At 39.0% G+C, this 115,343-nt stretch carries 116 protein-coding genes, 2 tRNA genes and 3 pseudogenes; 81 read left to right on the plus strand and 40 right to left on the minus strand.

Annotated features, from left to right (window positions below; translation table 11 throughout):
- From HMPREF9449_RS00005 to HMPREF9449_RS00085, 17 genes are all read left to right on the plus strand, one after another.
- Nucleotides 1–282: sugar 3,4-ketoisomerase (locus HMPREF9449_RS00005; protein ID WP_009135155.1), on the plus strand; the 282-nt coding region annotated here is incomplete at its 5' end.
- Complete coding sequence (locus HMPREF9449_RS00010) at nucleotides 269–733, plus strand: MaoC family dehydratase (protein ID WP_009135156.1); 465 nt, start codon at nucleotides 269–271, stop codon at nucleotides 731–733. The genes HMPREF9449_RS00005 and HMPREF9449_RS00010, both read left to right, overlap by 14 nt.
- 2 nt (nucleotides 734–735) lie before the next feature.
- Nucleotides 736–1,644 carry an HpcH/HpaI aldolase/citrate lyase family protein gene (locus tag HMPREF9449_RS00015; RefSeq protein WP_009135157.1) on the plus strand — a complete coding sequence of 303 codons (909 nt, stop codon included), beginning with the start codon at nucleotides 736–738 and terminating at the stop codon, nucleotides 1,642–1,644.
- On the plus strand, nucleotides 1,628–2,791 hold the full coding sequence (locus HMPREF9449_RS00020; protein WP_009135158.1) for a Coenzyme F420 hydrogenase/dehydrogenase, beta subunit C-terminal domain: 1,164 nt from the start codon (nucleotides 1,628–1,630) through the stop codon (nucleotides 2,789–2,791). The genes HMPREF9449_RS00015 and HMPREF9449_RS00020 overlap by 17 nt, the downstream gene beginning before the upstream one ends.
- Nucleotides 2,788–3,450, plus strand: coding sequence for a PglD-related sugar-binding protein (locus tag HMPREF9449_RS00025; RefSeq protein ID WP_009135159.1), 663 nt, complete (start codon nucleotides 2,788–2,790; stop codon nucleotides 3,448–3,450). Before HMPREF9449_RS00020 ends, HMPREF9449_RS00025 begins: the two co-directional genes overlap by 4 nt.
- Before the next feature lie 6 nt (nucleotides 3,451–3,456).
- Nucleotides 3,457–4,557 (plus strand): DegT/DnrJ/EryC1/StrS family aminotransferase, encoded by a 1,101-nt coding sequence (locus HMPREF9449_RS00030; RefSeq protein WP_009135160.1) that lies wholly within the window; start codon nucleotides 3,457–3,459, stop codon nucleotides 4,555–4,557.
- 10 nt (nucleotides 4,558–4,567) lie between these two features.
- Nucleotides 4,568–6,040, plus strand: a complete 1,473-nt coding sequence (locus HMPREF9449_RS00035) for an oligosaccharide flippase family protein (RefSeq protein WP_009135161.1) — start codon at nucleotides 4,568–4,570, stop codon at nucleotides 6,038–6,040.
- Between the two features lie 2 nt (nucleotides 6,041–6,042).
- Nucleotides 6,043–7,548, plus strand: a complete 1,506-nt coding sequence (locus HMPREF9449_RS00040; RefSeq protein WP_009135162.1) for a glycosyltransferase — start codon at nucleotides 6,043–6,045, stop codon at nucleotides 7,546–7,548.
- A gap of 5 nt (nucleotides 7,549–7,553) precedes the next feature.
- Nucleotides 7,554–8,729 (plus strand): hypothetical protein, encoded by a 1,176-nt coding sequence (locus HMPREF9449_RS00045; RefSeq protein ID WP_009135163.1) that lies wholly within the window; start codon nucleotides 7,554–7,556, stop codon nucleotides 8,727–8,729.
- 158 nt (nucleotides 8,730–8,887) lie between these two features.
- Nucleotides 8,888–10,039: a glycosyltransferase family 2 protein gene (locus HMPREF9449_RS00050; protein ID WP_009135165.1), complete on the plus strand. Its 1,152-nt coding sequence runs from the start codon at nucleotides 8,888–8,890 to the stop codon at nucleotides 10,037–10,039.
- Entirely contained in the window at nucleotides 10,036–10,953 is a 918-nt protein-coding gene (locus tag HMPREF9449_RS00055) for an ATP-grasp fold amidoligase family protein (RefSeq protein ID WP_040611129.1), read from the plus strand. Before HMPREF9449_RS00050 ends, HMPREF9449_RS00055 begins: the two co-directional genes overlap by 4 nt.
- A gap of 21 nt (nucleotides 10,954–10,974) precedes the next feature.
- Nucleotides 10,975–12,087 (plus strand): glycosyltransferase, encoded by a 1,113-nt coding sequence (locus tag HMPREF9449_RS00060; protein ID WP_009135167.1) that lies wholly within the window; start codon nucleotides 10,975–10,977, stop codon nucleotides 12,085–12,087.
- The gene (locus HMPREF9449_RS00065; RefSeq protein ID WP_009135168.1) at nucleotides 12,084–13,139 is read left to right on the plus strand and encodes a polysaccharide biosynthesis protein; all 1,056 of its coding nucleotides are present in this window, start codon (nucleotides 12,084–12,086) and stop codon (nucleotides 13,137–13,139) included. Before HMPREF9449_RS00060 ends, HMPREF9449_RS00065 begins: the two co-directional genes overlap by 4 nt.
- A gap of 16 nt (nucleotides 13,140–13,155) precedes the next feature.
- Nucleotides 13,156–14,286 carry a non-hydrolyzing UDP-N-acetylglucosamine 2-epimerase gene (gene wecB, locus HMPREF9449_RS00070; protein ID WP_009135169.1) on the plus strand — a complete coding sequence of 377 codons (1,131 nt, stop codon included), beginning with the start codon at nucleotides 13,156–13,158 and terminating at the stop codon, nucleotides 14,284–14,286.
- Between the two features lie 3 nt (nucleotides 14,287–14,289).
- Nucleotides 14,290–15,168, plus strand: coding sequence for a dTDP-4-dehydrorhamnose reductase family protein (locus tag HMPREF9449_RS00075; protein ID WP_009135170.1), 879 nt, complete (start codon nucleotides 14,290–14,292; stop codon nucleotides 15,166–15,168).
- Nucleotides 15,155–16,348 (plus strand): glycosyltransferase family 4 protein, encoded by a 1,194-nt coding sequence (locus tag HMPREF9449_RS00080; protein WP_009135171.1) that lies wholly within the window; start codon nucleotides 15,155–15,157, stop codon nucleotides 16,346–16,348. Before HMPREF9449_RS00075 ends, HMPREF9449_RS00080 begins: the two co-directional genes overlap by 14 nt.
- A 3-nt stretch (nucleotides 16,349–16,351) precedes the next feature.
- On the plus strand, nucleotides 16,352–16,792 hold the full coding sequence (locus HMPREF9449_RS00085; RefSeq protein WP_009135172.1) for a WxcM-like domain-containing protein: 441 nt from the start codon (nucleotides 16,352–16,354) through the stop codon (nucleotides 16,790–16,792).
- A 554-nt stretch (nucleotides 16,793–17,346) separates the two neighbouring features.
- Here the strand turns inward: HMPREF9449_RS00085 and HMPREF9449_RS00090 are convergent.
- Nucleotides 17,347–18,552, minus strand: a complete 1,206-nt coding sequence (locus HMPREF9449_RS00090) for a tyrosine-type recombinase/integrase (protein ID WP_009135173.1) — start codon at nucleotides 18,550–18,552, stop codon at nucleotides 17,347–17,349.
- Nucleotides 18,553–19,093: 541 nt separating this feature from the next.
- Between HMPREF9449_RS00090 and HMPREF9449_RS00095 the strand changes: the two genes are divergently transcribed.
- Both HMPREF9449_RS00095 and HMPREF9449_RS00100 read left to right on the plus strand, forming a co-directional pair.
- Entirely contained in the window at nucleotides 19,094–19,318 is a 225-nt protein-coding gene (locus HMPREF9449_RS00095; RefSeq protein ID WP_009135174.1) for a hypothetical protein, read from the plus strand.
- A 322-nt stretch (nucleotides 19,319–19,640) separates the two neighbouring features.
- Nucleotides 19,641–20,930: a histidine-type phosphatase gene (locus HMPREF9449_RS00100; RefSeq protein WP_009135175.1), complete on the plus strand. Its 1,290-nt coding sequence runs from the start codon at nucleotides 19,641–19,643 to the stop codon at nucleotides 20,928–20,930.
- Nucleotides 20,931–21,076: 146 nt separating this feature from the next.
- On the opposite strand, the gene HMPREF9449_RS00105 is transcribed toward HMPREF9449_RS00100, so the two are convergent.
- Nucleotides 21,077–22,042, minus strand: coding sequence for a hypothetical protein (locus HMPREF9449_RS00105; RefSeq protein ID WP_009135176.1), 966 nt, complete (start codon nucleotides 22,040–22,042; stop codon nucleotides 21,077–21,079).
- A 712-nt stretch (nucleotides 22,043–22,754) separates the two neighbouring features.
- On the opposite strand from HMPREF9449_RS00105, the gene HMPREF9449_RS00115 reads away from it, so the two are divergent.
- From HMPREF9449_RS00115 to HMPREF9449_RS00145, 7 genes are all read left to right on the plus strand, one after another.
- Complete coding sequence (locus HMPREF9449_RS00115; RefSeq protein ID WP_009135177.1) at nucleotides 22,755–23,375, plus strand: flavodoxin family protein; 621 nt, start codon at nucleotides 22,755–22,757, stop codon at nucleotides 23,373–23,375.
- Nucleotides 23,376–23,469: 94 nt separating this feature from the next.
- A complete protein-coding gene (locus tag HMPREF9449_RS00120; protein WP_009135178.1) occupies nucleotides 23,470–24,477 on the plus strand; it encodes a DUF362 domain-containing protein in 1,008 nt (335 codons plus the stop codon).
- Between the two features lies 1 nt (nucleotide 24,478).
- Nucleotides 24,479–25,627, plus strand: coding sequence for an aldo/keto reductase (locus HMPREF9449_RS00125; RefSeq protein WP_009135179.1), 1,149 nt, complete (start codon nucleotides 24,479–24,481; stop codon nucleotides 25,625–25,627).
- A 54-nt stretch (nucleotides 25,628–25,681) separates the two neighbouring features.
- Nucleotides 25,682–27,577: a TonB-dependent receptor gene (locus HMPREF9449_RS00130; RefSeq protein ID WP_009135180.1), complete on the plus strand. Its 1,896-nt coding sequence runs from the start codon at nucleotides 25,682–25,684 to the stop codon at nucleotides 27,575–27,577.
- 34 nt (nucleotides 27,578–27,611) lie between these two features.
- Entirely contained in the window at nucleotides 27,612–28,124 is a 513-nt protein-coding gene (locus tag HMPREF9449_RS00135; RefSeq protein ID WP_009135181.1) for a hypothetical protein, read from the plus strand.
- A gap of 126 nt (nucleotides 28,125–28,250) precedes the next feature.
- Entirely contained in the window at nucleotides 28,251–29,093 is an 843-nt protein-coding gene (locus HMPREF9449_RS00140) for an aldo/keto reductase (RefSeq protein ID WP_040611131.1), read from the plus strand.
- Between the two features lie 431 nt (nucleotides 29,094–29,524).
- Nucleotides 29,525–30,634, plus strand: a complete 1,110-nt coding sequence (locus tag HMPREF9449_RS00145) for an alpha/beta hydrolase (protein ID WP_009135183.1) — start codon at nucleotides 29,525–29,527, stop codon at nucleotides 30,632–30,634.
- 219 nt (nucleotides 30,635–30,853) lie between these two features.
- Here the strand turns inward: HMPREF9449_RS00145 and HMPREF9449_RS00150 are convergent, their stop codons facing one another.
- The 4 genes from HMPREF9449_RS00150 to HMPREF9449_RS00165 form a co-directional block, all read right to left on the minus strand.
- Nucleotides 30,854–31,750 carry a helix-turn-helix domain-containing protein gene (locus tag HMPREF9449_RS00150; protein WP_009135184.1) on the minus strand — a complete coding sequence of 299 codons (897 nt, stop codon included), beginning with the start codon at nucleotides 31,748–31,750 and terminating at the stop codon, nucleotides 30,854–30,856.
- A 188-nt stretch (nucleotides 31,751–31,938) separates the two neighbouring features.
- Entirely contained in the window at nucleotides 31,939–32,847 is a 909-nt protein-coding gene (locus tag HMPREF9449_RS00155; protein ID WP_009135185.1) for a helix-turn-helix domain-containing protein, read from the minus strand.
- Nucleotides 32,848–32,869: 22 nt separating this feature from the next.
- Entirely contained in the window at nucleotides 32,870–33,784 is a 915-nt protein-coding gene (locus HMPREF9449_RS00160) for a helix-turn-helix domain-containing protein (protein ID WP_040611439.1), read from the minus strand.
- 155 nt (nucleotides 33,785–33,939) lie between these two features.
- Nucleotides 33,940–35,058 carry a carboxymuconolactone decarboxylase family protein gene (locus HMPREF9449_RS00165; RefSeq protein ID WP_009135187.1) on the minus strand — a complete coding sequence of 373 codons (1,119 nt, stop codon included), beginning with the start codon at nucleotides 35,056–35,058 and terminating at the stop codon, nucleotides 33,940–33,942.
- Between the two features lie 372 nt (nucleotides 35,059–35,430).
- On the opposite strand from HMPREF9449_RS00165, the gene HMPREF9449_RS00170 reads away from it, so the two are divergent.
- From HMPREF9449_RS00170 to HMPREF9449_RS00185, 4 genes are all read left to right on the plus strand, one after another.
- Entirely contained in the window at nucleotides 35,431–35,805 is a 375-nt protein-coding gene (locus tag HMPREF9449_RS00170; protein ID WP_083833147.1) for a flavodoxin, read from the plus strand.
- A 7-nt stretch (nucleotides 35,806–35,812) separates the two neighbouring features.
- Nucleotides 35,813–36,298 (plus strand): cyclophilin-like fold protein, encoded by a 486-nt coding sequence (locus HMPREF9449_RS00175; protein ID WP_009135189.1) that lies wholly within the window; start codon nucleotides 35,813–35,815, stop codon nucleotides 36,296–36,298.
- 5 nt (nucleotides 36,299–36,303) lie between these two features.
- Entirely contained in the window at nucleotides 36,304–37,494 is a 1,191-nt protein-coding gene (locus tag HMPREF9449_RS00180) for an MFS transporter (RefSeq protein WP_009135190.1), read from the plus strand.
- A 394-nt stretch (nucleotides 37,495–37,888) separates the two neighbouring features.
- Nucleotides 37,889–38,209, plus strand: a complete 321-nt coding sequence (locus HMPREF9449_RS00185) for an HU family DNA-binding protein (RefSeq protein ID WP_009135191.1) — start codon at nucleotides 37,889–37,891, stop codon at nucleotides 38,207–38,209.
- On the opposite strand, the gene HMPREF9449_RS00190 is transcribed toward HMPREF9449_RS00185, so the two are convergent.
- From HMPREF9449_RS00190 to HMPREF9449_RS00210, 5 genes are all read right to left on the minus strand, one after another.
- On the minus strand, nucleotides 38,204–38,785 hold the full coding sequence (locus HMPREF9449_RS00190) for a hypothetical protein (protein ID WP_009135192.1): 582 nt from the start codon (nucleotides 38,783–38,785) through the stop codon (nucleotides 38,204–38,206). The genes HMPREF9449_RS00185 and HMPREF9449_RS00190 overlap by 6 nt on opposite strands.
- A complete protein-coding gene (locus HMPREF9449_RS00195) occupies nucleotides 38,782–39,012 on the minus strand; it encodes a hypothetical protein (protein WP_009135193.1) in 231 nt (76 codons plus the stop codon). Before HMPREF9449_RS00195 ends, HMPREF9449_RS00190 begins: the two co-directional genes overlap by 4 nt.
- A 214-nt stretch (nucleotides 39,013–39,226) precedes the next feature.
- Nucleotides 39,227–39,634 carry a pyrophosphohydrolase domain-containing protein gene (locus HMPREF9449_RS00200; protein WP_009135194.1) on the minus strand — a complete coding sequence of 136 codons (408 nt, stop codon included), beginning with the start codon at nucleotides 39,632–39,634 and terminating at the stop codon, nucleotides 39,227–39,229.
- Between the two features lie 3 nt (nucleotides 39,635–39,637).
- A complete protein-coding gene (locus HMPREF9449_RS00205) occupies nucleotides 39,638–40,897 on the minus strand; it encodes a hypothetical protein (protein WP_009135195.1) in 1,260 nt (419 codons plus the stop codon).
- 4 nt (nucleotides 40,898–40,901) lie between these two features.
- On the minus strand, nucleotides 40,902–41,543 hold the full coding sequence (locus HMPREF9449_RS00210; protein ID WP_009135196.1) for a DUF1643 domain-containing protein: 642 nt from the start codon (nucleotides 41,541–41,543) through the stop codon (nucleotides 40,902–40,904).
- 87 nt (nucleotides 41,544–41,630) lie between these two features.
- Between HMPREF9449_RS00210 and HMPREF9449_RS00215 the strand changes: the two genes are divergently transcribed.
- Entirely contained in the window at nucleotides 41,631–41,864 is a 234-nt protein-coding gene (locus HMPREF9449_RS00215) for a helix-turn-helix transcriptional regulator (RefSeq protein ID WP_009135197.1), read from the plus strand.
- Nucleotides 41,865–42,004: 140 nt separating this feature from the next.
- Here the strand turns inward: HMPREF9449_RS00215 and HMPREF9449_RS00220 are convergent, their stop codons facing one another.
- The 5 genes from HMPREF9449_RS00220 to HMPREF9449_RS16875 form a co-directional block, all read right to left on the minus strand.
- Entirely contained in the window at nucleotides 42,005–42,910 is a 906-nt protein-coding gene (locus HMPREF9449_RS00220) for a helix-turn-helix transcriptional regulator (RefSeq protein ID WP_009135198.1), read from the minus strand.
- A 1-nt stretch (nucleotide 42,911) separates the two neighbouring features.
- Nucleotides 42,912–44,252 carry a tyrosine-type recombinase/integrase gene (locus tag HMPREF9449_RS00225; RefSeq protein WP_009135199.1) on the minus strand — a complete coding sequence of 447 codons (1,341 nt, stop codon included), beginning with the start codon at nucleotides 44,250–44,252 and terminating at the stop codon, nucleotides 42,912–42,914.
- A gap of 138 nt (nucleotides 44,253–44,390) precedes the next feature.
- Nucleotides 44,391–45,386: a hypothetical protein gene (locus HMPREF9449_RS00230; protein ID WP_009135200.1), complete on the minus strand. Its 996-nt coding sequence runs from the start codon at nucleotides 45,384–45,386 to the stop codon at nucleotides 44,391–44,393.
- 83 nt (nucleotides 45,387–45,469) lie between these two features.
- Nucleotides 45,470–46,279 (minus strand): DUF6371 domain-containing protein, encoded by an 810-nt coding sequence (locus HMPREF9449_RS00235; RefSeq protein WP_009135201.1) that lies wholly within the window; start codon nucleotides 46,277–46,279, stop codon nucleotides 45,470–45,472.
- 1 nt (nucleotide 46,280) lies between these two features.
- Nucleotides 46,281–46,601 (minus strand): helix-turn-helix domain-containing protein, encoded by a 321-nt coding sequence (locus HMPREF9449_RS16875; RefSeq protein WP_315969404.1) that lies wholly within the window; start codon nucleotides 46,599–46,601, stop codon nucleotides 46,281–46,283.
- Nucleotides 46,602–46,755: 154 nt separating this feature from the next.
- Between HMPREF9449_RS16875 and HMPREF9449_RS00245 the strand changes: the two genes are divergently transcribed.
- On the plus strand, nucleotides 46,756–47,283 hold the full coding sequence (locus HMPREF9449_RS00245) for a helix-turn-helix domain-containing protein (protein WP_040611133.1): 528 nt from the start codon (nucleotides 46,756–46,758) through the stop codon (nucleotides 47,281–47,283).
- A gap of 391 nt (nucleotides 47,284–47,674) precedes the next feature.
- Here HMPREF9449_RS00245 and HMPREF9449_RS00250 read toward each other — a convergent pair.
- Both HMPREF9449_RS00250 and HMPREF9449_RS00255 read right to left on the minus strand, forming a co-directional pair.
- Nucleotides 47,675–47,748 (minus strand) — tRNA-Asp (locus HMPREF9449_RS00250).
- A 32-nt stretch (nucleotides 47,749–47,780) separates the two neighbouring features.
- Nucleotides 47,781–47,854 (minus strand) — tRNA-Asp (locus HMPREF9449_RS00255).
- A 286-nt stretch (nucleotides 47,855–48,140) separates the two neighbouring features.
- Between HMPREF9449_RS00255 and gcvH the strand changes: the two genes are divergently transcribed.
- Together gcvH and glmM are read left to right on the plus strand one after the other, a co-directional pair.
- Nucleotides 48,141–48,515 carry a glycine cleavage system protein GcvH gene (gene gcvH, locus HMPREF9449_RS00260; protein ID WP_009135204.1) on the plus strand — a complete coding sequence of 125 codons (375 nt, stop codon included), beginning with the start codon at nucleotides 48,141–48,143 and terminating at the stop codon, nucleotides 48,513–48,515.
- Between the two features lie 142 nt (nucleotides 48,516–48,657).
- Nucleotides 48,658–50,040: a phosphoglucosamine mutase gene (gene glmM, locus HMPREF9449_RS00265; protein ID WP_009135205.1), complete on the plus strand. Its 1,383-nt coding sequence runs from the start codon at nucleotides 48,658–48,660 to the stop codon at nucleotides 50,038–50,040.
- Nucleotides 50,041–50,094: 54 nt separating this feature from the next.
- Here glmM and HMPREF9449_RS00270 read toward each other — a convergent pair whose 3' ends face one another.
- On the minus strand, nucleotides 50,095–51,273 hold the full coding sequence (locus tag HMPREF9449_RS00270; protein ID WP_009135206.1) for a class I SAM-dependent rRNA methyltransferase: 1,179 nt from the start codon (nucleotides 51,271–51,273) through the stop codon (nucleotides 50,095–50,097).
- Nucleotides 51,274–51,446: 173 nt separating this feature from the next.
- Nucleotides 51,447–51,689, minus strand: a complete 243-nt coding sequence (locus HMPREF9449_RS00275; protein WP_022048161.1) for a hypothetical protein — start codon at nucleotides 51,687–51,689, stop codon at nucleotides 51,447–51,449.
- A gap of 364 nt (nucleotides 51,690–52,053) precedes the next feature.
- Between HMPREF9449_RS00275 and HMPREF9449_RS00280 the strand changes: the two genes are divergently transcribed.
- The 3 genes from HMPREF9449_RS00280 (at nucleotide 52,054) to HMPREF9449_RS00290 (ending at nucleotide 57,587) form a co-directional block, all read left to right on the plus strand.
- Nucleotides 52,054–53,328 (plus strand): DEAD/DEAH box helicase, encoded by a 1,275-nt coding sequence (locus tag HMPREF9449_RS00280; protein ID WP_009135208.1) that lies wholly within the window; start codon nucleotides 52,054–52,056, stop codon nucleotides 53,326–53,328.
- A 253-nt stretch (nucleotides 53,329–53,581) separates the two neighbouring features.
- Nucleotides 53,582–54,961 (plus strand): tryptophanase, encoded by a 1,380-nt coding sequence (locus HMPREF9449_RS00285; protein ID WP_009135209.1) that lies wholly within the window; start codon nucleotides 53,582–53,584, stop codon nucleotides 54,959–54,961.
- 118 nt (nucleotides 54,962–55,079) lie between these two features.
- The gene (locus HMPREF9449_RS00290) at nucleotides 55,080–57,587 is read left to right on the plus strand and encodes an alpha-N-acetylglucosaminidase (RefSeq protein ID WP_009135210.1); all 2,508 of its coding nucleotides are present in this window, start codon (nucleotides 55,080–55,082) and stop codon (nucleotides 57,585–57,587) included.
- Nucleotides 57,588–57,818: 231 nt separating this feature from the next.
- Here HMPREF9449_RS00290 and HMPREF9449_RS00295 read toward each other — a convergent pair whose 3' ends face one another.
- Nucleotides 57,819–58,418: a DUF4251 domain-containing protein gene (locus HMPREF9449_RS00295; RefSeq protein ID WP_009135211.1), complete on the minus strand. Its 600-nt coding sequence runs from the start codon at nucleotides 58,416–58,418 to the stop codon at nucleotides 57,819–57,821.
- A gap of 496 nt (nucleotides 58,419–58,914) precedes the next feature.
- Between HMPREF9449_RS00295 and HMPREF9449_RS00300 the strand changes: the two genes are divergently transcribed.
- From HMPREF9449_RS00300 to HMPREF9449_RS00330, 6 genes are all read left to right on the plus strand, one after another.
- A complete protein-coding gene (locus HMPREF9449_RS00300) occupies nucleotides 58,915–60,099 on the plus strand; it encodes a BACON domain-containing protein (RefSeq protein WP_009135213.1) in 1,185 nt (394 codons plus the stop codon).
- 43 nt (nucleotides 60,100–60,142) lie between these two features.
- Nucleotides 60,143–62,614: a BACON domain-containing protein gene (locus HMPREF9449_RS00305; RefSeq protein WP_009135214.1), complete on the plus strand. Its 2,472-nt coding sequence runs from the start codon at nucleotides 60,143–60,145 to the stop codon at nucleotides 62,612–62,614.
- 29 nt (nucleotides 62,615–62,643) lie between these two features.
- Nucleotides 62,644–64,050, plus strand: a complete 1,407-nt coding sequence (locus HMPREF9449_RS00310; RefSeq protein ID WP_009135215.1) for a BACON domain-containing protein — start codon at nucleotides 62,644–62,646, stop codon at nucleotides 64,048–64,050.
- Nucleotides 64,051–64,409: 359 nt separating this feature from the next.
- Nucleotides 64,410–65,348 (plus strand): DUF1848 domain-containing protein, encoded by a 939-nt coding sequence (locus HMPREF9449_RS00320; RefSeq protein WP_009135216.1) that lies wholly within the window; start codon nucleotides 64,410–64,412, stop codon nucleotides 65,346–65,348.
- Between the two features lie 123 nt (nucleotides 65,349–65,471).
- Nucleotides 65,472–66,299 carry an EFR1 family ferrodoxin gene (locus HMPREF9449_RS00325; protein ID WP_009135217.1) on the plus strand — a complete coding sequence of 276 codons (828 nt, stop codon included), beginning with the start codon at nucleotides 65,472–65,474 and terminating at the stop codon, nucleotides 66,297–66,299.
- Between the two features lie 207 nt (nucleotides 66,300–66,506).
- Complete coding sequence (locus HMPREF9449_RS00330; RefSeq protein WP_009135218.1) at nucleotides 66,507–68,816, plus strand: outer membrane beta-barrel protein; 2,310 nt, start codon at nucleotides 66,507–66,509, stop codon at nucleotides 68,814–68,816.
- A gap of 179 nt (nucleotides 68,817–68,995) precedes the next feature.
- Here the strand turns inward: HMPREF9449_RS00330 and HMPREF9449_RS16445 are convergent, their stop codons facing one another.
- The 15 genes from HMPREF9449_RS16445 to HMPREF9449_RS16450 all read right to left on the minus strand — a co-directional run bounded on the left by HMPREF9449_RS16445 (nucleotide 68,996) and on the right by HMPREF9449_RS16450 (nucleotide 78,167).
- Nucleotides 68,996–69,187, minus strand: coding sequence for a hypothetical protein (locus tag HMPREF9449_RS16445; RefSeq protein WP_147639989.1), 192 nt, complete (start codon nucleotides 69,185–69,187; stop codon nucleotides 68,996–68,998).
- Between the two features lie 58 nt (nucleotides 69,188–69,245).
- Nucleotides 69,246–70,028, minus strand: coding sequence for a twin-arginine translocase subunit TatC (gene tatC / locus HMPREF9449_RS00335; protein WP_009135220.1), 783 nt, complete (start codon nucleotides 70,026–70,028; stop codon nucleotides 69,246–69,248).
- Entirely contained in the window at nucleotides 70,025–70,225 is a 201-nt protein-coding gene (locus tag HMPREF9449_RS00340) for a Sec-independent protein translocase subunit TatA/TatB (protein ID WP_009135221.1), read from the minus strand. Before HMPREF9449_RS00340 ends, tatC begins: the two co-directional genes overlap by 4 nt.
- 3 nt (nucleotides 70,226–70,228) lie before the next feature.
- Nucleotides 70,229–70,741, minus strand: a complete 513-nt coding sequence (locus HMPREF9449_RS00345) for a hypothetical protein (protein WP_009135222.1) — start codon at nucleotides 70,739–70,741, stop codon at nucleotides 70,229–70,231.
- Between the two features lie 53 nt (nucleotides 70,742–70,794).
- The gene (locus tag HMPREF9449_RS00350) at nucleotides 70,795–71,475 is read right to left on the minus strand and encodes a flavodoxin (protein ID WP_009135223.1); all 681 of its coding nucleotides are present in this window, start codon (nucleotides 71,473–71,475) and stop codon (nucleotides 70,795–70,797) included.
- A 114-nt stretch (nucleotides 71,476–71,589) separates the two neighbouring features.
- Nucleotides 71,590–72,018, minus strand: coding sequence for a DUF1893 domain-containing protein (locus tag HMPREF9449_RS00355; protein ID WP_009135225.1), 429 nt, complete (start codon nucleotides 72,016–72,018; stop codon nucleotides 71,590–71,592).
- A 1-nt stretch (nucleotide 72,019) separates the two neighbouring features.
- Nucleotides 72,020–73,405: an aldo/keto reductase gene (locus HMPREF9449_RS00360; RefSeq protein ID WP_009135226.1), complete on the minus strand. Its 1,386-nt coding sequence runs from the start codon at nucleotides 73,403–73,405 to the stop codon at nucleotides 72,020–72,022.
- 21 nt (nucleotides 73,406–73,426) lie between these two features.
- A complete protein-coding gene (locus HMPREF9449_RS00365) occupies nucleotides 73,427–74,935 on the minus strand; it encodes a 4Fe-4S binding protein (protein WP_009135227.1) in 1,509 nt (502 codons plus the stop codon).
- Between the two features lie 6 nt (nucleotides 74,936–74,941).
- The gene (locus tag HMPREF9449_RS00370; RefSeq protein WP_050810380.1) at nucleotides 74,942–75,274 is read right to left on the minus strand and encodes an NADPH-dependent FMN reductase family protein; all 333 of its coding nucleotides are present in this window, start codon (nucleotides 75,272–75,274) and stop codon (nucleotides 74,942–74,944) included.
- A complete protein-coding gene (locus HMPREF9449_RS16880) occupies nucleotides 75,264–75,395 on the minus strand; it encodes a hypothetical protein (protein ID WP_261795475.1) in 132 nt (43 codons plus the stop codon). The genes HMPREF9449_RS00370 and HMPREF9449_RS16880 overlap by 11 nt, the downstream gene beginning before the upstream one ends.
- 103 nt (nucleotides 75,396–75,498) lie before the next feature.
- The gene (locus tag HMPREF9449_RS00380; protein ID WP_009135230.1) at nucleotides 75,499–76,116 is read right to left on the minus strand and encodes a flavodoxin; all 618 of its coding nucleotides are present in this window, start codon (nucleotides 76,114–76,116) and stop codon (nucleotides 75,499–75,501) included.
- 176 nt (nucleotides 76,117–76,292) lie between these two features.
- The gene (locus HMPREF9449_RS16765) at nucleotides 76,293–76,742 is read right to left on the minus strand and encodes an alcohol dehydrogenase catalytic domain-containing protein (RefSeq protein ID WP_315969411.1); all 450 of its coding nucleotides are present in this window, start codon (nucleotides 76,740–76,742) and stop codon (nucleotides 76,293–76,295) included.
- Entirely contained in the window at nucleotides 76,643–76,963 is a 321-nt protein-coding gene (locus HMPREF9449_RS16770) for a hypothetical protein (RefSeq protein ID WP_009135232.1), read from the minus strand. Before HMPREF9449_RS16770 ends, HMPREF9449_RS16765 begins: the two co-directional genes overlap by 100 nt.
- A 157-nt stretch (nucleotides 76,964–77,120) precedes the next feature.
- Complete coding sequence (locus HMPREF9449_RS00390; protein ID WP_009135233.1) at nucleotides 77,121–77,864, minus strand: aldo/keto reductase; 744 nt, start codon at nucleotides 77,862–77,864, stop codon at nucleotides 77,121–77,123.
- A gap of 156 nt (nucleotides 77,865–78,020) precedes the next feature.
- A complete protein-coding gene (locus tag HMPREF9449_RS16450) occupies nucleotides 78,021–78,167 on the minus strand; it encodes a hypothetical protein (RefSeq protein WP_156793289.1) in 147 nt (48 codons plus the stop codon).
- A gap of 1 nt (nucleotide 78,168) precedes the next feature.
- Here HMPREF9449_RS16450 and HMPREF9449_RS00395 point away from each other — a divergent pair, with 1 nt between their 5' ends.
- The 5 genes and pseudogenes from HMPREF9449_RS00395 to HMPREF9449_RS00415 all read left to right on the plus strand — a co-directional run bounded on the left by HMPREF9449_RS00395 (nucleotide 78,169) and on the right by HMPREF9449_RS00415 (nucleotide 80,973).
- Nucleotides 78,169–78,492, plus strand: a complete 324-nt coding sequence (locus HMPREF9449_RS00395; protein WP_009135234.1) for a hypothetical protein — start codon at nucleotides 78,169–78,171, stop codon at nucleotides 78,490–78,492.
- Nucleotides 78,493–79,057: 565 nt separating this feature from the next.
- Nucleotides 79,058–79,264, plus strand: coding sequence for a helix-turn-helix transcriptional regulator (locus tag HMPREF9449_RS00400; protein WP_009135235.1), 207 nt, complete (start codon nucleotides 79,058–79,060; stop codon nucleotides 79,262–79,264).
- Nucleotides 79,261–79,599 (plus strand): annotated as a pseudogene (locus tag HMPREF9449_RS00405) (HipA N-terminal domain-containing protein). The gene HMPREF9449_RS00400 and the pseudogene HMPREF9449_RS00405 overlap by 4 nt, the downstream one beginning before the upstream one ends.
- On the plus strand, nucleotides 79,592–80,545 hold the full coding sequence (locus HMPREF9449_RS00410) for a HipA domain-containing protein (RefSeq protein WP_187118575.1): 954 nt from the start codon (nucleotides 79,592–79,594) through the stop codon (nucleotides 80,543–80,545). Before HMPREF9449_RS00405 ends, HMPREF9449_RS00410 begins: the two are co-directional and overlap by 8 nt.
- A gap of 152 nt (nucleotides 80,546–80,697) precedes the next feature.
- Nucleotides 80,698–80,973, plus strand: coding sequence for a hypothetical protein (locus tag HMPREF9449_RS00415; protein WP_009135239.1), 276 nt, complete (start codon nucleotides 80,698–80,700; stop codon nucleotides 80,971–80,973).
- A 334-nt stretch (nucleotides 80,974–81,307) separates the two neighbouring features.
- Here the strand turns inward: HMPREF9449_RS00415 and HMPREF9449_RS16775 are convergent, their stop codons facing one another.
- The gene (locus HMPREF9449_RS16775) at nucleotides 81,308–81,565 is read right to left on the minus strand and encodes a helix-turn-helix domain-containing protein (protein ID WP_232211397.1); all 258 of its coding nucleotides are present in this window, start codon (nucleotides 81,563–81,565) and stop codon (nucleotides 81,308–81,310) included.
- Nucleotides 81,566–81,958: 393 nt separating this feature from the next.
- On the minus strand, nucleotides 81,959–82,165 hold the full coding sequence (locus HMPREF9449_RS16455; RefSeq protein ID WP_009135240.1) for a hypothetical protein: 207 nt from the start codon (nucleotides 82,163–82,165) through the stop codon (nucleotides 81,959–81,961).
- Nucleotides 82,166–82,514: 349 nt separating this feature from the next.
- Here HMPREF9449_RS16455 and HMPREF9449_RS16935 point away from each other — a divergent pair.
- The 33 genes and pseudogenes from HMPREF9449_RS16935 to HMPREF9449_RS00580 all read left to right on the plus strand — a co-directional run.
- A pseudogene (locus HMPREF9449_RS16935) lies at nucleotides 82,515–82,841 on the plus strand (tyrosine-type recombinase/integrase); the annotation flags it as partial.
- 490 nt (nucleotides 82,842–83,331) lie between these two features.
- A complete protein-coding gene (locus tag HMPREF9449_RS00430) occupies nucleotides 83,332–83,877 on the plus strand; it encodes a UpxY family transcription antiterminator (RefSeq protein WP_009135242.1) in 546 nt (181 codons plus the stop codon).
- 1 nt (nucleotide 83,878) lies between these two features.
- Nucleotides 83,879–84,271, plus strand: coding sequence for a hypothetical protein (locus HMPREF9449_RS00435; RefSeq protein ID WP_009135243.1), 393 nt, complete (start codon nucleotides 83,879–83,881; stop codon nucleotides 84,269–84,271).
- 507 nt (nucleotides 84,272–84,778) lie between these two features.
- Nucleotides 84,779–85,099 carry a nucleoside-diphosphate sugar epimerase/dehydratase gene (locus tag HMPREF9449_RS16785; RefSeq protein ID WP_232211398.1) on the plus strand — a complete coding sequence of 107 codons (321 nt, stop codon included), beginning with the start codon at nucleotides 84,779–84,781 and terminating at the stop codon, nucleotides 85,097–85,099.
- Nucleotides 85,100–85,271: 172 nt separating this feature from the next.
- Nucleotides 85,272–85,989, plus strand: a pseudogene (locus HMPREF9449_RS16790) (polysaccharide biosynthesis protein).
- A gap of 321 nt (nucleotides 85,990–86,310) precedes the next feature.
- Nucleotides 86,311–87,612: a nucleotide sugar dehydrogenase gene (locus HMPREF9449_RS00445; protein ID WP_009135246.1), complete on the plus strand. Its 1,302-nt coding sequence runs from the start codon at nucleotides 86,311–86,313 to the stop codon at nucleotides 87,610–87,612.
- Nucleotides 87,613–87,618: 6 nt separating this feature from the next.
- Entirely contained in the window at nucleotides 87,619–88,035 is a 417-nt protein-coding gene (locus tag HMPREF9449_RS00450; RefSeq protein ID WP_040611137.1) for a WbuC family cupin fold metalloprotein, read from the plus strand.
- Nucleotides 88,029–89,237 carry a UDP-N-acetylglucosamine 4,6-dehydratase gene (locus HMPREF9449_RS00455; RefSeq protein WP_009135248.1) on the plus strand — a complete coding sequence of 403 codons (1,209 nt, stop codon included), beginning with the start codon at nucleotides 88,029–88,031 and terminating at the stop codon, nucleotides 89,235–89,237. Before HMPREF9449_RS00450 ends, HMPREF9449_RS00455 begins: the two co-directional genes overlap by 7 nt.
- 15 nt (nucleotides 89,238–89,252) lie before the next feature.
- Complete coding sequence (locus HMPREF9449_RS00460) at nucleotides 89,253–90,392, plus strand: LegC family aminotransferase (protein ID WP_009135249.1); 1,140 nt, start codon at nucleotides 89,253–89,255, stop codon at nucleotides 90,390–90,392.
- Between the two features lie 40 nt (nucleotides 90,393–90,432).
- Nucleotides 90,433–91,074, plus strand: coding sequence for a PglD-related sugar-binding protein (locus HMPREF9449_RS00465; RefSeq protein ID WP_009135250.1), 642 nt, complete (start codon nucleotides 90,433–90,435; stop codon nucleotides 91,072–91,074).
- Nucleotides 91,067–92,080: an N-acetylneuraminate synthase family protein gene (locus tag HMPREF9449_RS00470; RefSeq protein WP_009135251.1), complete on the plus strand. Its 1,014-nt coding sequence runs from the start codon at nucleotides 91,067–91,069 to the stop codon at nucleotides 92,078–92,080. The genes HMPREF9449_RS00465 and HMPREF9449_RS00470 overlap by 8 nt, the downstream gene beginning before the upstream one ends.
- Nucleotides 92,077–93,180, plus strand: a complete 1,104-nt coding sequence (neuC, locus tag HMPREF9449_RS00475; protein ID WP_009135252.1) for a UDP-N-acetylglucosamine 2-epimerase — start codon at nucleotides 92,077–92,079, stop codon at nucleotides 93,178–93,180. The genes HMPREF9449_RS00470 and neuC overlap by 4 nt, the downstream gene beginning before the upstream one ends.
- A gap of 16 nt (nucleotides 93,181–93,196) precedes the next feature.
- Nucleotides 93,197–93,880 (plus strand): acylneuraminate cytidylyltransferase family protein, encoded by a 684-nt coding sequence (locus tag HMPREF9449_RS00480; protein WP_009135253.1) that lies wholly within the window; start codon nucleotides 93,197–93,199, stop codon nucleotides 93,878–93,880.
- 2 nt (nucleotides 93,881–93,882) lie between these two features.
- Nucleotides 93,883–94,926: a nucleotidyltransferase family protein gene (locus HMPREF9449_RS00485; protein ID WP_009135254.1), complete on the plus strand. Its 1,044-nt coding sequence runs from the start codon at nucleotides 93,883–93,885 to the stop codon at nucleotides 94,924–94,926.
- Nucleotides 94,927–94,944: 18 nt separating this feature from the next.
- Nucleotides 94,945–95,949, plus strand: coding sequence for a polysialyltransferase family glycosyltransferase (locus HMPREF9449_RS00490; RefSeq protein ID WP_009135255.1), 1,005 nt, complete (start codon nucleotides 94,945–94,947; stop codon nucleotides 95,947–95,949).
- Between the two features lie 4 nt (nucleotides 95,950–95,953).
- A complete protein-coding gene (locus tag HMPREF9449_RS00495; RefSeq protein WP_009135256.1) occupies nucleotides 95,954–97,228 on the plus strand; it encodes a lipopolysaccharide biosynthesis protein in 1,275 nt (424 codons plus the stop codon).
- A gap of 8 nt (nucleotides 97,229–97,236) precedes the next feature.
- Nucleotides 97,237–98,433, plus strand: a complete 1,197-nt coding sequence (locus HMPREF9449_RS00500) for a hypothetical protein (protein WP_009135257.1) — start codon at nucleotides 97,237–97,239, stop codon at nucleotides 98,431–98,433.
- 136 nt (nucleotides 98,434–98,569) lie between these two features.
- A complete protein-coding gene (locus HMPREF9449_RS00505) occupies nucleotides 98,570–99,691 on the plus strand; it encodes a hypothetical protein (protein ID WP_009135258.1) in 1,122 nt (373 codons plus the stop codon).
- On the plus strand, nucleotides 99,688–100,818 hold the full coding sequence (locus HMPREF9449_RS00510; RefSeq protein WP_009135259.1) for a hypothetical protein: 1,131 nt from the start codon (nucleotides 99,688–99,690) through the stop codon (nucleotides 100,816–100,818). Before HMPREF9449_RS00505 ends, HMPREF9449_RS00510 begins: the two co-directional genes overlap by 4 nt.
- The gene (locus tag HMPREF9449_RS00515; RefSeq protein ID WP_009135260.1) at nucleotides 100,815–101,897 is read left to right on the plus strand and encodes a glycosyltransferase; all 1,083 of its coding nucleotides are present in this window, start codon (nucleotides 100,815–100,817) and stop codon (nucleotides 101,895–101,897) included. The genes HMPREF9449_RS00510 and HMPREF9449_RS00515 overlap by 4 nt, the downstream gene beginning before the upstream one ends.
- The gene (locus tag HMPREF9449_RS00520; protein WP_050810382.1) at nucleotides 101,894–102,808 is read left to right on the plus strand and encodes a glycosyltransferase; all 915 of its coding nucleotides are present in this window, start codon (nucleotides 101,894–101,896) and stop codon (nucleotides 102,806–102,808) included. The genes HMPREF9449_RS00515 and HMPREF9449_RS00520 overlap by 4 nt, the downstream gene beginning before the upstream one ends.
- Before the next feature lie 188 nt (nucleotides 102,809–102,996).
- On the plus strand, nucleotides 102,997–104,127 hold the full coding sequence (locus tag HMPREF9449_RS00525) for a glycosyltransferase family 4 protein (RefSeq protein ID WP_009135262.1): 1,131 nt from the start codon (nucleotides 102,997–102,999) through the stop codon (nucleotides 104,125–104,127).
- Between the two features lie 10 nt (nucleotides 104,128–104,137).
- A complete protein-coding gene (locus HMPREF9449_RS00530) occupies nucleotides 104,138–104,752 on the plus strand; it encodes a sugar transferase (protein ID WP_009135263.1) in 615 nt (204 codons plus the stop codon).
- An 8-nt stretch (nucleotides 104,753–104,760) separates the two neighbouring features.
- The gene (locus HMPREF9449_RS00535) at nucleotides 104,761–105,393 is read left to right on the plus strand and encodes an acetyltransferase (protein ID WP_009135264.1); all 633 of its coding nucleotides are present in this window, start codon (nucleotides 104,761–104,763) and stop codon (nucleotides 105,391–105,393) included.
- Nucleotides 105,393–106,517, plus strand: coding sequence for a 3-oxoacyl-ACP synthase III family protein (locus HMPREF9449_RS00540; RefSeq protein WP_198010596.1), 1,125 nt, complete (start codon nucleotides 105,393–105,395; stop codon nucleotides 106,515–106,517). Before HMPREF9449_RS00535 ends, HMPREF9449_RS00540 begins: the two co-directional genes overlap by 1 nt.
- Nucleotides 106,514–108,034 (plus strand): amino acid adenylation domain-containing protein, encoded by a 1,521-nt coding sequence (locus HMPREF9449_RS00545; RefSeq protein ID WP_009135266.1) that lies wholly within the window; start codon nucleotides 106,514–106,516, stop codon nucleotides 108,032–108,034. Before HMPREF9449_RS00540 ends, HMPREF9449_RS00545 begins: the two co-directional genes overlap by 4 nt.
- On the plus strand, nucleotides 108,024–108,830 hold the full coding sequence (locus HMPREF9449_RS00550) for a GNAT family N-acetyltransferase (protein ID WP_009135267.1): 807 nt from the start codon (nucleotides 108,024–108,026) through the stop codon (nucleotides 108,828–108,830). Before HMPREF9449_RS00545 ends, HMPREF9449_RS00550 begins: the two co-directional genes overlap by 11 nt.
- A 15-nt stretch (nucleotides 108,831–108,845) precedes the next feature.
- Nucleotides 108,846–109,070 (plus strand): acyl carrier protein, encoded by a 225-nt coding sequence (locus HMPREF9449_RS00555; protein WP_009135268.1) that lies wholly within the window; start codon nucleotides 108,846–108,848, stop codon nucleotides 109,068–109,070.
- A gap of 2 nt (nucleotides 109,071–109,072) precedes the next feature.
- On the plus strand, nucleotides 109,073–109,816 hold the full coding sequence (locus tag HMPREF9449_RS00560) for an SDR family NAD(P)-dependent oxidoreductase (protein ID WP_009135269.1): 744 nt from the start codon (nucleotides 109,073–109,075) through the stop codon (nucleotides 109,814–109,816).
- Complete coding sequence (locus HMPREF9449_RS00565) at nucleotides 109,813–110,574, plus strand: SDR family NAD(P)-dependent oxidoreductase (protein ID WP_009135270.1); 762 nt, start codon at nucleotides 109,813–109,815, stop codon at nucleotides 110,572–110,574. The genes HMPREF9449_RS00560 and HMPREF9449_RS00565 overlap by 4 nt, the downstream gene beginning before the upstream one ends.
- A 24-nt stretch (nucleotides 110,575–110,598) precedes the next feature.
- A complete protein-coding gene (locus HMPREF9449_RS00570) occupies nucleotides 110,599–110,817 on the plus strand; it encodes an acyl carrier protein (RefSeq protein WP_009135271.1) in 219 nt (72 codons plus the stop codon).
- A complete protein-coding gene (locus HMPREF9449_RS00575; protein WP_009135272.1) occupies nucleotides 110,817–111,416 on the plus strand; it encodes an MBL fold metallo-hydrolase in 600 nt (199 codons plus the stop codon). The genes HMPREF9449_RS00570 and HMPREF9449_RS00575 overlap by 1 nt, the downstream gene beginning before the upstream one ends.
- 62 nt (nucleotides 111,417–111,478) lie before the next feature.
- Nucleotides 111,479–112,723: a DegT/DnrJ/EryC1/StrS family aminotransferase gene (locus HMPREF9449_RS00580; protein ID WP_009135273.1), complete on the plus strand. Its 1,245-nt coding sequence runs from the start codon at nucleotides 111,479–111,481 to the stop codon at nucleotides 112,721–112,723.
- 320 nt (nucleotides 112,724–113,043) lie between these two features.
- Here the strand turns inward: HMPREF9449_RS00580 and HMPREF9449_RS00585 are convergent, their stop codons facing one another.
- Nucleotides 113,044–113,505, minus strand: coding sequence for a helix-turn-helix domain-containing protein (locus HMPREF9449_RS00585; RefSeq protein WP_009135274.1), 462 nt, complete (start codon nucleotides 113,503–113,505; stop codon nucleotides 113,044–113,046).
- A 303-nt stretch (nucleotides 113,506–113,808) separates the two neighbouring features.
- The gene (gene mnmE, locus HMPREF9449_RS00590; protein WP_009135275.1) at nucleotides 113,809–115,203 is read right to left on the minus strand and encodes a tRNA uridine-5-carboxymethylaminomethyl(34) synthesis GTPase MnmE; all 1,395 of its coding nucleotides are present in this window, start codon (nucleotides 115,201–115,203) and stop codon (nucleotides 113,809–113,811) included.
- Nucleotides 115,204–115,343 lie beyond the last annotated feature (140 nt).

Here is a 115,343-nt window from a genome sequence, read left to right on the forward strand (position 1 = left end):
GGAGGAGAAGCCAGAGGGTCTCATGCGCATAAAGAACTATCTCAGTTGATTATAGCAGTCAGTGGTTCTTTCAGCGTAACCCTGGACGATGGAAATGTCAAACGGACGTTTATGTTAAACAGGCCTTACCAAGGATTATATGTAGTTCCGGGTATATGGCGTGATTTATACGATTTCTCGTCAGGAGCTGTTTGTATGGTGCTTGCTTCAGAAAAGTATGACGAAAAGGATTACATTAGAAATTATAACGAATATTTATTATATAGAAATGGAAGCAAGTAAACTAGGATTATATTTTGAAGAATTTGAAGTAGGGAAAACACTCAAACATTCTTTGTCAAAAACAATTTTTGAATGTGACAATAATTTTTTTTCCCTCTTGACAATGAACCATCATCCCGTGCATACAAATATAGATTACGCACAAAAAAATCAACACGGTAAAATTTTAGTAGTAGGCACACTGGTTTTTTCTTTGGCGGTAGGCATGACGGTACCTGATATCAGCGGGAAAGCCATTGCAAACTTAGGTTATGAAGAAATCAAACATTTAAATCCTGTTTTTATAAATGATACCTTATATGTAAGAACCACCATATTAGATAAAAGGGAATCGCATACAAAACCGGACCGGGGAATAATATACGTAGAAACCATTGCTTCCAACCAGAATGGATTAGATGTGCTATCTTTTCGCAGGAAAGTCCTTGTCAAAAAACAAATAATCAAATAATTATGGAATACAATCATCTCATGCGCAGCCTTATGTTCGTACCTGCACATAATGAAAGGCTTATGAATAGTGCTTCCCGCTCAGATGCAGACATACTCCTGTTAGATATAGAAGATTCTGTACAGCCTGTAGAGAATAAACAAATAGCCAGGGACAATATCATAAAATATGTACAGAATGGAATACTAAACAAACACTTACTTTTTCCCAGAGTAAATGACAGGGAAAGCGGCGAATTACTAAAAGACATTACTCAACTCACGATAGAGGGAATTGCCGGTTTTATGTATCCCAAAAGCCGAAAAGGAGAAGATGTTTATTTTTTTGGGAAATTGCTGGAAACCCTTGAATATGAAAAAGGGATTCCGGTTGGAACGTTTAAAATCATTCCGCTCATAGAGACCACAGGGGCAGTTATGAATATTCAGGATATTTGTACTGCTTGTCCCAACCGGGTCGTAGCAGTAGCATTCGGGTGTGAAGATTTTGTTACGGACTTAGGAGGAAAGCACGATCCTGAAGGCTTAAGTATATATACAGCCCGCGGGATGATAGCCATGGGAGCAAAAGCATGTGGTGTCACTCCTATCGACACTGTACATATCAATGTACATGATTTGGAGGATTTAGAGAAAAACTTGATACTTTCAAAAAAATTAGGATTCGAAGGCATGTTAATTCTAAATCCCAAAGAATTGCCCCTATGTCATCGATATTTTTCTCCCAGTCCGGAAGAGATCGAATGGGCTGAAGAAATGCTGATTTTAGCCGAAGAGGCTCAAAAGGAAGGCAAAGGCGTAGCTGTAAAAGACAATAAATTCATAGGTCCCCCTATGGTCAAAATGGCTAAAAATGTTTTAAATAAGAAAGAATTAATTGTACAAAAAAGTATTGATGAAATTAATAAATAATGTTTCTCTGGTCCTTAAAGACAATTGTTGCGGTTGTAGTGCTTGTTATGAATCCTGTCCTACTAAAGCAATACAAATGATCCCTGATGAGGAAGGTTTTTTATACCCGCTTGTCAATGATAATTTGTGTATTCATTGTGGAATATGCTTGAAAAAGTGTGATAATAGCGAATTATTTTTATCTGAAACCTCTATTCTTTATGCATGTTGGTCTAAAAGTGAAGAAATAAGAAAAAGAAGTTCTTCTGGTGGAGCATTTACTGCTCTTTCAAAAATTATTTTTGCAAAAAAAGGAATTGTTTGCGGAGTTGGTTTTAATGCAGAATATGATGAAGTATTGCATAAAATAGCAAAAGATGATGTCTCTTTGGATGATTTAAGAAGATCAAAATTTGTTCAAAGTAATAAGTATCATATTTATTCTCTTATAAAAGATATTTTACTTCAGAATAAATATGTATTATTTACAGGAACTCCTTGTGAAGTAGGAGGTTTACGTTCTTATCTTGGTAAAGATTTTAAAAAATTAATTACCTGTGATTTAATATGCGGATGTGTTTCTTCTCCTAAAGTTTATAAAATTTATATTCAATATCTTAGAAATAAATATCACTCTTCTGTAAAATCCGTTAATTTTAAAGATAAACGGAATGGCTGGAGAGAAAAATCTATTGCAGTAGAATTCGAAAATGGGAAAGAATATTATAATTCAATTCTCGATGACGATTATGTTGTTTCATTTCATAGCAGGTATAATATTCGTCCCTCCTGTTTCTGTTGTAGATACCGAGATTTGAAGAGAGTTGCAGATCTCACATTAGGTGATTTTTGGGCGGTAGAAAAATATAATAGTCTTTATGATGACAATAAAGGGACTTCTTTTGTTATGGCAAACTCTTCCAAAGGAAATTCTTTGTTATTAGAATGTAAAGAAATTATGAATATTTTCAGGATGGATGTTAGTATAGCAGATTATTGTGCAAAATATAATTGGTGTATGTGTAAGAATCCTACTTCCCCTGAATATTTTAAAAGAGTAAAATTTTATAATGATTTGGAAAGATTACCATTTAACTTGTTATCTAAAGAACATTTGGGCATTATAAAAGAAGAAAGAAAAAAAAGAAAACTCGGAACTGAAAAATGAAAAAGAAAGTAATTATTGTTGGAGGCGAAGGTAACGGTGGTGTTATTGCCTCTTGTATTGAAGATAATCAAAAAAGATACAATGATTATGAATGGGAAATTGTTGGGTTTATTAATGATTTTGAAGAACAAGTTTGTGGTTATCCTGTTATAGGCCCGCTCTCTTCCATTAAAAGATTTCTCGACACAACAGATTATTACTTTTCTTGGGGAATTCATTTAGTAGGCAGAAATGTCTTAACGGAAAAAATGTATCGTGAAGCCAATATTCCGAAAAATCGTCTGGCGACCATCATACACAAATCTGCCTTTGTCGCCAAAAACGCAATTATTGAACCCGGAGTTTTTATTATGGCAAATTGTTATGTGGGTCCCCAAGCCATTATAGGAAGTTCTTCTTTGATTATGGCAAATAGTATGATCGGCCATAATATTGAAATGGGAGAACTCTGCCACTGCTCGGTGGGAGCTATTATGACAGGTTATTCTAAAATGGGAATATGCTCTGATATTGCGGTAGGTTCGACGATACTAGCTTATAAAAAAATTGGTGCTTTCGCTATGCTTGGAGCAGCAAGCTTAGCTACACACGATATTCCCGATTATGAAATCCATGTAGGAAGTCCTGCAAAATTTTTGAAAAGAATTAAAGAAGATTAAGGAGATATGATCAAATTTTTAGATTTACAAAAAATTACAGCAAAATATGCTGATGAAATACACGATGCCGTATTACGTGTAGTGGATGCAGGCTGGTATCTCCAAGGAAATGAAAATAAAACCTTTGAAACAAATTATTCTAACTATATCGGTACCCAATATACCATCGGATGTGCCAATGGTTTAGATGCTTTAATTTGGATATTCAGAGCATACCTGGAAATGGGAGTTATGAAACCAGGGGATGAAGTAATTGTTCCTGCAAATACTTATATTGCTTCCATTTTAGCTATAACTGAAAACGGCTTAAAACCGATATTAGTAGAGCCCGATATAGAAACGTATCAAATAGATGATTCTAAAATTGAAAAAGCAATAACCGATAGAACTAAAGCGATTTTGATTGTACATCTTTATGGACAATGTGCCTATACGGAAAAAATTGGTGAAATATGTAAAAAATACCGCCTGAAATTGATAGAAGATAATGCGCAGGCTCATGGTTGTTTATACAAAAATCAAAAAACGGGATCTCTGGGAGATGCTGCAGGTCATTCTTTTTATCCGGGCAAGAATTTAGGCGCACTAGGTGATGCAGGTGCCGTAACGACGAACGATGAGAAATTAGCTGAAATTATAAGAGCTGTAGCGAATTATGGTTCATCCCAAAAATATGTCTTTCAATATTGCGGAAGAAACAGTCGTTTAGATGAAATACAAGCAGCAGTACTTACAACAAAATTAAAGCACTTAGACGAAGATGTAGCCTTGCGCCAGGAAGTTGCAAAACGATATATAAATGAAATAACGAATCCTAAGATTATATTACCAAAGATCAGTAATTGGAAATCTCATGCTTTCCACCTTTTCCCGATCCGTTGTACAGAACGGGATAGATTGCAAGCATATTTAACAGAGCAGGGGATCCAAACCATTATCCATTACCCTATACCTCCTCATAAACAAACCTGTTATAAAGAGATGAATCATATTTCTCTTCCTATAACAGAACAAATTCACAAAGAAGAATTGAGTTTACCCATAAGCCCGGTCATGACAGAAGAGGAAATGGAAGAAGTGGTTTTTGGGGTAAATAAATTTAAGTAAGTAAATGTATATGCAACAAAGCATTAATAGTATTCCGCAAGAAGGTTATAAAACGGCTTTTAAAGCAACTGCTTTATTTGGAGGGACGCAATTCATTTTGATTATACTGAAAGTCGTTAAATCAAAATTGCTTGCTTTATGGTTAGGGCCTGCTGGTATAGGATTGATGGGATTGTTTAACGCTGCTATACAGCTTATATCTTCTATAAGTAACCTTGGTTTACAGAGTAGTGCCGTTAAGGAAATAGCTTATGCTAAAAGTCAAAATGATGAAATAAAGATAGCTATTACTGTAAAAGCTATACATAGATGGGTATTAGTAACAGGATTCTTAGGAGTTATCATCACTATTTTTATGTCTGATTACTTAAGCCAATGGTATTTTAAAAGTAGTAGCTATACTTTGGCTTTTATTTTTTTGTCTGTAGTTGTATTTTTTAATGCGTTAAATCAAGAATACTTAGCAATACTGCAAGGAATACGGCAGTTAACCAGATTGATTCGAGCTAATCTTTTGGGTGCATTAATTGCTTTTGTTATTTCCATACCATTACTATATTTCTTAAAAGAAGAAGGTATTGTAAGTGCTTTAATTATGACGGCTTTTTCGGGTGCTGCCGTATCTTATTTCTATGTGCAAAAGTTAAATTTAACCAAGGTAAAACAGACTTATAGAGATAGTTTTAGAATAGGTTTATCTGCGGTTAAATTAGGAACAGCTATGTCAATTTCGGGCATAATGGTATATGTTGTGGAGTTTTTTTTGAGGTCATTTATTTTACGCAATGGTGGAATAAACGATGTCGGTTTATATTCAGCAGGTTGGGCCATAAACGGGCAATATTTAGGCCTTGTGTTTGCAGCTATGGCTAAAGATTATTTTCCAAGATTATCTCAGATTGTAAATAAAAACCAAGAAGTGAAGCAGACTGTTAATCAACAGGGTGAAATAGCTTTATTGATTTTAACTCCTCTGATCATTATAATGATTGTGTTTATTAATATTGCAATTAAACTTTTGTACTCGGGACAATTTTTAATGGCTGTACCAATGGTAAAATGGTTATTAATAGGTTCTTTCATAAAATCAGGATCATGGGGAATTAGTTTTGTTTTTTTAGCTAAAGGAGATGTAAAGACATTTCTGTTTAATGAAATAGGAATAAAATTTATTACATTACCTTCCTATTTATTGGGATACTATTACTATGGGTTATTGGGAATAGGGATCGCCTTTACATTTAACTATGTTATATATTTTATTTGGGTGGCTATTGTGGCAAGAGTAAAATACTCCATTGTTTATTCAAAAATTTATCTCAGATTATTTTTTATTTTACTTACGGTACTTCTTAGTTATCATATTACAGAACTAATATTTTCGTGGAATTTTTTTTTAAAAGCTTTTTTCGTAATTATTATATGCGGATACTGTTTATATGAATTTAATAAGAGAATACCTTTAAAAAAGTTAATGCAGTAAAAATGAAATTAACGGAAAAATACATTAGAAAGTTGTTCGTTAAGTTGAAGCAGAAAGCTGAAAAAGCATTGAATAAAAGACAATTTAACAGGTGCTTGTGCTATCTTAAAGCCGCTGCCTATACTGCATATACTTTTTATTTGGGATTTAAAGATGATGAACTTGAAAAAATGTTGAAACAATTGTCATCTCATATAAGGAAAAGAGAAAAAAAGCTGGAAACAATAACTAACAGATGTGTATTTTATGATAGTTTTTCATTAGATAATAAAGGATTAACTCAGCAGTATATCAGAGCTATAATGAATGCTAGGTGGAAGTTATTGTATTTAATGGAACAAAATATGGATAATCCTAATGCTAGAAATATAATTAACGAAATTCGGCAGTATAATAATGCAACAATAATTTCTATTCCTAATAACTTAAAATCACTAGAAAGAATACAATTTATATATGATTCTATAATATCCTTTAATCCGAGCAAATTGTTTATGCATCTTAGTCCGAGTGCTGTTTATGCTGTAACGGCATTCTACGCTTTACCAGAAAGTATAAAGAGATATCAAATAAATTTAACAGATCATACGTTTTGGATAGGAACTGGATGTATTGATTTTTCGTTTGAGTTTAGAGCATATGGAGCGATACTGTCAATTTTTCAAAGAAAAATATCAAGGGAAAATATTTTTTTATTGCCATATCATCCTATTTCTAAAGATTCTATTTTCAAAGGTTTTCCTTTAAATTGTAACGATAAAGTAGTAATTCTATCCGGAGGTGCTTATTATAAAATAGTGGATGAGAAAAAAACGTTTTTTAAATTACTCAAGATAATACTAGATAATAACTCTCAGGCAGTTATTGTATTTGCTGGAGCGGGTGATAATTTAATATTTGCCGATTTTATTAAAAATAACTGTTATGAAGACCGAATACATTTGATTGGTCATCGTTCAGATATAAATGAAGTATTTAAACATTGTGATATCTATTTAAATACTTATCCTTTTAGTGGAGGTTTAATGTGTCAATATGCAGCAAATAATGCAAAACCAATTTTAAGTTTTTGTTCAAACAATAAAAGTATGGTAGAAGAGTTTGTTTGTCAAAAAAACTTCGAAAGTATTTCAACATTTGATTTAAATAGTTTTGCGAATGAAGCAAAAAAACTCATTGACGATTCGAAATATAGGGAAACAAAAGGCCGTAGAATGAAGGATTGTATATTAAGTGAAAATGAATTTAATGAATTATTTTTCAAATCGATTATTGAAAATAGAAATCAAGTAAATTTTTCTGAAGAAGAAATAATGAGAGACAATGATCTTTTGGCCAAATTAGAATTTGAGAACAGAACAAGTAATTATAAATGTTCTTTATTAAAAATACTTGGTTATAGGTCTGTACTTGTAATTCCTGAGATTTTTTTCGATGCTATTTTGAATCTTTTTTATAAAAAAAAGTTCCTGAAGATATTATACAGATATTTATATAAAGTTAATTAATAATAATGGAAAAATCAAAAATTTGGCTTTTATATAAATGGATTTTATTTATAGGTTCATTGTATTCTTTCAAAGCATATTTTTTTTGGGGGATACCGGATGTAATCGTACAATTAATTTTTATTGCTTCAGGGATTCTAACATATATGTTTATTCCTTATCTGTTTTCTGTTGGCAAAAAAAAAATTGTTTGGTTTTTACTCCTTCTACTAGCGAGTATATTAACAAGTACACATATGAATTTGAATGGAATGATCAATTCTGTACTGCGAATAATACCTCTTTTTTTTATAATTGCACTTAAAAGTCGATATAAAAAAGATTTGTTTTTATCTATTAGGCTTTGGTTTGCAATTTTTCTTAGTGTTTCCTTAGTTGGTTGGATTTTATATTTAAGTAATATAAATTTTTCTTATTCTATTGTTTATTATGGAAAGATTGATGGTTTGTATCAATATATTTTTAAAAATTATTACCTGTTTTTAGTTAATTTAAATAGTATATATGATTATTATCGCTTTAGTTCGGTTTTTTTAGAACCTGGTTATTTAGGTTGTTTATTATCGGTATTTTTATTTCTGGGCCAATATAAATGGAACAAAATAAATATTGTATTCTTGATATGTTTATTATTTACTTTTTCATTAGCAGGATGGCTTATAACTACCTTTATATATTTGTTGTGTAGATTGAAAAAAAGTATCTTATGGTTAATATCTATAGTTTTATTTGCTCTACTTATTACTAATTTCGTAAAAAGTTATAATCAAGGTGATAATTGGTTAAATAATGCAATATTTGCCAGATTAGAGTATGATGAAGGCAAGGGCATAAGAGGATATAACAGATCGAACGAATATACAGACAAATGGTTTTGGGATCAATTCGTTCATAGTAAAGATTTGTTTTGGGGAAGAGGGAGTGCCTTTGAATTTAGCAGTACAGATTGGAAGGTTTATATAGTTTTATATGGGTTATTTTCATTGATAGCATATTTAGTCTATTTATTATTTCCCTTATTTTCTTCGCAATATAATAAATATAGATTAGTATTATTTTCACTTATTTATTTATTAATTTTTGCACAAACCATTCACGGTGTATTTTGGTTCTTTTATTTATTCATGTATATATTAGGAGTTGGAGTAATAACAAACCGTGAAAACAATCAATATTGTTAGCATACCGACTTTTTTGATGATTCTTTCATAGTGCATACTATTCTTTTTATGCATATTAATGTTTACATAAAACATGTTGTATAATTTTATCTATTTAGATATTCTTCTTTATAATCATAAAGAAATAAATTCTTTGTCAAAATATTAATTGTTAAGAAATGGAACCTTTACTCAGTATAGTAGTACCCACTAAAAATAGATATAAATATCTCAAATATCTGATAGAATTAATACATTCTTTTAATTCTGAAGAATTAGAACTCGTTATACAAGATAATTCTGATGATAATACTGAAATAAATAAATTTTTATCTACAAGCAATTGGAAATCAATAAGATATTTTTATTCAAATAAAAAATTATCTATGTCAGAAAACTCTGATCAGGCAATAATAAATTCTAGAGGAGAATATGTTTGTTTTATTGGAGATGATGATGGAGTTTGTCATACCATTTTGGACTGCGTAAATTGGATGAAAAATAACAATATTGATGCAGTAAGATGCGATAATGGAGCGTATTTCTGGAATGATTATAATAAAAAAAATTATAGAACTAATTTTTCAAATGCTTTACTTTATAAAAAATGTAAATATAGTTATAGACTCGCTTCTCCATTAAAAAATTTGACCAAAGCATTAAAGAAAGGTTTACAATATCCTTGTGAAATGCCTTTTTTATACCATGGAATCATAAAAAGATCAGTACTTGATAAACTCTATTTTATCGGACATACCTTTTTTCCTGGCGGATCACCCGATATGTCCAATGGGGTATCATTATGTTTTTTTGTTAAAAGATATGCAATTATAGATATTCCTGTAATTATTAATGGAACTTCTAATATGACAGGAGGAGGAATTTTTAAACGTAAAATAGGCAAATCACCTTTAGAAGAAGTAAGTTTTATATCTAAATCTGTCATTGATAAGTGGGAACCGACAATTCCTCGTATATGGTGTGGTAGATTCGCTTGGCCCGAATCAGGTTTAAAAGGATTAAGATATGTAAAACAGGAAGAGTATATTAAGATTATGAATTATGAATATATGTATGCTTGTGCTGCAGTTTTTTATGGAGAAACAAAGCTGGGATTAAAAAATTCCAGGAATAAATCTCGATTTCTTTTTTTATATACCAAATTAACATTTACTCGAATTTTTAAAACGATAAAGAATAAAATTTTCTACCGTTTGACTTCAAAATATAATGGATATTCAGTAGTTAAAAAGATTGATAATATCATAATAGCTGAAAAAAATCTAACTGAACATATAAATAAATTTATACAATTAACTCAAATAAAATGAAACTTAAAAATATTATAAAAAATTTACCAGGAATTATGCATATTGTTAATACGTATATATATTATTCTAACAAATACCAATATCTTAAAAATCCTAAAAAATTAGCAAACAAATCTTATTTGAAGGTTTTTAAAAAGAATATCAATTGGGAGTGTCCTAAAGATCTTATCGAAAAAATTATCTGGATGCAGTTTAATTCAGATACCTCATTGTGGAGTGAGCTTGCTGATAAATATAAAGTTCGTTCTTATATAAAGAAAATATGTCCAGAATGTAAACTCCCAGAACTTTATGGAAAATATACAAATGCTAACCAGATAGATTTTGAGTCATTACCTAAACAATTTGTCATAAAAACTAATAATGGCTGTGGTAGTGTTATTATTGTTAGAGATAAAAGCAAAATAAATATTCGGAAAATAAATAAAACATTAAACAAATGGCTAAAATTAGATTATGGTTATATAAATGCACAAAGTCATTACCTTCGGATTCCTAAATGTATTATTATAGAAGAATTTTTAAGTGATAAAGAAGAGCATACTACTTTAAAAGATTATAAATTTTGGTGTTTTAATGGTAAACCGGAGACCTGTCTTGTCGTTTCTGATAGGAATATATTAAAGCATAAGTATAAATTATCACTATACGATGTAAATTGGAATAATATATCATATAATATAAAAAAGTGCCTTCGTAGTGATGAAAATATAGAAAAACCTAAGAATTATGAATTAATGCTGGAGTATTGCCAAAAAATTACCCGTAATATTCCGTGCGTAAGGCTCGATTTATATAATATAAATGGGAAAATATATTTTGGAGAACTAACCTTTACGTCAGGATTCGGTTCTTATAATATAGATTTTTACAATTATTTGGGATCAAAATTTGAATTACCTGTCAATCTATAAAATACCATTATTATTCAATATATGATTATTATTACACGTTCAAACGGTATATATTCATCTCCGCGTATAGAAAAATACATCGATTTTTTTGAAAAAGAAAAAATCAAGTACTTAGCTATAGGTTGGGATCGTAAAGGAGAAAATTTATATAGAGAAAATACTATTTATTTTAGGAAAAAGACTGGTTATAATATTGGTGGCTTCGAAGCATCTTATTACAGAATATTATGGATGTTGTTTTTGATGAAAACATTTTATAGATATCGAAAAGATATTAAAATGATTCATGCTTTTGATCTAGATGCTGCTTATCCTGCTACACTTTTTAAGTTTTTATTTCATCGTAAGATTAAAACAATTTTTGACGTATGTGATTGGTTTAGTTCAAATTTCGATAAAGAGAAATCTCTGATCAAAAGAATATTTAAAATTATGGAAAAATTTACTATAAAATATTCTGATGAAGTTATTATTTGTGAACCAGAAAGAATCAGACAAATCCCCTATAAACTTAATAAACCAGAATTGATTGTACCTAATACTCCAGCTTTTACAAGTTACGATTTTCTGCAAAAAGATGAAAAATTTCAATTTAATAATCCATTACTAGTTCTTTCTTATGTTGGAGGATTTTCAAAAAGTAGACTATTGGATGAATTATTGGATCTTGTTCAAAAAAGCAAAATCAACCTATTGATAGCCGGCTTTGGAGAGAAGGATATAGAAAATAGGTGTATACAATTGCAATCTCTTCCTAATTTCAAATATTTCGGTAAAGTAAAATATTTGGATGGACTTAATATTATGTATAATTCTGATTTGATATATGCTATGTACAGTTCTAAAAACAGTAATAATATATACGCAGCCCCCAATAAATATTATGAAGCAATGTTATTAGGTAAACCTATACTAACGAATAAGGGTACAATTCTGACTGAAAAAATAATAAATAATGGTATCGGTTATGTAGTATCTGAAAATTATGAAGATATACAATTAGTGCTATCATCAATAAGTCTGAAAGATGTTCGTACGAAAGGAAATAAAGCAAAAGAAATGTGGAATAAAACTTATAATAAGTATTTTGAGAATTTCATTAAGAATAAATATGTAAATCTAATATCTAAATGAGTGTATTTAAAGATAAGATTCTTTTGATTACTGGAGGAACAGGTTCTTTTGGTAATGCAGTGTTGCGTCGGTTTCTGGATTCTGATATAAAAGAAATCCGGATTTTTAGTCGTGATGAGAAAAAACAAGATGACATGCGTCACGTGCTACAAACTCCAAAGGTGAAATTTTATATTGGTAATGTTCGGGATAAGTCATCTGTAGATATTGCAATGAAGGGGGTTAATTATGTGTTCTCAGCAGCAGCTTTAAAGCAAGTTCCTTCATGTGAATTTTTCCCAGTAGAGGCAGTACGAACGAATATTGTAGGAACAGAAAATGTTCTGAATTCTGCAATTGAGCACGGAGTGGAAAACATTGTTGTTCTTTCTACTGATAAAGCGGCCTACCCTATTAATGCAATGGGAATGAGTAAAGCCTTGATGGAAAAGGTTGCTATAGCTAAAGGACGTGAATTAGGAGAAGATGCAAAAACTACAATTTGTTGTACGCGCTATGGAAATGTGATGGCTAGTCGGGGATCAGTTATTCCTCTTTGGGTGGATCAAATGCTAGAAAGCAAACCCATTACGATCACTGATCCTAATATGACCCGTTTTATGATGACATTGGATGATGCAGTAGATCTTGTAATTTATGCTTTTACCCATGCTCATAATGGGGATCTATTCGTACAAAAAGCTCCCGCTGCAACATTGGAGACGTTGGCCAAAGCTCTTAAAGAAATTTATAAACAAGATACTGAAATAAAAATTATTGGTACCCGCCATGGTGAAAAACTTTATGAGACTTTAGTAACTCGCGAAGAAATGGTGCGCGCCATTGATATGGGAAAATATTATAGAATTCCATGTGATACTCGAGATTTAAATTATGATAAATTTTTCACTAAGGGTAATGAAGCAATGTCTCAAGTGGAAGATTATCACAGCCATAATACTCATCGGCTGAATATTGAAGAAATGAAAGAACTTCTCTTGAAATTACGCTTCATACGCGAAGATATAGGTATGGAGTCCAAAGCAAAAGCTCGCGAAATCCGGAGTGAGTAAATTAAAACTAGTTACAATGCTTAAAGTAATGACTATTGTCGGCACTCGCCCAGAAATTATTAAACTGAGTAGGGTGATGGCCGAATTGGATAAATATACACGACATATTATTGTCCATACCGGGCAAAACTTTGATTATGAGTTAAATGAAATTTTTTTTCAAGAACTTCATATTAGAAAACCAAATTATTTCTTGGATGCTGCTGGGAAAAATGCTGCAGAAACTATTGCAAAGGTCATCCAAAAATCAGATGATTTAATAGAACAACTAAAACCAGATGCAATACTTTTATATGGAGATACAAATAGTTGCATTTCAGTAATTTCAGCTAAACGAAAAAAAATTCCTATTTTTCATATGGAAGCTGGTAATCGATGCTTTGATCAACGAGTTCCTGAAGAAATCAACCGGAAAATAGTGGATCATCTAAGCGACATTAATATGCCTCTTTCTGAACATGCCAGACGTTATCTGTTGGAGGAAGGGCTTCGCCCTGAAATGGTTATTAAAATAGGTTCTCCAATGACAGAAGTACTGAAGTATCATCAAGCAGAAATTGAAGCCAATAATGTATTAGAAAAAGAAAATCTGCAAATAGGAGAATATTTTATTGTAAGTGCCCACCGTGAAGAGAATGTAGATTCTGAAAAAAATTTTGCAGATTTATTAGCATCTTTAAATGCAATCGTAGAAAAATATCACAAAAAAGTGATTGTATCTACTCATCCACGTACTCGAAAAAAACTTGAAGCAATCAGTTTTGTAAATTCTAATTCTATGATAGAATTCATGAAACCTTTTGGTTTTATGGAATATATTAAATTGCAGCAAAATGCTTTTTGCGTAATTTCGGATAGCGGAACCATTACTGAAGAATCTTCTATTTTACATTTTCCGGCAATTACTATTCGTCAAGCCCATGAACGACCAGAAGGTATGGATGAAGGGACTCTCATAATGACAGGCTTGAATAGTCAGCGGATACTCGATTCTATTGATATCGTAACAGCTCAATATGCTGAAAGTAAAAAAGTTATCCGAACAGTACCTGATTACGAAGCGGAAAATGTTTCTAAAAAAGTTGTTCGTATTATTCTCTCCTATACAGACTATATAAACCGGACAGTCTGGCATAAAGAAATCTGATTTATGGTGAAAAGAAAAATTCTATTGTTCGGCTCTACAGGGATGGCCGGGCATATCACTTATTACTATCTGAAAAGTACACAAAAGTATAATATTACTAATGTTGTATTTCGTACAAAGCTTACAGAAGATAGTATTATTGTTAATGTGACGGATATTGAAGCTGTCGCAAAAGTAGTTAGGAGCACTCATCCTGATTTGATAATTAACTGCATTGGAGTATTAGTAAAAGGTTCTAAAGAGCATCCTGATAATGCAATTTTAATTAATGCTTATTTTCCTCATTTATTAAAAAAGCTATCTGATGAAATTGGTGCAAAATTAATTCATATTAGTACAGATTGTGTGTTTTCTGGTAAGAAAGGTGGTTATACTGAAGAGGATTTTCGTGATGCTGATGATATTTATGGAAGAAGTAAAGCCTTGGGAGAAATCATTAATGAAAAGGATTTGACAATCCGCACTTCAATCATAGGACCAGAACTGAAAATAAATGGTGAAGGATTGTTTCATTGGTTTATGGATCAGTCTGGAAATGTTAATGGGTATACTAAAGTTATTTGGGGCGGTGTTACAACTTTTGAATTGGCTAAGGCAATTGATGTTGCTATAGAGAAAAATATACATGGTTTAGTCCAATTGAGTAATGGAATAGGTATTTCAAAATATGACTTACTTTGCCTTTTTAAAGATATCTGGGGGAAAAAGGATGTGAATATATTACCTTATGATACTTATTCCGTTGATAAATCAATTGCCAGATCTCAACGCTTTATTTATTCTGTACCTGCATATAAAAAAATGTTGATAGAGCAACGCGAATGGATGAATCAACATAAAGATTTATATTCTCAACTTTATTCTTGGGATGAAAAACTCTAAAAAGGTTTTAGTATTGGGGGAAGCTTTTTACCCCGAAGATTTTCTGATTAATGACTTGGTAAAAGAATGGGAGAAAAAAGGTTATGTCTTTGAGGTTTTAACTCGCACACCTTCTTATCCCTTTGGTAAGGTTTTCCAAGGTTATAAAAATAAAATTTATCAGATTACTTTTTTTAATAAAATAAAAGTTCATCGTTTCCCGGTCATTCAAGGCTATCAAAAAAGCAAAATTATCAAGATTCTAAATTATTTTTCATTTGTATTTTGGAGTTGTTGGATTATAATGTTTATTGGAAGAAGATTTGATCGTATTTTTGTTTATCAAACAGGACCCCTGACATTAGCAACAGCTGGAATTTTAGCTAAAAAGATTTATAAAGCAAAAGTTATTATCTGGACACAGGATTTATGGCCTGAGACTGTATACGCTTATGGGTTTAAGAAAACAAAGATTTTATGCTTTTGTTTGAATCGATTTGTAAAATGGGTATATAAAAATTGTGATTATATTTTAGTTTCTTGCGAGGGTTTTATTGAGCGAATACGTAAATATGTACCTGAAAAAGAAATTATTTTTGTACCTAATTGGTCTTTACTGGATTATCATCCAGTAGGTAATATAAAATTGCCTGGAAAATTTAATTTCACTTTTGCTGGAAATATTGGTAAAGTACAAAATCTGGAGAATGTGCTTAGAGGTTTTCAAATATTTTCAAAAAATTATTCTAATGCATATCTGAATATTATTGGTGATGGATCTTTTTTAAAATATTTAAAGACATTTGTTGTTACAGAAAACATTAAAAATGTAAATTTTGCAGGGCGCAAATCCTTATCAGAAATGTCCGACTATTATAAGGCTAGCGATGTATTAATAATTTCTTTAAAAGACGTGCCCCTATATGAGATTATGATTCCATCAAAATTTCAAGTTTACTTAGTTACTCATAAACCTATTTTTGCTATATTTAAAGGCGAAGTCCGTAAAATTGTAGAAAACTATTCTTTGGGACTTGCGGCTAATCCTTCAGATATTGATGATATTGCTAAAGGGTTTAAAATGTTTTCTAAATTTTCTAAAGATGAAATAAAAAAGATTTCTGAAAACTCGGAATACTTATCTAAGTCTATTTTTAACAGAGAGAAGTTAATAGAAAAAATTAATCAGTTTATTTGGTAGAATATGTCTGAAATTAAATTTGTAGAAGGCGGGATTTCGGTTGATGTAAGGGGACAGATTTCCCATGTGAATGATTTAGATATGAGCGAAATTAAACGTTTTTATGTCATTCACCAAAAAGATACTTCCATTATACGGGCATGGCATGCTCATCAGGAAGAGAAAAAATGGTTTTATGTGGTAAAAGGATCTTTTACGGCAGCTTTTGTGAAAGTGGACAATTGGGAAAATCCTTCACCAAACCTACAACCGGAGATATTTCAATTGAATGCACAGAATAGTAAAATATTGCTCATACCGGAAGGGTATGCCAATGGCTTTAAAGCCAACGAACCGAATTCTATTCTTTTAGTTTTCTCTAATAAGATTCTTACCGAGGCAGTAAAGGATAGCTGGAGGTATGACAAAGAAATGTGGGTAGACTGGCATCGGTATGCGTTGTAGAATAGGAAATAGTGAGTTAAATGAGAAGAATTTTTTCTTCGGATTTCACAACATGAAAGAATGATGGATGTGTAGAAGTTTTGGTGGAACAACGGGCAGAAATATTCATTAGCATATTGCCCGGATACCTCAAACAGATAACGAGGAATATTTTGTAAATTATCCTCTCTTCTCTGGGAATGAAGAAGGAGTTAGCCAATAGGTCTACTCTTTCTTCATTTTTTATTTTAAATGTAGTGGTTTTACCTTTTTATCTGACTTTACGAATGTTTTTTATTTTAAGTTTCTGGTAATTTCGATACAGACTGTTGTGGAATTTTTTTGAAGCTCTTTTTGAGAAAAATTTTGTGAGTGTAAAAATTTTCTTTTGTAATAGGATATGCGCTATTTTTTACAACCGGTACTGCTCTTATAGGTACTTGCCCAAGTAAGCATAAGCTTTTGGAACTTGGGCAAGATTTCGTGTAATATCTTCGGATAAAATTTGCTTTATCCGATTTCTATGAATGCTGTTTATTCAACCTTTCTTGTTCGAATGAGTGGAAAGATTGTTTTTACAGTCCCTTCAACACTGTCCGGTTGGCCCGGTCGAGGAGGGTTTGGTCGAGGGAGGCCAGGTAGATTTTAGTAGTCATTTCCGAATAGTGCCCCATACCTTCGCTGATGATGGAAAGAGGTATATGTCTTTTGTAGGCGATGGTGGCCCAGCTGTGCCGAGAGACGTAAGAAGAAAGGCTTTGATGCAGACCCAGGAGGTGAGACAGTTTTTTGAGCAGGCGGTTGTAATAAGAGAGAGCATTCCGGTATTGTTTGAAAGCAGTTAGCGGATCGGTACTGCTAATGATCGGGAGTACGTAATCCAATTCTTTCGGGACATGAGGGGCATATTTGTCTATTATGCGCTGCATACAGGGTTCCAGTTTGACAGAAAGACGCTGACCCGTTTTGCGGCGTTTGTAGTAAATGATTCCCTCACGGATGTCTTTTTTGCGCAAATAGGCCATGTCGACAAAAGACATGCCCCGGGTATAAAAACTAAGTAAAAAAAGATCCCGGGTAAAAGTGAGGTTCGGCTGTTTAATATCCAACTTTTTTAATTTTAGAATGATATTTTCATCTACCGCTCTTTTTCGGGTTTTTTCTATTCCGGTATATACATTTTTGAAAGGATCGCGTTGAATAATTAATTCCTGGGCCACGGCTTTGTTGTAGATTGCCCGAAGAATCCGCATATAAAAGGAAATGGAATTGAGAGTGACGTTTTTTCTTTTTAACCAATATTCGTATTCTGACATAACGACGGAATCGATAGCGGCTAATTCGATGTCTCGTCCCTCCCGGAAGGTTTTAAAACTCCTCATGGCATAATGATAGGACATAGCTGTTTTGATTTGACCGTTTTGTTCCAATTGTTTTTGTAATTTATCAATAAAGGAGAACAACCGAAGAGAGGGGGATTTACCGTTGAAACGGTTTACTATTTGCTGAAGGATGTCGGGTTCTCCGGGAGGATAAGAGTGAATGAGGGAACGAAGTTGGATCAGCGATTCTTGCAGGGACATTTTTACCTGCTGTACATACATACTCCTTTCGTTGTCCGGAATAAGGGGATGCTGGGATACGGGATCCCATTCGGGAGGAAATAGTTTGTGGATTGTTTTAATTTGTTTGGTATTTCCCCGATGAGATAAAACAAAAAAGAGGGTACCTGGTTTACCCTCTACGACAGATGAACGCAATTTTACATGAACTGTTGCCATAAAATGAATGATTTAAATGAGTAAATGAAAACAAAAATGGTATTTTTCACTTAATAATTGGGGGCTTTTAAGCGACGTTCAGGAAGAAGGAATAAAAATATTGCTGTAAAATAGTTCAAATTTGTATTAAATTCACTTCGTATACAAAAGTTTGGCAGAGCGAAAAAAGGGGGATTTATTTGGGCATGATGACCGGCATTTTGTTTTTCATTTTATGGAAAAATTGTTATATTACACTTTCTATAAGTGTGGCGAGCAGAATACAGAACAGGGAAAATGATTCGTATTCACCTTGAAAAGTTCTGGAATAAAAGCAACAAGTGAGGAGCTTCGTCTGGATTATTAGGAAAAAAGTTTTGTAGGAATTTGTTGAGAGTTGTATTCTCTGTCCTAGGTTCAGTCGTAAAAGGAGAGGAAAATAACTCACAATTACAACGTTCGATTTCCATTATTTTAGAGAAGTTAGGAGGGAGTGTCGGTTGTGAGATGCCTATACAAATACTTTTGCACCGGGGGACGTATGGGTGTAAAATCCACGACTATGGCTTTGGGAGATCATAATACTTATTACGCTATTTCACCTTTAATAGGTGTTCTGCCTCGTTATTATGATGATAGGAAAAGACGGGCCAAGATGGGAAAAAATACTTGTGGAAATAGTGCAAATTTTCTGGCTGTAGATTGTGTATATTATTTTGATCCTGTCTGGAAAGGATATCGCGAAGGCCGTTCAAAATCTTATGTTTTTTTCCTTATTGGAGATTGAGGAGGGTTTACAAAAAGGGAATGCTTTTAGAACTCAATTGGGGTGGGAATATAGGGCGTTTCCTGAATGGTGAATCGATTTCGAGGGGAAAAATTGCTTTTAAGTTTGGGCTGGTGTTTGGGGTGAGATAATTTTAGGTTATGGGAGAAGAAATGACAAAGGAATCGTCCCTTTGTTCCTTATTTATCGCATTGTGGGGAGAAAATCCCGGGATCGGTGGGGGTAAGATGTTGCTGTGGTGAAAAAAAATCATAAAATAAGATTTTACGCAAACATCATTTTACTCATTGTTGTATAACTAATGAATAAAACGAATGGCGGTATGAAGAAAATAATAATGTTTGTACTTTGTCTGTTTATTTATTTTTCTTTTGCATGGGGACAGGCTAGTGTTCAGCAATATGCAGGAACTGCCATGCCTTATCCTTTTATAGAAAATTCATCTACCTTTTCTTCAGACGGTATGATCCCTTTCTACATAAATCATTTGGGAAGGCACGGAGCAAGGTTTCCTACTTCGGGAAAGGATTTGAATAAGGTCATAGAGGTACTGACGTTTGCTGAATGCGAAAATAGACTGACGGCGGAAGGTGGGGAATTACTTTCCACTGTGCGTTATCTGGCTGGGCTCTTTAAGAATCAGTGGGGAAAATTATCAAAATTAGGAGAGCAGGAGCAAAAAGGAATTGCCGGACGTATGATAGAGCATTATCCTCTGTTGTTTACCGGTGCAGCTCGGATAGAAGCAATTGCTACCTATGTTCCCCGTTGTATAAATAGTATGGATGCGTTCCTTTCCGTGATAAAACAACACCATTCAGCTCTGTATATAGAGAGAAGTGAAGGAAGACAGTACGATACCCTCCTTCGTTTTTTCGACTTAAATAAGTCCTATGTCTGTTATAAAAAAAACGGGGAATGGATTCCTGTATATGAGGCCTTTTTGGAGAAAAAAATTTCTCCCGCCCCTGTTATGAAGAGGCTTTTTCTCAATCCGGAACAAGAGGCAGACGAGGAAGCCAGGAAATTTGTCAGGGCATTATTTGCTATTGCGGCCATACTTCCCGATACCGATATTTCCTTAAATTTGGGGAATTTTTTTACGACCGAAGAATGGTTTGATTATTGGCAGACCCAGAATTTACGGCAATACCTGAGTAAAAGCGCTGCGCCTATTGGAAAGATGTTGCCGGTTGCAATTGCGTGGCCTTTGCTTTCCGAATTTATTCGTACCGCCGAAGAGGTGATAAACGGACAATCAAATAAGCAGGCGAATTTTCGTTTTGCTCATGCGGAAACGGTTATACCTTTTGTCGCTTTAATGGGTATAGAAAAAACGGACAGCTCCATAGCTAATCCCGATTCTGTTGCATTATACTGGAAAGATTATGAAATTGCACCTATGGCCGCTAACGTACAGTGGATTTTTTATCGGGATAAAGAGCAAAATGTATGGATTAAAATTCTCTTAAACGAGCAAGAAGCTGCACTTCCGCTAGCGACTGACCGCTTTCCTTATTATCAGTGGAAAGATGTTCACAATTTTCTTTCCCAACGGATATTGATGGCCCAAAGAATACTCTCCTCTTTAGAGGTGACAGATGAAAAATAATTTAGGGGAAATGAACCTTTTCTGCTATTTTAAGTTTTAAGAGGGGATCTGTCCTACAAATAGGTGTGTTTGAATAGCTAAATTTCTTGTCATTTTACACATTAGGGCACGTCCCTAATGTGTAAAATGATGGAAATAATTCTTTGTCAATGCGGATTGGAGAAATTGTAACAGATTTGAGGATCTGTGTTATTTACTCCTTTGTCGTTTATATTCCCTTTCCCTTGGATCCATCCTTCGAAGTTGTTATAAATCTGTTGGATAGGAGTACATTCCGTTGCATAAAAAGGTCCCCCGAATTTGAAAATATTCACTCCGGTTGTCGGGAATGCTATTCCATAAGGTCTCCCTTTCTCATTTCCGAATTGCTCTAAGTTGGATGGATTGACGGCTTTATTGGTTTCTGCAATATACATCCTTTCATCGGATGTCTCTATAAACCAGTTTATTGTCGTATTCCCTACGTTCGGATTATACTTCCATGCTTTGGTTTTAATCATTTTGCTGGGATATGTTTTCGGAGCAACATTTGTTTCCGTATTGATAAATCCTTTCTCCCCCTTAAATAACTCTTCACGGCAATTTTCAGCCAGAATAAATTCTGTACCTTGTTCATTTACAACTCCCAGTTTGAAATTCTTTATGGCTCCCAAGGCAATTGGATGAATGGTGAATTCACAAGAAACGATATAATCAGGCCAATACGTTCTTGTCTCTTTCTTTTTTGCCCAGATAATCAAATCATTATAATCGTTATCACCACTTCGGGTATCCTCAAACAGAAGAACACAATCCGTTTGTATTGTACCGCAATCTTTATAACCTTCAAATTTAGGTTCGTTACTATAAACCACTCTTATCGGAGCTGTGCTTTTCGTCAAATTCTTTACAGCTTCTTTAGGAACATTTATATTCATCGGAATTCCGGTAATGGCCAAAGTGTCCTCACCATAAATTACGATCGATACCATTCCTTCCTTCAAAGGAACCTCATACGAAGCAAAGGGAACAATATTATCAAAGTCCACCTTTTTCGTCTGATACACATCTTTGTACTCACAACCCATGACTATTAGTGCAAAGGTCATGAAAATTAAAACTATTTTTTTCATAGTAATTATTTTTTACAAATATATATGTTTTTTAATATAAAATACATATATACAATTATAATCTCATATATTATGATTATATTTAGGGAGATCCTGCAAAACGATATGGAAAGAGAGGCATAGAACCAGGAAACCGGATATAAATCTTTTATGTATAATTTTTTAGAATCAAGATGATTTTACTAGGAAACATGGATTTACAAAAGGACGTATAGCGGTTGCCATACACTACTTTTTCTATTGCCGAAATTGTTTTTGTTCCAAGCCTGGAGGAAGTTGCTTTTTTCGGTAATTACATCAAGAAATATACGGGAGTGTCACCGACTGAATTTCAGACTGAATTATTTTTGACACGGGAAATAGCAAAAGGCTTTTTGTTAAGTTTTCTCATAATATGTATTCTGAAGTAGAAAGTATCAAAGCGGATGCATTTGCAAGAGGGGACGTTTATCGGAACATAGGGATGGTAAAGTGAAGTTCCGGTAAGGCTTTGGTATAAGTACAATGAAATAAATATCGAGTATTTAGGAATGTAAAAGCAGGAGGAAATATTCTTGCGTCCTGACATTCACTTACCATAGAATAAATGATGATAAACAGTAATATGGGTTAGAATAACTGTAATTTATCTACTTTCTGTTTGTTTGAAACACTGTATTTTTGCAAAAAGAATAGTCTGTGAAGGTGATTCTGATAAATAATACGGTATAACATGAAGAAAATATTCGGGATTCTGGCTCTTGGTCTGGTGTATGCGGGCTTTTTATGGGCAGTTTGTCCAGGCTGCAGGGCGAATATCCCTCAAGAGAATGCAATAATAAAACCCAAGAGTGAAATGAAAACATTGATCGTTTATTTTTCCTACACAGCCGGCAATACAAAGCGTATAGCCGAGAAAGTGCAGAAGGCCATAGGTGGCGATTTAGTGAGTTTGGAACCGGTGAAACCTTATTCCGATGACTATGAGAAAGTGGTGAAACAGGGCAGGGAAGAAGTGGAGGGTGGATATAAGCCCGAGTTGAAATCACTTGGCGTCGACCTGCAAAATTATGACCGCATTATCGTAGGTACTCCCACTTGGTGGTACCGCATGGCGCCCGTTGTATTGTCATTTTTATCCAGCAATGATTTCAGAGGAAAAGTGGTAGTACCTTTTATGACCAATGCCGGATGGCCTGGTAGTGTGATAACGGATATGGTTTCCCTGGCAGAGGGGAATGGGGCAAAGGTAGAACATGCCCATGCCTTCAAATTCAGTTCTGACGAAAAGCATTTTGACCGTATGGTTACCCCTGTGGAAGAACTGGAACAGTGGATTGACGATTTAAAATAAAACCGTTCGACGGAGTAAGATAGTAAGTACGGCATCGGGGGCTGCTTTTCTATCGTGACCGTCTGAGAATTCGTATAAATTAAATAGTGAATTTATGAAAAAGTATGGTATCGTATTTTTGGCCATAACATTTACGTCTCTTACGATGTATGGTTGCACCCCTTCTTCAGCAGTAGACAAGAATAAGAACAGACAGGAACAACCGGAAAAGGAGACGCCTGAAGGCGGAAAAGCATCCGTAGTTTATTTCACCAGGGAAATTACTCCTGAAGCGCTGATGCGTGTTTATAAGGCGTTGGGACGCACTGCCACCGGAAAGGTTGCCGTCAAGTTAAGTACGGGAGAACCCGGAGGGAATAACTTTTTGAAACCGGCATTAATTGCCGGCTTGGTGAAAGAAGTAAACGGCATCATTGTGGAGTGTAACACAGCTTACGGCGGTGGACGTTCTAATACAGAAGCACACCTGAAAGCTGCCGAAGACCACGGCTTTACCGCCATTGCTCCGGTCGATATCATGGATGCGGAAGGTGAAAGCCGCCTTCCCGTGGCCGGTGGTAAACATTTGACCGAAGATATTGTCGGTTCTCACTACCTCAATTATGATTTTACCGTGGTACTTTCGCATTTCAAAGGGCACGCCATGGGAGGTTTCGGAGGGGCTATCAAGAATATCTCTATCGGCATAGCTTCTTCTAACGGAAAGCGCCTGATACATTCTGCAGGAGAGAGTACTACGAGCTGGGGAAATCCTGCACAGGATGATTTCCTGGAATCTATGGCAGAAGCCGCAAAAGGGGTCATCGACCATTGCGGTGAAAAAATTCTTTACATCAGTGTGATGAATAATCTGTCGGTGGATTGTGATTGTGACTCTCATCCGGCGGCTCCCCAGATGGGGGATGTCGGTATACTTGCTTCGCTGGATCCGGTGGCCCTCGATAAGGCTTGTGTGGACCTGGTTTATTTATCTTCGGACCCGGGGAAAGTACATCTGATAGAGCGCATGGAGTCGCGCCATGGCATTCATACGCTGGAATATGCGGAAGCCATCGGTATAGGTAGTCAAAAATATGAGTTGGTTGATTTAGACAAAAAATGAGATGGAGTATCGGAAATTAGGAAGAACCGGCTTGTCCGTCAGTGCTATCGGACTGGGCTGTGAAGGCTTTATCGGCCTGTCGGAAGAGGATACGTGCCGACAGATGGACTTTGCCATTGCACAAGGCATCAATTTTATGGACATGTACTCTTCTAATCCCGGCTTACGTACGAATATAGGCAAGGCTTTAGTGGGCTATCGGCCGCAGTTTGTAATACAGGGACATTTGTGTGCCACCTGGGAAAACGGCCAGTATTTACGTACCCGTGACGTGGATAAAACGCTGGCCGCTTTCGAGGAGCAGCTCCGTTTGTTGCGGACGGACTATCTGGACATCGGTATGATACATTATGTAGACGATGAAAAGGATTTCCGTTGTGTATTTGAAGGGCCTATCATCCAGCTTGCCCTTCGCTTGAAGCAGGAAGGACGAATCCGCCATATCGGTATGAGCAGTCACAACCCTCGGGTGGCGATAAAGGCTGTGGAAAGCGGATTGGTGGATGTGTTGATGTTCTCCATCAACCCCTGTTATGATTTGCAACCTGCCAGTGAAGAGGTGGAAGATTTGTGGAAGGATGAAAATTATGAACGTGAGCTGCACAATATCGATCCGGAGCGCGAACTGTTGTACGAACTCTGTGAGCAGAAAGGCGTAGGTATCGACGTGATGAAGGTGTATGGGGGAGGGGATTTGCTGAGTGAAGCCAACTCTCCTTTCGGGAAAGCCTTCACCCCGGTACAATGTCTGGAATATGCATTGACACGTCCGGGTGTGGCATCCGTCATGGTCGGTTGCCGCAATTGTGAGGAAGTACAGAGGGCAGTGGATTGGTGCAGCGCGACGAAGGAAGAAAAGGACTACACTTCGGTTATGCAGGGTATGGACCGTTTCTCGTGGAAAGGACATTGTATGTATTGCGGACACTGCGCCCCTTGTGTGGTTGGAATTGATGTGGCCAGTGTCAATAAATACTACAATCTGACCGTAGCCGAAGGATTTGTACCTGAAACCGTGCGAGAGCATTATAAAGCTCTTTCGCACCATGCTTCCGAGTGCATCCGTTGCGGTAGTTGTGAAAAGAACTGTCCTTTCGGGGTCGATATTCGCGGACACATGCAGAGGGCGACGGAAAGATTTGGATATTGAAAAGGAATTGTGGCCTTTGATTGAACAGAATAAATCATCAAATAGCGAACAGAAATGAAAAAGAACAAACACTGTTTACAACGATTAGCCGGAGGAATTCTTTTCTGTACGGCTTTATTTGGCATGACGGGCGCATCTGCCCAAGCGGTCGTGGATACCAACCGGATCTATCGCCTTGACGAGGTGGTGGTGACGGGCAGTAATCATGCAACCGGGCGGAATTTGCTTCCTTATACCGTTTCCGTTATCGGGAATTCCCAGTTGGAAGCTAGCGGACAGACCCAGTTGCTTTCCGCTATTTCCGTTCAGGTGCCGAGTTTGTTCATATCCGAACGCAATATTTTCGGATTCGGTGTCAGCAACGGTGGCTCGGGCGGCATTAAAATCCGCGGTGTAGGCGGTTCACCTACCAATTCCGTTTTGATGATGGTGGACGGACAACCCCAGTTTGCCGGAATTTATTCCCATCCTATAGCAGACTTCTACGGGACGGAATACGTGGAGCGGGTGGAAGTGCTTCGCGGGCCCGGTTCCGTGCTCTACGGTTCCAATGCCATGGGCGGTGTCATCAATGTCATTACGAAGAATGCTGGTAAGGACGGAGTGCATACCACACTCACTTCACAATACGGTTCTTACAATACATGGCTGTCTTCGCTTACCAACACCACCCGCTTCGGGAAATTCTCCTCGCTTGTGTCGCTTAGTTACGACCGTACAGACGGACTAAAGGATAATTTCGATTTCAGGCAAGGCAACCTGTATACCAAACTGGGATATGATTTCAGTGATTCCTGGCAAGCGCGGGCGGATTACTCGCTGATGAATTTCGTCGGCAACGATCCCATCTATCCGACATTGAGCAATCCGGAATCTACCGATATTTATCACCAGAACGTCACCCGGGGCGAAGCGTCATTGTCACTGAACAACTATTATGGCAATACCAGCGGTAGTGTACGGGTATATTACAGCTACGGCAACCATTATATCGATGATCCCCGCCATTTCCATAGCTTGGACGACCGTTTCGGTATCCTCGCTTATCAGAATTTTAATCCCTGGAAAAATGCAGCCGCTACATTCGGTTTCGACTTTGACACTTACACCGGCAGGATTCCGATGTCTGGTGGACATACACACGGAGACGGCAGTACTGCTGCCCAGATGCAGACTATCGGTCGCAAAAGCATTACGGAGTATTCTCCTTACCTCACTTTTTCTCAGAATCTGTTCGGAGGCATGCTGATTCTGAATGCCGGACTTCGCATGGCGAACAGTGATCGATTTGATACCCAATGGATTCCGCAGGGAGGTTTCGTTGTTCATCCCGCCGAAGGCTGGCTGCTGAAAGGATCTCTCGCAAAAGGCTACCGCAATCCGTCTTTCCGCGAGATGTACCTCTACGGCCCCGCTAATCCCGATCTCGACCCGGAAAATATGATGAACTATGAGGTGACGGTGGGTAAAAACTTCTCCCCTTATTTCGGTATTGACGTAACCGGTTATTACAGCAAGGGCGACAATCTGATTCAGACGGTGAGCGGAAAGAACGTAAACACAGGTCGTTTCATCAACAAAGGGATAGAAGTGACAGCCAACAGTCGGCCCCTCGCTAAGCTGTCGCTGATGGCTACTTACAGTTATCTCCACACTTCAGCGGATCTGGCGGCAGCACCGAAAAACCAGTATTTCCTGGGGATCGGCTGGCAGGCACTGCCGAAGCTTCGGGTGGATGCTGAATTGAAGGGTGTTGGCGGCCTGTATATTGCCAGCGGTATGGACAATGAAAACTATACATTGCTTAATATGAAGCTCTCTTACAAAGTAATCCGTGTCCTGGAACTGTTTGCCAGATTGGATAATATCACCAATGCCGCCTATACCATCAACCGGGGATATGAAATGCCGGGATTTACAGGGATGGGCGGCTTCAAATTCCATTTTTAAAAATCATCCTCTCACCCTTTTAAAGGAAAAATAAATGGAAACAACAACTGTAAAACTTTATTCGCTGGACTACAGCAATGCAAAAACCTATCTGGCGGCTTCCTTATTCGTTGTAGGCAACGTCGCCTTGCCACAGGTGTTCCATCTTGTGCCTCAGGGTGGACAGACCTGGCTGCCGATCTATTTCTTTACCTTGATCGGTGCGTACAAATATGGTTGGAAGGTAGGGCTACTGACAGCCATCGCTTCGCCTCTCGTCAACTCTTGGCTTTTTGGGATGCCGCCGGTTGCTGCTCTGCCTGCTATCCTATTGAAGTCCGTAGGGCTCGCCCTTGCTGCCGGGTTGGCCGCACGCCGCTTCCAACGCGTTTCACTGCCTGTTTTATTGACTGTCGTCATGGACTATCAAATCGTCGGCACCTTGGGAGAATGGACTATGAAAGGCAGTTTTTACACTGCCGTGCAGGATTTCCGTATCGGTCTTCCGGGTATGGCTTTGCAAATCGTCGGGGGGTATTTGTTCATCAAACATTTAATCTGCAGATAACCGCATTGTGCGGTGAATGCGGAATATTCAGAGGGGACCGGTAAAAATGGTACGTAAATCCGTAATCCGTGTAAGGAAGCTTTACAGAGAATCCGCTAATTTTGTACCGAACGAAAACATAAAATGATGGATACAGTAAAATTGAATAATGGGGTCGAAATGCCGGTGTTGGGCTACGGCGTTTATCAGGTAACACCCGAGGAGTGTGAACGCTGCGTTGCAGATGCTTTGAGTATAGGTTACCGTTCTATCGATACAGCACAGGCTTATGCCAATGAAGAAGGTGTAGGCAATGCCGTGAAGAAAAGCGGCATTGCCCGTAAAGAAGTTTTCATTACCACCAAAGTCTGGATTTCCAATGCCGGTTATGAACGGGCGAAAGCTTCTATCGACGAATCCTTGCGTAAGCTGCAAAGTGACTATGTGGATTTGCTGTTGATTCACCAGCCTTTTAACGACTACTACGGCACTTATCGGGCTATGGAAGAAGCTTATAAAGCAGGTAAGGCGCGTGCTATCGGCCTGAGTAATTTCTATCCTGACCGTTTTGTAGATTTGGCTGAGTGCTGCGAAATCAAACCGATGGTAAACCAGGTAGAAACACATGTATTTAACCAACAGACGGAACCACAGAAAATCATGGAGCGTTACGGTACGCGTATCATGTCGTGGGGGCCGTTTGCCGAAGGACGGAACGACTTCTTTGCCAATGCAACCTTGCAAGCAATCGGCAAAAAATATGGCAAGTCTGTAGCGCAAACAGCTTTGCGCTTCCTTATTCAACGCGGAGTGATTGTCATTCCGAAATCTACCCGCAAAGAGCGTATGATTGAAAACTTTGAGGTTTTCGATTTTGCCTTGACGGACGAAGATATGCAGGAAATAACTGGACTCGACCGGAAAAAAAGCCTGTTCTTATCGCATGATGATCCGGAAATAGTAAAGTGGCTGATCGGCTTAGTGAAGTGAAAAATAACCGGATAACAAACAGGAATCGGATTGCCCCCTATTTGCCCTATCTAGGGGGAAGTGGGGCGTTTTAATTTTCAGACAAACTATCGTTTGAATCGAAAAAACGGGGGATAAGCATCAGTTGTATCTTGATGTCCTATAATAAACTACAAAAAAGGGAACATTTATTTAATAAAGCCGGCATCCAGAGGGCAAGCCTCGGGATCGAACAGATTAGGATATTGCTCGGTTATACCTATTTTTAGAAAGGAACCTCCTTTATATCCGGAACATTGGCTTTTATCCCGAACAAAGATTGCGTTTTTATCTTACTCGGCTTCGGATATGCGTCTGAAAATCTGTAATTAGGGTTAACCTTTCCTTAATTTGGGTATAAGACGACAGCTACTTATTTCCTATTTTTGTCATATAAATAATAAATCAGTCGTATGAAGAGAAATTTGTTTTTAACTACCTTGATAATTATTGCCTTTTCCATTTCCTGTTATGGGAAAGGCAAACAGCAGGCTACCGGACCGATACATGCGGCCGGGGCAAACGAGAATCATTTTAAATCCGATATGACCATGAACGAAAATCTGATTTTAACTCAACAGTGGGACAAAGTATTCCCGCAGAGCGACCAGGTAAATCACAGTAAGGTGACTTTCCGCAACCGCTACGGCATCACTCTTGCAGCCGATTTGTATGTACCGAAAAATGCCGCCGGCAAGCTGCCTGCTATCGCCGTCTGCGGTCCTTTCGGAGCCGTAAAAGAACAATCATCGGGCTTGTATGCGCAGACAATGGCCGAGCGTGGCTTCCTGACCCTTGCATTCGACCCTTCCTATACGGGTGAGAGCGGTGGTGAACCCCGTTACGTAGCATCGCCCGACATCAATACCGAAGATTTTTGCGCTGCCGTCGATTACCTCTCGACACGCGATGATGTGGACGCTGCGCGTATCGGCATCATCGGCATTTGTGGCTGGGGTGGCATGGCTCTCAATGCTGCGGCGATCGACACCCGTATCAAGGCGACGGCCGCTGCAACGATGTACGACATGAGCCGTGTAAATGCCAACGGCTATTTCGACGCGATGGATACCGATGCGCGTTACGAACTGCGCAAACAACTCAACGCCCAGCGGACGGAGGATGCGAAGAACGGTACGTATGCGCTCGCAGGCGGTGTTATCGATCCGCTGCCCGACGATGCACCGCAGTTCTTGAAAGATTATCATGCCTATTACAAGACCACGCGCGGTTACCATCCCCGTTCCCTCAACTCAAACGACGGCTGGAACAAAACTTCCGCTTTGTCGTTCATCAATATGCCCATCCTTTCTTATAGCGATGAAATCCGCAGTGCCGTGCTCCTGATTCACGGAGAAAAAGCTCACTCCCGCTATTTCAGCGAAGATGCCTTCAAAAAATTGAAAGGCGATAACAAAGAACTGCTGATTATTCCCGGTGCGAGCCACGTAGATTTATACGACCGTATGAACATCATTCCTTTCGACAAATTGGAAACATTTTTCAAGGAGTATCTGAAATGAAATCAAAAAAGATAGCGAAAATCTGATAAAGAAGAGGAAGTTAAACTCCGGCAATAGCGGCTCGTTTCCGCTTGCCGGAGTACAGAAGGATAAGTTGTCGAGCACCCGGCTTTGACTTTGTGCTGACGAGCCCTGCTCTTAACCCTGTTTCGGAAATTATCCGGCTGACCAGCAAGAACTGACTGGAAGATAAGAACGGGAGAAGGGTAGGGGTAAATTTTAGTTTTGTGCCAACCTATAATCGCTGGGAGCTATCCCTGTGATCTTTTTAAAAACCCGGCTGAAATATTGCACGCTGGCATAGCCCAGCTTTTCTGCTACCATACCCGCTGTATTACCCGGTTCGAGCAGCATTCGCCTGGAAGCTTCCAGGCGTTTAAACTGGAAATACTCCTGGATGTTTTGCCCCGTTTCAAAATATAATAAATCACTGAAATAACGAGAGGATAAATGGAGTTTGCCGGCGCAATATTCAACCGAGGGTAAAACTCCTTTCTTCAACTTCCCGGATTGAATATACTCGTCCAGCAATATATTGGTCTGAAGGATAATAGATTTGTTTGCTTCGCAACGCGTAATGAATTGGCGCTCGTAAAAGCGGGTGCAATAATCGAGCAAGAGTTCAATATGTCTCGAAATCAATGTTTTGCTATGGCAGTCTATGGAGTGTTCTAATTCATCTCCGATATTGTGCAGGCAGTCTACGATTTTACTTTTTTCGCGCAAGGACAAGTGGAGGGCTTCATCCGGTTTATAGAAGAAAAAGGTATAATCCTTTATATGCCCACCCAGCGAAGTACGGCAGAGTAAATCGGGATGAAAGGCCAGCAGCCAACCTTTCCGGCGGAGTAGTTTGTTAGGATCTATTTTAATCGATTCGCCCGGAGTAAGAAACAGAAGCGATGCGTTGGAGTAGTCATAATACTTACGTCCGTATAAGAAATCTTCTACTTCCCCTTGTATCATGATAATGGTGTAGAAATCAAATTTGATGGTACACTGCTCCAGATTGGCTTGCTCCAGATCAATGACACTGACGAGGGGGTGCAATGTTTTGTATCCCAAACAACAGTTGCACTCGTGTATGGTTTCTATATTTAATATGTTCTCTTTCATTTATATAACTTATTCCGGGTGGAAGATAGTATGTTTCAACTATACTTATTTCCCTTTTCCTTGCCTATCCGTAATGGGGGATGATACCTGTAATCTGCCGACCAAGCCGATATGTTGTTTCCATGCAAAGCAACTGCTCCTGTGCCATCTGGATACAGTTGCTTTTGCTGCGCTCTACGCTGCCGCTGTCAAAAGGTTGAACCATTCAGTTTCTTATACTCATTAGGCGAACAACCTACATTTTTCTTGAACAGGCGTGAAAAATGCTGTGCATATTGGAATCCTAATCCGTAAGCGATCTCGGATACGGATTGGTTTGTATTTACGATCCGGTCTTTGGCCATGCTTATAAGTTTGAATAAGATATGCTGTTGGGCCGTCTGACCGGTTTCCTTTTTGATGAGATCGCCGAAGTAGTTGGGAGAAAGGAATACCTTGTCTGCAAAATATTTGACGGTGGGATAACCCTTATTTTCCGCATTCTTTCCCTGAAAGTAATCATCCAACAAATTTTCGAATTGTACTAAAATATCTTTATTCACTTTACTGCGGGTATGGAATTGCCTTTCGTAAAAACGCATGCAATAATCCAGTAATAACTCAATATTTTTGGCTATCAGTATTTTGCTATGCTTGTCGATGGCATGGCTCAATTCTATTCGGATTTTATCAAAACAATCCGTGATGATTTGTTTTTCTTCTTCGGATAGGTGGAGTGCCTCGTTCACTTCGTAGGAAAAGAAAGAGTATTGCTGGATATTTTCCCCGAGCGATGTTCCTCGTATTAAATCGGGATGGAAAACGATACCGACCGACGAAGGCTTGGCATTTCCCTTCAGTTCGATTCCGATTATCTGTCCGGGGGCAAAACTGACAATTGTCCCTTCTTGATAATCGTATAATTTCTTCCCGTATTTTAGGTCACCGCATTTAGTATGCTTCAAAAAAAGCGAATAGATCCCCATATTCATACGGATGTGGTTGGGGTGGATAGTCGCTTTTGTCAAATCCACAACTCCTACCAGCGGGTGTACGGTTTCCAATCCATACAACTTATTGTACTGGTCTATCGTATCAATTTTTATTATTTCATCCATATTCCTAATACATTAGTTAAAATTATTGAAAAGCCTGTCCATATTGCAGTCTGTATTCGTTAGGCGTACAGCCGATACGTTTCTTGAATAAGCGGCAGAAATGTTGCGGATATTGGAATCCCAAGGTATAAGCAATTTCACTTACTGTCTCCTCTGTGTCTGCAATATGTTCTTTTGCCAGTTCGATCACTTTGTCCTGAATATGTTCTTGTGGCGTTTTTCCGGTTTCTTTTTTGATCATATCTCCGAAATAATTGGAAGAAAGGCATATTTTGTCTGCAAAGTATTTAACGGAAGGCAACCCTTCCCGTATCGGCAACTCGCTTTGGAAATAATCGTCCAATAGTTGCTCGAATTTGGTGAGGGCGTTTTGATTCGCATCACTCCGGCTGATGAACTGGCGTTCATAAAAACGCATACAATAGTTAAGTAACAGTTCAATATTCATGGCGATCAGGATCTTACTATGTTTGTCTATGGCATGTTCCAACTCGATATTGATTTTCGCCAGACAATCCATCACAATCCCCCTTTCCTGTTCCGAAAGATGCAGTGCCTCGTTGACGGCATAGGAGAAGAACGTATAAGTCTTGATACTTTTCCCCAGGGAAGTTCCCCGGATCAGATCGGGGTGGAATAGGATCCCATATACCTCGGGAGCCACCTCATCCTCTATCAATTCTACAGCAGCTGTCTGTCCCGGAGCAAAACAGACTATTGTTCCTGCTTCATAATCGTATGATGTCCGTCCGTATTTGATATTACAACTTTTGGTCTGTTTCAGAAAGAGTGCGTAAAGCCCGTAATTCATCTGGACATGATTAACTGTTTGGGTCGCTTTGGTAAGGTCGATGACACTTATCAAAGGATGTCGTGTTTCAAGTCCGTATAGCTTGTTGTACTGGTCTACATTCTCTAATTTTACAAGTTGATTCATAGACGTAATTGTTTGAATTGTAGCAAAGATAACGATAAAAAGCATACGGATTTCATGCATTCCGTGAAATCCGTAATTGAGGTTATATTATCTGTAATCGGGATACAACTTTTTTTCATTGCCCTTACTTGCTGGTTGCCCCTTTAAAGGACGGATTATTTCAGTTTGTCATATGCCGCGTCGGTCACCGGTTCAAGCCATTCAGCACTTGCTCCTTCAGCCGGAACACCGATGGCGATGTGCTGAAACCAACTGTCTGCTGCGGCTCCATGCCAATGTTTCGTTTCTGCAGGAATGTCGACGACGTCGCCGGGATGTAATTCGCGAGCCTCTTTGCCCCATTCCTGGTACCAGCCTCTGCCGCCTACACAGATAAGAATCTGTCCGCCTTTGTGATGGATATGCCAATTGTTACGGCAACGTGGTTCGAAGGTGACATTGGACACATGCAATTTCCCTTCACCATTTGCTAATTCTGCCAGATAGCTGTTTCCGATGAAATATTTGGCATAGGCTGTATTCAGTTCGCCTTTTGGAAATATACGGTTCTCTACGGGGGCGCCTTCTTTGAATTCTTCGCCGTAAACCTCTGCAATCGCTTTCCTTGCACGATAAGCTTCCGTTTCCCCTATTTTTTGCAGTAGTACGTCTGGAATAGAGTGTATTTCTGCATCCGTTAGTCCCATATTCTTTGCTCCGCGCACATGTGATTTCAATTGAGGCTCTACGCCTTTGATACCGGATAGGGCACTGACTGTTACCAGTTCCCGTTCAGGGAAAGTTAGGATATTCCGTGCGAAGATATCGCCGAAAAGATGGGCTTTTAGATAATAATCGGTTGCCGGCGCAAAAGTATAATCGAAGGGAGCACCGGAAAGCTTTGTCTGTATGGCTGTACCTTCTTTTAAAGCGTCGAACCCTTTGGGCAGTGCATCGGCATCCTTACCTTCCTGATCGGTAATCCCTTTTGCTTTGCGTTCGGCAAGAATCTGTTGAAGGACGCCTAATCCATTCAAACTGCGGGGAAAACCGGTATAAGCATAAAGGTGTGAAAGAGCTTCTTTAATTTCATTGACCGACAGCCCCTCGTCCAGGCCTGTATGGATAGCTTCGGAAAGATTTTCCAGATCACCTTTTGCCTCCAGGCATGCGATGGCAATGATGTTCTGTTGCCGTTGATTCAATACATTTTCCATTTTCTCTTGTGCATTAGTGAGAGGACAGGCAGCTACCAATAAGAGAGTTGCTGCCGTTAGTTTATTTATTGCTTTCATATAACTTATTTTTAGCTGTTTCCTAGTAATTGCTGAAAAATCATCCTTGTTGTGACAAAGATACGGTCGATTCTGCAATCGGTTTGTGTATAAATTACAGATAATTCAACCATTATTACTGTTTTACATTTTTCCGATCAAAACAACTATCGGCACATAGACCGAATTTAAACTTGACTGCGTGAATAAATAGGCCCGGTCTGTATGTATAATAAATAATGTACAAAACCTGCTCTTTCACCGATAGTTTATCTCCCTTAACCCCAAACAGAACACCTGTAATTAAGGTTATGATGTCTGTAATTCATCTACAAACGGTTTGCCTTCCTTCTCCGATATTTGCAATATAAATTTAATCTTGAAGGAAGAGATATGAAAAGTTTAAGAATGGTAGCACAATTGTGCATATTGTTTTTCTGTACCGGTCTTGATGTTGGGGCACAGACTAATAGTCCGAAAAAGATACGGGTAGCCTATGACGTAATTTTTATCGGTTCTCCCTACTGTTGGGCGACAATTGCGTCTCCCTTTACAACTTCCCTGGCATCGTATGATTTTTTGGATAAGACAATCGTGCCGTTTAAGACGCGCGAAGGCAGTCGTATGGGGCATACCGAATCGGATATCCGCAAACTCTGTCCGAAAGCGACGGTTTTGGAGGGGCTTCCCGTACGCGGGAGCAATACAACATCTTTGGGAGAAGTTGTCCGGGAGCGGCTACAAAAACTGAAGTTGGTCATAAAATAGTCCGGTCATGAAAAAACAATTGTTTATGTTTTTGCTATTGTCTGGGTTGACTATGCTTATGCTTGGCTGCAATCCGGATGTTGATCCGGTGATATCCGAAACGGAAACGCCCACGCCTGATCCGGACCTTGATCCTGTACCCGGCAATAAATTGCGGATTACAATTGGCTCTGTTTCTTTTACGGGAACCTTGGCCAATAATGCTACGGCAACGGCTTTCAAAGCATTGCTGCCGATGACGGTTTCGATGCGGGAGATGAACGGCAACGAGAAGTATTATTATTTACCGGATAATTTGCCGACTGCGGCTTCGAATCCCGGAACGATTCAAGTTGGCGATTTGATGCTCTACGGTTCGGATTGTGTTGTGCTCTTTTATGAAACGTTTCAGACATCGTATAGCTATACGCGTCTCGGAAGGCTGGATAATCCGTCGGAACTGGCGGCTTCCCTCGGTTCGGGAAGTGTAAATGTTACATTTGAGTTAATCTGATACTTATGGAAAAAACGGGTAAATTCAAATCAGGTGCATTGCTTGTGTTTATCCTGACGACGGGTGTGTTTGGGATCATCAATACAGAAATGGGCGTAATCGGTATTTTGCCTTTGATTGCCGAAACTTTTCACGTAACAGTTCCCGAAGCTGGTTGGACGGTAAGTGTCTTTGCTTTGGTGGTGGCTTTGTCCGCTCCGGTCATGCCGTTGTTGTTTTCAGGGATAAACCGGAAAAAGGTGATGTTACTGGCTCTAGGGATTTTCCTGTTGAGCAATATTATTTCGATGATCACCTCTAATTTTACGGTTTTATTGTTAGCAAGGGCACTCCCGGCATTCATGCATCCGGTGTATGTTTCGATGGCTTTTACTGTGGCGGCGGCCTCTGTCAGCAAAGAGAAAGCCCCGAAAGCGGTGGCAAAGGTTTTTATCGGTGTTTCCGCCGGCATGGTACTGGGGGTTCCGGTAACAAGCTTTATCGCCAGCGAAGTTTCCTTTACAGTCGGTATGGCATTTTTCGCGTTTATCAATGCGCTGGTATTGATTGCCACACTCTTTTTCGTACCTTCTATGCCTGTGAAAGAAAAATTGTCTTACGGTGAGCAGCTTCATGTGCTGAAAAGGAAGATAACGTGGTATTCCATTGCAGCCGTTACACTCATCAACGGTGCGTTATTCGGATTCTTCAGTTATCTGTCGGATTACCTGAAAACGGTTACTGAAGTTCCTTATCGCATCATCAGTATACTGTTATTGATTTACGGGCTGGCAAATATCATCGGTAATATCATTGCCGGGAAACAGCTATCGGCTAATCCGCTGCGTAGTATGTTGGCAGCTCCATTGGTGCTGATTGCGTTATACCTATGCATATTTATATGGGGTGGAGGGCTTGTAATTATGACGGTTATTATCTTTCTACTTGGAGTGCTGGCCGGGTACAGCCAGAACACTATGCAATATATGATTACGGATGCGGCGCCCGAAGCCCCGGATTTCGCCAATGGATTATACCTGTTGTCCGCCAATCTGGGTACGACGGTCGGAGCGGCTGTCTGTGGAGTATTCATCACTTTTTTCGATACGCGCTATTCCGTTGTAGGCTCCCTGCTGTTCTTGGCGGTGAGTATGGTGTTTGTCCTCCTGCGTATCCGTGTGCTTCACCCCTACAAGCCGGTTAAATTGATAAGATAGGATAGTGTTTCAAAAAGGTGTGTCATCGGATTGGTCTCCCCGTTGAGACCCCAAAAGAAAAAGCCCTTGAAAGGGATTGACTTTCAAGGGCTTTCGAGTATTATGGCGGTGCGGACGGGGCAGTAACATATCTACTTACTGACACATAGTGATACATACAGGTACATTGATTATCTTGTGATGCAATAAAGTCTGTCGCCTGTTGTTTCATTGTGTATCACTATATACCACAGAATTGAGACCTAGATTGAGACCTGCATATTTTCAATATGACGGTTCGTTATATCAATTAGATACACGTCATATTCTATCAAATCACTATATGACGGCTCGTCATATTTCTATCCAAAGGAACGATTCTTGAAAAAATCTTGTTGAACAATATATTTAGAATATGAACAAAAAAGAATTATGCAATGCACTTGCAGAAAGAACAGGGTTAAGCAAAACAGAATCCCAAAAGGCATTCAATGCTGTAATAGAAATTATAACCAACGAAATGAAACAGAACGGTAGAATCACCCTTATCGGTTTCGGTTCGTTCTCTGTGAAACAGAAAGCCGCAAGGAAAGGGATGAATCCGACTTCTTTCGCCCCGATTGATATTCCTGCTAAAAAGGTTGTAAACTTTAAGCCAAGTATCTATCTGAATCATCTCTTAAACGTCAAGAAAAGAGGGAGAAAAAGAAAAGACGAAAACAATATCAGCTTATAGCATACTTGCAATTATATCGTTGAGCATATCTTCGGCTCTCTGGTCATAATCCCGATTAGACAAATGGCTTTCAAGTTCATCAAAGCCGTTTGTCTTTTCGATTATAGACAGCAATGTCCTTAAATCATAAAAATCGGTCTTCTTACGCTGAATGTTAGCGGTATTGATGTATCTGTCAAACTTAGAGGAAAATAGGTATATTGGAGACATTACACAAATTCCGTCTATAGAAGATGTAAACTTTGTATTGGTACAATCATAATCTATCAGTATGTCTGCCTCTATCTTGACTTTCTCCAATTCTAAGGAGACCATATAGTCGGAACTGTTCTCTACGCTAATTCCGAATTTTCTACCCACCTGTTTAACGAACCTGTTCCTTTCTTTATTGGCAGATGAAGTCCAAAAATCAAGGTCGTTATCGGATCTGTTTCTCCAAAATGGAATGGAATAATATCTGCATAGCAAGTCTACTGCCGTTCCACCAATAAGGTATAAGTCGTATCGGGTAGCTGTCTTTACAATCTCCGTATCGTATGGAGTGTATTGTTGGAATAATGTTGGTGTATTGCTCATTGATTGATAAAGTCAGGGTTAATAAGCAGGTAACCGTCCAAGTCTTGGCTGTCGCCCGTATATAGATAATCTCCTATAATATCCCATTCCAAAACAGAACCTACAACCGATTGGAGCAGGCTTGACAAATTATATACATCCTCCAATGACAATCGGCAATCTTCTCTTCCTACAAACAATAATTTGCACTTTTCGTTAGGTTCTATTTTGATTGAATTAGCAGACATCTGGCTAATTATATCACTTGATAATTTTGTATAGTCTATTGATAAGATACAATTATTCTCTCTGTTTATTAGCTTGAATCTGAATATCTTTTTTTGCATAATATAAATTTTGCAACAAAGGTAGAACCTTGACTACGTCAGTTTTAGACGTATCAACATAAAAAAGAGCCACTATTCTTGATATAATGGCTCTTTGGGGGATTTATGGATAGGGTTATTTCTTGTTTTTCAAGAAACTCAAATCGGGTTCATGGTAACGGCTTGATTTCAGTATCTTACCGTCCTCTCGATAGATCGGTTTTCCATTTTCATCCAACTTGCTCATATTGCTTTCATGCACCGCATTGAAAATACGCTCAAATTCATCTTGTAAACCGTGAGAAACAACTGTCCCCAACAAGGTATAAGCTATATCGGCTAATTCTTTGGCTACCGCTTGCAGCCGTTCATCCTTTGTATCTCCTGTGATTGCGTATTCTTCTGCGTATTCATCAACTTCTTCTTTCATCACTCGCATACGAAGTTCATGCAAATCTTGGGGGATGCGCAAAGTTGGCTGTTCGTTTATGTACAAGCCAAAAGACCGATGAAATTCTTCTAATTGTTTGAGATGCTTTCTCATACCTTAATTTATCTGTATTATGTTGGTGATAGGATTAGGCGTTGATTCCGTAATTTCCACATTACCGTCTATATCAATCGTTCCGATAACAGATTGGCTTGTACTATATTGAAAACCTGCAAAATATAACAAATCCGAACCGTCCATTGTGTAAATGGAACGAAAATCAATACCTTTGCTTGACAAGTCCAATTCCTTGATACTGTAATCCTCCAATGCTATAATATCCAATTTATTCACAGATTTTCGTGCATATAAAGCATTTGCTGTGACATAAGTGGAATAATCCTTAGTGAAGAATCCGTTTAGATTAACAGAAATTTCTGTCAATGTCCTTGTTGCAAACATATATTCATATGTGCGACCATAATAATTTATCAGCATTGTAGCCCTGCGTTCATTCCATTTCACTTGTATATCATTGGGTTGTGGTCTTCCCCAATAAAGAAGTTCCGTCTCTGCCATAATTTGACTTTGGAGTTCTTGTTTCTCACTCAACTTGCTAACTACAAGTTTGTAAGAATCGTATTCTCCACTCACAGCGGTGAGATATAAATCCTCGTTGTCGTGAGAAACAAAAGCGTTTCCATATTCTGTTTGGGGGATAAAATTAGAAATGATAAACTGCTGCGTACCATATGACGGACGAATATATCTGTAGCCATAGAAACAAGTTCCCTTATTGTTGACAACAAAAGAAAGGGAATTATCTGCGTACAATTCTAACTTTAAATTAGAAATATCCTGTGTATGAATTTTATAAAGTCTTCCTCCACCCATATTGTTTCCCCTGTTAGCCATGACATAGATATTTCCCTTATTGTCTGTTACGGCATTCTCTCCATTTAGTCCTGCACCTAAATCATATATCGCTTCTGTTTTTTTATCAATAAGATAAGAATATCCACCAAACCGTTCTTCAATAGGCTCACCTGGCACTGGTCTATAGTTGATATCTGAACCTGTAGTTATCATCAGATACTTTTTATTAATATCCCATATTTCAGGCAAACCGCTTATTCTAATCGTATCACCCTTATTATCAATCCACGATAATTCCATGTCTCTACCGTCTTTCTTAATCTGTCGATATTGGGCAGAAGAAGAACGGGTATTAGTTCCACTTGTATAGATATACTTTGCATCTTTGATATTCAACCCCACAATATCACCGTGTTGTGGCGGTTGGGGAAGGTCATTATCATTACTGCAAGATACAAGAAAAAAGGCTGTACAAGCAGCCAATAAATACTTCAATTTCATAATGTTATTTTTTAATTTTATGAGTAATTCTATCTGATAATTTTTGCAATCCCACTTCATCTAAGTTTTTCAACTTTGCTTCTTTCCCTATCAGAAGAGGGTGTTTAGGATAGCCTTTCGTGGTAGCTCCGTAGGCTTTGAAATGATAATTACCACTGAACAAGCTGATTATACCTTGTATGTTCTTATTTTCGTTTCCGAATAACAGATCAGACAAGTATGTCCGTTTTGTATCGTCAATAACCGCACCCCAAGCACACCACACATCTGCCCGTTCAATGGTAGATAATAGTTCTTCTATGGCTGCAAGATTGCGCAAATGAATCTCCATGTTGTAAGTATCGTCCGTATCCATGTTGTTCGGATTGGTCGCTCTTTGGGGATAGACATTCAGCATATACCATGCTCCATATTCACCGCTTCTTTTTGCGTAGTCCTGCACTCTCCTAAGTGTCGGGTCAAGGAAGTTTGGCAATGCCATGCTGGGATTAATACCGATGCAAATCAATACATTCCGTTTATCCGTATCGAATTGCTCACCTAACACATAACGCACGTCTGTTAACTCACAATCATACTTCCTACGATATTCATCTGAAGTATCATAGTCATAAACCCAACCGTCTTTTACTATTTTCTTACCCATAATCTTATGTCTTTTATATATGCTTATTATTACTAAGCACAAAGATAAATCTTTTTTTCAACTTTATAATTTCGAAAACAGGGTTTTATGAAGTCAAAGGTCGATTTATTCGTCATTAATAAGGTTCGGGAGAAGCGAAAGGAACTTGGCATATCACAGCGTGGACTGGCTGCGATACTGGAATGCTCACCCAGTTTTATAGGACAGGTGGAGAGCGATAAATTTGACATAAAGTACAGCGTATATCAAGTTTTTCTTATCGCACAATTTTTCGATTGTTCTCCTGCCGATTTCTTTCCTCCTATCAATTTCGACTTCTAAGCCTGTTTTTTCACAAAGCTAAGATTAGGGGCACGTCAGTTTAAGTCGGTGGTCTAATGTTTTTCATATCTGACGGGAAAAAGACAAAAAAATACCGTTACATTGTTGCAACGGTTCACATAAATTTGCCTGAAAATGATTCATTTGTAACGGGATAACATCTTTTGTATTCTGTCCTTTATGCTTTCTCTCAATGACAGCGGAGACAACACCTCAACATGTTCACCGTAGCTCATTATTCTGTTCTCCAATTCTGGGTTGATTATCAGATGTAAAGTTACAATATCCCTCTCTATCACCTGTGAAGCATGGATTGGTAATGATTGGAAATAGGGCAACATGGAAGAAGAAATACGCAATTTGACTTCTTCTATGGGGGCTGTCGGATTGTTATCGGGTTCATAGACCAATCCATAGACCTTATCAAAGCGTTTAGCTGTTTCCTCTAATACTGGTTCTCGCTGGAATACATCATCTGTTATTATAAGATTGCTTATTCTGTCCAACCCGAATGTACGGAATGATTTCAACTTGTCTACAAAGGCAAACAAATACCACATACCCTCAAATTCTTTCAGCAAGTAGGGATAGACGGTATACTCTTTGGTCTCTTTTGACTGATAATTATAATGGGCAAATCGAACAACCGTCTGATTTTGGATTGCTCTCAATAACCAGCCGATATGTTCCACACCTTTTGCACGGGGATCGGGACTGACAGCAAGGTATTGCAACAGCCTGTTTTTGTCTCTCATGGTAGAGAGGGCAATATCCGAACTTTCCGCCAATCCTATAAAATACAGCAATTTGTCTAATTCCAATGTACTGTCAGTCTGTGCAAAGTAACCGTTCTTCTTTTCATCATATATGATTTCAATATCGAAGTTGCTGCGTATCTCTGCCAGGTCTCTTTGAAAAGTTCTTTCTCCAACTTCCACGTCATATTGCTTCATGTATTCAAGCAAGATATGTTTACTTGGATAATCATTTCGCAATATTCTGCGGATTATCAGGTAATGCCTGCGTATGGTGTTTTTTGTGGGCATATTATTTTAATATTTGGAAGAAAGTATGTTTTTGTAATGCAATGGCATTCTCTTCTTTTGACACTCTGATATATCTCATAAAGCTGGATTCCGTACTATGCCCTGTTATTTGCATGATAGACAGGCTTGGTATTCCAGCTCTATAAGCATTGGTTGCAAAACTTCTTCGGGCTGTATGGCTGGTTACCATATCGCATTTCTCATAAGTTGCCTCATGGCGGATGCCACCTTCCGTCTCCACAACCGATACAAAGTTAGTAATTCCAGCCTTACGGCACAATCTTTTCAACACCCTGTTTGTATTTTGATTGGACTGTGCTTTCGGTGGACGATTACCGTATTTTCTGAATATCGCTTCGACTTTCGGGTGCATAGGGATAACAACCAGCGTACCTGTCTTTTGTGTTATTATAGTCATTAATTTCTGCTCAAAGTCAAGATGTTTTTGTTCAAGCCGTGCTATATCCGAATAGCGTAAGCCTGTATAGCTAGATATAATGAAGCAGTCTCTCACACAGCCTTCGCTTTCTGATAGACTTAATTCATACAAGCGATTCAATTCCTTTTCTGTCAGATATACCGTTTCAACATTTTCTTTGTATGCCTTAAATTCCTTTCGTTTGAAATCCTCATTGATGGTATAGTGATTATCATAGGCATAACGGATAACAGCCTTTATACTCTTTACGAATTTTCCTATGACATTGGGCCTGTATTTTCCACGAGAATGGCTGGCTTCATTCATGTATTTTACAAAGTCGTTATAGAAGTCGAGCGTCATGTCGTTCAATGTCAGCTTAACATGGCGGTCTGCACAAAAGCGTCTAACAATATTCCGTGTTGAGATATAATTCCTTATCGTACCCGATACCAGTCTGCTTCCCTTGCTGTTCAGTATCGTTCCGTTCTGACAGAGTGAGATATAATACTCCATAAAGCTGTCAAAGTCAGTAAAGGTACGTTTTTCTCTGATTTCTTTTTGCAATTCTTTCTTCAATTCTTCTCTAACCAAAGATACCGTTGCGTATATATCGTGCAGCTTGACGGTTTCCAATACTTTGATAAGAGCATTGGTCGTTTTCTCTATTTCCTTATTGACATTACGCAATATCATCTGTAATCGTGGATTTCCTTTAAGATCTGGATTCCGTTTTGCATCTTCAATCGCACAGCCTACAATATTATCCCAATGCTTAGGACGGATTTTGTAATCGGAGGGTAAATAGTATGTCAGTCGTTCTCCATTGATGTTCACTCTTACTCTTATCAATGACATCTCTTTGGTGGCATTCTTTAGAGAAAATCGGATTGCCGTTTTTCCGTAGAATAATTCTTTCATCATCTTACTTGATTTTGTTTGTTAGTAGTTTTTTCAAGAATTATTCCTTCTACATATCTTTTGGTTTCATCCGTCAGAGTGACTTTTCTTTCATTGAGCGTTGGGATTGGCTGACACTCTCCCAACGCTCACTACTATTTGTTAGTCAGACAATAGCCGTCTTATTTCAGACAGTACATTATCATCCTTTGGCTCGTTTTGCTTTAATATTTTAGCTATTTCTGCCATCTTCTTCATCTGTTTTCCCAATGTTCCACGTGATTTATAGGGGATGTTGTCCTTTATGCTTTGTTCTATCTTCTTAAGGTCTCCATTATAGGATTTCACATAGTTGTACATGAGGAAATCATTGATCTTATTCATGGCAGGATATTCCACAACAGTTTCTGATGTAAAGACTTTATTAAACTGCCTCAGTAATGGATTGTTTTTTACCAGCTTTAGGCTATTCCATGATGTATCGAGTATTTTCAACTCATTCTTTATTTTCTTTTTTCCCTCAAGGCGCATTTCAATCCTTGTTTTTCCAACGAAGTGTTTTTTTATTTCATTGCGTTTACCAGTCATTGATAGGAAGGCAGCATTTTTATTCAGTGATATTTCTGTTTCCTTGTCATAGAGTACAATCTCCTCCCTGCCATATATGGATTGTACATCGCTTGTGAATGTAATCCCTGTATTGTATCTTGTCCATTTAAATCGTCTGTAATTTCCTACAAGGTGATTTAATGCATTAAGTTTATCGTCTGTGAGCTCCATGTCTATATCTTTGGTTATATGCAGTTTGGTGAATTGACAGTCTTTCATAATGGCTTCCTCATCCAATTTGCATATACCAAGTTTGTTGATATTTTGCAAGCATTCCACAAAGTTGTCATGGCATATCAATTGCGGATAATTGCCTAACAGGATTTTTGACGAGAACTCTATCGTGAGTTTTTGATTGAGATTATTGGCATAGATGTATAGTTCAAACGGCATATGACCATTTCGATATGAGGAGTATATTATGGATTTGACTTTTTCTGTTTCGAGATCAATGTCATTTCTAAATAACTTGTCATTATAGGATAACAGGTTGTTACTGTCAGATACAAATTTTACGGTATCGAATTGTAATATAGTATTTTTCTTCATAATTTATTTTTTTTGTTTCCAAAGAGGAAACGAAGCCCACCTTAATAGAAACTTCTGTTTCCTCTCTGTGTTATGTAAGATTTTTATAACTCACCCTTGTACAGGTGCATTGCAATGATTATATCATTATAAGAGAAGCCGTTATCAAGTATACACAATATCTTGTTGATGATATTTGGGGTATCTCCTGTATGTTTCCAATTTTTAATGGTATCAGCATTCCACATGGAAGCCTTAATACCATGCTGTAGCAAATAATTTTGGAAGCGTCTAGCTTCTACCGCATTATCGCTCTCTGGGTACAGTTGCACTTCCGACTGACCACCCAAATCCTTGATTATATCAAGGCTGCATAGAGAATCATCAAACTTCTCCTTGCATGTTGATACCCATCTGTATGCAGGGCAGATTATAGACATTATAATGGCAAGCATGGGGTTGGTAACAATGGCTACGGGTTTATTTGTTGCCCCGATATTGATACCGAACAAGCATTGCGTTTCCTCGAATTCATACCCTTTGGCTAACTCCAATGCTAACGAGCGGTATTTCCTGCCGTGAGGATCGGGCAAGTAAGGGGAGTTGCTGTTCTGTTTCCTTGTCTTTTGGCTCATGGCTTTATCATCGCCATTCTCCACAATATCGCCATTGCCCTTGACAAGCATCTGCATCACATTCCTTATCCTGCCGTCTGTACTGATATATGGTAAGATAATAGCATAACTGCCCTCATAGCAACATCTGTTATCCAATCTGACACCGTATCTCCTAAGAGCGTCATTGACAACTGATATAGGGAAGCGTGGATGTAATAACTCTGCTGCACAAGTGTTTGCATAATCATTATCTGTAAATCTGGTGATTCTTTCTTTTGTTATGAATTTTATTTTCATGTCAATATTGTTTTCTGATTAGTAATTTGTTTATATCTGACTCTAAGAACAAGACCCTACGGTACGCTTTCATTGCTTTCAGGTCTCCGTTGCGCATCATCCTGTTTACTGTACTCCGTGAGATGTGAAGTCTTTCACATACTTGTGATATGGTTAGATACTGTGGTGAAGTTCGTTTGCCAACGTCCTCTTTCAAGGCTATTACTTCATCCTTTAATTCCAATAGTGGGCGTAACTGCTTGAGCAAATCATCCCTAGTTAAAATGGATATTTCCATAGGCATTTTTTTAGTTATGTCGCAATATTGCCCTCCTTTTATCATAATTTCAGTGTGCAGGTCGCACAGACAACAATGGATTGTATATCAAATATTTGCGGATGACAATACGTGAAAATTGCTTTTAGATAATGCCTATATTTGGAGATAATGTAGATTTTGCCTATTTTTGTAGAAATAAATCAAAAGGGAGATGAGTATGGAAAAGATTGTTTGCCCATATTGTGGCAAATCTGAAAATGTAAAAAACGGGAAGGTCGCGCATAAGGGTGAAATAAGGCAGAGATTTCTATGCAGAGGATGTAATCGGAACTTTTATCCAAACTTCACATTGACCAACTTGGATAAATGTCGTCAAGCGGTTATCTTGTACTTGGAAGGAGTACCTAAAGAAACCATAGCCAAAATCATAAAGGTAGATTCCGCTACTGTATTTAAATGTATTAACAAATATGGAGCAAACTTGAGCGATATAAGAAACAAAAGGATTGTCAGATTGGATGAAATAGAAGATGTCTATGGTATAATTGCTGAAAAATCAGAAGATATGATAATAAAAAAGCCTTATAAGTTGATACCTTATCGGAATAGCCTTACCATTATAGAGAAGCAGGATTATACACATATCACACAGTCCAAAGCCCAAAATCAACAGAAATATAAAGTACAGATCAGTAAAAGAAAAGAAGAAGACGTTCAACATATAATCAATAAAGATTTTAGGTAATTGCTGACCTTATCAGACCCAAACCAAAATAGTTGCAGTCTTATAAACGACCCATCTTGGAAGTTGAAAAGCACACAGAGACCAACGAAGAGACCCAATGATATATGGGACTATATTAAGAGAGGGGGATATATCTATATCCTGTTATGCCATGAGATAGGGGTATGACAATGTATGCGGAATCCAAATAGGAATCCATATATACTCAACTGTCCTCATAGGATATACAGGACCAGATGGTTATGAATAGAAACAACCTTTAAATGTATGGAACAATATCCAATGTGTCTTCCTGTGTCACGGTGTGTCATCGGATTGGTCTCCCCGTTGAGACCTCGAAAGAAAAAGCCCTTGAAAGGAATTGACTTTCAAGGGCTTTCGAATGTTGTTGCGGTGCGGACGGGACTCGAACCCGCGACCCCAGGCGTGACAGGCCTGTATTCTAACCAGCTGAACTACCGCACCAAAATAATCATAAAAATTTGAAGAACTTTCAGCGGTGCGGACGGGACTCGAACCCGCGACCCCAGGCGTGACAGGCCTGTATTCTAACCAGCTGAACTACCGCACCAATTTGTGGAAATTGTATTTCCTTACAGCGGTGCAAATGTAGGACGATTTTTTGAAATAGCAAATAAAATAAGGGGAAAAATGTGAATTTTTTGATCCAAGATAGTGTTCAGGGAATGTTTTCTATTTTTCTGTTTTTTTTGAATGTTTCTAATCTCTTGATAGCAAGCTCGTCAGTCTTTTCATAAAGAAGTGCTGAAAAATATATGGTGTGTTAAATTGCTTATTAAATTTTTTATTTAACTTTGAGGTCACAATTATTACTAAATTAAAAAATTTTTAAGATAATGAACGTACCCGCAGAATTAAAGTACACTAAAGAACATGAATGGATTCGTGTTGAAGGTGAGGAAGCTGTAATTGGTATTACAGACTATGCTCAGAGTCAATTGGGCGATATCGTTTTCGTAGAATGCGATACAGAAGGAGAGACCCTTGCAGAAGGAGATACTTTCGGTACTGTTGAAGCTGTGAAGACGGTTTCTGACTTGTATTTACCGGTAAGTGGTGAAATTCTGGAATTCAATCCTGACCTGGAAGGAGAACCGGAATTAGTCAACAAAGACCCTTATGGAAAAGGTTGGATTATCCGAATTAAGATAAGTGATCCTTCAGAATTGGATAATTTACTGGATGCTGAAGGTTATAAGGCCATAATCTGATAGATATAAAGCTGTACTTTCGAAGGAATGTGCAGCTTTTTTTAGCCTTGTACTGAAGGCAAAAGGAGGGGAGGAGTATTTCTCTGTGAATTTTATATAGCAAGGGGTGATTCTCCGTTTTTAATTTAAAATCTGAAATCCAATGACTCTAATTAAATCTATTTCAGGTATTCGTGGGACGGTCGGTGGCTCTCCCGGGGATAATCTGACTCCGCTGGATATTGTTAAATTTGTTTCTGCATATGCAACTTGGTTAAAGGAAGGAGCAGGCAAGAAAAGAGCTAAAATTGTAATGGGAAGGGATGCCCGGATTTCGGGAGATATGTATGCTAAATTGGTATCGGCAACTTTAAGTGGATTGGGGCATGACGTGGTAAATATCGGTCTGGCTACGACCCCTACTACAGAAATTGCGGTTACAGCAGAACATGCGGATGGCGGTATAATTCTGACAGCCAGTCATAATCCCAAGCAATGGAACGCTTTAAAATTATTGAATAATAGAGGAGAATTTCTTACTGCTGCTGACGGAGCCCAGGTTTTGGAATTGGCGGAAAAAGAAAATTTCGAATATGCCGAAGTGGATGATTTAGGTGTGGTGACGGAGAAGGATTATACAGATTATCACATTCAGCATGTGTTGGATTTGAAGTTAGTAAATCGGGAGGCTATTGCTAAGGCTAATCTGAAAGTCGTGGTGGATGCTGTCAATTCCGTAGGAGGGATTGTTATTCCACGTTTACTAAAGGCTTTAGGTGTCCAAGAGATTATAGAATTGAATTGTGAACCGACAGGGAAGTTCCAGCATAATCCGGAGCCTATCCCCGAAAATCTGACGGAAATCTCGGCAAAGCTGAAGGAATGTCATGCGGATCTGGGAATCGTTGTCGATCCGGACGTCGATCGCTTGGCTTTGGTATGTGAAAACGGAGAAATGTTCGGAGAAGAATATACCTTGGTAGCGGTAGCTGATTATGTATTGAAACACACTCCCGGAAATACCGTTTCCAATTTGTCTTCGTCCCGGGCGTTGAAAGACATTGCGGAAAGATATGGTCAGCAATACAACGCAGCGGCTGTGGGAGAAGTTAATGTCGTGGCGAAGATGAAAGAAACCCATACTGTCATCGGAGGGGAAGGAAACGGTGGTGTGATCTATCCCGAGAGTCATTACGGACGGGATGCTTTGGTCGGAGTAGGATTATTCTTATCCCATTATGTAGCAGAAGGCAAAAAGATGACGGAATTGAAGAAAGATTACCCCCAGTATTTCATTTCGAAAAATAAGATTACGCTTTCACCTGCAATAAATGTGGATAAAATCTTGGAGGGGTTAAAGGTAAAATATGCCCGGGAAAAAGTGACGGATATCGACGGAGTGAAAATCGATTTCGAAAGGGGGTGGGTACATCTTCGTAAATCCAATACCGAACCGATTATTCGGATTTATTCGGAAGCAAAAGATGAAGCGGCAGCCAATGCTTTGGCAGAAGAAGTAATAGAAGCGGCAAAACAACTTTGTTGATTTTTTGAGCATATTATAAAATCGGGTCCGGTCGCGTCAAGTGCCGGGCCTTATTTATTCTACGTATAATACCAATCCTTTTAAATATTCTCCTTCCGGATGATAAATACTGATCGGATGATCAGCCGGTTGAGTCAACTGATGAAGAATTTTAACTTTCCGGCCGGTATTGGCTGCGGCTGTAAATACCGTTTGTCTGAATAGATCTTTGGTCATTACCTGGGAGCAGGAAAAAGTGAAGAGAATTCCTCCCGGTTTGATTACTTCCATACCTTTCCGGTTTAGTTTTTTGTATCCTTGGATGGCATTATTCAGGACATTTTGGTGTTTGGCAAAGGCCGGAGGATCCAGAATAATTACATCGTATTGGTTGGAAGAATGTTCCAGAAATTTGAATGCTTCTTCTGCAAAGGCTTCGTGCCGTGTGTCTTTGGGAAAATTCAGTTCTACATTCCGGTTTGCTAATTCGATGGCTCTTGCAGATACGTCTACCGAATGTACTTGTTTGGCTCCGCCCCGCATAGCATAAAAAGAAAAACCTCCGGTATAGCAAAACATATTTAAAACCGATTTATCTTTTGCATACTTTTCGAGTAACCTCCGGTTCTCCCGTTGGTCGATGAAAAAGCCGGTTTTTTGTCCTTCCAGCCAGTCCACATGAAATTTTAATCCGTTTTCCTGTGCTATGAAGTTTTCAGTTTTTCCATATAAATAACCGTTTTCCGGTTCAATAGCTGCTTTATAAGGGAGAGTGGCTTCTGATTTATCGTAAATAGCGGTAATTTTATTTCCCATGATTTCGACTAAAGCCCGGGCAATGGTTTCCCTTTGAAGGTACATACCGACAGAGTGAAATTGGATGACGGCTACTCCGGCGTACATGTCTATCACTAGTCCCGGCAAATCATCTCCTTCGCCGTGTACCAAACGGTATACATTATTATCCGCTGAATTACAGAGTCCCAAGGCGCATCTCATCTGATAGGCTTTGTAAAGCCGGTTTGTCCAGAACGCATCATTTATTTCTTCGTCTTTAAAGCTGAGGATACGGATAGCGATAGAGCCGATCTGATAATGCCCGATGGCTAGAAATTTTTTTTCTGCATTATATACTTTGACGAGGTCCCCTTCCTGAATTTTTCCTTCTATCCGATCGATAGCTCCTGAAAAGATCCAGGGATGGTATCTGAAGATGGATTTGTCTTTTCCATTTTTTAATGTAATGCTGTTCATCCCATAGATATTTGTTGGCTGCAAAAATAGATAAAAAAATCGATTTACGGACAGGAAGAAAAGAGAACCCGAATAACAAGCTTTCAGGGAGAGGAAAAAGGTGGGGCAAAAGAACTCTCTCTTTGTCATAAAAAAGATCCGGGAGCTTTTGTCAGTGAAGCTCCCGGATTAAATTAATTTGCAAGCATTTCTTTTGCTTTTTCTAGAATGGTTGTATCATCGATTTGGACAATTCCCCCTTCCGGGCCTTTTTCGTAATGCAGGCCGACTGCTTTTCCGTCGTCATAATTATCTCCACCGAAATAGTTACGAACCGTTTCAACATCAATGCCTAATTCATCTGCAATCCGTTGCATGCTACCTGAGGGTAATTGATCTTTGATTCTCCTCAATTCATTGAATGTCATTGTTGTCATATTTTTACTAGTTTAATGGTTATTCAGTGGAATAAATGTATAACTTAATTCTGAGAAAACCAAATAAAACGTTTGCGCTCTCATCTAAAAAATGCAATTCTCTGGAAAGTCCAGAATAAGGTTTTGATTTATAATCTTTTAATTTGATGTTTTTCTTTGTTAATAGAATTGAATTTTTGTGTGGTGTTTTTTTCCTATCTTTGCCCCATGAAATACCGGAAGTTTGGTAGAATGATATGCGCTCAAAAGTTTAGTAGTGAAAAATGTATGAGGATCTACTAACGGGGTACTTGAACAGGCTGGCTTTTGAACCGGCTGACAAATTTATAGCCGTTTTAGGACTAAATTATAAATCGTTATTTTTATGGCTTTTACAGATTTGAATATAAGTAAACAGATATTGGATGCTTTGGCAGAGGCTGGATTTGAAGAACCTACTCCTATACAAAGAGAAGCTTTTCCGGTGATTCGTTCGGGAAAAGATATGATCGGAATTGCTCGTACAGGTACGGGCAAAACATTGGCTTATCTGATCCCCATTCTGATGAAATTGCACTATGCACAGGGAAAATATCCCCGTGCCATCGTGATTGTTCCGACGCGGGAACTGGTCGTACAGGTATGCGAAAGTGTAGAATTGTTGACAGAATATATGGATATCCGTTGTGTGGGGATATATGGGGGTACAAATATCCGGACTCAGCAAAATGCGGTGTATGAGGGGGTAGATTTACTGGTTGCCACTCCCGGTCGGTTTATGGATATTTATATGAATGGTATGCTTCGTACGCCTTTGGTAAAAACAGTTGTGGTAGACGAGGCCGACCGTTTGATGGATTTAGGGTTTATGCCGCAATTACGGAGTATTCTGGAAGTCATTCCGGAAAAACATCAGACGTTATTGTTTTCGGCTACCTTTTCAACTGCAGTCACGGCCTTGGCTTCTGAATTTATGGTTGCCCCGGTGAAAGTGGAAGTCGCTCCCCAGGCAACTCCTGTTGATACTGTGTTGCAGTTGCGTTATGATGTTCCGAATATTATGACGAAAATCAATCTTTTAAAGTTGCTTTTGGCGGATAAAGAAGAATATAGCCGGGTGATGGTGTTTACGGAAAGTAAGAAAAATGCCGATCGGATCACAGATAAATTAGCGGATTACTGGAAAGACGAACTGAGTGTTATCCATTCGAATAAAGCTCAAAATACCCGCTTGAATGCTTTGAGAGCTTTTCGGGAAGGAAGATCCCGGATTATGATCGCTTCGGATGTAGCCGCCCGGGGAATTGACATACAGGACGTGTCACATGTCGTCAATTTTGATATACCGGCTTTGCCGGAAGAATATGTACACCGGATCGGACGTACGGCCCGTGCTGGTAAAGAAGGGGTGGCGATCAGCCTGGTATCTCCTAAGGAAGAAGAACGGATCGAAATGATAGAGCAACTGATTGGCCAAAAAATCGAGTTACAAGCTTTGCCGGAAAGACTGGAAATTTCGGATGTCTTGCTGGATGAAGAAAAGATACAGACGGCTAATATTATTTATCAAAAAGGTCGGCCCAAAGGAGGGGGAGCCTTCCATGCCCGCTCTGCCAAAAATAGTAAGAGTCCGGAAAAAAAGAAAAAATCATCGTTTTGAAAATTAAAAAAGGAAATCGGTAATTTAGATTTCCTTTTTTATTTTTATATATTTGCAATCGTATGCATCGATTGAGGATTATACTTTCAAACAGGCTTTTTTTAAACATCAAAAAGCGGGATGAGTTTATCATCTGAAACTCATCTGTAATCATTTACTTGTTTATTTGTGCGGGAGGAATGTTCAGCATAACCTTTTGTACGATATTTATTGATTTTAAAGAATAAGATTTATAACCTAAAACAATATTATTATGGAATTACCATTTGCAGAATCATTTCGAATCAAGATGGTGGAGACCATCCGCAAGAGTACCCGTGAAGAACGGGAAAAATGGATAAAAGAGGCTAAATATAATCTCTTTAATCTGAAAAGTGATCAGGTTTTTATCGATTTACTGACAGATTCGGGTACAGGGGCTATGAGTGATAAACAATGGGCTGAACTGATGCTCGGAGATGAAAGTTATGCCGGAGCCCGTTCTTATTATAAAATGAAGAATACAATCCGGGAAATATTGGGCTTTGATTATTTTTTGCCGACCCATCAGGGACGGGCTGCTGAAAATGTGTTGTATTCTACCCTTATTAAAGAAGGAGATATTTTACCGGGTAATTCTCATTTCGATACGACGAAAGGACATATCGAATTCCGGAAAGCTATTGCTTTGGATTGTACGATAGATGAAGCTGCCGACACTCAGTTGGAAATTCCTTTTAAAGGCAATATGGATCCGGCTAAATTGGAGGCTGTTCTGAAAAAATATCCCAAAGAAAAAATACCGGCAGTAGTATTGACGGTGACGAATAATACGGCCGGCGGACAACCTGTTTCTATGCAAAACATCCGGGAGGTTTCTGCGCTTTGCAAAAAATATGGAGTTAATTTACAGATTGATTCTGCCCGTTTTGCTGAAAATGCTTATTTTATCAAGACGCGTGAAAAAGGCTATGAGCATAAGACAATCAAAGAAATTGTGAAGGAAATGTTCTCTTACGCCGACATTATGACGATGTCTTCTAAAAAAGACGCCATCGTCAATATGGGTGGTTTTGTGGCTTTTAAAAACGAGGAATTGTGGAAAAAATGTCAGATGTTTTGCATCATGAACGAAGGATTCATTACGTATGGGGGAATGTCAGGCCGGGATATGAATGCTTTGGCTCAGGGCTTGGATGAAGGTACAGAATTTGAATATCTGGAAACCCGTATTCGTCAGGTGGAATATTTAGGAGCAAAATTGGATGAATATGGTATCCCTTATCAACGGCCTGCCGGGGGACATGCCATTTTTGTAGACGCTAAAAAAGTATTGACGCATGTTCCTAAAGAAGAATTTATTGCTCAGACTTTGGGAATAGAGCTGTATCTGGAAGCTGGAATCCGGGGTGTAGAAATCGGATCTATTTTAGCTGACCGGGATCCGGTAACCCGTGAAAATCGTTATCCGAAATTGGAATTGTTGCGTTTGGCTATTCCCAGACGTACTTATACCAATAATCATATGGATGTTATCGCAGCTGCCCTGAAAAATGTATTTGACAGAAGAGAACAGATAGACAGGGGATATGTCATTACAAAAGAATTCCCGATTATGCGTCATTTTACGGTAGAACTGGAGCCGGCTCAATAAAAACTTTTCTTGAAGCAGGCACATCCTTGTACCGTTCTTCTTCCTCTTAAAAATAAGGGGAAGAAGAATACACTTACCATTTTTTAGTATCTTTGGAAAAATTAAATCTTTTTCCAATATGTTACGTATTTTCCTATTATCCGTTATTTTAGCTTCTTCTTCGTGCTTGTATGCACAAAATTCTATAGGGGAAGTCCGGGAAGTAATTCGTCGATTTGCCGGGGAGTTTCCGGCGAAGTTAAAACTCTCTTTTATTGACAAAGAGAATAATTGTGATGTTTTCGAAACAAAAGTTCGCAATGGAAGACTGGAAATCCGGGGAAGTAGTGGCGTAGCACTTTGTCGGGGATTTTACGATTTTATCAAGTCCAATCATGCCGGTATTTCGGCATGGTCTGGAAATCGCTGTATTTTTCCGGCTTCTTTACCGGAAAATATGGAGAAACGGGTCGTTTCTCCTTTTCCGCGTCATTATTATTACAATGTGGTCACTTATGGTTATACTCTTCCTTATTGGGATTGGCAGCGTTGGGAGGAAGAAATCGACTGGATGGCTTTGCATGGGGTGGATATGCCTTTGGCTTTGGTGGCAAATGAAGCAATTACGGCAAGGGTTTGGAAAAGACTGGGATTGACAGAGGAGGAAATCCAGTCTTATTTTGTAGGACCGGCTCATTTACCTTGGATGCGGATGGGAAATATTTCTCAGATTGACGGACCGATGCCTGTAGAATGGCATTCCGATCAGGTTGAGTTACAGCATAAGATTTTAAAACGGATGAAATTGTTGGGTATGAAGCCCATTTGTCCTGCTTTTGCCGGATTTGTACCTTTGGCCTTGAAAAGACTTTATCCGGATGTAAAGATTATCGAAACCACTTGGGCCGGTTTCCACAATTGGATGCTTTCGCCGGAAGAGGAATTATTTACCCGAATCGGACAATTGTTTATCGAAGAGTGGGAAAAGGAATTCGGTAAAAATGATTTTTATTTGGCGGATAGCTTTAATGAAATGGATGTGCCTTTTCCTCCTATCGGAACGAAAGAAAGATACGATATGTTGGCATTTTACGGAGAACAGGTATACAAAGGTATTAAAGCCGGTAATCCGGATGCCGTGTGGGTGATGCAAGGATGGATGTTTGGTTATCAAAGAGATATTTGGGATTATGAAACCTTGCAGGCTTTAGTAAGTAAGGTCCCGGATGATAAAATGATGCTTTTGGATTTAGCGGCGGATTACAATAAAAATGTATGGGGAAATGGAATGAACTGGGAGTTTTACAAAGGTTTTTTCAATAAATTGTGGGTGTATAGTGTCATTCCGAATATGGGTGGAAAAACGGGCGCTACCGGTATCCTTTCCTTTTATGCAAACGGGCATCTGGAGGCATTGAATTCTCCGAACCGCGGACGTTTGTTTGGCTTTGGAATGGCTCCGGAAGGGACGGAAAACAATGAAGTCGTCTATGAAATGATTTGCGATGCCGGTTGGAGTTCTTCAGAAATAGATGTAAAGCAGTGGTTGAAGGATTATTCTTTATGCCGGTATGGAAAGACTTGTCCGGAAATGGATGAGGTGTGGGAGGGATTATGTAAATCGGTTTACGGTACGTTTACCGATCATCCGCGTTTCCTTTGGCAGTTGCGGCCGGGACGTTCCGGTAAAGGGACGGTTAATACAGATTCTAATTTTTACCGGGCTGTAGAAAAAATGGCAGAATGTGCTCCGAAAATGACGGAAAGTCCGTTGTTTAAGGCCGATTTCTTGGAAATGACCGCTTTTTATTTAGGAGGAAAAATGGAGGCTTTGGCCAGTGCTATAGGAAAGTCTTATCTGTATGGCAATACCGCAGATGCATTGAAAATGCAGCAGCAATTTGAAGAATTAGGGGAAGGACTGGATTCTTTATTAGAATCTCATCCGGTATACCGTTTGCAGCGGTGGATTGATTTTGCCCGAAAACACGGTGATACAGAAAAATTGAAAGATTACTACGAGATGAATGCCCGCAGGATCGTTACAATTTGGGGACCTCCTGTCAGTGACTATGCTTGTAAGCTTTGGTCTGGTTTAATCCGGGATTATTATTTACCTCGTTGGCGGGAATACTTTCGCTGTAAAGAAACGGGGAGTAAGTACGATTTAGCTTCCTGGGAGAGCGACTGGGTAACGCAGAAAAAAGGGGTAAGTCCGATGACTCCTTATGCTGATCCGGTAGAGGCGGCTATCCGGTGGATACAAAAAGCGAAAGAGGTAGAGACTTTCAAGGAAGAGGAAACTGTTATCGGTTATTGGACGCCTTCGGATGTTTCTACCACATGGAAAGACGTGATTTATAATATTCCGGCAGAGAAATTGCCTGTTTTGCGAGGGATATTGTTTGAATATGTCCGGGGTGCCCGTAAATTGGATATCAGTGAAGTCACTCTGGTCGCTGATGGGAAAGAGGTGTGTAAAGTCGTGCAAAACGGGACAACCGGAGACGTGAACCGGGATAACTTTTTTTACTTTCAAATTCCTGAAGGGGCAACCGGAAATAATGAATGCTATATACGGGCGAGAGTGCAGAGCGATGGAGATGCAGATTCCTATGGGGAAGTACGTATAATCTTAGCCCGTTAAAAAATTCTCCCCAAAGGTGAAATATTGCCTCTGGGGAGATTGTATTCCTTTCCGGAACAGATTAGCGCTTTCCTTAATTTATAGGGTAAAACCCTGATTGTTTTTGATGGCTTTGAATGGCATTTCCGCTTATCAAAAGATAAAACGATCTTGCTGATTCGGTTTGAAAAGCTGTTCTTCTGTCCTACAAGGAAGGGGGTAATTTCTTTTCAACTTGTCAAAACCTTCACATCAATAGCTGATAAATCCGCTTTTGAAAATGCTGGATTGATCGGTCGGCACTAAAATCCCCGAGAATGTCAGATTATTATTATTCATCATGGGATATACGGTAGCTTGTGCATAATTGTCGCCGTAGGATAAATTTATAATGACTTGTGCTGTAATAGCTGTTCCCATTACATTGAAAGAATAGGTAATATTTCCGTGCTTATCCGTTTGCGAACTGATATTCGAAGGAGTTCCTTCTACCGTAATCCCTCCCAAGCCATTTGGTCCGGCTATGCCTGTAAATGCCAATTGTAGATATACTTTATTGCCTTTGAATTGGATAAAATTGGTATTATCCGATACAGGAATTGAATTTCCCCGAGGACCATATAAAGTATTGGCCATCAATACCCAATTGTTATCTTTCAACGCTTCAACGGCTGCATTAAAAGCTTGTTGATTGGCGACTTGTCTGGCGTGGCGCCTTTGATCCCGTTTTATCTGACGAATTTGTTTTTTGGTCAGTTCCTGGGTATGGGTTTGTGTTTGCGTCTGTGCCAAAATTTCTGTAGCTGGCATCATAAGAATTCCCATAAGTAAAAGAAAAAATAATTTTTTCATAATGGTAAGTTTATTAGTTATTAAATTTTTTATATCCGGGGCCTGCCCGGCTGGATATTCTTCTGTTTATTAATTTATGCTCATATACGCAAAAAATAAGCCATTAGTTTAAAGGGATTAATTAAAAAAGTCTAAAATTAAGGAAGAAGCGTAAGGGGGGATGAAATTTACTATTTTTCTACTTTTCTGCTGGGTATCCTTTTGGAGAATATATACGGAAGGTAATTCATCGTACATTTTTTACACGTAAATAAAAAGAGAAGTTGAGATTTTGTTAATTAAATGAAGGATAAAAGGATATTAATCAAGGAACAAATGAAATTGGAAAAGAGATTATTAAATTAATTTATGTAAATTTACTTAGATAAACATTTGAAATAATGTTAAATAATGTCATCAAAAATCTCAAAAAAATCTTAAAAAAAGAATTTCTTACCTATAATTTATTTATTTTTGAGATTTCAATTAATATTTACAAATATCAAAAATCTTATTTATGAAAGCACTTAAACAGTTGGCGGCAGGGTGGTTTTTTGTCGCATTTGTCTTGTTTTCAGCTTGTTCTGATGAAGACGATTTACGTCTTCAGCTCTCTTCAACAAGTTGTACCTTTGGTGCTTCGGGCGGTGACCAAACGATTTCGGTTGTTGCAAGCGGTTTTGACTGGGATATTCTGGTTCAGGGCGGCGATGCAGAATGGTTTACCGTTACGAAGAAAGTCGATGGTATTTTAATCCATGCTCCTCGAAACACAGACTTGTCCGTAAAAAAGACTACTGTCGAGATTAAGGGTGAGGTAAATGCGACTATTGACATTATTCAGGAAAGTGGTCTGGAGACAACATTAGCGTTGATTCCTTCGGACGAGGCGTTTGGATTCGATTCTTACGGAGGTTCTCTTACGTTGAGTGTTTCCTCTAATTATCCTTGGACAGTCGATTCAGATGCTGATTGGTGTGAGTTAGTTATCCATAAAGAAACAAATATTTTTACCTTAAGTGCAGGTGAAAATAATGGGGATAAACGAACAGCCCGCATTACCGTATCAGCAGGACTGGAAGATAATGTAAAAACTGTAACCTTTACTCTTACTCAATATACTGTTGCTGAAAATCCTTATTTAGCTATGGTGGGAAATTGGGATCTTTATTCCAATCAGTGGGTACTTGGCGGTCAGAATATAGCTGCTGGATCCTATGTTAGTTTTACAATTCAGGAAGGAGTTGTAAAAGATACTTATGTGATTCGGGATCTGATTTTAAACGGAATGGAGTTAGAAGTTTATTATAACCCGGAAGACGGTAGTATGAATATTCCTTTGGGTGGTTTTGTGGGGATGAGTACGAACGGCTTATACGCCTGCTATCTTTGTGCAACGAATATGACAACCGGTAGCGTTAAATCTACCATGGTTACGGGGACAATTTCCGAGGATTACAACACCATTACCTTGAAGGGATTTGAAGCTGGTTTTGGTTTAGGTATTATCGGAAAAGACGGGAGTAGTTTAGCTAGTTTCAGTGATCTTTATTATGCAACTGGGAGTGAAATTACTTTTAAGAAACAACCTGCAGGAAACAGAGCCATGGACCGTTACTTTGTCATTCCGGTAAAGAAAAGAATTTCCGGACAATCGGCTTCTCTATCAGGAGAAATGACTTCAGTTTTTTCCGTGCATTAATTTCCTCGAAAAGGAGTTATATGAATTTATCAATAATTAGAATATGAATAAGTTAACATACATTATCATTTCGATATTCGCTTTGCTGTTTGTAGGGTGTGATAACGAAGGGGACAAACTGGCTGAAATTACGGGACAGGCTGTTTCACTTTCCATTTCCTCAACAGATACGAATGTACAAATAGAGAACGACGGTTTAAAAGGAACTGTTGTTTTCAAGACTGCAGGCGGACAATCCCGTATTGCAGTGGAAACCAATCAGCGAGTTTGGATTGTTGACAATCCTGGGAATCAGTGGTTAAAGATAGAGCAGGACGAAACGGGGCTTACTCTTTCGGTGGATGTAAATAGTGGGGAGCAAGCTTTAAATACAAGTGTTACCATTACGGCCGGAAGTGGTGAAAATACCGTAAAAGCTGTTTTAGATGTAAATCAACGGGCTTCCGGGGATCCGGAGCTTAGTTTAGACCAAAATAAAATTGTCTTTACTCCTAAAAATCTTGAACCTCGTAAAGTGAAGGTGAATTCCAACGGAGAAGATTGGACTTTCAAAACAGAAACTCCCAGTTTTTGGCTGCTAATCGAAAAGGAAGCTGACAATACCTTAGTATTGACTCCCGATCCGAATGCTACGGTTATGAACGATACTCTCATCATAAAAATAACAGCGGGATATGGAAAGCTGGCAGCTACGGAGGAATTGGTGGTTATTAACGAAGCGATTCCGGTGATTTTGTTCCAGCCGGATAAATTGATTTTTATGAATGCCGGAGGGACGGAAACTGTACTGGTAGCTGCTAATCAGGCTTGGCAGTTAGGGGAGATTACAGAGGCATGGGTAAAAGCGGTAGCCGGAAAGGATGAAATTACAGTGACTGTAGAAAAAAATACCGGCGATAATCAACGTAGTTGTCGGATTCCGGTTATCTGTGGAAGCAATGAAAATACGACGACAGCTTATATTGATGTGATACAATGGAGTAAAGAAGATGATTTATTGGTGTTGGAATATACTACAACTTCGGCTAATACGCCTATTACTCTGCCTCTTCAGGGGACAGTAAATTGTACGATTGATTGGGGCGATGGAACGACGCAAGAAGTGACTGCCGTCAAACCTATCCATCAGTATGCCCAAGCAGGTGTTTATGAAGTAAAGATTTCCGGTACTGTAACGGCGCTCAGTAATACAGATCTGAATGCAAGTGCTAAATTGTTAACCCGGGTCATAAATTGGGGACGTACGGGTTTGATCAGTATGGAGGGAGCTATGGAGGGCTGTGTTAATCTGATCTCTATCCCCGGAGACGATTTCCAATCATTCTCTGAAGTAACAACTTTTAAATCAGCTTTCAATAAATGTATTTCTTTAAAAGAAATTCCGGCTAATTTATTGGTGAATGCTTCTAAGTCTACCAATTTCAGATATATTTTTGCTTCTGTCAGTGGTGACAAAACCGTGTTGAAGGAAATTCCGGCTGGTTTATTCGACAATTGTATCAATGGGGAAGATTTTTGCGGAATGTTCTGGGGAAGTACGGCCATTTCTGTCGTTCCGGAAGGATTATTTGACAGAACAAAAAAAGCCAAAGATTTTAGCTACGTCTTCTATCAGTCCGGAATTACTACGGTACCGGTTAAGTTGTTTGCCAATTGTACCGAAATAGAGACCTTAACCAGTGCTTTTGCCTATACTTCTCTGGTTCAGATACCTTCCTCTCTGATACAAGGATGTACAAAAGTGACGGATTTGAGTTATTTATTCCAGAATTGTAAGCAATTGAAGAGTATTCCGCAAGGGTTGTTTGAAGGATTGACGGCAGTAACAAATTGTAACTATCTGTTTTCAAATTGTGAACTGATAACGACAATTCCGGCTGGTTTATTTACTCCGATGACGGAAGTAACCAGTACTTCTATGATATTCAACGGTTGTGCATCTCTTACTGCTATACCGGAAGGCTTATTTGATCCCTTTACAAAGAGTACTAATTTTTCGGGAGCTTTCCAAAATTGTGCTACTTTGAAAACAGTTCCAGCCGGTTTATTTAAAAACAGTCCCTTGGTTAACAATATTGGTCGGGTATTCAATGGTTGTGCACAGCTCGAGACCGTTCCGGGAGATATCTTTAATTGCCCGGGTGTTTCTAAGGCAAACAATTCGGCCAGTCTGTTCCAGAATTGTACAAATTTGAAATCAGTACCGGAAGGTTTACTGGATTCGTTTACGGAGGCCACTGGCTTTGCAACTTTGTTTAGCGGATGTACGAGTTTAGCGAGTGTGCCAGTAGGTCTTTTTGATGAATGTAAAAAAGTAAACAGTTTTGCTAATGCTTTTAACGGATGTACGGCTTTAACGGGAGAATCTCCTTATACGCTGGTGGAGGGAGTAAAAGTTCATTTATACGAACGGAGTACTGAGAATGGATTTAAAACGCCCTCAACCAAGACTAAATGTTTCTTTAACTGTACAGGTTTAAGTGACTATGAGTTAATTCCGGCTGCATGGAAATAGTTCTTTATTAATTTGAAAAATAGTAAAAAATGAAAAAGTTATTATATATGATAGCCTGTCTATCGTTGCTCGTTGGCAGTTGTTCCGATGGGGAAGACAACACAGGCATCTTGAATGAACCTAGAATTACGCTTTCTACATGGAATGTGTCTTTCCCGGGGGAGGGAGGAACAGCTGTTGTCGCTATGGTGGCTAACCGGGAAAATGTGAAGATTGAGAATGCCAGTTGGTTAACCGTCACGGAAGAAGAGAATCAATTGACGATTATTGCTGATGCTAATCCGGATTCACAACAAAGAATTTCTCAGATCATCCTTTCCGTTAGTGATGGAGGAACTATGGCGAAAGATTCGATTGCCGTAGTACAATCTGCTCTTGGAACGATTCATTTGTCTGAAACAGAAACCGCTAATTGTTATATCGTCAAAACCGGTGGTAACTATAGTTTCCGGGCAGATGTCAAAGGAAATGGAGGGACAGATGGTAAAAGTAAATATATCAGTCAGTATGGATTGGAAATTCAGCATGCTGTTTATGCTGATTTACTGTGGGAAGCAACTTACGATGCGGATAAAAATATAAGCCGGGATATTATTTGTGGACAACCCGTTTATCGGGATGGAGAAATTCATTTTTCTACGGGTTCGGTTCAGGGAAATGCTGTGATAGCAGTGAAAGATGCCTATGGAACGATACTGTGGAGTTGGCATATTTGGGTCGTAGATGAAGAAATAAATAGTAAAGAAGGAGGGGGACTTATTTGGATGGACCGTAATTTAGGAGCTCTGAATAATACTCCCGGAGATATCAATAATCGGGGACTGCTTTATCAGTGGGGACGGAAAGATCCTTTCTTGCCTTCCAGAGCTGCTTATATGGTAACGGAGTTTGATAATATTGCTGCCGCCAATCGCTATAATAATGAAGTAGGGGACGGATCCGCTCAGTGGAATTATAATCACCCGATGCGGAATGTCATGGAAGCTCCCGGAAATATGGAGTATGCTGTCAGAAGGCCTACTGATTTTTTAACCAGTTCTTCTTTTGAAAATTGGTTTGTAACTACAGAAATCGAAACTGCTTTGTGGGGAGCTGATCCTCAGGAAAAGACAATTTTTGATCCTTGTCCGGCTGGTTATATGGTAGCTCCTTCTGAAGGGTGGGATCGTCCGACAATAAAAAATGATTGGGGTACTTTTACCGATAATGGACGCTACTGGACTGCAGGCTCCAATGATTTTTATCCTTTGTCGGGCTTTCTGCAAGTAAAAGGTGGCGTTTTGAATTATTGCGGAGCTTTGGGGATGTATTGGACCCGGAATGAACAGAGTGAAAGCCTGTCAAACGGAGGTCGGTTGTATTTAGCCAGTAATTCAATTTTCTATTCTCATTTGCCTAAAGGCAGCGGACTTTTGATTCGTTGTATAAAGCAATAATTTGCTGCTGAAAAAGAAAAATTACGGAATAGTAAATGCCCCCGGAAGTGAGATGCTTATTTCCGGGGGCTTTTTTAAAATCTTTTTCCCAGAAAGCATAACTTTTGTCGGCCTTGTGTTTTATATAAACGAATTTTTTCATACGCATTGCTTTTGGGATTCTGCTTTTTCTCTTGGCTGTAGAGCAAAGGCATTTCGTTCCTTTTGGCTGCTATGGTTCGTTTGAATAGGGAATAGTGCATTTTTCAGAAACCTTCCCTGATTTTTTATTCAGAAAAAATAGGGTACCTTTGAAACCTCCGTCGAAATTTTATCCTTCCGGGAGAAATGGGATTCCGGGAGGAATAAAAATACAATTCATGATCATTAGTGCAAGCAGAAGAACGGATATACCTTCTTTTTACTCCAGTTGGTTTTTTAACCGGATAAAAGAAGGATATGTTTTGGTATCGAATCCTTTTAACCCGAAAATGCTTAGCCGGGTGGAACTGGGTCCAGAAGTGGTAGATTGCATCGTCTTCTGGACCAAAAATCCGGCTCCTATGATGGATAAACTGGATTTGCTGAAGCATTATAAATATTATTTCCAGTTTACGGTTAATCCTTACGGCAGGGAGATTGAGCATAACCTGCCTGGCTTATCCCAAAGAATAGATTTGTTTAAACGGCTTTCCGAGCGGATTGGCAAAGAAAAAGTAATATGGAGATATGATCCTGTTTTTATAAACGCGAAATATAATATAGCGTTTCATCGGGAGGCTTTTGCACAAATTGCTGAAAAATTGCAGAATTATACCGAAAAATGTATGCTCGGTTTTATCGATTCTTATCCGCATATCCGGAAGGTAATGAGAAAAAATGAAATCAAACCTTTACTTCAGGAAGAAATGGAAGAAATGGCGGTTTCGTTTAAAACGACGGCAGAACGTTATCCCACTCTTAAAATAAACACTTGCACGGTTAAAGTGGATTTGAGGCATTGGGGAATACCCAGCGGGCAGTGTATAGATAAAGAGTTGGTCGAACGGATTACAGGTTATTCGATCATTGCCGGGAAAGATAAAAATCAGCGCGGGGTCTGTAACTGTATAGAGAGTATTGATATTGGTGCTTATGACAGCTGTCTGAATGGATGTCTTTACTGCTATGCCATCAAAGGGAATAGTCCCACAGTTAAAACCCTTGTCGGGAAGCATAATCCCCACTCTCCTTTGATGATAGGGGAAATAAATGAGGGGCAGACGATAAAGGAACGGAAAGTGAAAAGCTTCCGAAACGATCAACTTTCATTGTTTTGAGGGTAAATAGGGAACTATAGGTTGAGACAGGGCATATGTTCCTTGAAAAAATCATTTATAAGCGGCTGTGTTAAAATTTGGAAGAATATTTTACTTACTTTTGTTCGGTATAAGTCTTATTTTATGAAGGTAAACCGGATATATGCAGTATACTTCAGTCCCACGGGTACAACCCGTACTGTGGTTACTTATTTGGCAAAAGGGATTGCCGATAAATTGAAGTCGGCAGTGGAATACTGGGATTTTACCTTGCCGGAACAGCGCGCGCAGGTTCCTGAGCCGGGAATTTCGGACTTATTTATTTTAGGTTTACCTGTGTATGCCGGGCGTTTACCGAATCTGATATTAAAATACCTTTTTTCTCTTAGGGGGCAGGGAGCCATAGCTGTACCCGTCGTTTTGTTTGGTAACCGATCCTACGGAAATGCACTTATCGAGCTTCGGGATTTGTTGGAAGATACTGGTTTTAACACCTTGGCTGCGGCTGCTTTTGTCGGGCAACATTCGTTTTCCGGACAATTGGCCAAAGGTCGTCCGGATGCAGCCGATCTGGCAGTAGCCGACCGCTTTGTGAAAACTATTTTAGAGCGAATAGAAACGATACAGGAAGGGGATTCTTGTACCCCGGTAAATGTTCCGGGAAGAGGGGCGCCTGATTACGGAGGTTATTACCAACCTTTAGGAGAGGAAGGTAAACCTGTCGCTATACTGAAAGTAAAACCTATTACGACAGCAGATTGCATTCATTGTAAACGTTGTGTTGCTGTGTGTCCTTTGGGCTCTATCGATCCGGATGATGTTAGCCGGATTACCGATATCTGTATTAAATGCAATGCCTGCATTAAAGCTTGTCCGGTACACGCTAAACGCTTGACCGATCCGGCTTATCTTTCTCATCTTCAATATCTGGAAGCTACCTATACGGAACGTTCTGCGGTGGAATTGTTTTAGTCACTAAATCATACGTCTTCTCTATTACAATTTCACAAAAATTTTGTTTTTCCCCCCTATACAGTTCGTTTAATCTGCCCAATCGATTCAGTAATTTGGCGAAGTCTGTGTGAATATCCTTATCATACCAATTAAATTTTTAATTTTGTTCCTACTTACTGACAAAGACTGGCCTTTTTTAAATTTTAATTTTTTAAGAAACTAAAAATGAGAAATATTATAGTAAGTATGATCCTCCTGTTTATAGGGCAAATGAGTTGGGCACAAACAATTACGGGAGTAGTTAAAGATACGGCCAATAGCCCTATAAGTTATGCAACCGTGGTTTTATACTCACTTCCTGACACAACATACGTAAGTGGTGCCATCACCAATAGAGAAGGACAGTTTAAACTTACGGCAGTGGAAAGTAAACAGCTTCTATTGCAAGTTTCCTCTATTGGGTATAAAACTCGCTATTTGCCGGCTATAACGGATCAGACTATTGTCCTTGAGCAAGATGTTGTCTCGATTGATGAAGTAGTAGTGAAGGGAACTCGCCCCATATCCAGGCTCATATCCGGTGGGGTGCAAATCAACGTAGCCAATACGGTATTGAGCGGAATAGGTACAGGCAATGATGTACTTAAGCGGATACCTATGATTACCGGTGATAATGGCCGGTTTAAAGTTTTTGGAAGAGGTGATGCAAGAGTATACATTAATAACCGTGAAGTACGCGATCCTTCGGAACTTGACAAACTCAATTCTGCTGATATCGAGAGGGTAGAGGTTATCTCTGATCCCGGTGCCCGTTATGATGCTACTGTAGCTGCTGTTATCAATATCCAAACGGCTCAAAAGCCGGGAGAGGGATTTAGTTTTAATGCCCGTTCGAGTTTTTATACAGGGGAAAATAATGACTATATCAACCAAATAAGTACAAACTATCGCAAAGAGGGGCTTGACGTGTTTGCGAATCTCTATTATTCGAATATCTCCTCTTTGCTGAAAGGCGATATTTCACAAATAGTAGATGTTGATACACTGTGGTGTCAGAATAGCTATACGAATGGCGGGATGCGGAGTAATGCCTTAAATGGAACAGTGGGGGTCAATTACGAAATAAGCGAAAATCATTACATCGGACTCCGATACGATATTAAAACTTCACCTCAAAAAAATACAAAAGATATCTACCTGACAAGTGATATCTATGCCGATGGAGTGTTGTATGACAAATGGAAGAATCGAGAACTAAAGCGTACGGCAAACAGGCCGGTATCTCAGGTAAATCTCTACTATGCAGGTCAGCTAGGCAATCTTAGTGTAGATTTTAATGCAGATTATTATTGTGGAGGTACGGATACCGAAGGTATGCATGTTGAAATGAGCGAGGAATTTGGAGAAAGAACTCTTTACAGCGCTAGCCATATTGACAACTCATTATTGGCTGGCAAATTGCAATTGGCCTATCCGATAGGAAAGGGTAAGTTATCTGTGGGTAGTGAATATGTAGATATTTCTCGTAACGATGAGTATAGCAATAAAGATCTGCCTGGTTTTACATCGAAAGTTAATGTCGACGAAACGAATCTTGCTTTGTTTACAGAGTACAAGGTATTGACAAATATTGGCAACTTTAGTATCGGATTACGTTACGAGGACGCTAATTATGATTACCTGGTAGACGACGAGGTAGCGGATGATAAGAGCCGGCATTACCGACAATGGTTTCCAAATGCTTCTTATGCGACAAAGATAGATAAAGTAGAATTGCAGTTGAGTTATACCTCTAAAGTGGTACGTCCCTCATACCGAGAGTTAAGTGGCAATCTGGCCTATGGAAACCGCTTTATGATAGAAACGGGATATCCCTTTCTCAAACCAACTGTCAGACAAGATTTGTCGCTTATGATTGTATGGAAGATCGTCCAGGCATCGGTGAGATATGTTCACCAAAAAAATGCTATAGTTACGTGGATAGATCGTTTTGAAAGTGATCCGAAAGTTTCTGTGCTTACCAGTCGTAACCTCCATGAATTACCGAAATTAGCGGCCATGATAGCAATTGCTCCGACATTCGGGATATGGAAACCCCAGCTAAGTTGCGGCATACATAAGCAGTGGCTTGACCTAACGTCTTATGGTATAAATGTAAGACTGGATAAGCCTTCCTTTTTTGGCTCATTCAACAATACTTTTGATCTCTCCGGCAATTTTATGATTAATCTTGACGCAGCATACAACAGCAAAGGTCATTTAAGTACTTCCTATATCTACAAGGACAGCTTTTTGGTAGATTGTAGTATATCCAAAAGTTTTTTTGACAAATCCCTGCAAGTAAAATTGGCGATTTCGGATATTTTTAATCAAAATAGAGCTGTTAATGAAATAATGATGCCTCAAACAGATTTGAAAAATCTGTATCATTTTGACAACCGTGCCCTCTCATTCACTGTGCGTTACTATTTTAACTCTGCTCGTAGCAAATACAAGGGGGATGCAGCAGGGGCGGATGCTTTAAATCGTTTTTAATGATTGTCGCCCTGTATTTTCGGGATCGGATTTTTACAGATCCGGTTCGATACATAGTTCGGGTCGAGCGGGTAGAGGTTCACCATGTCGTTCATGCTGTGCTATCGGATAAATATTTTTGGTCCATTCTTTTACAATTCGTTCTGCCCGTTGCTCAGTAAGGGTAAACTGTTGTTCGGTTACTCCTCATCAGTTATGTGTTTCGTTTCGACAGGCAGGTGGTGGAGCAATAGATTGTCGGTAATTTCCTGGTGATGGATGGTATTGACGTCATGGTTTACCAAGCGGATGGCATGGGCATCCTCCTCTATTTCCCGTATCCGGTGACGTTCAGGAAATAAAACGGCTGTCGTGCAACCGATTATTATCATTAGGAGTATAGCCGAAAAGAATCTTATATTGCAGTAAAAATTTCGCCCTTTATCTGAATCATTTACATATAACCGTTCCTTTTACAATCCATATGCTTACTTCATAAAGCATCCACATTGGCAGGGCGACCAATGATAATGTGAAGATATCCGAGGTCGGAGTAATGATTGCCGCTACGACGAGAATGATTACAATGGCATGTTTGCGATAGCGACGCATAAAACCGGCTGAGAGGAAGCCTAATTTGGCGAAGAGCCACGAGAGTATCGGAATTTCAAAAACGAGTCCTATGGCAAGGCACATCATCACCAGCGTAGAAATATACGAATCGAGGGTAATGAGATTATTCACATCACTGCTGACCTGATAAGTCCCTAAAAAGCGGAATGTCAAAGGAAAAATCAGGAAATAGCTGATCAATACTCCCAAGCCGAACATTACATAGCCGCCTCCGACTATTCTTGTGACGTACTGCCGTTCATTTTCATAGAGGGCAGGCAATACGAACCGGAACAATTGATAAAGGATATACGGCGATGCACATAATACGCCCGCACATAGTGCAGTTTTCAGGTGGATGATGAACTGCTGTGCCAGTTTCGTATTGATGAGCTGTACAGAGAAAGATTCGGATAAACTTCCGCTCCATGCCGCAATCCGGTTGAAAAGGCGATAGGTGATGAATCCGTCGCTTTTAGGTGCGAGTACGACTGAAAAGAGTTCTTCCTTGAAAAAGAATGCTGCCACGCCGAACACTACGGTTACGAGGGCGATCTTTACAATCGCTACCCGCAACACGTCGAGATGTTCCCAAAAGGATTGCTTGTTTGTTACCGTCATCGGTCACTCCTTTTTTCTGGTTCGGTCTCTATCTCTTGTTTCATTTCGTTCATTCCTTCTTTGAATGAATGTACTCCTTTGCCAAGACCTTTCATCAGTTCTGGAATTTTTTTGCCTCCGAAAAACAGTAATACTACGAGTGCGATCAGCAGCACTTCCTGCATGCCGATACCGCCGATAAATAAGGGTGTCATCATTTGTTATTTGCGTATTAAATATTTGACCAACAGATATCCCCCGAAAATTTGCAACAGCATTCCGGGAATACCGATACGAAAATCCTGTACAGCAAGGTAAAAATCACCTTTCAGAAGCCATTCTCCCAATGTGCCGGTCAGCTGATATCCCACTACCACTGCCAGCATCAAAACAATGGATACTTTCTGAAAGCGATGTGCGGTATAACCGGCAATTCCGGCAAGCAGAATGGATTTGAGCAGGATGGCCGGCAGAGAAGCAGGAACCGGCATTCCGAACCAAGCCGAATTGATGAACGGAGAGGCGACAGCTGTAAGCAGTCCTACACGCCAGCCATACTTATAGGCTCCAACTAAAGTAAAAAGGTAAATAGGCAACCAAGTTGGACCGCCCATGTTGACCGTATGACAGAGTTGCGGGAATACTATGTTTCCTGCCATGAAAAGTGCGGCCATCAAATAAGTTTTCGCTTCCTTATACTCCAGCGAATAGAGTTTTAAAGTCGTTGTTTCCATTATAATAAGTGTTTTTAGAAGTTTAGATGCATTATTCCTCAGATCGTTTACTCTCATTTGTCCGATATCAATCCTTGATTTTGCAGCCATACCTTGATACTCTTTTCTGCATCTGGCACATTGCGGGCAGAAACAGAAGGGCCTTGAATGACTGTTGCCTGCTTCTCCATTTCCCGGATGGTTTCCACAGACTGGGAAAAGCGACTGCCGCCATGTGTCACAAAAGGTATGACCGTCTTACCGCTGAAATCGTATTCGTCAAAGAATGTATAAAGGGCCATCGGCATGTCATACCACCAGTTTGGATAACCGACAAATACGACATCATATTCCGACAGATTCCTGATATGCGTTTTCAGTTTGGGATACTTCTTGGCTTCGGCTTCTTTCTTGGCCGCATCTATTAGTGCTTTATGGGGCGAAGGATAGGTGCGTTCGGTTTGGATGGCAAATAAGTCGCCTCCCGTTGCGGTGCTGATTATATGCGCGACATATTCCGTATTTCCGTATAACTTGCCGTTTGCTATAACCCGACTGGCACCGGAAGACGCATCCACGCCATCCGGTTCAGGCCATGTAAAATAAGTAACCAGTATTTTACTTTTTGCTTTTGCAGATGTTTCTACTCCTGAGAGGGTTCCCTTGTCCTGTTTTCCAACTGCCGTATGTGCGAAAAGCAGGTTAAAACCCATAAGGGCGAAAACAGCGGTTATTGTAAGATATCTTTTTTTCATCCTGATAATAATTTAATGTGATGAAGTTTCCCGACGTATTTATCATTTTTTGTAAACTCATTGATTTTTAGTTTATTACATTTTTGAAATGTATAACTGATTTTGAGGTAGCACTTATTCTTTTGGGGTACAGGGCAAATTGTATTTTACAAAATCTTGAATCAACGCGAATATGCCTTCCACAGACTCTTCCTTGTTACACCGTTTTTCCAACGGACACCAGTCCATGCCGCTTCTGTTTTTAATATGGGGGACAAGTGTTCCGAACGCTGTCATAAGATGATGTTTTTGAAGCAGAGACAGGGCAGAAAGACTGATGACATCGGCATGTAGCTGTTTGATCCCGCCTTTTATCATTAAGGCGGCAACAGCTTTCCCCACTACCTTGTCCGCTACAGTTGCACCTTCTAAAAAATGCGGACATCTGCATACCAGGTCGTATAGGTCGGCTATGCCTTTTTGATTGAAAACACGAGTTTCTTCTCCTTTGGAAATCACACAGGAGCACTGTTCTGTATGTAATAATTCGATAATTTTATTCATATCACAAAGTGCCTTGTTTCAAATGTTCCACAAACCTGTCTATCCGGTGGAGTTCGCCCGGTATGTCGATATTTTGAGGGCAATGATGCGCACATTGGCTGCAACCGATGCAATGGTTTGCCTGACGGAGGCGTGGCACGCTGCGGTCGTATCCCACAAGGAATGCTCTCCGAGCCTGACGATAGTTTTCTGCCTGGCGGTCTTCTGGCATATTGCCTTCATTAACACATTTGTTGTAATGCAGCAGTATAGACGGTATGTCTATACCATAGGGACATGGCATGCAATACTTACAGTCGTTACAGGGAATGGTAGGATACTGCATCATCAGGTCTGCCGTGTCGTAAAGGAATTGAGTTTCCTCATCCGTAAGAGGTTGTAAAGGACAAAAGCTGTGCAGGTTGTCCTGTAGGTGTTCCATATAGGTCATGCCGCTCAGTACGGTAAGTACATTAGGAAAGGTTCCGGCAAAACGGAATGCCCATGAGGCGACACTCCTGTCCGGCTCACGTTGTTTCAGGCGGGCTACGATATGGTCGTGCACCTTGGAAAGCCTTCCTCCCAATAGGGGTTCCATGATAATGGCCGGAATGTTCCGTTTGGCCAATTCACCGTAGAGGTATTCTGCGTTTGTGTTACGGGGATTGGTTTCTTTAGCGTGCCGCCAGTCCAGGTAATTCATTTGAATCTGTACGAAATCCCATTTATATTCGTCCTGTTTGGAAAGCAGGTAATCAAAAACCTGGATGTCTCCATGATAGGAAAAACCAAGGTTACGTATGCGTCCTGCACGGCGTTCCTTCAACAGAAAATCCAGTACTCCGTTGTCGATGTAGCGGGAATGAAGCGCGGCCATTCCGTCATCGCCCATACCCACACCGTGCAGCAGCAGATAGTCGAGGTAGTCTGTTTGCAATTCCTTGAATGAATTACGGTACATGGCGATAGATGCATCGCGGCTCCAGGTGGAGGGCGCGAAGTTTGACAATTTCGTGGCTATGAAATAATGGTTGCGGGGATGGCGTGCGAGAGCTGTTCCCGTGGCACGTTCCGAACGCCCCTTACAATAGGCGGGGGAGGTATCGAAATAGTTCACGCCGTGCGCCAGTGCATGGTCGACCAGCGCATTGATTGTTTCCTGATCCATCGGCTCGTCACCTCCGGGAAGGGTCGGCCAGCGCATACAGCCATAGCCGAGGAGGGATACCTTGTCGCCGGTCGTAGGATTTGTACGATAAGTCATTTCGCCTAAGGTTGTTTGCGTTGCTGTGCCCTCGGATACTTTCCGGTCGTTGCAAGCGGTCAACCCGGCAGTAACCAGCCCCGCGCTTCCCGCTATTTTGAAAAAGTCGCGGCGGGATATTTCTTTTTTCGTATGATGTTCCATATCTTGAATACGTTGTTTGATTTATACAGTACGATGCACTTCATGACCTTCCACGTAGATGGCACTGAACGGACGTGCCGGACACAGGTTTTCACAAGCTCCGCAGCCGATGCAGCGTTCAGTGTCTACCACTGGAATCTGAGGAGAGTCGGGATTGGCAGCATCCGAAACCACCATCCGTATAGCTCCCGTAGGACAATGGCGGGCACAATTACCGCACTCTACTCCATCGGTCAGCGGGATGCAGTTTTTGCGTACCCACACGGCATGGCCTATCTGTATGGCAGATTTGTCGGCAATGGTAAGGGGACTGATGGCTCCCGTCGGGCAGACACTTGCACACTTATTGCATTCCGGGCGGCAATAACCACGTTCATAGCTCATCTCAGGCTGCATCAGTTTCATCAAGTCCGTTGACGGGCGTAATACACTGTTAGGACAGACCGACACACAAAGCTGGCAGGCCGTACAATGTTGTGCGAAGTTGCGTGCACTTTGGGCGCCCGGGGGCACAATGGCAGTTTTACGGTCAGGGATCTTCTTGTCCTCGATTACCGCCAGTCCCCCATCCACTTTCTTCTCCTGCGCTTTCAATGTGGCAGTACCTACGATCAAAGCCGTTGCGGATAGAAAGGAACGGCGGGCAGCATCAATCTGTTTTTGATCGGGATTCTGCGGTCTTTCAGAGAGAGAAGCTGCTTTTTTCTTGCTGCGCATCCGATAGTGAATCGCTCCGTGTTTGCATACGTCTATGCAATCCATACAGGCGACGCAACGGCTGTAGTCTATCCTGTGATTCGAATAGTCAATGCACGCCGCCTTACATTTTCGGGTACATAAGCTGCAATTCTTGCATTTCTCCGTATCGATGACCGGTTTCATTAAAGAAAAACGCGAAAGGAAACCGAGCACCGTGCCTACCGGGCAGACGGTATTGCAATATGTCCTACCGTTCCTCCAGGCTAATACAGCTATGATAATGAAGGTAATTGCCGCAATGACAAATGTAGGCAAGCTGCGCATCCATACCTCAGTTTCGTAGAAAGCATAGCTATCCGCACGTTCCGCCAGATAAGCCAGTCCGTTGTTCCCCCCTTGGTAGATTGGGGCAAAAAGGTTCTGCACGATGCGTCCGTATGAGCTGTATGGTGACAGTAAGGCGACTAATGAGCCGATTCCCGCGACTATTGCAAGGACGAACACTACGAGCACACCATAGCGCAACACTTTCTTTTCTGGTGAATAGGAGAAACGGAATTTCTTTTTCTTTCGCGTTCCGCTTATCCGAGACACAATGTCCTGCATTACCCCCAACGGACAAATAACAGAGCAGTAGATGCGCCCAAAGAGGAACGTCAATACCACAAGCAGGAGAATTACCCCTACATTCAGAGCCAGCACCGCTGGCAGGAATTGAATTTTAGCCGTCCATCCAAGCCACCAATGGACTGTTCCGGTGAAGTCAAGGAACAGTAAGGTGATGGCCGTAAAAAAGAGGACGGCAAGTGTTTGTCTGATTTTACGCAACATACTATTTTATAATTTAGTTCTCAATAGGTTAATCCATTCATTTAACTCCTTTACCTCGATACCGAGCGGCTTCAATTCCGGTTTACAACCGCGTTTTACCTCTTCCTGCCCCTGGTTGACCACCTCGTTGTCATTCTTGGAGTAAGATTTCACTGGCTCCAGGCAAACTAAACCACCGCCGATGGTCTGCTGTATTTTTTCAGTGATCCGTTTCGTATTTCCTGCTGTGTAGGAAAAACAGACAATCAAAGTTTTGCTGGTATTTTTGTATTCCCGAGCCATGAGAAATGAAGCATTTAAAAAAGCCGCTACTCCTCCGATAAGGATTTTAGTATTCATCCTGTTCTTCCGTCATCGGTATGGTGTGATTGAAGCGAAAAATCAGTTTGGCCTGTTCCTTCGTCCGCTCCAAATCTTGTGTATTTTGATTGGAACAATCGATCCTAATTTCTTTCCTCATAATTGCTATCTGTATGCTTATAATTAGATTATCCAGAGTATTGCAAAGGTAAAGGTCCGTCCGAGATCTGTTTTTATACATATTGCGGATTGTCTTATCAATATTACCGTTTCTCAGATACTCCAAGCCAGATGTCTACAGATTGTTTTGCCTTGTCCCGGGAATTTTGTGCGACAGATCCTTTGATAGCCAGCCCTTTTTCTACCGTAGCCCCTTTACACGCCTGACGAATTTTTTCCTCAGTACCGCTCAACCCGCTGCCTTCATGCGTGCAAAAGGGAATAACGGTTTTGCCTTTCCAGTCATGTTTCTCAATGAAGGTGTAAACAGCCATCGGCATGTCGCCCCACCAATTGGGATACCCGAGGTACACCACATCATATTCTTCGACTTTTACATCGCCCTTTATTTCAGGACGTGCGCCGGATTCCTTTTCCTGTTTTGCCTGTTTCACGCATGGCATGTATTCTGCCGGATAAGGTTTTACCGTGACGATGTGGAAGAGTTCGCCATGGGTCTTTTGGGCAATCATTTCCGCCACGATGTGCGTGTTCCCTTTCTCGATATGACCTACATTATAATTCTCATCGGCTCTCGAAAAGAAAGCCACCAATACTTTTTTATTCTCCATATTCTTTTTTATTTTATTGTTGCTCTGAGCATACGTCATTGGGCACAAACTTATCAGCAATGCCCCGATGATCAATGCGATTGTTTTCATTTCATTATATATTTGCGAAGTTTTTTATTTTAAACTATTGGTTACAATAACCGCTGCGCCTCGGCATAGTCTCGGACAAGTTCGACCTCTGTACTCGGTCTGTAGTTTATTTTAGGTTACCCATACCCATGAGGTAACGGAACTTTACCTTTCCCTCCAGTACGTTCCGATAAGCTTTATCGATTTCCTCTATGTCCCAATCCGCCGAAACCACCGAAACCGGCAATGCCGACCTTGTCGCCTTGCTTCACCCCGGCCTGCATGATAGGTGAATAGGAGGTGATTCCGGCACAAAGTAACGGTGCTACTTTGGTGATGTCTGCATTTTCGGGTACTTTTATAGCGAAATCTTCAGCTACAACATAGGTGTCGGAATATCCTCCCTGTGTGTGTTCGTTGCCATTGAAGTAATCAATGCCGTGATAGGTCATTATAGCCCCCTTCTCGCAATACTGTTCCAAGTCGTGTTCACAAGCATCACAGTGGCGGCACGAACCGATCATGCAGCCGATACCGGCAGAGTCACCTAACTTGAATTTCCTGATGTTCTTACCGACGGCAACCGCACGTCCCGCGATTTCGTGTCCGGGAACCCTGGGATACTCCTCCGCCCCCAGTCGGCAAATACATGGTGCAGATCACTGTGACAGATTCCCGCATAAAGGATTTCAATCTGAATATCGTTGTCACCAACCGCGTGACGACTGAAAGTGTAGGGCTGAAAATGCCCTTTCTCTTCAAAAACGGCGAATCCTTTGGCAGAGATACGATCGCTGTTGTCCTGTGCAAAAGTATTATTCATTGTCATAAAAGTTAATGCTGTTGTTAAAGCCAAACTTATTTTCATACTGTTACTTTTATATGTATTTTGTTACTGCAAAAATACCGAGATGCATTGGGTTAAGAGGTATACAGATTACGGATTGATTTACCAAAATTACGTTTTATTATCTTTCAATCATTCAAACTGTTGCATACGTTGTATCTGCCTTTGTACAAATATATTATCGGCCTATACTTTGCCGGACCTTTCGGTTCGCCCGTTCAGCGGGTATTTGGTTGACAGTTTTTCCCAGCAACAAGAACCGGCTTTTTAAAGATGTTTTATCTCTCATTTGCCAGCGGATAATGATCTGGGCAGCTGTCTTGCCGTGAGCTTTGGCGATACGGTTGATGATCGGATCACGCAACAATTCTCCGTTGCTTGCCCTGCCACCGAGCGGATGCCAGCATTCCAATATGCTTCCCAGTTCTTTCAGCTTTTCCTGCCAATAGGCACGCTGGGCATAGGGATGACACTCTATCTGCATTGCATCGGGCTTCTGTCGCATGGTTGCAATAAACGAATCAAACAGTTCATCCTTGTAATCGAAATTGCTGATGCCAATGGCACGCACCTTTCCTTTTTCCACGGCTTTCTCCAACTCTTTCCATATACCCGCGTAATCGCCTACAGGCTGGTGGAGGTATACCATGTCGAGGTAATCTAAACCGAAACGTTCGAGCATCCGGTCAATGGCGGCCAGTATTTTGCCTTTGCCGTATTCGTTTGGCCATAACTTCGAGGTGATCCAGCTCTTTTTCCGGGGAACTTCGCTTTCCCTGATGGCTTTCCCCACACTACGCTCGTTCCGATAGGCGTAGGCCGGGTAGAAGTGCCGGTAGCCGCTACGCAAGGCGACACGCACCGAATTGTATATCACCTTACCGTCAGGTATTATAAATAGTCCCAGACCGAACTGAGGCATTTTCGCGCCGTTGTTTAATTGCAGTAATTGGACTTGCTGCTGTGATTTCCAACAGTTTATTCTCTTGTGCTTGAACCGTAGCGGCACATACGGCGAGCATGCCTGTCATTGCCAATTTGCAGAATATTTTCTTCCTATGTTCTTTTGTCCTTTTAATTACAATTCTTTCTTGTCGTTGGATTCCACATTCGTCACAACACAGTCACTCAAGTTTTTGAGTATTTCTGCAATACTGGACAATACGACAGATTCTTCGGCAGCAGAGATCTGTTTGACTCTGTAATGCAGAAAATGGTAATCCAATATGTGTGTAGTTTATCATTTTGAAAAGATTAATTTTGGTCTCGATTCACCATTAAGTGTTTCAGTAGTCAAAGATAGAAATGCGTCGGATTACGGGAATATAATTCAGTTCTTCAATATTAATGGCAAACATATCCCTGTTGAAAAGATTAGAAACTTATGGCGGTTTATACATGACATGAATAAAGACTCTGACTGTGAGGTGGCAACGTATTTTATAGGGAAGAATTATCGTTGGCTCGGATTCTTTGATGAAACTGATGATGAGATAAAAGAGGGAATGTTGTTATTTGTTCAAAATTTCCAATCATTGGCTGCATCGTAGGTAATAAAGAGATTGAATAATTTCTCCAAGAAAAGTCTTGTACAGGTCGGTGAATTATGACTAGCGTTAGTGCTCTCACAATCCAGAATTCCAATCTACTCAGAATTCGAAAAGATAGTTGAGGATATATGCTAATCGTTGGTAATCAATACCTATTTTTTCGATACAACATATTTATATTACTGATTATCAGTGACAATTCATTTTAATCGATACAACCTCTGTTTTTACAAATACACAGAATTTAGTGACAAATGCAAATTGTTGTATTTCACTGTTTTGCATATACGTGTTGTACCGCTTTCTTTCAGCCGTTTTGCGAAATATCCGCTATCAGATACAATATATTGAATGATAGGACATTTCCGCATGGATGTTACAGAACGCTTGATGAATACAAAAGTAGTGTTTTTATTGGAATTGCACTACTTTAAGGCTCAGAATCTTCTTATATTATACCCTATTTGATATAATTCTATCTAAATCAATTAAATTATACCTTTTCTGATATAATAGTTGATTTTTGTATTAACTTTGTACCCGAAATGATATAATAAGAAGGCTTATGAATAATTTGTCCGCTACAGTCAAGAGGTTGCGAAAGCAGTATAATTTGACGCAAGAAGAACTTTCGTTGAAGTCCGGTGTGGGGCTTCGCTTTGTTCGTGACCTTGAACAAGGAAAAGGAACATTGCGCCTTGATAAGGTGAATCAGCTTCTTGATTTCTTTAATTATGAAATGATTGCCACTTCGAAAACAAATAATCAATGAGACAAGCCCATATATTTTACAAAGACCAATTGGCCGGGATTTTGACTGAGAACGATGCTGGGTATGAGTTCCGCTATTTTTTGGAGTATCTTTCTATGGAAACGGCAAGGGCTGTTAGTTTGACATTACCTTTGCAAGAAGAAGCATATACAAGTCCTGTGTTGTTTCCTTTTTTCGATGGTCTGATTCCTTAAGGATGGTTGCTGGATGTGGTATTGCGGAATACAGACATCAGCATACTCGACCGAATATCTTTGTTGCTGACCTGTTGTAAGGATTGTATAGGTGCAGTAAGTGTTGTCCCTATTGAAGAAAAGGAGGAAAACCATGTGTAACTGCTTATATTGCTATCGTCCGCTCTTAAAGGGAGAAAAGGATATGCATCCAGCTTGTATCAAGAAGTTCTTTGGAACAACGACATTGCCTGTTCTTGATTATACGACAGAGCAACTTGACCAACTTGCCCTGCAAATCATTCAAGACCAAACATCTTTAACAGGTGTGCAGCCAAAGCTATCGTTGCATTTGAATGAACATGAGGGCAGCAAGCGATTGACTATTGTCGGACTTTGGGGTAGTTACATTTGTAAGCCGCAGACCTTGCAATATGAAATGATGCCTGAGATAGAGGATTTGACCATGCAACTTGCAGAGGTAGCACGTATTGATGTGGTTCCTCACACGTTGATGCGGATGGCGGATAATACGCTTTGCTATCTTACCCGTCGAATAGACAGAACTCCTACCGGAGAGAAGATTGCGATGGAAGATATGTGTCAGCTGACCGAAAGACAAACGGAGCATAAATATAAGAGTAGTTATGAGCGTATCGGTAAGGCGGTTTTGAAATACTCGTCTTTGCCCAAAATGGATGTGACCAATTTTTTTGAGTTGGTGCTTTTCTCTTGGTTGACAGGGAACAACGATATGCACTTGAAAAATTTCTCTTTATACGAAGCGTCGGATAACACAATACGTTTGACTCCGGCTTACGACTTGCTGAATGCGGCTATCATCAATCCTAAAGATGATGAAGAGTTGGCTTTGACTCTGAATGGACAGAAAAAGAAATTACAAAGAGCGGATTTTATTAAATCAGCCGAAAATCTTGGTATTGAGAGGGTGGTTATAGAACGTCTGATTAATAAGTATATCAAACTATTGCCTAATTTAGAAGCCGCCATTCAAAACTCTTTCCTAAATATTGAACTAAAAGAAAAGTATGTTGAATTATTAAGAGAACGGCTTGGTAGACTTTCACAGAAAACTATAAAACAGTAAAATTTTGAATAGTAAAACATACGCAATATATTTATCTGTTCAAAATATTACTGTCTATGACTGAATAATATTTATAAAGCATTATACTATGGATACATTAAGTCTCAAAAAAGTAACATCATTGTTCATCCTAACTTTAATAGAAAGAGACGATGGACAAAAGAAACAAATTGTGGAGACGCCAACAAATGGCGCGTGTGTTTAAAGCTCGTATGATTCTTTATGTCGCTTATGGGCATTGTATCCTCCGTAAGGATGGAAGTTACTATGAACATCCTCATTGGTTTGAATTGGCTAAAGAGAAATGGGCGCAAGTTTACAAAACTACAGGTACTCCGTGTAGCTGCATGATGTGCAGAGGATTTGAATATGACCGCAAGGAATATAAGAAAGAAACTCGGCGGATTATTCGGGAATCCATGGAATAGCTTAAATGAATAGAAACTGAATCTATGTGTAATTAAATAGATTCAGTTTCTATATATAATAGTTCTTTTAGGTATTGAAAATGTGTAGGATAAGATACTAGTTTTTTTTCTTCTTATAATGCTCATCAGTCAATCTACAAGCTTCATCTATAGATATTTGCCCATCAATATGTTTCTTGCTCCAGTAAGTTTTACTACGATTGAAAGTTCGAAGTATGTTGTTTTTCTTAACTACTACAGATATCCACGACTATTTTATATGATATTTCTCTTTGACTTTCTGCGGCAGTGTAGAAGTCTGTAATAGGTGCTTTTTCCTTTATAGGAGTACAAATTATGTTGGATGATTGAATAACTCATCAATATCTTCTTTCTTTAGAAGATATTTGTAACCTAATCGAATGACTTTTAATTCACCTCGCTTAATATAACTATAAACGGTTGGTCGACTAACTCCAAGATAAATTGAAGTTTCGCTGATTATAAGAAGTGGTTTATCCTTAAGGCTTCCGATAGGCTTTTCTTCAATTCGTTTTTCTACGATTTGATTATTTGCTTTGATTGCATCATCACATTTCCTTTTCTTGTACAACGCATTGGCGCATTGTTTGGAACAACACGCTGTTGTTGTCTTTTAGGCGATAAATTACTTGCCGCACCAAGTGCAAATTTTTTTAATTTTCAGGTTATTACTCATTTTATTTCATCTTTATTTCTCCGTTATTTCTGTAAAATTCCGTAAAACCATGTAAAATGGCGTAAAGTTTCTCCACGACCTTTCCAATGGAATGATGGGCATTAACAAGCGAGCAACAAATGCGTTACAAAAATGAGCTGAAAAAGCCCTATAAACGATAACTATCGCTTATAAGACTAAAAAGAAAGGCACTCTTCCCGAACGCCTTAATAATAGTTGAGGATATATGTTAATCGTTGGTAATTACTACTTATTTCCTGATGCAAGATTTGAAATTTTAACACATATTTAATTGAAAATCAATAGATTAATCAATAAACTTAGTTTTTCAGAGCAATAAACCGGCAACAAAATAACGCTCGGTTTTATATATATTAATAGATTTGTATTACTATTCATTAACATATATCCATCGATACGCTTTGTATTGTTGCCGTTCTCCTCGGCATACTCTACATATACCACCAAAGCTATATCCGAGCTGTCGAGTTGCATCTGTAGCTGAACTATATTCTTTTATCTGTGTACCTTCAAGGGTTAATTGCGAAATTTTTTTGCCATTCATATTCTTATGCGCAATAGCCATTTTCTCTCGGTACTCTTCTGTTTCCCACGCTCTTTTTATAGTTTGGCTCATTCGCTTTCTTCCCTCTAGGGTTGAGCAAACTTGGCTTAATTTTTCAGCTTGCTTTTTTGCTCTTTCAGGATTGTCCGCATGACTTTTTTCTGAACTAAACTTGTTTTGTATCTTTCCGATGGGTCTGCATATCGTTTTCTTGTTTCCTCTGATTTGATGTTTTTAGCTTCTGGATTATTCTTATAATATGAAACAGAAACGGCTGGCAGTCTTTATGTCTTTCCTATCATTACCGCAACTGATCCGGAAACAGCATACAATCAGTATCAGATTGCATTGAGTTACCACAATCGCAAGTTGAAGAGATGAGGGGAAAAAATCGGAGAACATTTGTATCTGTCCTCATACACCGCCAGGCATACATGGGCAACAACGGCGCGTAACCATAATGTGCCAATTTCTGTCATCAGTGAGGGTATGGGACACACCAGTGAAAGAACGACACAGATTTATTTAGCGTCACTCGAAAATTCTGTTATAGATGAAGCAAATAAGGGGATTTTAGGAAGATTAAATCGTGTGATTTCTCCGTAAGAAACCATAAATTTATTGCAAAATAAGGTAAAATCCTTGAGGTGAACAAATTTGTAGGCATCTATTTTTTAGGAATTTTTGAGGTTAAAAATATTCCACTCAATTTAAATAATTGATATTCAATGATTTAATATCAAAAATATCGACAAAGGCTTTTGTGCCCCATTTTTTACCTTCAAATTGGCATTTCAGATTAAAACTTTACAAAAAACTCGACCAACTTAACAAAATTGTCAAGTTGATCCGAGTATTTATTTGAATAACAATTAGTTATAGAACTATATTATTTCTTACGGAGAAACCATAAACACAGAAGATTTTTCTTGCAGTCAAATTAAAAATAATAAGATGGATTAATGGAGTAAAATATGAATGTGTTACGGCATGGATGTAAATCCTTAATTTTAAAAATAGCTATTTGTAACTGCTTGATTTATAAATTAATACACAATCTTGCAGGACTCAAAGAATTATCTTGTATCGGGTAAATATGGCTGATTCGGAGGAGAAAAATCAGGTTAGCTGGTATGCTATGCGAGACTTCACTCGTCCCAATGCCAAGCTGCCTGCGTACAAACTGTTAGCACAAGAAGGTCTTGAAGTCTTTACTCCGATGAAAGAGCAATTGAAAATCAAAAACGGAAAGCGTATAAGGGAGAATGTTCCTGTTTTACATGATTTGCTATTCGTTCACGGTTTACGAGATGATATTGACCCGATAGTAACCAAAACGCAAACTCTCCAATACCGCTACAAGAAAGGCATACAACGTACCCCCATAACGATTGTAGAAAAAGAAATGCAGCGTTTTATTCACGTTGTAAGGACATCAGATCGACCGAAATATTATCTCCCCGGTGAACTTACTCCTGATATGTATGGAAATCAGGTTCGTATCGTCGGAGGTCCATTGGATACATTTGACGGCAAACTCTTGAAACTGCGTGGTAGTAAGAAGAAGTATCTTATTGTTGAATTAAAAGGCTTGCTATCTGTAGGAGTGGAAGTATCTCCTGAATACATTACAATTGAATAATATGTATAGGTCAGACTACAACGAACCGTGCGGCGTTCGTTTAGTTCGTTTAATCAACACGAAATCCCTTGATATTGCCAAACGAGAGGTCAACAACACAGACAAAATGTGCTTGTATGGCACGGGCGGTTACTGGACTGCTTTCGAGCGTTCAGCTTACTTCCTGACAAGGATTTTTGGCAATTTGGAATTGTTTATAGTGAATAATCCGAATTATCCGTTTGCTATTGTCGGAGTTTCTGTCCCTGAAAAGAAACTCAAACAATGGATGAAGACTCATTTTGCATCTCGTCAGGATGCGGACTACATGGAATTCACGGTCAATGAAGTTGACCAACAAAAGTTCGGCAAATGGCACACAAAGAAAGTGAACGACTTTAAAGATGCAATGTAGGATGATAATTATACAGGCAGAAGTGTTTCTTGAAATATAATAGCCTATGAGTAAACAACTAACCCCCATCCCCCCGAAAGTGAGTCTGTGATAGAGAGATTAAAAACCTTTGCCCACCATTTTTATATGAATTATCTTGAAAGACTATACCACAAGAGTTACCTAAGCTCTGCTGTGGTTTTATGTTTAGACTTAGATGCTTCAGTTATAGCGTCATTGTTTGCTATTTCTTTGGCAAAACTGTTCTTCTCACCAAGTGGGATTAGTGCGACTACCGCGATATGGTGGCTCTCCGGGGCACTCCTGTTTTCGTGGTTTTTCTTTACGGCGTTCAAGACACAGAAGACAATCATACGCCACTCCACATTGCATTTAATGCGCAAGATTACTCTTGCCGTGATATGTAAATTCGTGGCGTTGCTCGTACTTTTATATACAGTGCCACCTGTCGGTTTGTCCTCTGTAATCTGAGTTGCATTGATTTTTGACCTGTTACTCTTGTTTGCAATGTTGGTAGTAATGCGCATTGCAATGATTGTGACGTACAACCTCATCAGGGAGCGTTCTGGCAAACAGCAACATAATGTGGAAAGAATACTTATCTACGGAACTGGAGATAAGAGTGTTGCTGTTATTACTAGACTTGCCGCATCCCCTCACTATAAGGTGGCAGGATTCCTCAGTTATGGTAACAAGTTGCAAGATTATAAAATATCAGGATCTCCGGTTTACAACTTCAAGGACTTAAAAAGTATAGAGAAGCTGAAAGAAAATTATAGAATTAACGATGTCCTATTTGCCATAGAGAATGATGTACAAAACGAGTAGGAACGGCTTGTGAAATTCTGTGTCGACTGCGGACTGAATGTTCTGATAGCACCGGGAATTGACGAGGTGGTTGACGGCAGACTAATGAAGCAGAACATACGCCAGATAAAAATCGAGGATCTCCTCGGCCGTGACGAGGTAAAGATAAATCTGAAAGAAATCCGAAACACCGATGCATAATATTCGTCTTGAATTCGAAGAACGATACCCCGAACTGGATTTCGTTCCTGGGATTGGCGATGTCAGACAAAAACTTCGCCTTGATTATGCTTTCCGAAAATGGCATCCGCAGGTGGTGTTCCATGCTGCTGCCTACAAGCATGTCCCGCTAATGGACGATAATCCTTGCGAGGCGGTGCTGGTAAATGCCACCGGCTCGAGAAACGTAGCAGACAAGCGCATCGAATACGATGTGGAGATGATGGTGATGGTTTCAACGGACAAGGCTGTAAACCCAACTAACATCATGGGTTGCACTAAGCGTCTTGCCGAGATATACGTTCAGACTCAGGGGGTTGAAATCGAGCAGAGAAGACACTGTGGTTACACCAAGTTCGTTACAACTCGGTTCGGTAATGTGCTAGGGTCAAACAGTTCGGTCATACCGAGATTCCGTGAACAGATTGCCAAGGGTGGACCGATAACGGTGACACGCCCGGAAATAACTCATTTCTTCATGGCAATCCCGGAAGCTTGCACACCTGGCTGTAAGAATGATAGAACTGGCAGGACTTATCCCGGGAGAGGATATCGAAATAGAATACACGGGACTGAGACCCGGTGAAAACTCTACGAGGAAGTCCTCTCGAACTCCGAGAACACAATGCCCACAGGCCACAACAGAATACGAATCGCAAAAGTCCGTCAATACGACTACGACGACGCTCTAATTGTAGCGCGCCAACTCGAAAACCTCTCCCATGAAGTCAAAATTCCAGAAATGGTGCGTCTCATGAAAAAGACAGTCCCAGAGTTCATCTCCAAAAACTCCGTCTTCGAACAATTTGACAAAATTCAGTGTAATGAACAAACAGATAAACTCCAACATAACACCACAGTATAAGGTCGAAAAAAGATGACGATTCTGAGTAATGTCCTTGGAACAATTCTATGTAAAGTAGAAGCAAAATAGAAAACATGGTGCAAAAAATCGCCTCTAAAAAAATTCTGTGAAAAGTCTTTATTAACAAAAATATACACTTTTAAATAATATGAAAATAGCAGTAGCGGGCACTGGTTATGTCGGTTTGAGCATAGCCACCCTTTTATCTCAGCACCATCAGGTTACAGCAGTTGATATCGTTCCTGAAAAGGTTAATTTGATTAACAGTAAAAAGTCTCCAATTCAGGATGATTATATCGAAAAATATTTGGCAGAGAAGCCATTGAACCTCGTAGCGACACTTGATGCGCGTTCTGCATATGTCGATGCAGAGTTTGTGATTATTGCTACACCTACAAACTATGACCCAATCAAAAACTATTTCGATACAAGCCATGTAGAGGAAGTCATTGACTTAGTGTTGAAGGTGAATCCGGAGGTTGTAATGGTTATAAAGTCAACTATCCCGGTGGGCTATTGTCGTAATCTTTATGTAAAATATGCCCAAAAAGGAGTAAAAAAGTTCAACCTTCTTTTCTCTCCGGAATTTCTTCGTGAAAGCAAGGCATTGAAGGACAACCTATATCCCAGTCGTATTATTGTAGGTATTCCGAAAATCATCGAATCAGAAGAGTTTGCAGAAGAGAACTCTGCAATTCGTGCAGTTGCAGATATGCCAAAACTCGAACAAGCAGCTAAGACATTCGCCTGTCTGCTTCAGGAAGGAGCAATCAAGGAGAATGTCGATGTATTGTTTATGGGGCTGAAAGAAGCAGAGGCCGTAAAACTCTTTGCCAACACATATCTCGCTCTGCGTGTATCTTACTTCAACGAACTTGACACATATGCAGAGGTCAAGGGACTTGATTCTCAGGCAATCATACGAGGCATCGGTTTTGATCCTAGAATCGGCACACACTACAATAATCCATCATTCGGTTATGGAGGTTACTGTTTGCCAAAGGATACCAAGCAGTTGCTTGCAAATTATGACCATATTCCTCAAAACATGATGAGCGCCATTGTAGAAAGCAACCGAACCAGAAAGGATTTTATCGCAGACCAGGTCTTGAAAAAAGCAGGATATTACGTTGGCTCAAGTGTTTGGGACACAAACAAAGAGCAGCTGGTAGTTATTGGAGTATATCGTCTGACAATGAAATCAAACTCAGACAACTTCCGCCAATCCTCAATTCAGGGTGTAATGAAGCGCATCAAAGCCAAAGGGGCTACAATCATTATCTACGAGCCTACGCTTGAAGATGGAACTCTGTTCTTTGGTAGTAAAGTCATGAATGATCTTGAAAAATTTAAGATGTTGTCAAATGCGATTATTGCAAATCGTTATGATTCATGCTTAGACGATGTGCTTGAAAAAGTGTATACTAGGGATATTTTTAAGAGGGATTAGATTTAAATGATTTTCGATAAATGTTTCTTTGATAGCTTATCAGAAAAAGCCAAGGCATCAGAATGCTTATGTATAAATTATGATATGCGTACGTCTATGGACGGCCAAAGTCAACGAATATTCAATGCCTTGGAACCGGGAACGATATTCCCTATACATCGCCATCAAAATACATCAGAAACTGTGATTGTTTTGTGGGGTGCCATGCGGGAAGATTTCTATAATGATAATGGTGAATTAGCTGCATCCTATATTTTGAAAGCAGGAACAGATAACTTTATTCTCCAGGTACCGGTAGGTCAATGGCATACTCTTACGTGTTTGGAATCAGACACAATCTTGTTTAATGCAAAGAATAGGACTTATTCTCCAGTCAGTATAGATGACATTTTAATTAAAAGTCTAAATAATCACAAATGTTAAACATTTCTAAATTCATATCTGAGAATGTGACTTTCCGTAAAGAAAGTTTGTTCAAAGCAGATATAGAAAATAATAAGGAACAAATTAGTCGAGAAGTGGAAGGCAAAAGCCTTTGTGTAATTGGCGGTGCTGGAAGCATCGGTTCATCGTTTATAAAGGCAATACTTCCATTTAAACCTTCAAAACTGGTTGTTATCGACTTGAATGAAAACGGTCTTGCGGAACTCACTCGCGACCTGCGTTCCACCGATGGAATGTACATTCCCGAGGAGTACCGTGCATATACATTGAATTTCGCAGACCCTATTTTTGCGAGGATTTTCCGAGAGGGGAAAGGTTTTGATATTGTTGCCAATTTCTCGGCCCATAAGCACGTCCGTAGCGAAAAGGACAAATATTCGGTTCAGGCCCTCATAGAGAACAACGATATCAAGGCAAAGAAATTTATGGATTTGCTTTGCGAGTATCCTCCTAAACATTTCTTCTGTGTAAGTACAGACAAAGCTGCCAATCCAGTGAATATCATGGGAGCGAGCAAGCGTGTCATGGAGGATATGATTATGGCCTATTGCAATAAATTCCCTGTAACCACTGCTCGTTTTGCTAATGTTGCTTTCTCTAACGGTTCCCTTCCCGATGGTTGGATACAGCGCCTTATGAAACAGCAGCCTCTTGCTGCTCCGAATGATGTGAAGAGATACTTCGTTTCCCCTCAGGAGAGCGGTCAGATTTGCATGCTCGCTTGCATCCTCGGTAATAATGGCGAGATTTTCTTCCCTAAACTTGGGGAAGACCAGATGATTACTTTCAGCAGTTTCTGCGAGAAGTTTGTAAAGACAGCAGGATATGAAGAGAAGCAGTGCTCATCGGATAGTGAAGCAAGAAAGTTTGCTGCCCAGAGGACAGAGAATTCTAAGGAGTATCCAGTAGTTTATTTCTCAAGCGATACAACCGGCGAAAAAGGCTTCGAAGAATTCTATATACTTGGAGAGAAAATCAATATGGAAAGATTCCAGTCTTTGGGTGTTATTGAAGAAACAACACATCGCCCAATGGATGAGGTTGAGTCCTTCTTCACTGACCTAGAAGCAATCTTCCATAAAGAAGAGTTCACGAAAGCAGAAATCGTTGCTGCCTTGAAATCGTTCTTGCCAAATTTTGAGCACGAAGAGAAGGGTAAAAATCTGGATCAAAAGATGTAATCATAGAAATATATCATGTATGAAAAAGTAATTTCTTTCATTCATAAACTTTATGGAACAGAGGAATTTGTCCCTCTGAGTGTTCCGAAGTTTATGGGAAACGAGAAGAAGTATCTGGAAGAGTGTATCGATACTACTTTCGTTTCCAGTGTAGGTAAATTTGTGGACCGCTTTGAGAATGATATGGCTGCCTATACAGGAGCCAAGAAAGCGGTAGTTTGTGTTAGTGGAACCAGTGCCCTCCATATGGCAATGATGCTTGTCGGTGTGGAACGAAATGATGAAGTTCTTACTCAGGCTCTTACATTCATTGCGACATGTAATGCAATAAGTTATATAGGAGCTCATCCTGTTTTTATTGATGTTGATAAAGATACAATGGGATTGTCACCGATTGCTGTAAAGAACTGGTTGGCAAAGAACGCAGAAATTAGAAACGGAGAATGCTTCAACAAAAACACAGGCCGCAGGGTAAAGGCATGCGTTCCTATGCATACTTTCGGTCATCCTATTCATATTGAGGAGTTAATCCAAATTTGCGAAGAATATCATATTGAGGTCGTGGAAGATGCTGCAGAGAGTATCGGAAGCCTTTATAAGGGTAAACATACCGGTACATTTGGCAAGGTTAGCGCAATCAGCTTCAATGGTAACAAGACAATCACAACCGGCGGTGGCGGAATGATGCTTTTTAATGATGGGGAGCTTGCAGCAAAAGCAAAGCACCTTACAACACAAGCGAAAGTTCCGCACAGGTGGGAGTTCCGTCACGACCATATAGGTTACAACTATCGAATGCCCAATATCAATGCGGCACTCGGTTGCGCACAACTGGAAAATATTGACAAATTTATTGAGAGCAAACGACAGGTTGCTGCCGAATATACCGAGCTTTTCAAAAATGTTGACGGCATCGATTTCTTCACGGAACCCGAAAATACGTTTTCAAACTATTGGCTCAATGCGGTAATTCTGAAAGATAAAGCAGCGCAGCAGGCATTCCTGCAACAGACCAATGACAACGGTGTGATGACACGTCCTATTTGGGAACTCATGAACCGCCTGCCTATGTTTGAGCATTGCGAGAATGATGGTTTGGAGAATACAATTTGGTTTGCTGATAGGGTTGTGAATATCCCGAGTAGTGTAAGATAACAAAAATTTTTATACGCAACTATTAATCATAATAATGAATATGGAGAAAATTGTAATTGTGGGAGGTGGAAGTTTTATTGGAAATATAATTAATTATATAGAGAACATGGATAAATATGAGATTGTAGGATACACAGATTTACAAGATCATGGTTCTTTTTGGGGATATAATTATTTAGGGACAGATGATATTTTAACGAAACTTTATAGCACCGGTGTTCACAATGCGGCAATTGGTGTAGGGAATAAGCTCAACAATACTGTTATTAAACAGAAAATTTTTAATAATCTTATCACTATTGGCTTTAAGTTACCTGTAATTAAAGGGCAAAATGTTATTGTTCATAAAGGAGTTACTCTTGGGAAGGGCGTTATTTTAAGAGATGGCGCAATTATTCAAAGTAATTGCAAAATTGGGGATTGTGTAATGATTGGTGATAATGCTATAATATCACACGATACAATTATCGAACCTTTCTCTCAAGTAGTTTCTGGATGTACTATTGGACGAGGAATCCATTTGGGAAAATCTGTATTTGTAGGATTTAATACAGTTATTACCAATGACTTAATAATTAACGACAACTGTGTAATAGGAGCTTGTAGCATGGTTAATAAAAATTGTGAAATATCTGGTTTATATTTTGGAATACCTGCTAAAATAACTAAAATATATGAATAACAACGTATATATAATAGCCGAAGTCGGCCCGAATCATAATGGAGATATTGGGCTTGCATTAGAAATGGTTGAAAAAATTGCTGCAACAGGTGTTGATGCTGTAAAATTCCAAATGACAGACCCTTATATGCTTTATAGTGATGATTCATTTAAAGCATCATATCAGAAAAAAAATGATTCGGCTAAGGGCGCGCGAGAAATGTCTTTGCGTTATCAGTTAAAACGTGATGAACATTTACTTCTTTATAATAAATGCAAAGAATTAAATGTCGATTATATCTGTACAGCATTTGATATGGAAAGTTTGTTGTTCCTTGACAAACATTTTGAAATGCCATATTATAAAATAGCTTCCGGAGAGATCTTTTCGATGGATATGGTAGATTATATATCAGAACAGGATAAGCCCATTATATTATCGACAGGTATGGCTACTTATGATGAGGTAAAGATGGCTGTCGATTTATTAAATAGAAATTTCAAAAAAGACATAACAATACTTCATTGCATTTCAAATTATCCGGCTAGGTTTGAGGAGGTTAATCTTCGCAATATATTGGAGATACGATCTCGATTTAACTGCAATGTCGGATTCTCTGATCATACAGTCGGAAATGATTGTGTGATAGCTTCTGTTGCGTTGGGGGCTACCATGGTAGAGAAACATGTTACATTGGATAAAAATGCGAATGGCCCGGATCATAAAGCCTCAATAGATATTGTAGAACTTCAATCCTTGGTATCTTCAATTCGCCATATAGAGGTTGCTATGGGAACAAGAGAAAGAAGTTTTAGTGAAAGTCAGCGTGAAATTGCACGTGTAGCACGTAAAAGCATCATCACTAAACATGCAATGAAGAAAGGAGACATTATCACGATGGAGGACATTTGTTTCAAGCGTCCTGGGACAGGTATACTTCCAATACATACGGATTTGGTAATTGGTAAGAAATTGACGGTTGACAAAGAGGCTGATAGGGTTATTTATGAAACCGACTTAGCATGAAAATAGGATTTATAACAGGAGCCCGTTCCGAGTATGGGGTTATGAAGAACGTTATTCGTTCCTTAGCGGCGGACGATCGTTTTAATGTTTGTATCATTGCAACGGGAATGCACTTTCAGAAAAAATATGGATATACTGTTTCTGAAATAGAAAATGATAATTTAGCACCTGTTGTTCCCATTCCATGCTATACAGAAGAACAAAGGGAAAAATCAGTTGATTTTACCTCTCTTATTACAGTCTTATACAATGGGCTTCAACCATTATCTTTAGATGCCGTATATCTTATCGGCGACAGGCTTGAAGCATATGCTGCTGCTTTAGCCGCTCATTTTCTTAAAATTCCGGTAATACATTTTGCAGGAGGCCAGATTACAGAAGGAGCTGTTGACAACATATATCGTTATAATATTTCAAATATATCATCTCTGCATTTAATTACCAATAAATATGCCTATGAAAGGCTATTGCAAATACCTGTAATAAGGCAAAAAGATCTTTACTTAGTTGGGTCTTCCGCTGTTGACAACATTTTTTCATTTTCTAAAGAAAAGCATACCGTATCAGAGATAGATGAAAGGTTGAATAATAATGAGTACGTGCTAATTACGTATCATTCACAAACCATTGGAGCTAATCGGATACCACTATGCCTTAAGGCAACGGTTAATACAGTTATAAATAAAGGGTTAAAGGTATTGGTGACATATCCGAATAATGATGATGGTAGCGATGCTATAATACAACAAATTGAAGAGTATAAAGAAAACGATAACGTGATAATTGTGCCTAATTTAGGTATGAAAAATTATTATAATGCCATTCTAAATTCTCTTTTTGTAGTAGGTAATTCCAGTAGTGGAATTATAGAAGTTCCCTACTTCTCTAAATTTACAATTAATGTAGGGAATCGTCAACAAGGTAGAAATTCCCCGAAAAGCGTATTAAACGTAGATGATAACCCGGATAAAGTATCAGAACTTATAGCTGATGTGATAGATGGCAAATATTCTCTTCCAGAACAAGAATATATATACGGTACGGGAAATAGCATTAGTGCCATAAAACAAGCTATTATAACACGCTTTATGGATAATTAAGCAAATAAGTCTAATTATGGATGCAGATACATTGGTTGTTATACCAGCCCGTGGTGGGAGCAAAGGTATTCCGCACAAGAACATTAATATATTTAATGGGAAACCATTAATTACATATGCAATAGACTGCGCGCGCGCAATAACTCTGGACAATAACATTTGCGTCTCAACGGATGATGACGAGATTATAGAGGTTGTTGAAAACTATGGCTTAAAGGTTCCGTTCAAACGTCCTGATTATTTGGCAACAGATCAGTGTAGCACTTATGACGTTTTGCTTCATGCCTTGGATTTCTATGAGTCTATAAATCGTAAGTATAAAAAATTGATTTTGCTGCAACCCACCTCTCCTTTTAGGACAAAGGGGGATGTTGAAAAAGCATCTGCTCTCTACTCTGATGACATTGATATGGTTGTCAGCGTAACCGATGCTTCCGGGAATTATTATAAAGAGGATCAAGAAGGACTTCTGAAAAATATTCTGGGAGAGACAGCATATACGCGTAGGCAGGATATGTCAAAAATGTGGAGGTACAATGGAGCTGTATATGTCATTAATGTATTAAGTCTGAGACAGATGCCTCTTTCTAAATTTCAAAGGATCCGAAAATATGAGATGGATGAAATTCATTCAATTGATTTAGATACAATGTTCGATTGGAAATTAGCTGAATTTGTTATCAATGAAAAATTAATATAAATATGAAAGCAAGTCATATTATTTCTCAGGATAAGACACTTTTAGATGCGTTGATTCAGATTAATAGTTTGAAGTCTCCGGAACCATTGGTTTTATTTGTTGTTGACGAACAATCGCGAATGATAGGTACACTCACTGATGGTGATACGCGTCGCGCATTGATTAGAAATTTACAACTAAAAGATGTAGTTAGTACTGCAATGCATCGTGATTTCAATTATATACGTGAAGATGTGGGTGAACTTGTCAACTGCTTGCGCCAACAGAAGGAGAAAAAAATGAAACTTGTGCCAATCCTTGATGCAAATAATTGTATTGTAGAAATCATAAATCTTGAGAAATATAAGACCAAGCTTCCCATTGATGCAGTGTTAATGGCTGGAGGTAAGGGTGAAAGGTTACGACCTTTAACGGAAAAAACGCCAAAGCCCTTATTAAAGGTGGGTGAAAAATGTATTATTGACTATAACATTCACAGCCTTGTATCTTATGGAGTAAAAAATATTTCTGTTACTGTAAATTATTTAGGAGAGCAATTAGAGGAGCATTTTTTGAGGACTATAAATGATGTAAAGGTAAATTGTGTACATGAACCCAAATTCTTGGGTACTATCGGCAGCATCAAGTTTGTAGAGAATTTTTACAACGACACTATTCTTGTGATGAATTCCGACCTCTTTACAAATATTGATTACGAGGATTTCTTTCTACATTTCAAGGAAAACAATGCCGAAATGTCCGTGGCAGCAGTCCCATATTCCATCAGTATACCTTTCGGTATCTTTGATTTGGATGGACGTAACATTTGCGGTCTGGTCGAGAAGCCCAAGTATAATTACTATGTTAATGCCGGTATATATTTGATTAGGAAATCCGCATTGGATGAAATCCCTGAAGATACTTTTTTCAATGCCACTGATTTGATTGAAAAACTTATTTCGCAAAATAAGACGGTCATCAGGTATCCTCTAAACGGAACATGGATCGATATAGGTACACCGCAAGAATATCAAAAGGCCCAAGATTTAGTAAGACATATGAAATAAGTGCTTAACTGAGCATATATGAATAATATTTTTCTAGTACACACAGAGTATCACCTCTTAACGACATTCCGAGTCATCTTTGACAAATACAAAGATGATAATAATTTTATCTATATTGCTTCAGAGCACAGAATACAAGGCGAGATTAAATCAAGCTTGCCTAATGTACATACTAGGCGTCTTCCCCATATAAACTATGGTGTTTATTCCACGCTAAAAGAATTTGAGATATTAAACCCTAAAAATTTCTTTTTCTTTCAAGACAATAGCTCTGATAATATTTATTTATCTTATCATTTAAACAAGCTAAACGTTAATGTCGCATTAGTGCAAGATGGGCTAAAACCTTATCCAATATGGCATAGAAGGTTCCTGCTATTAAATTGTTTGAAAGAAACATTTGAGTTTTATAAGCAAATGTTTAGAAGATGGGCTGTTATTCCTACATTATTCATTAAAAGTTACAAATATGGGAAATTACGTTTTATAAATCAACTATGGGTTGACTATCCCAATAAACTACCATACATTCCCAACAAAAAGGAAATTATCCCTATCCCACTATTAAATGATGATGTGGTCATTGAGGTTAGTAGAATATTTAAATTTAAACCATCAGTACCTTTAAATAATATTATATTGTATATTGGGCAGCCTATAAGAAGCAAGTTGCTGAGAAAAAGGGAAATAAAAATAATTAAAGAAATAATCTCTAATAATCAAGATAAACCATTTTTATTTAAAAAGCATCCCAATATTTCACAAGAACAACTTTCATTATATGATGAAATTGCCGGTTTTTCCTATTTAGAGGATATCGTTCCTGCAGAGTTAATTATAGCTTCTATGAAAGACTCAATAATTGTTAGTCGCTATTCTACTGCACTAATTACAAATAATCCTAATTGTCGCTTCTATTGGACACATAGATTATATAACAATGTTGAGGTGCTATCTCAATTGGAAATTATTAACCCGACTTCACATATTACAGAAGTAAATGATATTGCAGAAATTAAGTAGTGTCATGAATATTCGGAAATATATAAAAAATAATTCTATTATAAAGACAGGGGCCACATATAGCTTTTGGGCCACCTTAAAGTCCCTATCTACAACTGCTGTTGGAATTGCAGTTATGCTTTGGTTAACACCTCTTGAATTAGGCAAATGGAATACTGTCTCTATATTTTTAGCATATGCGCCATTTCTCCAACTGGGAATTCAAAGTGGATTGAATATAGAGTTGCCTGTCAAATTAGGCGGTGGGAAACAAGACGATGCTGAAACCTTAATTGCGAATGGATATGGATATGCGATTATTATATCGATAATTATTGGAATAATAGGGTTAATAACTGCTATCGTGTATGGTATTTCTGGCAATATTGATATTTTAGCAGGGATTTTAACTATCACTTTAGTCGCTATTTGTTCTTCCTTTCAATTACATTTTATTGCTCGTTTTAGATCAGCTAAAGCTTTTGATGCATTATCAACCATATTTAAAATAGAAATTCCTTTTATACTCTTATGCACCATTTTTGTATATCTATACCATTACTGGGGGATATTATTATACAACATTATTATTAACTTGTTTAATGTGGTATTAATGCTTAAGTATGCTCCGTTTAAACATATTAAACCTTGTATCAAAAAACTTACAATAATGCATATGGGCAAAATTGGTATAGCATTGATGGTTTTAGTCCAATTGAGAACAGCGGCACAAACCTTGCCTCGATGGATAATCATTTTTAGAGGAGGGGTTGAAAAATTGGGTTTGTTCACTCCCGCAACAGCAATTCAAAGTTTAATTTGTTTAATTCCATCTCAAGTCGCCCAATTTTTTCATCCGCAAATGGGATATTTATATGGTAAAACAGGACTTGCAAAGTCTATGTGGAACCCAGTAAAAAAGATGGTTGTATTATTACCTATTGTGTCATTGCCTATTGCTGTTTTTATATGGATTCTATCGCCATGGTTGTTAGACACCTTTTTCCCAAATTATGTAGAAGCATTATGGCCAATGAGAATTATGGCTATTGCATTTATTTTTACAAGTTCTGCAACTACTTCATGGATTCTAAATACACTTAAAGCATTTCGTTACTCATATATATATGCAATTATAGACTTTGCCGGATGTTTTGTATATCCACTTATTATGACATATATACTGCCATATAATGTATTAACTTCAGTAACAATAGGATTAGCGATAAATAGCATTATAAGCTATATAATTAACATTTTAATTTTAAGACATGTTTTACATATGTCAAAATATAATTAATAAGGCATATGATTTTCCTTTTATCGCTCTTATGGCCAATGGGAGCTTACATATATTCATTAAGAGATGTAAGGACAAAAGGCTTTGTTGTTGCCAGTTTATTTATGGCTATAATGCTTGGTCTAACAGTTGAAGTCTATGCTTTTAGTGGTTACAACTCTGATATTATTCGTAACTTACAGCGAGCAGCAGATGCTCAATACTACACATGGATACAAATATTCCTTGAAAAAGATTTCTTTTTGAGTGTTTCAGGGAAGTTATTATGTATGATTAGCGATAATCTTCGCTTCTTGGCTGTATGTTATTATATCCTCTACACGATATTGTTTTTATTAGGTTTTAGAATCATAATACAAAAATACGAGCAACATAGAGTTCCTAAATATTTCATATATGCCTTATTCCTAATTACACCATTTACATTCTTTAATAGCCTTCGATTTGCATTTGGAACTTTTTATTTTATTTGGTGTATGCTGGAAATTTTCTTTAATCAACGGAAATTATTTTATGGATTGATACTGTTAACTCTAATATTCCATTTTAGTTTTTTTATTTTGTTACCATTACCATTTCTGTACTTTTATCTAAAAAATAAGATAAAAATAGTATGGTGTATTTTCATAATGTCTCTGATATTTCAGACAGCTTCAACATCTACTATGATAAATAAGTTCGCAGAGAATAATTTAAGTAAGTCAGTCTCTAGTACTGTGTCGATATACGCTTCCGAGGATGGACGCGAAACTATGATAGCAAATTATGAAGACGCATCTAAAAAAGGCAATGACAATCGTAAGGTATCTAGATTTTTGGTTGACGTCAGAGCTTACGTTATTATGAGCGGAGTAGTACTTCTCTCTCTTTTGCTATATAGAAAAAACCATAAAGACAAGAAAGCGACATCTTACTTTACTCTTATTATTTTGTTATTTTCATTAGCTAATATTGTGGCGAGTGCTAGTAATGGTGAACGATTTTATCATGTGACAAGTCTTTTTTCCCTATACATGTTATTTGCATTTCTTATGGAAGATGGAGCAATAAAAATATATCATAAATACAAATACATCTTTAACACTTTATTTATAGTTGGTATACTCTATGGTGTGGTATTTATATATATTAGTCGTATCGGTTATTCATTTATTGAATTATTTTTTAGCAATGTGATTTTTACAGTGATAGGAAATATAATATGATTTTTTTATAAAATCCTTATTTACAACGGCTATTATAGCGAACAAAAGTTTTTAGAAACGGGGCTCTTGATTAAAATTTATATTAAAACAATCTATGTAAAAGCCTTACAATAAGAAGCATGAAATAATATATAAAATGAACTTCAAAAGAATCCTTGCCAAAAATTATATAAACGCAATAGGGTGGCGTACAAATAAACGCTATGTACTTATTGAGAGCGACGATTGGGGTAGTATCCGCATGCCCAGCAAGAAAGTGTATGACCTTTTGCTAAGCAAAGGCATTCATGTTGATAAAGATTATTTTGACCAATATGACTCTTTGGAATCTACGGATGATTTAACCGCATTGTTTGAAGTCCTTACCGGTGTAAAAGATAGTCTTGGACATCCTGCTGTCATAACTCCATTGGCTGTCTCTGCCAACCCCAATTTTGAATTAATAGAACAGAAGCAAAAAAAGGAATATATCTATGAACCGATAACAGAAACCTATAAAAGACATAGTCATACTGAAAAATCACACGATTTAATTCTACAAGGTATAGCAAACGGAATATACAAGCCTCAATTCCATGGACGAGAGCATCTTCATGTAAAAAGATGGATGGAGGCAATCAATTCGTATTCTTTCAAGGAGCAATTAGCCTACGATAACCAATGTTTGATTATTTCAAGAGAAGAGATGGCTTACACCCCTGTTCATCAGACCTATTTCCCCGCTTTCGCGTATGATCATATTGAGGAGTTAGATGATTTAAATTTGATCATAGAAGATGGGACAGCTCTATTTGAAAAAGTATATGGTTATAAGGCTTCTTCCATTTGTCCTCCATGCGGAGTTGTCAATAGTCAAATTTTAGAAGTTGCATCGAGGCATGGAATTAAAGGCTTGCAAGCCGGTCAACATTTTGTTCCTCAAAAAGATGGAACAATAAAAATCATCAATAAAAAATGGGGGGATATGAGCGCAACTCACCAAATATATTGGCGCAGGAATTGCACCTTCGAGCCCTCTAAAAATCATGATTTGGATTGGGTAGACCTGTGCCTGAAGGAAATTAATATCGCTTTTCGCTGGGGGAAGCCTGCCACTATAAATTCTCATCGGGTAAATTATATCGGTTCTATATTCCCCAAGAATCGAGATAAAACATTAAAGCAACTATCATTGTTATTGAAAACTATTGTGAAAAAATGGCCCGATGTCGAATTTATTGACAGCGAAAAACTTTACAATATATTGAGTTCAAAATGATTTCAACCGCAAAACATTATCTGTCACAAATTCTCGGATGGCACACATCTCGACGCATTATCGTTATCGAAAGTGACGACTGGGGAAGTATAAGAATGCCCTCTAGAGAGGTGTATCAAGACCTCTTAAGCCGAGGAATACATGTCGATAATTGCGCATTCTCAAGATATGATTCTTTAGAAACCGAAGATGACCTTTCTGCCCTATTTGATGTATTAGCCAGTACAAATGACTCAAACGGGAATAGTGTGGTTATGACAGCCAATAGTGTAGTGGCAAATCCAGACTTTAAACGCATTAGTGAAGAACGGATGTCAGGGTACTTCTATGAACCTGTAACCGTAACTTATAAAAATTATCCCGGTTGCGAGCATAGCTACGAATTGATTCAGCAAGGAATAACCCAAGGAGTTTGGAGGCCCCAGTTCCATGGGCGAGAACACCTTAACGGTTATCAATGGATAAAGGCTCTTCAAGCCGAAGATGAGATTACCACGCTGTCATTCCATCAAAAACATTTTGGATTAACCAAGGAGGCATCATCCAAGGTAAAAACCCGGTACATGGATGCTTTTGCAAATTATGCCACCGATAGCCTCGAAGAAGAGCGGCTGTCCATTATAGATGGAACAAGGTTATTTAAAGAGCTTTACGGCTATGAATCTGAGTCTTTTATAGCGCCTTGCTATACCTGGCGTAATGAGTTGGAAGAGACCTTGGCTTCTGTTGGAGTAAAATATATACAAGGCTTAGCCTATCAACAACTTCCTTACAAAGATAGTCCCGTTCAATGTAAAAGCGTCTATCACTATTTAGGAGAGAAAAATTCGCACGGGCAAAGGTATTTGATTCGAAACGCCTTCTTTGAGCCATATAAGGGCGATGCGATAGATTGGGTCGATGAATGCCTAAGTAGAATTAATATCGCATTTAAATGCCATAAACCAGCGATAATAAGTACTCATCGCTTGAATTTTATAGGGACGCTCGATAAACAATACCGAGACAATAATCTCTTCAAATTTAAAACTCTTCTTTCCCGTATTGTCAAAAAATGGCCAGATGTCGAATTTATGTCAAGTGACACTTTAGGGCAAATTATCAGTAATCATAACATACCCCAATGAATACCAAAAATATCTGTATCATAGCCCCCTCTCGCCAAATGGGAGGGATTGAACGCGCACTCTCTATTTTATCGGCTCATTTTGTAAAAAGAGGCCATAAAGTCACTTATATCTCATGCCGGGCAGGAAACCATTTTTATGAATTGGACTCCAAAGTCGTATACTTGGAACCGCCTTTCCCTCACACGACAAAACCAATAAAAAAAACTATAAGCTATTATAAGACTATCCGATTTATCCGCCACCAATTAAAACAAATAAAGCCCGATACTATCATGGTATTTGGCGATATTATTAATCCCATTGCCCTTATTGCCAATAAAAATCTTGGATACCCCATTTACATATCAGACCAAATCAGTCCAAAGCAGAACCTGGGCTTCTTCAAGAATTTTATGAAAAAAATCACTTACCGTAGTGCAACCGGCATTATCGCTCAATCTCAGATGGCCGCAGATTACAAAACTCAAGTATTTGGCAATAATCTCAACATGGTCATTATTCCCAACTCTTTAAGAGACATATCGAGTTATTCCAATGTAAGAAAAAAAAATTGGGTCATTGGTGTTGGGCGATTGTCTACTGAAAAAGGATTTGACCGATTAATAGAAGCATATTCAAAAATTGAAAACCATGATAATTGGCAGTTGATTCTTGTGGGCGATGGCCCAGAACGGGAAAATCTTCAAAATCAAGTTTATAAGTTAGGGCTATCAGATAAAGTTAAATTCTTGGGGCAGCGAAATGATGTAGACGCCCTATTGGCTGAAAGTAAAATCTTTGTTATTCCATCTCGATGTGAGGGATTTCCCAATGCCTTGTGCGAAGCCATGGCATCCCCGCTTCCTTGTATATCTTTTGACAGCATTTCGGCGTCAGATATTATCGAGAACCGAAAAAGTGGTGTGGTCATCCCCGATGGTGATATAGAGGCTCTCGCTCAAGAAATTACAATTCTCATGGACAATGAGGCATTGAGAAACACTTATGCACAGAATGCAGAAAGCATCAGAGAACGATTGGATAAGGATAGAATAGGAGATTTGTTCTTGAACTTTATTTTGAGCGATAAGATATGATGAATCGATGGTATCAGTTATATTTTGCATTGGCAGATGATAATAAATTTGGTTTATTAGGCAAAGCTGTTAACCGAATTGTCGCAAGAATTGTTAAAGCAAAATTAGAGAGACAATTGCCTATTTATTATTTACACCATCCTCTTGATTGCGGAATTAATACAATAGAGCAACGAGAGAGAAAATTAATTTGCTCATTAACCTCTTTCCCCGCAAGAATCGATGAGGTGTGGAAAAGTATAGAAACTATATTTCGTCAAACCTATAAAGCCGATGAAATTATATTGTGGTTAGCTACTTCACAATTCTCCGACAAAAAACTTCCTGAATCGGTAGTTCAATTACAAAAGCGAGGATTAACCATCAGATGGTGCAATGAAGACCTACGTTCTCACAAAAAGTATTATTATGCACTTCAAGAATTTAAGGATGTAGATATTGTGCTCTTGGATGATGACTTGTATTATCCTGATAAATTGCTCGAGAATCTACACATAATGGCACAAAGAAATCCCCAATGTATTTGTGCTACTCGCGTGCATAAGATGACTTATCATGGAGCATCTCTCAATCCTTATCGACAGTGGATACATAATTATAATAAAGCTCAGATGGAATCAGACGAGCTGTTTTTCACATCTGGAGCCGGGACTCTAATCCCGGCGGGTATTATGCCTCAAGATACATTTAACAAGGATGTCTTTAGAGAAATCTGTTTTTTCGCCGATGACGTGTGGTTGAACTTTCAAGCGCGAAAGGGAGGTGTGAAAGTTATAAGCAACAACTTTTACAACAAAGATGAAATCTGCATTGGTAATACACAGCAGGAAAAATTGATTGCACTCAATGGTTCAGAGGGAGGCAATGACAAACAAATAAATGCTGTAATCAATTATCTTAAAAACATATAAAAGAGTCACTGTAAATACGATAAAAAAGCTCAATTAACAATGAAGCTATTACAAATAATAGTGTTATAGGACGATGTGCTTTGGTCTCCAAAAAATTGAGCAAGAGAATGTTATTATTGCCGGCATACCGGCAACAATAACCAAAATAAACCTTGATTGGTCAAGAGAAAAATTATAAAATAATAAATATGAAAAAACTATTTGTAGGAATCACTGTCCCGGGAAGCATTGGCCTACTGAAAGGGCAAATGCAATATTTTAAAAATAAGGGGTATGATACTTACCTGCTGACACAACACAATGATAAATCGCTATCATATTGTGACCATGAGGGATGCAAGCCTCTTCCTGTGGAAATTGCGCGCAATATCTCATTAATGCAGGATCTTAAAACCCTCTTTGCTTTAATCAGATTGTTCCGAAAAGAGAGACCCGATATAGTCAATGTGGGAACTCCCAAAATGGGTATGCTAGGTATGTTGGCCGCTTGGTTGACTCGTGTCCCCAATAGAATTTATACTTGTCGCGGATTTCGTTACGAGCACGAACAAGGGATCTTAAAACGCATACTGATGTTTTGTGAATGGTTGTCGGGCGCTTGTGCTCAACGCATTATATGTATTAGCCCCTCTGTTCAGAATTTAGGAATAAAAGACAAATTGTTTAATAAAAACAAGTGTGTCGTAATCAATAAAGGAAGCAGCAACGGTATTGATGCGGATTATTTCAACAGGAAGAATGTTCCTGTCTCAGAAACAGAACAATTAAAAAAAGCTCTCAAAATAGATGGTTGTTTTGTATACGGCTTCTTAGGAAGGGTTGTTGATAGAAAAGGAATATCAGAGTTGTTCACCGCATTTAATCAAGTTTATGAGAGGGATAACAATTGCCGTTTATTAATTGTAGGCCCATGGGAGTTTGAACAAATTAAGGATAAATCTCTCTACAACAGAATGGAATCTCATCCTGGTGTTGTCATGCCTGGGAGAACAGACAATGTGCCATTATATCTTTCTATAATGGATACTTTTACCTTACCGGCTTGGTGGGAAGGTTTTGGCAATGTCGTAGTTCAAGCCGCAAATATGGGATTGCCTATTATAGGTTCCACGGGAACAGGAGTTTGCGATGCCGTCTGTGACGGGTTTAATGGTATTAATGTGGAGCCAAAGAATGTAGAAGCATTGTACAATGTGATGATTCGTATGAAAGAAGATAAAGAATTAAGAGAACGACTGGCTACTAATGGCCCCATTTGGGGACAAAACTTCAAGAGTGAAATAATTTGGGAAGGTATGGATAAATTGTATCAGGCATAAATGAATAAATATGTATAAACATTTCTTTAAACGTATCATTGATTTTATAATTGTATTAAGTGCTCTATTGATTATTTGGCCCTTCTTGCTAATCATCACTATTTGGTTGTATTTCGCCAATAAAGGCGCAGGAGCATTTTTCACTCAAGAACGCCCCGGTAAAGATGGAAAGATATTCAAGGTTATTAAATTTAAGTCAATGACCGATGAGCGGGATGCGAATGGGAAATTACTACCCGATGCACAGCGATTGACAAAGGTCGGTAAATTTGTGCGTAGCACTTCTCTTGATGAACTGCCGCAACTGTTCAATGTATTAAAAGGAGATATGGCCCTCATTGGCCCCCGCCCTTTGTTAGTGCAATATTTACCCTTATATAATAAGGAGCAGGCTCGCCGTCATGAAGTTCGCCCGGGAATCACTGGCTGGGCGCAAATTAATGGACGTAATACGATTAGTTGGACTGAAAAGTTCAAACTTGATGTGTGGTATGTTGATCACTGTACATTTTGGACAGACATTAAAGTGATTTTTATAACTATTAAAAAGGTAATCTGTCGCTCAGATATTAATAGCCAGACAGGAAAATCTGCGACAATGCCCACGTTTACAGGAAATAATTAATTTGCTTTATGAAAGATATTATTATTTTAGGCGCCAATGGATTTGGCAGGGAAGTTTTACAGTGGATAAAGGATATTAATGCAGTAAAACCAACTTGGAATATCAAGGGCTTCTTGGATGACAACTTGAATGCACTTGAGGGTTATCCTTGTGATTATAGGTTACTTGGGACAATAAAGGATTGGAGTCCCTCAGAAAATGAGGAGTTCGTGTTTGCTATAGCCTCCCCGAAGGTAAAAGAGTTATTGGCTTCAATCCTAAAATCAAAAGGGGCCAAATTTGCTCATGTTGTTCATCCCACTTCTATTATTGGGGAGTTCTGCAAAATTGGAGAGGGGCTTGTCGTAACCCCTCGAGCTAAAATCTCTCCAAATGTAAAGATTGGAAACTTTGTCACTATATTAGGTTGCGGTATAGGACATGATGCTGAAATTGGAGACTTTACGACGATATGCGGGAACTGCGCCATCAATGGACACTGCAAATTGGGAGAACGTGTCTTTGTTGCAACAAGTGCTGTAGTTGCTCCATCCCGAAGAATTGGAGATGATGCGTATATTGCAATGGGGAGTATGGTTATGACACACGTGAAGTCCAATACCAAAGTTATGGGAAATCCTGCAAAAAGGATTGATTTTTAATGAATAAACAAATGGCATTTTTCAGTTTTAATAATATCAGAGTTACCGGTGTTGCGTGCGCAGTACCGAGTAATGAAATAAAAACAGAGAGCTATAAACCTCTGTTTGGAGACGAAGAAGTAGAAAAATTTATGGAAATGACCGGTGTACGAGCATCGCACAGAACATCGGAACATCAAACCTGTTCAGACTTAGGTTACCGTGCGGTAAAAGAACTTCTGGAGAAAAAAGGAATAGATCCAAAAGAAATAGGAGCTTTACTCTTTGTATCTCATAGCCCTGACTATCGCCGTCCTTCTACAGCCTTTGTCCTTCAATATCGTCTTGGGCTTCCTAAAGAGGCTGTATGCTATGACATCAGTTTGGGATGTTCGTCATTAGTTGTAGGGATGCAAAATGCAGCCTCAATCATGAATACCGGTGATATCCAAAAAGCATTGGTCATTGTGGGAGATACTGCCGGGAAATCGGTCTATCCTACAGACAGAAGTTCCGCTATGCTTTTTGGTGAAGCTGGCGCTGTAATGTTGTTAGAAAAAAGCGAGAATGAAAATGATGTAATAAATGCTTTAGTGCGTAGTGATGGCTCTGGTTACCGATATATGATTGTTCCCGGAGGCGGTTATCGAAACTTGCATGCCAGTGAAGAAGCGGTAATGTGTGAAGATGGCAACGAACGCACCTTAATGAATAGTTTCATTCAAGGAACATCGGTATTTACCTTTACAATCTTTGATGTTCCCCGATTGATAAAAGATTTCTTTGCCAAAACAGAAACTACTCCGGATTCATACGATTGTTTTGCTTTTCATCAAGCCAATCTCTATATTTTGAAACAAATTGCAAAGAAAACAAAAATCGACTTTGAACGTATGCCTATCACGCTCGATCGTTATGGCAATACCTCTGGAGCCTCTGCGATAGTTTCGCTTTGCGATAAATATGGCAATGACACAAAGGACAAAACCATCAAGGTAATGGCCTGCGGTTTCGGCATTGGTATTTCATTAGGAGCCACTTCTTTTGAAATCAATACCAATGACATACTTCCTATCTTTGAAGATGATGAAATATTTGAAGAAGGATTAATTACAAATCCTAACCAATTATACGAAAAGAAATGATTACGAATATTCTTACATATCTAGACCAGAATGCCATACGCTTTGCCGATAAGGTGGCAATTGCCGACGATAGGAATTCGTTGACATTCGCCCAATGGAAACAACAAGCAGAGGCCATTGGTTCTGTATTGGGAGAAACAATTAACAAGCAAATGCGTAGACCAGTGCTTGTTTTTGTTGACCGCCGAATTGAAGGATTAGTCGGTTTTATGGGGGTAGTGGAAAGTGGAAATTTCTATGTTCCTATCGATTGTAAAATGCCCGACCAACGCGTCAAGCTAATCCACGATGTTTTAAATCCTGTCGCAGCCATCACTACCACTACTGCCGATGAAAAAATATTGGATTTGATTGATTTCCAAGGGATCCGGATCCAATATACCGAAGCTATCAAACATGATATAAACAAGGAGTACCTTGACGAAATTCGTTCCAAAGTAATTGACACCGACCCTCTTTACTCAATATTTACCAGTGGCTCAACCGGTGTACCTAAGGGGGTTGTTATCAGTCAGCGAGGAGCCATAGACTTAACCGAATGGTTAGTAAACACTTTTGAATTTGACGAGACCGATTCTCTTGGAAATCAAACTCCGTTCTATTTTGACGGGTCTGTAAAAGATATCTATATCTGCTTAAAATCCGGAGCAACGCTAAATGTTATTGCCAAGAAATATTTCACGTTCACAAAGTTGTTGATGCAATTCCTTAACGAACGGAAGGTTACAACAATCATGTGGGCAACATCGGCGATTGTACTTGTGGGTAATAGTAACATATTGGACGATAATATTCCTCACTATGTGAAACGAGTGTTTTTTGCCGGAGAAGCTATGCCGGCCAAGCAATTAAAGGTATGGATGGCTAAATTGCCCAATGCTAAGTACATTAACCTCTATGGTCCCACGGAAATAACCGTTGATTGCACCTACTATGTGGTAAACCGCGAATTTAATGATGATGAATATATCCCTATTGGAAATGCTTGCCATAACATGGAGATATTGGTATTCAACGATAACGACCAATTGGTAACAGTAAGTGAACCAGGTGAATTGTGCGTAAGAGGCACAGGCGTAGCTTTAGGTTATTACAATAACGAGGCTAAAACAAAAGAAGTATTTGTTCAAAATCCTCTTCACAATCTCTACGATGACAAAATTTATCGCACAGGAGACATCGTAAAATATAACGAATTTGGGGAAATCGAATTTGTATCGCGTAAAGACTTCCAAGTAAAGCACATGGGACACCGTATTGAATTAGGTGAAATAGAAGTAGCCATCAATGCTATTGACGACATCTCAAATGCGGCTTGCGTGTTTATCCAAGAAAAAGATCATATTGTTCTCTACTACACAACAAATTCGGGAAATGAATTAGATATTATCAATCTCGTGAAAGATAAATTACCAAAGTATATGTTCCCCAACGAGGTATACCATTTAACAGCCATGCCATACAACATGAATGGAAAAATTGACCGGATCCAATTAAAGAAAGAATATGATATTTAACAAGGTTGAAACAATAGAACGCTATCAACAGATTATTGAACGATACTATTCCAAAAACGGTGTGTCCAATGATTACCTGCAACGAGACGCCGAAACTCTGATAAAAAAAGGAGAGTTGCTTGAATGTTGTGAAGAGAACAATGCTTATCTCTTAGTAAAGAAAACTGTTGGACACAGAATGTACTACTATATTAATGATTTCAATACGATTCCCAATTGTTCAAATATAAAAGATGTGGTCGTAGAAATCTTGTATAGAGGAGAGCCATTCTATCCCCAACAAGAGATTGGGTTCTTAAAAAATGCCGGGTTTAAAGTGAATTTAACAAGAGATTTATATACAGGTATTTACAAAGACTTGGTTCCACCTATCCTTAATAAAAATATTGAAGTGCGTTATACGACAACTATGGAAGAGGTTGAATTTGCTTGCAATCTTTTCAATATATCTTTTGACACACTCAGTGGTGACTATATTTCCCAAGAAGAATATTCAACATTATTTCAGAATAAATCGATACTGATCGCCACAGATAGAAATCAGAACTTGTTAGGCGCGTTACACCAATCTTTTACAGGAAAGGTTGCATGTATCTCGCATATCGTGGTTCTTCCAGAAGCACGAGGTTACCATGTAGGACAATCGTTATTAAACAGATTTGTTGAAAACCATATGGAAACCGAAAAAAGTCGATATATGTTTTGGGTACAACAGCAAAATACCGCAGCAGTTTCCATGTACCAAAAAAAAGGATTTAAATATGCTGGCAAATCAACAATATCACTAATTAAATAACTAAATATAAATCAAATGGAAAAATTATTAGAATTATTACAGGGTATACGCCCTGATGTTGATTTTGAGAACGAGATAGCCTTAGTTGATGATGGAATTTTAGATTCAATGGATATAGTCTCTATCATCTCTGAATTGGATGACGAGTTTGACGTACAAGTAAGAATCAATGAATTAGATCCCGATAATTTCAACTCGATGGAATCTATTTGGGAATTAGTTCAAAAATTGAAAAATTAAGAATGTCTGATTTGACTTTACAAAATAAATCTGCTCTGATTATTGGAGTTCATGATAAGCTTTCGAGAATAATCGCTCGATCTATAATAAAAGAAAATGCCCATGTGACTCTAATTGGATCCGATAAATCTCTGCTGGCTGAAGAATACCCCGAAATTACTGAACCGCATCTTATTAATTTCAATATTACTGATTGCAAGAACATAGAAAAGAATCTGAAATCTCATCTGAATGACAACTTGAAATATGATGGTGTGGTATTCTGCCATACACAGAGTGATTTTAAACCATTGTCATTTGTGAAATATGATAATTTATCATCTATTGTAAATGACAACTATTTTTCATTTGTAGAGTTCATCCGGGTTCTAACTAAAATGAAAAAGATTAACAATAATGGAAGTATTGTCGCTCTTTCTTCAATTAGCAGCATTCGCGCGATGAAAGCAAAAATGGCGTTTTGCTCTTCTAAAGCGGCATTGGACGCAGCAATAAGATGCTTGGCAGTAGAGTTCGCAAATAAAAAAATAAGAGTTAATTCCATTCAAAAAGGAGAAGTGGATGTAGACTTTGAGAAAGGACATATTCAAGATGTATCGGCCATTAGAGAAGAAGGTGTATCGAATGCTTGCCTTGGAGCTTCAAGCGCTACCGAAATAGCCAATACAGTAATATTTTTATTGAGCGATGCGACACATACTTTAACTGGTCAATCAATCGTAATAGATGGAGGATATACATTATGAGACCACTGCTTAACTTCAATAATAAAAATATAATTGTTGCAGGTGTTGGAGGAATAGGTCAAGCAACAGTTTTGGAATTAGCCTCGATGGGCGCGAATATTATCATGATAGACGCAAATGAACAAGCTCTAAATGAAACAATATTTAAGTTAGGTCAAGGTAAACACTCCACACACATTTGTGACTTTTCAAAAGTCGATACAATAGAGCCCCTAATTAAGAATATTGTAAAAGAATCTGGAGCTATAGACGCTTTTGTGTATTGTGTCGGTATTGGCGCAGTTCGTCCCTTGAAGCTATCCAAATATGAGTTCATGCGCACAGTAATGGATATTAATTTCTTTTCTTTTATAGAAATGATAAGATGTATTTCCTTAAAAGGGAATTATAATCCTAAAGAGACGAATATTGTTGGAATATCAGCAATTGGCGCATTTTTAGGGAACAGCACAAAGACCGCTTATTGCGCTTCGAAAGGTGCGATGAATGCGGCAGTAAGATGTTTAGCGAAAGAATTAGCTCCAAAAAATATTCGCATCAATACAGTGGCTCCAGGAGTTACCGACACGCCAATGGCCAGAGCATCTGAAGATTATGGTTCTGAATCAGAGGAGTACAAGTCTATTTTACAAAGACAGTATTTAGGAATATGTTCTCCAAATGATATCACCAATGCTGTTGTATTTTTACTAAGTAACATGAGCAATAAGATTACAGGCTCATGTCTATCAGTTGATGGAGGTAAATTATCATCCTAAGTTTAATTAAATGTTCAAGAAATTATGACAAACGAAGAGAAAATAGCAATCCTTGAGGAGATGCTGGAATTAGAGAATGGCACATTATCAGAAGCGACAGAACTTTTGGCTATTGAAGAATATGATTCAATGGCAAAACTCTCGCTTATTGTTACTTCTGACGAGGAATTTGGGAAAAAATTATCAGGCGAGCAGATTCGCACATTCAAGACTGTTGGTGATATTCTCTCATTCTGGGGATAATGTTACAAATTAAAAAAATAATTGGTCACGTACTTTCTTCAAATAGCTATTTGCTTTTTAGAAAAGACGTGACCGATTGTTATTTAATTGACGCAGGGGATGCAAACCAGATTTTAAACGAATTACCTGATTATTTGGGAATTAAAGGGATATTCCTAACCCATGGACATTTCGACCATGTATCAGGAATAAAAAAACTAATCAATTGTTTCCCTGATTGTAAAATATATACATCGAAATATGGCAAAGAAGCATTAGGAGATACGAAGAAAAATTTATCGGCCTATCATGATCTCCCTGTCTCATATATCGGTGATAATGTGATTATAATTTCTGAAGGAGAACGCATTGAGTTATTTGATGACACATTTATCAATATACTTGAGACTCCCGGTCATTGTCAAAGCTGTCTAACATATTATACAAATCATCATATTTTTACCGGTGATAGTTATATCCCCGGGGCAAAAGTGGTAACTACGCTTCCTAAAGGGAATAAAACCCAGGCAAATATATCGTTGCAGCGAATTTTAGAGCTATCAAAAGATAGAATAATATGTGCCGGACATGATACTGATAAATGGGTGTCAATATTATAATATCTTCTAAAGATATTTTGAAGTAATTGAGTCGGGAAAAAGAGAGCAAATTAATATAATATATGGCAAACAAAAGAATTTATCTCTGTCTGGCACACATGTCGGGCGAGGAGCAGAAATTTATAAAAGAGGCGTTTGACACCAATTGGGTAGTGCCTCTGGGACCTAACGTTAATGGCTTCGAAGCCGATCTGAAAGTGTTTGTTGGCGGCGAGAACGAGGTCGTTGCCTTGTCTGCCGGTACGGCTGCGGTGCATCTTGCACTGCTCGCTTGCGGTGTCGGTCCGGGTGATGATGTCTGCGTTCAGTCGTTTACATTCTGTGCGTCAAGCCATCCGATTACCTATCTCGGAGCCACTCCCGTCTTCATTGACTCGGAGAGAGACACATGGAATATGGACCCACAACTTCTCGAAGAGGCTATTAAAGACCGTATCGCCAAGACCGGCAAAGCGCCGAAGGCAATCGTTCCTGTGGCTCTCTACGGTATGCCTTACAAGATTGACGAAATTATGGAGATAGCTAACTGCTACGGTATTCCCGTCATCGAGGACGTTGCTGAGGGATTTGGGTCGAAGTACGACGGCAAGGTACTTGGCACATTCGGCAAGTTCGGCGTTCTTTCGTTCAACGGCAACAAGATGATTACTACCTCGGGGGGTGGCGCACTGGTTTGCGCCAATGCGGAGGACAAGAACAACATCATGTGGTACGCGACGCAGGCCCGCGAGGCTTATCCGTACTATCAGCACGAGGCTATCGGCTACAACTACCGCATGTCAAATATCTGTGCCGGCATTGGTCGCGGTCAGATGACCGTAGCTCGGGAGCATATCGACCACCACAAACATGTCCAGAAACTCTACGAGAAGTTGCTTGCCGATATCCCCGGCATTAAGGTCAATAAGGCTCCCTCGGAGAAATTTGACAGCAACTACTGGCTCTGCACCATAACCATTGACGAGAGCGTCAAGGTGAAGGGTCAAGAAAAAGCGTATGCAGCAGCCATAATAAGCGCAGTAGGCGGTGCTGCGGGTGTTATTCATGTTGGTGGCGGTGTACACACCGATTGCGAGCCGAACGCGAATGTCGAGGCTCTGCGAATGGCTCTGGATGCAGTCGGCATTGAAGTTCGTCCTGTATGGAAGCCGATGCACAAACAACCTGTCTACAAGAATGCACCGGCTTATATTAACGGTGTGTCAGAATCCATTTTTAAGGTTGGTATGTGTCTTCCTGCTGGACCTTATGTGACCGATGACGATGTCAATTATATCGTTGAGCAGATCAAAGCAAATATTCTGTAGTCTGCTTAGGGGATTTTGGAAGTTCCTGTCCTTTATCCTTGTGTCGCGATGGTGCGTGAAGCGGCATGATGGCAGTTTATAATTATATAACCCCCAAATTATGACTTCAGAAGCAATAAATGTTTTTTTCAACTACTTCGTTTAGGGTTAAAAACCGCTAAAGTCGATGAGAATATACTCGTAGGCTTTCGCCGGCTAAAGAATGATATATCTAATCAAGAATGGGAGGAGATCTATAATCTTGGAGTCCGACAAGGCGTAGCAGCCATTCAATTTCATGGCTTACAAAAGCTTATCGATACGCGGATTGATTTGCCGTTTCAATTGCTGGAGCGGAGAATGAAGATGAGGTGGTTTGCACACACAATCTCCTGCATTGTATAGAACTCCGTCAGCTCACGCTTCTCCACGGGATGTACTTCATACGGTTCATTGCCCGTAAAAAGCAAATCAATGTCACCCTTGCATATGAAAATCTTGCGATTCATTCTTATACAATTCATCTTTCCAGTTATACAATAGGGGTAGACAGTTGTTCGGCTGATGCCCATCAGGTCTGCCACATCATCGCATGAAAGGTACTCTCTACTATTAATTGTAGGTTGATTAGTATTAGAATGTTTTTGCTCCTCGAGAACTTTCTCGATTTTCTCCTCTCGCTTTTGCTTCTTATAGTTACGCTGTGCGCATTGATGCGAGCAAAACTTTGTTACTGTCTTGTGTGCGATAAACTCTTTACCGCAATACTGACAGACCTTCTTAATCTGAATCATGCTGCTCATAAAAATGTATTTAAGAATATCGTTAGTGTTTATTTCTCCTTTAATTTCGCCTAGGTTGTAGACGACCTGGCGTATATTTCTTTTCGCCAATTTCGTATCACTTCGTTGCAGTTCGTTTCAGATTTACAAAATCTAAGAGACGGGAAATTTTTCCCGAGCGACGTTTGACACCGGGGTGGAAATGGGGCGGAAAAAAATGATAAAAGATGCTCACCGATGATAATCGGCGAGAATATAGAAAAAAACAAAAGTCGCTCATTTTGAGCAACTTTCTAATCATTGCTAATCGTTGGTAATCACCACTTACTTGCCGATGCAAAAGTTTTTGAATATATTTCCCAATACTTCGTCGGTGGTGATTTCGCCGGTGATTTCGCCGAGGTAGTGGAGGCATTCGCGGATGTCCTGGGAGATAAATTCGCCGCTAATGGGGGAATCGAGTCCGGAAATGACACGCTGAATGGCCGTGAGGGCATGGGAGAGAGCTTCGTAGTGGCGTATGTTGCTGACGATGACGTCTCCGGAGTTAAGGTTGTTTAGGTTGACCGTGCTGAGAAGTTCATCTATCAGTAGCTCGAGGTTTTGTCCGGTTTTGGCCGAAATGGCGATGAGTTTTTCACCGCAAGTGCAGAGTTTGATGGTTTCCAGGGTGGTCAAAGGATCTTTTACTTGGTCCGTTTTGTTTAGAATAATTAAAAGCCGGGCTTCCGGGGAAAGATGTTCCTTGACCTGACGGTAATAGTTTTCGAAAGTATCGGTTCCCCGGCTTAAGTCTGTTAATAAGAGCACCACACTGGCTTGGGCGATTTTGGCAAAAGTACGTTCGATTCCGATGTTTTCTACGGTATCTTCTGTTTTGCGAATGCCCGCTGTATCGATGAAACGGAATAGGACACCGTTTAAATTGATGGTGTCTTCAATGGCGTCGCGCGTTGTGCCAGCAATGTCTGAAACAATGGCTTTGTCTTCTCTTAAAAGGGCATTCAATAACGTACTTTTTCCTACATTGGTATTGCCCACGATAGCGACGGGAACACCGTTTTTGATCACGTTTCCCAAAGAAAAGGAACGACATAGCCGATTTAAAAGCGTTTCGATATTACTTGCGATACGCCGTAATTCGGTACGATCGGCAAATTCCACATCTTCTTCTGAAAAATCGAGTTCTAATTCCAGCAGGGAAGTAATGTGTAATAAAGCCGTCCGTAATTTTATCAATTCTCCGGAGAAACCTCCTTTCATTTGAGTCATTGCCATTTTGTGGGAAGCTGCTGAGGAGGAAACAATCAGATCGGCAACGGCTTCGGCTTGTGAAAGGTCCATTTTTCCGTTTAAAAAAGCGCGTTGAGTAAATTCGCCCGGCAGAGCTAAACGTGCTCCTGTATTTATCAGCAATTGTAAAAGACGCTGTTGGATGTATGTGGACCCGTGGCAGGAAATCTCTACAGAATCTTCTCCTGTAAAAGAATGGGGTGCCCGGAAAAGAGTGATTAAAACTTCGTCTATCAATTGCTGATCTTCGTAAATAGATCCGAAATGTACAGTATGGGAAGCACTTGCTCTTAGTTTTTTCCCGGAAGGAGAAACGAATAAGGCGTCTGCTAAATCGATACAACCTTTTCCGGATAGCCTTATGATAGCTATTGCTCCGGTTCCGGGGGCTGTGGAGATAGCACAAATGATAGATTCGTCGATCATAATTTGCTTTTTTACAAATGTAAGGTTTTCAGGTAAAAGTTGAAAATGGGAAGGAAGAAATTCACTTATCAGGAAAAGAATTGTTTGGAAAGGGACAATGGAAAATAAAGGTTGGTCAATGAGATAATGGAGCGAATATC

It is taken from the genome of Odoribacter laneus YIT 12061 (assembly GCF_000243215.1).
Lineage (GTDB): Bacteria > Bacteroidota > Bacteroidia > Bacteroidales > Marinifilaceae > Culturomica > Culturomica lanea.

Coding starts and splice junctions, on each gene's coding strand:
- HMPREF9449_RS00010 (WP_009135156.1), top strand. CDS start 269: ATGGAAGCAAGTAAACTAGGATTATATTTTGAAGAATTTGAAGTAGGG.
- HMPREF9449_RS00015 (WP_009135157.1), top strand. CDS start 736: ATGGAATACAATCATCTCATGCGCAGCCTTATGTTCGTACCTGCACAT.
- HMPREF9449_RS00020 (WP_009135158.1), top strand. CDS start 1,628: ATGAAATTAATAAATAATGTTTCTCTGGTCCTTAAAGACAATTGTTGC.
- HMPREF9449_RS00025 (WP_009135159.1), top strand. CDS start 2,788: ATGAAAAAGAAAGTAATTATTGTTGGAGGCGAAGGTAACGGTGGTGTT.
- HMPREF9449_RS00030 (WP_009135160.1), top strand. CDS start 3,457: ATGATCAAATTTTTAGATTTACAAAAAATTACAGCAAAATATGCTGAT.
- HMPREF9449_RS00035 (WP_009135161.1), top strand. CDS start 4,568: ATGCAACAAAGCATTAATAGTATTCCGCAAGAAGGTTATAAAACGGCT.
- HMPREF9449_RS00040 (WP_009135162.1), top strand. CDS start 6,043: ATGAAATTAACGGAAAAATACATTAGAAAGTTGTTCGTTAAGTTGAAG.
- HMPREF9449_RS00045 (WP_009135163.1), top strand. CDS start 7,554: ATGGAAAAATCAAAAATTTGGCTTTTATATAAATGGATTTTATTTATA.
- HMPREF9449_RS00050 (WP_009135165.1), top strand. CDS start 8,888: ATGGAACCTTTACTCAGTATAGTAGTACCCACTAAAAATAGATATAAA.
- HMPREF9449_RS00055 (WP_040611129.1), top strand. CDS start 10,036: ATGAAACTTAAAAATATTATAAAAAATTTACCAGGAATTATGCATATT.
- HMPREF9449_RS00060 (WP_009135167.1), top strand. CDS start 10,975: ATGATTATTATTACACGTTCAAACGGTATATATTCATCTCCGCGTATA.
- HMPREF9449_RS00065 (WP_009135168.1), top strand. CDS start 12,084: ATGAGTGTATTTAAAGATAAGATTCTTTTGATTACTGGAGGAACAGGT.
- wecB (WP_009135169.1), top strand. CDS start 13,156: ATGCTTAAAGTAATGACTATTGTCGGCACTCGCCCAGAAATTATTAAA.
- HMPREF9449_RS00075 (WP_009135170.1), top strand. CDS start 14,290: ATGGTGAAAAGAAAAATTCTATTGTTCGGCTCTACAGGGATGGCCGGG.
- HMPREF9449_RS00080 (WP_009135171.1), top strand. CDS start 15,155: ATGAAAAACTCTAAAAAGGTTTTAGTATTGGGGGAAGCTTTTTACCCC.
- HMPREF9449_RS00085 (WP_009135172.1), top strand. CDS start 16,352: ATGTCTGAAATTAAATTTGTAGAAGGCGGGATTTCGGTTGATGTAAGG.
- HMPREF9449_RS00090 (WP_009135173.1), bottom strand. CDS start 18,552: ATGGCAACAGTTCATGTAAAATTGCGTTCATCTGTCGTAGAGGGTAAA.
- HMPREF9449_RS00095 (WP_009135174.1), top strand. CDS start 19,094: ATGGCTTTGGGAGATCATAATACTTATTACGCTATTTCACCTTTAATA.
- HMPREF9449_RS00100 (WP_009135175.1), top strand. CDS start 19,641: ATGAAGAAAATAATAATGTTTGTACTTTGTCTGTTTATTTATTTTTCT.
- HMPREF9449_RS00105 (WP_009135176.1), bottom strand. CDS start 22,042: ATGAAAAAAATAGTTTTAATTTTCATGACCTTTGCACTAATAGTCATG.
- HMPREF9449_RS00115 (WP_009135177.1), top strand. CDS start 22,755: ATGAAGAAAATATTCGGGATTCTGGCTCTTGGTCTGGTGTATGCGGGC.
- HMPREF9449_RS00120 (WP_009135178.1), top strand. CDS start 23,470: ATGAAAAAGTATGGTATCGTATTTTTGGCCATAACATTTACGTCTCTT.
- HMPREF9449_RS00125 (WP_009135179.1), top strand. CDS start 24,479: ATGGAGTATCGGAAATTAGGAAGAACCGGCTTGTCCGTCAGTGCTATC.
- HMPREF9449_RS00130 (WP_009135180.1), top strand. CDS start 25,682: ATGAAAAAGAACAAACACTGTTTACAACGATTAGCCGGAGGAATTCTT.
- HMPREF9449_RS00135 (WP_009135181.1), top strand. CDS start 27,612: ATGGAAACAACAACTGTAAAACTTTATTCGCTGGACTACAGCAATGCA.
- HMPREF9449_RS00140 (WP_040611131.1), top strand. CDS start 28,251: ATGGATACAGTAAAATTGAATAATGGGGTCGAAATGCCGGTGTTGGGC.
- HMPREF9449_RS00145 (WP_009135183.1), top strand. CDS start 29,525: ATGAAGAGAAATTTGTTTTTAACTACCTTGATAATTATTGCCTTTTCC.
- HMPREF9449_RS00150 (WP_009135184.1), bottom strand. CDS start 31,750: ATGAAAGAGAACATATTAAATATAGAAACCATACACGAGTGCAACTGT.
- HMPREF9449_RS00155 (WP_009135185.1), bottom strand. CDS start 32,847: ATGGATGAAATAATAAAAATTGATACGATAGACCAGTACAATAAGTTG.
- HMPREF9449_RS00160 (WP_040611439.1), bottom strand. CDS start 33,784: ATGAATCAACTTGTAAAATTAGAGAATGTAGACCAGTACAACAAGCTA.
- HMPREF9449_RS00165 (WP_009135187.1), bottom strand. CDS start 35,058: ATGAAAGCAATAAATAAACTAACGGCAGCAACTCTCTTATTGGTAGCT.
- HMPREF9449_RS00170 (WP_083833147.1), top strand. CDS start 35,431: ATGAAAAGTTTAAGAATGGTAGCACAATTGTGCATATTGTTTTTCTGT.
- HMPREF9449_RS00175 (WP_009135189.1), top strand. CDS start 35,813: ATGAAAAAACAATTGTTTATGTTTTTGCTATTGTCTGGGTTGACTATG.
- HMPREF9449_RS00180 (WP_009135190.1), top strand. CDS start 36,304: ATGGAAAAAACGGGTAAATTCAAATCAGGTGCATTGCTTGTGTTTATC.
- HMPREF9449_RS00185 (WP_009135191.1), top strand. CDS start 37,889: ATGAACAAAAAAGAATTATGCAATGCACTTGCAGAAAGAACAGGGTTA.
- HMPREF9449_RS00190 (WP_009135192.1), bottom strand. CDS start 38,785: ATGAGCAATACACCAACATTATTCCAACAATACACTCCATACGATACG.
- HMPREF9449_RS00195 (WP_009135193.1), bottom strand. CDS start 39,012: ATGTCTGCTAATTCAATCAAAATAGAACCTAACGAAAAGTGCAAATTA.
- HMPREF9449_RS00200 (WP_009135194.1), bottom strand. CDS start 39,634: ATGAGAAAGCATCTCAAACAATTAGAAGAATTTCATCGGTCTTTTGGC.
- HMPREF9449_RS00205 (WP_009135195.1), bottom strand. CDS start 40,897: ATGAAATTGAAGTATTTATTGGCTGCTTGTACAGCCTTTTTTCTTGTA.
- HMPREF9449_RS00210 (WP_009135196.1), bottom strand. CDS start 41,543: ATGGGTAAGAAAATAGTAAAAGACGGTTGGGTTTATGACTATGATACT.
- HMPREF9449_RS00215 (WP_009135197.1), top strand. CDS start 41,631: ATGAAGTCAAAGGTCGATTTATTCGTCATTAATAAGGTTCGGGAGAAG.
- HMPREF9449_RS00220 (WP_009135198.1), bottom strand. CDS start 42,910: ATGCCCACAAAAAACACCATACGCAGGCATTACCTGATAATCCGCAGA.
- HMPREF9449_RS00225 (WP_009135199.1), bottom strand. CDS start 44,252: ATGATGAAAGAATTATTCTACGGAAAAACGGCAATCCGATTTTCTCTA.
- HMPREF9449_RS00230 (WP_009135200.1), bottom strand. CDS start 45,386: ATGAAGAAAAATACTATATTACAATTCGATACCGTAAAATTTGTATCT.
- HMPREF9449_RS00235 (WP_009135201.1), bottom strand. CDS start 46,279: ATGAAAATAAAATTCATAACAAAAGAAAGAATCACCAGATTTACAGAT.
- HMPREF9449_RS16875 (WP_315969404.1), bottom strand. CDS start 46,601: ATGATAAAAGGAGGGCAATATTGCGACATAACTAAAAAAATGCCTATG.
- HMPREF9449_RS00245 (WP_040611133.1), top strand. CDS start 46,756: ATGGAAAAGATTGTTTGCCCATATTGTGGCAAATCTGAAAATGTAAAA.
- gcvH (WP_009135204.1), top strand. CDS start 48,141: ATGAACGTACCCGCAGAATTAAAGTACACTAAAGAACATGAATGGATT.
- glmM (WP_009135205.1), top strand. CDS start 48,658: ATGACTCTAATTAAATCTATTTCAGGTATTCGTGGGACGGTCGGTGGC.
- HMPREF9449_RS00270 (WP_009135206.1), bottom strand. CDS start 51,273: ATGAACAGCATTACATTAAAAAATGGAAAAGACAAATCCATCTTCAGA.
- HMPREF9449_RS00275 (WP_022048161.1), bottom strand. CDS start 51,689: ATGACAACAATGACATTCAATGAATTGAGGAGAATCAAAGATCAATTA.
- HMPREF9449_RS00280 (WP_009135208.1), top strand. CDS start 52,054: ATGGCTTTTACAGATTTGAATATAAGTAAACAGATATTGGATGCTTTG.
- HMPREF9449_RS00285 (WP_009135209.1), top strand. CDS start 53,582: ATGGAATTACCATTTGCAGAATCATTTCGAATCAAGATGGTGGAGACC.
- HMPREF9449_RS00290 (WP_009135210.1), top strand. CDS start 55,080: ATGTTACGTATTTTCCTATTATCCGTTATTTTAGCTTCTTCTTCGTGC.
- HMPREF9449_RS00295 (WP_009135211.1), bottom strand. CDS start 58,418: ATGAAAAAATTATTTTTTCTTTTACTTATGGGAATTCTTATGATGCCA.
- HMPREF9449_RS00300 (WP_009135213.1), top strand. CDS start 58,915: ATGAAAGCACTTAAACAGTTGGCGGCAGGGTGGTTTTTTGTCGCATTT.
- HMPREF9449_RS00305 (WP_009135214.1), top strand. CDS start 60,143: ATGAATAAGTTAACATACATTATCATTTCGATATTCGCTTTGCTGTTT.
- HMPREF9449_RS00310 (WP_009135215.1), top strand. CDS start 62,644: ATGAAAAAGTTATTATATATGATAGCCTGTCTATCGTTGCTCGTTGGC.
- HMPREF9449_RS00320 (WP_009135216.1), top strand. CDS start 64,410: ATGATCATTAGTGCAAGCAGAAGAACGGATATACCTTCTTTTTACTCC.
- HMPREF9449_RS00325 (WP_009135217.1), top strand. CDS start 65,472: ATGAAGGTAAACCGGATATATGCAGTATACTTCAGTCCCACGGGTACA.
- HMPREF9449_RS00330 (WP_009135218.1), top strand. CDS start 66,507: ATGAGAAATATTATAGTAAGTATGATCCTCCTGTTTATAGGGCAAATG.
- HMPREF9449_RS16445 (WP_147639989.1), bottom strand. CDS start 69,187: ATGATAATAATCGGTTGCACGACAGCCGTTTTATTTCCTGAACGTCAC.
- tatC (WP_009135220.1), bottom strand. CDS start 70,028: ATGACGGTAACAAACAAGCAATCCTTTTGGGAACATCTCGACGTGTTG.
- HMPREF9449_RS00340 (WP_009135221.1), bottom strand. CDS start 70,225: ATGATGACACCCTTATTTATCGGCGGTATCGGCATGCAGGAAGTGCTG.
- HMPREF9449_RS00345 (WP_009135222.1), bottom strand. CDS start 70,741: ATGGAAACAACGACTTTAAAACTCTATTCGCTGGAGTATAAGGAAGCG.
- HMPREF9449_RS00350 (WP_009135223.1), bottom strand. CDS start 71,475: ATGAAAAAAAGATATCTTACAATAACCGCTGTTTTCGCCCTTATGGGT.
- HMPREF9449_RS00355 (WP_009135225.1), bottom strand. CDS start 72,018: ATGAATAAAATTATCGAATTATTACATACAGAACAGTGCTCCTGTGTG.
- HMPREF9449_RS00360 (WP_009135226.1), bottom strand. CDS start 73,405: ATGGAACATCATACGAAAAAAGAAATATCCCGCCGCGACTTTTTCAAA.
- HMPREF9449_RS00365 (WP_009135227.1), bottom strand. CDS start 74,935: ATGTTGCGTAAAATCAGACAAACACTTGCCGTCCTCTTTTTTACGGCC.
- HMPREF9449_RS00370 (WP_050810380.1), bottom strand. CDS start 75,274: ATGAATACTAAAATCCTTATCGGAGGAGTAGCGGCTTTTTTAAATGCT.
- HMPREF9449_RS16880 (WP_261795475.1), bottom strand. CDS start 75,395: ATGAGGAAAGAAATTAGGATCGATTGTTCCAATCAAAATACACAAGAT.
- HMPREF9449_RS00380 (WP_009135230.1), bottom strand. CDS start 76,116: ATGAAAACAATCGCATTGATCATCGGGGCATTGCTGATAAGTTTGTGC.
- HMPREF9449_RS16770 (WP_009135232.1), bottom strand. CDS start 76,963: ATGAAAATAAGTTTGGCTTTAACAACAGCATTAACTTTTATGACAATG.
- HMPREF9449_RS00390 (WP_009135233.1), bottom strand. CDS start 77,864: ATGCCTCAGTTCGGTCTGGGACTATTTATAATACCTGACGGTAAGGTG.
- HMPREF9449_RS00395 (WP_009135234.1), top strand. CDS start 78,169: ATGTGTGTAGTTTATCATTTTGAAAAGATTAATTTTGGTCTCGATTCA.
- HMPREF9449_RS00400 (WP_009135235.1), top strand. CDS start 79,058: ATGAATAATTTGTCCGCTACAGTCAAGAGGTTGCGAAAGCAGTATAAT.
- HMPREF9449_RS00410 (WP_187118575.1), top strand. CDS start 79,592: ATGTGTAACTGCTTATATTGCTATCGTCCGCTCTTAAAGGGAGAAAAG.
- HMPREF9449_RS00415 (WP_009135239.1), top strand. CDS start 80,698: ATGGACAAAAGAAACAAATTGTGGAGACGCCAACAAATGGCGCGTGTG.
- HMPREF9449_RS16455 (WP_009135240.1), bottom strand. CDS start 82,165: ATGCAACTCGACAGCTCGGATATAGCTTTGGTGGTATATGTAGAGTAT.
- HMPREF9449_RS00430 (WP_009135242.1), top strand. CDS start 83,332: ATGGCTGATTCGGAGGAGAAAAATCAGGTTAGCTGGTATGCTATGCGA.
- HMPREF9449_RS00435 (WP_009135243.1), top strand. CDS start 83,879: ATGTATAGGTCAGACTACAACGAACCGTGCGGCGTTCGTTTAGTTCGT.
- HMPREF9449_RS16785 (WP_232211398.1), top strand. CDS start 84,779: ATGTTGGTAGTAATGCGCATTGCAATGATTGTGACGTACAACCTCATC.
- HMPREF9449_RS00445 (WP_009135246.1), top strand. CDS start 86,311: ATGAAAATAGCAGTAGCGGGCACTGGTTATGTCGGTTTGAGCATAGCC.
- HMPREF9449_RS00450 (WP_040611137.1), top strand. CDS start 87,619: ATGATTTTCGATAAATGTTTCTTTGATAGCTTATCAGAAAAAGCCAAG.
- HMPREF9449_RS00455 (WP_009135248.1), top strand. CDS start 88,029: ATGTTAAACATTTCTAAATTCATATCTGAGAATGTGACTTTCCGTAAA.
- HMPREF9449_RS00460 (WP_009135249.1), top strand. CDS start 89,253: ATGTATGAAAAAGTAATTTCTTTCATTCATAAACTTTATGGAACAGAG.
- HMPREF9449_RS00465 (WP_009135250.1), top strand. CDS start 90,433: ATGGAGAAAATTGTAATTGTGGGAGGTGGAAGTTTTATTGGAAATATA.
- HMPREF9449_RS00470 (WP_009135251.1), top strand. CDS start 91,067: ATGAATAACAACGTATATATAATAGCCGAAGTCGGCCCGAATCATAAT.
- neuC (WP_009135252.1), top strand. CDS start 92,077: ATGAAAATAGGATTTATAACAGGAGCCCGTTCCGAGTATGGGGTTATG.
- HMPREF9449_RS00480 (WP_009135253.1), top strand. CDS start 93,197: ATGGATGCAGATACATTGGTTGTTATACCAGCCCGTGGTGGGAGCAAA.
- HMPREF9449_RS00485 (WP_009135254.1), top strand. CDS start 93,883: ATGAAAGCAAGTCATATTATTTCTCAGGATAAGACACTTTTAGATGCG.
- HMPREF9449_RS00490 (WP_009135255.1), top strand. CDS start 94,945: ATGAATAATATTTTTCTAGTACACACAGAGTATCACCTCTTAACGACA.
- HMPREF9449_RS00495 (WP_009135256.1), top strand. CDS start 95,954: ATGAATATTCGGAAATATATAAAAAATAATTCTATTATAAAGACAGGG.
- HMPREF9449_RS00500 (WP_009135257.1), top strand. CDS start 97,237: ATGATTTTCCTTTTATCGCTCTTATGGCCAATGGGAGCTTACATATAT.
- HMPREF9449_RS00505 (WP_009135258.1), top strand. CDS start 98,570: ATGAACTTCAAAAGAATCCTTGCCAAAAATTATATAAACGCAATAGGG.
- HMPREF9449_RS00510 (WP_009135259.1), top strand. CDS start 99,688: ATGATTTCAACCGCAAAACATTATCTGTCACAAATTCTCGGATGGCAC.
- HMPREF9449_RS00515 (WP_009135260.1), top strand. CDS start 100,815: ATGAATACCAAAAATATCTGTATCATAGCCCCCTCTCGCCAAATGGGA.
- HMPREF9449_RS00520 (WP_050810382.1), top strand. CDS start 101,894: ATGATGAATCGATGGTATCAGTTATATTTTGCATTGGCAGATGATAAT.
- HMPREF9449_RS00525 (WP_009135262.1), top strand. CDS start 102,997: ATGAAAAAACTATTTGTAGGAATCACTGTCCCGGGAAGCATTGGCCTA.
- HMPREF9449_RS00530 (WP_009135263.1), top strand. CDS start 104,138: ATGTATAAACATTTCTTTAAACGTATCATTGATTTTATAATTGTATTA.
- HMPREF9449_RS00535 (WP_009135264.1), top strand. CDS start 104,761: ATGAAAGATATTATTATTTTAGGCGCCAATGGATTTGGCAGGGAAGTT.
- HMPREF9449_RS00540 (WP_198010596.1), top strand. CDS start 105,393: ATGAATAAACAAATGGCATTTTTCAGTTTTAATAATATCAGAGTTACC.
- HMPREF9449_RS00545 (WP_009135266.1), top strand. CDS start 106,514: ATGATTACGAATATTCTTACATATCTAGACCAGAATGCCATACGCTTT.
- HMPREF9449_RS00550 (WP_009135267.1), top strand. CDS start 108,024: ATGATATTTAACAAGGTTGAAACAATAGAACGCTATCAACAGATTATT.
- HMPREF9449_RS00555 (WP_009135268.1), top strand. CDS start 108,846: ATGGAAAAATTATTAGAATTATTACAGGGTATACGCCCTGATGTTGAT.
- HMPREF9449_RS00560 (WP_009135269.1), top strand. CDS start 109,073: ATGTCTGATTTGACTTTACAAAATAAATCTGCTCTGATTATTGGAGTT.
- HMPREF9449_RS00565 (WP_009135270.1), top strand. CDS start 109,813: ATGAGACCACTGCTTAACTTCAATAATAAAAATATAATTGTTGCAGGT.
- HMPREF9449_RS00570 (WP_009135271.1), top strand. CDS start 110,599: ATGACAAACGAAGAGAAAATAGCAATCCTTGAGGAGATGCTGGAATTA.
- HMPREF9449_RS00575 (WP_009135272.1), top strand. CDS start 110,817: ATGTTACAAATTAAAAAAATAATTGGTCACGTACTTTCTTCAAATAGC.
- HMPREF9449_RS00580 (WP_009135273.1), top strand. CDS start 111,479: ATGGCAAACAAAAGAATTTATCTCTGTCTGGCACACATGTCGGGCGAG.
- HMPREF9449_RS00585 (WP_009135274.1), bottom strand. CDS start 113,505: ATGAGCAGCATGATTCAGATTAAGAAGGTCTGTCAGTATTGCGGTAAA.
- mnmE (WP_009135275.1), bottom strand. CDS start 115,203: ATGATCGACGAATCTATCATTTGTGCTATCTCCACAGCCCCCGGAACC.